At 67.1% G+C, this 90,128-nt stretch carries 75 protein-coding genes and 4 tRNA genes (1 of these 79 only partly in view); 62 read left to right on the top strand and 17 right to left on the bottom strand.

Annotation, left to right across the window (positions count from 1 at the left end):
* The first annotated feature begins 208 nt into the window (after positions 1-208).
* A complete protein-coding gene (locus NJ1_RS28865) occupies positions 209-1,231 on the top strand; it encodes a polyprenyl synthetase family protein (protein ID WP_067700093.1) in 1,023 nt (340 codons plus the stop codon).
* 204 nt (positions 1,232-1,435) lie between these two features.
* Positions 1,436-2,323: a zinc metalloprotease HtpX gene (htpX, locus tag NJ1_RS28860; protein WP_084478954.1), complete on the top strand. Its 888-nt coding sequence runs from the start codon at positions 1,436-1,438 to the stop codon at positions 2,321-2,323.
* A gap of 106 nt (positions 2,324-2,429) precedes the next feature.
* On the opposite strand, the gene NJ1_RS28855 is transcribed toward htpX, so the two are convergent.
* Positions 2,430-2,921: a YajQ family cyclic di-GMP-binding protein gene (locus tag NJ1_RS28855; RefSeq protein WP_067700090.1), complete on the bottom strand. Its 492-nt coding sequence runs from the start codon at positions 2,919-2,921 to the stop codon at positions 2,430-2,432.
* Between the two features lie 140 nt (positions 2,922-3,061).
* Here NJ1_RS28855 and NJ1_RS28850 point away from each other — a divergent pair.
* From NJ1_RS28850 to NJ1_RS28725, 26 genes are all read left to right on the top strand, one after another.
* Positions 3,062-3,144 (top strand) — tRNA-Tyr (locus NJ1_RS28850).
* A gap of 400 nt (positions 3,145-3,544) precedes the next feature.
* Positions 3,545-3,617, top strand: a tRNA-Thr gene (locus NJ1_RS28845).
* Between the two features lie 78 nt (positions 3,618-3,695).
* Positions 3,696-3,768 (top strand) — tRNA-Met (locus NJ1_RS28840).
* A gap of 44 nt (positions 3,769-3,812) precedes the next feature.
* Positions 3,813-3,983: a 50S ribosomal protein L33 gene (gene rpmG, locus NJ1_RS28835; RefSeq protein WP_011211653.1), complete on the top strand. Its 171-nt coding sequence runs from the start codon at positions 3,813-3,815 to the stop codon at positions 3,981-3,983.
* 164 nt (positions 3,984-4,147) lie between these two features.
* A complete protein-coding gene (locus tag NJ1_RS28830; protein ID WP_422615791.1) occupies positions 4,148-5,251 on the top strand; it encodes a fused (3R)-hydroxyacyl-ACP dehydratase subunits HadA/HadB in 1,104 nt (367 codons plus the stop codon).
* Between the two features lie 193 nt (positions 5,252-5,444).
* Positions 5,445-5,517: transfer RNA gene (locus NJ1_RS28825), tRNA-Trp, on the top strand.
* A 30-nt stretch (positions 5,518-5,547) separates the two neighbouring features.
* Positions 5,548-5,925 (top strand): preprotein translocase subunit SecE, encoded by a 378-nt coding sequence (secE, locus tag NJ1_RS28820; RefSeq protein ID WP_067700087.1) that lies wholly within the window; start codon positions 5,548-5,550, stop codon positions 5,923-5,925.
* 40 nt (positions 5,926-5,965) lie between these two features.
* Positions 5,966-6,820: a transcription termination/antitermination protein NusG gene (gene nusG / locus NJ1_RS28815; RefSeq protein ID WP_067700084.1), complete on the top strand. Its 855-nt coding sequence runs from the start codon at positions 5,966-5,968 to the stop codon at positions 6,818-6,820.
* A 188-nt stretch (positions 6,821-7,008) separates the two neighbouring features.
* A complete protein-coding gene (gene rplK, locus NJ1_RS28810) occupies positions 7,009-7,440 on the top strand; it encodes a 50S ribosomal protein L11 (protein ID WP_067700081.1) in 432 nt (143 codons plus the stop codon).
* Positions 7,441-7,549: 109 nt separating this feature from the next.
* The gene (rplA, locus tag NJ1_RS28805; protein ID WP_067700078.1) at positions 7,550-8,260 is read left to right on the top strand and encodes a 50S ribosomal protein L1; all 711 of its coding nucleotides are present in this window, start codon (positions 7,550-7,552) and stop codon (positions 8,258-8,260) included.
* Between the two features lie 442 nt (positions 8,261-8,702).
* Entirely contained in the window at positions 8,703-9,269 is a 567-nt protein-coding gene (gene rplJ, locus NJ1_RS28800; RefSeq protein WP_067700075.1) for a 50S ribosomal protein L10, read from the top strand.
* A gap of 64 nt (positions 9,270-9,333) precedes the next feature.
* Positions 9,334-9,708, top strand: a complete 375-nt coding sequence (rplL, locus tag NJ1_RS28795; RefSeq protein WP_067700072.1) for a 50S ribosomal protein L7/L12 — start codon at positions 9,334-9,336, stop codon at positions 9,706-9,708.
* A 256-nt stretch (positions 9,709-9,964) separates the two neighbouring features.
* The gene (locus NJ1_RS28790) at positions 9,965-11,074 is read left to right on the top strand and encodes an ABC transporter ATP-binding protein (protein ID WP_067700069.1); all 1,110 of its coding nucleotides are present in this window, start codon (positions 9,965-9,967) and stop codon (positions 11,072-11,074) included.
* Between the two features lie 10 nt (positions 11,075-11,084).
* Positions 11,085-11,879 (top strand): MlaE family ABC transporter permease, encoded by a 795-nt coding sequence (locus NJ1_RS28785; protein ID WP_067700066.1) that lies wholly within the window; start codon positions 11,085-11,087, stop codon positions 11,877-11,879.
* A 3-nt stretch (positions 11,880-11,882) separates the two neighbouring features.
* A complete protein-coding gene (locus tag NJ1_RS28780) occupies positions 11,883-12,749 on the top strand; it encodes an MlaE family ABC transporter permease (protein WP_067700063.1) in 867 nt (288 codons plus the stop codon).
* Positions 12,746-14,098 carry an MCE family protein gene (locus tag NJ1_RS28775; RefSeq protein WP_067700060.1) on the top strand — a complete coding sequence of 451 codons (1,353 nt, stop codon included), beginning with the start codon at positions 12,746-12,748 and terminating at the stop codon, positions 14,096-14,098. Before NJ1_RS28780 ends, NJ1_RS28775 begins: the two co-directional genes overlap by 4 nt.
* Positions 14,095-15,183, top strand: a complete 1,089-nt coding sequence (locus tag NJ1_RS28770; RefSeq protein WP_245717623.1) for an MCE family protein — start codon at positions 14,095-14,097, stop codon at positions 15,181-15,183. The genes NJ1_RS28775 and NJ1_RS28770 overlap by 4 nt, the downstream gene beginning before the upstream one ends.
* Positions 15,183-16,190 carry an MCE family protein gene (locus tag NJ1_RS28765; RefSeq protein ID WP_067700057.1) on the top strand — a complete coding sequence of 336 codons (1,008 nt, stop codon included), beginning with the start codon at positions 15,183-15,185 and terminating at the stop codon, positions 16,188-16,190. The genes NJ1_RS28770 and NJ1_RS28765 overlap by 1 nt, the downstream gene beginning before the upstream one ends.
* Entirely contained in the window at positions 16,187-17,452 is a 1,266-nt protein-coding gene (locus NJ1_RS28760; protein WP_157574298.1) for an MCE family protein, read from the top strand. The genes NJ1_RS28765 and NJ1_RS28760 overlap by 4 nt, the downstream gene beginning before the upstream one ends.
* Complete coding sequence (locus tag NJ1_RS28755) at positions 17,449-18,666, top strand: MCE family protein (RefSeq protein ID WP_067700051.1); 1,218 nt, start codon at positions 17,449-17,451, stop codon at positions 18,664-18,666. Before NJ1_RS28760 ends, NJ1_RS28755 begins: the two co-directional genes overlap by 4 nt.
* Positions 18,663-19,901, top strand: coding sequence for an MCE family protein (locus NJ1_RS28750; RefSeq protein WP_067700048.1), 1,239 nt, complete (start codon positions 18,663-18,665; stop codon positions 19,899-19,901). The genes NJ1_RS28755 and NJ1_RS28750 overlap by 4 nt, the downstream gene beginning before the upstream one ends.
* 31 nt (positions 19,902-19,932) lie before the next feature.
* Positions 19,933-20,823, top strand: coding sequence for a hypothetical protein (locus tag NJ1_RS28745; protein WP_067700045.1), 891 nt, complete (start codon positions 19,933-19,935; stop codon positions 20,821-20,823).
* A 13-nt stretch (positions 20,824-20,836) separates the two neighbouring features.
* Positions 20,837-21,559 (top strand): hypothetical protein, encoded by a 723-nt coding sequence (locus tag NJ1_RS28740; protein WP_067700042.1) that lies wholly within the window; start codon positions 20,837-20,839, stop codon positions 21,557-21,559.
* A 478-nt stretch (positions 21,560-22,037) separates the two neighbouring features.
* A complete protein-coding gene (gene rpoB / locus NJ1_RS28735) occupies positions 22,038-25,523 on the top strand; it encodes a DNA-directed RNA polymerase subunit beta (RefSeq protein WP_067700039.1) in 3,486 nt (1,161 codons plus the stop codon).
* Positions 25,524-25,668: 145 nt separating this feature from the next.
* Positions 25,669-29,622: a DNA-directed RNA polymerase subunit beta' gene (locus NJ1_RS28730; protein ID WP_067700035.1), complete on the top strand. Its 3,954-nt coding sequence runs from the start codon at positions 25,669-25,671 to the stop codon at positions 29,620-29,622.
* Positions 29,623-29,958: 336 nt separating this feature from the next.
* Complete coding sequence (locus tag NJ1_RS28725; protein ID WP_157574296.1) at positions 29,959-30,438, top strand: hypothetical protein; 480 nt, start codon at positions 29,959-29,961, stop codon at positions 30,436-30,438.
* Between the two features lie 159 nt (positions 30,439-30,597).
* Here the strand turns inward: NJ1_RS28725 and NJ1_RS28720 are convergent, their stop codons facing one another.
* Both NJ1_RS28720 and NJ1_RS28715 read right to left on the bottom strand, forming a co-directional pair.
* Entirely contained in the window at positions 30,598-31,299 is a 702-nt protein-coding gene (locus NJ1_RS28720) for a DUF8020 domain-containing protein (protein WP_067700028.1), read from the bottom strand.
* Positions 31,300-31,397: 98 nt separating this feature from the next.
* Positions 31,398-32,327 (bottom strand): EamA family transporter, encoded by a 930-nt coding sequence (locus tag NJ1_RS28715; protein WP_067700026.1) that lies wholly within the window; start codon positions 32,325-32,327, stop codon positions 31,398-31,400.
* A gap of 39 nt (positions 32,328-32,366) precedes the next feature.
* On the opposite strand from NJ1_RS28715, the gene NJ1_RS28710 reads away from it, so the two are divergent.
* A complete protein-coding gene (locus NJ1_RS28710) occupies positions 32,367-32,897 on the top strand; it encodes a CGNR zinc finger domain-containing protein (RefSeq protein ID WP_067700023.1) in 531 nt (176 codons plus the stop codon).
* A 35-nt stretch (positions 32,898-32,932) separates the two neighbouring features.
* Here NJ1_RS28710 and NJ1_RS28705 read toward each other — a convergent pair whose 3' ends face one another.
* The gene (locus NJ1_RS28705; protein ID WP_218025278.1) at positions 32,933-33,397 is read right to left on the bottom strand and encodes a hypothetical protein; all 465 of its coding nucleotides are present in this window, start codon (positions 33,395-33,397) and stop codon (positions 32,933-32,935) included.
* Positions 33,398-33,570: 173 nt separating this feature from the next.
* On the opposite strand from NJ1_RS28705, the gene mqo reads away from it, so the two are divergent.
* On the top strand, positions 33,571-35,082 hold the full coding sequence (mqo, locus tag NJ1_RS28700; RefSeq protein WP_339381139.1) for a malate dehydrogenase (quinone): 1,512 nt from the start codon (positions 33,571-33,573) through the stop codon (positions 35,080-35,082).
* A 116-nt stretch (positions 35,083-35,198) separates the two neighbouring features.
* Positions 35,199-35,669 (top strand): PaaI family thioesterase, encoded by a 471-nt coding sequence (locus NJ1_RS28695; RefSeq protein WP_067700020.1) that lies wholly within the window; start codon positions 35,199-35,201, stop codon positions 35,667-35,669.
* Positions 35,670-35,834: 165 nt separating this feature from the next.
* On the opposite strand, the gene NJ1_RS28690 is transcribed toward NJ1_RS28695, so the two are convergent.
* Positions 35,835-36,845, bottom strand: a complete 1,011-nt coding sequence (locus NJ1_RS28690; RefSeq protein ID WP_067700017.1) for an aldo/keto reductase — start codon at positions 36,843-36,845, stop codon at positions 35,835-35,837.
* Positions 36,846-36,947: 102 nt separating this feature from the next.
* Here NJ1_RS28690 and NJ1_RS28685 point away from each other — a divergent pair, with 102 nt between their 5' ends.
* Positions 36,948-37,790: a helix-turn-helix transcriptional regulator gene (locus tag NJ1_RS28685; protein WP_067700145.1), complete on the top strand. Its 843-nt coding sequence runs from the start codon at positions 36,948-36,950 to the stop codon at positions 37,788-37,790.
* A gap of 221 nt (positions 37,791-38,011) precedes the next feature.
* On the opposite strand, the gene NJ1_RS28680 is transcribed toward NJ1_RS28685, so the two are convergent.
* From NJ1_RS28680 to NJ1_RS39825, 3 genes are read right to left on the bottom strand one after another with little or no spacing between them, the layout of a single operon-like run.
* A complete protein-coding gene (locus NJ1_RS28680; protein WP_067700014.1) occupies positions 38,012-38,998 on the bottom strand; it encodes a pirin family protein in 987 nt (328 codons plus the stop codon).
* Positions 38,995-39,309: a GNAT family N-acetyltransferase gene (locus NJ1_RS39830; protein ID WP_067700011.1), complete on the bottom strand. Its 315-nt coding sequence runs from the start codon at positions 39,307-39,309 to the stop codon at positions 38,995-38,997. Before NJ1_RS39830 ends, NJ1_RS28680 begins: the two co-directional genes overlap by 4 nt.
* A gap of 3 nt (positions 39,310-39,312) precedes the next feature.
* Positions 39,313-39,795 (bottom strand): carboxymuconolactone decarboxylase family protein, encoded by a 483-nt coding sequence (locus tag NJ1_RS39825; protein WP_067700007.1) that lies wholly within the window; start codon positions 39,793-39,795, stop codon positions 39,313-39,315.
* 308 nt (positions 39,796-40,103) lie between these two features.
* On the opposite strand from NJ1_RS39825, the gene NJ1_RS28665 reads away from it, so the two are divergent.
* Positions 40,104-40,760 (top strand): GTP cyclohydrolase II, encoded by a 657-nt coding sequence (locus tag NJ1_RS28665; protein WP_067700005.1) that lies wholly within the window; start codon positions 40,104-40,106, stop codon positions 40,758-40,760.
* Positions 40,761-40,931: 171 nt separating this feature from the next.
* On the opposite strand, the gene NJ1_RS28660 is transcribed toward NJ1_RS28665, so the two are convergent.
* Positions 40,932-41,405, bottom strand: coding sequence for a MerR family transcriptional regulator (locus NJ1_RS28660; RefSeq protein WP_245717621.1), 474 nt, complete (start codon positions 41,403-41,405; stop codon positions 40,932-40,934).
* Between the two features lie 158 nt (positions 41,406-41,563).
* Between NJ1_RS28660 and NJ1_RS28655 the strand changes: the two genes are divergently transcribed.
* Positions 41,564-41,764 (top strand): hypothetical protein, encoded by a 201-nt coding sequence (locus tag NJ1_RS28655; protein ID WP_067700002.1) that lies wholly within the window; start codon positions 41,564-41,566, stop codon positions 41,762-41,764.
* Here the strand turns inward: NJ1_RS28655 and NJ1_RS28650 are convergent.
* Complete coding sequence (locus NJ1_RS28650; protein WP_067699998.1) at positions 41,761-42,252, bottom strand: SixA phosphatase family protein; 492 nt, start codon at positions 42,250-42,252, stop codon at positions 41,761-41,763. The genes NJ1_RS28655 and NJ1_RS28650 overlap by 4 nt on opposite strands.
* A 189-nt stretch (positions 42,253-42,441) precedes the next feature.
* Between NJ1_RS28650 and NJ1_RS28645 the strand changes: the two genes are divergently transcribed.
* Positions 42,442-44,109, top strand: a complete 1,668-nt coding sequence (locus NJ1_RS28645; RefSeq protein ID WP_067699994.1) for an FAD-dependent oxidoreductase — start codon at positions 42,442-42,444, stop codon at positions 44,107-44,109.
* Between the two features lie 79 nt (positions 44,110-44,188).
* Here NJ1_RS28645 and NJ1_RS28640 read toward each other — a convergent pair whose 3' ends face one another.
* Complete coding sequence (locus tag NJ1_RS28640; protein ID WP_218025277.1) at positions 44,189-44,962, bottom strand: acyl-[acyl-carrier-protein] thioesterase; 774 nt, start codon at positions 44,960-44,962, stop codon at positions 44,189-44,191.
* Between the two features lie 329 nt (positions 44,963-45,291).
* On the opposite strand from NJ1_RS28640, the gene NJ1_RS28635 reads away from it, so the two are divergent.
* From NJ1_RS28635 to NJ1_RS28595, 9 genes are all read left to right on the top strand, one after another.
* Positions 45,292-47,055, top strand: coding sequence for a serine/threonine-protein kinase (locus NJ1_RS28635; RefSeq protein ID WP_084478952.1), 1,764 nt, complete (start codon positions 45,292-45,294; stop codon positions 47,053-47,055).
* 142 nt (positions 47,056-47,197) lie between these two features.
* The gene (locus tag NJ1_RS28630) at positions 47,198-48,172 is read left to right on the top strand and encodes an NADPH:quinone oxidoreductase family protein (protein ID WP_067699981.1); all 975 of its coding nucleotides are present in this window, start codon (positions 47,198-47,200) and stop codon (positions 48,170-48,172) included.
* 97 nt (positions 48,173-48,269) lie between these two features.
* Positions 48,270-49,385 carry a DNA glycosylase AlkZ-like family protein gene (locus NJ1_RS28625; protein ID WP_067699978.1) on the top strand — a complete coding sequence of 372 codons (1,116 nt, stop codon included), beginning with the start codon at positions 48,270-48,272 and terminating at the stop codon, positions 49,383-49,385.
* A 191-nt stretch (positions 49,386-49,576) separates the two neighbouring features.
* Positions 49,577-50,983 carry an amidohydrolase family protein gene (locus NJ1_RS28620; RefSeq protein ID WP_245717620.1) on the top strand — a complete coding sequence of 469 codons (1,407 nt, stop codon included), beginning with the start codon at positions 49,577-49,579 and terminating at the stop codon, positions 50,981-50,983.
* Positions 50,984-51,147: 164 nt separating this feature from the next.
* Entirely contained in the window at positions 51,148-51,927 is a 780-nt protein-coding gene (locus NJ1_RS28615) for an ABC transporter ATP-binding protein (protein WP_067700137.1), read from the top strand.
* Positions 51,927-52,937: an ABC transporter permease gene (locus NJ1_RS28610; protein WP_084478951.1), complete on the top strand. Its 1,011-nt coding sequence runs from the start codon at positions 51,927-51,929 to the stop codon at positions 52,935-52,937. Before NJ1_RS28615 ends, NJ1_RS28610 begins: the two co-directional genes overlap by 1 nt.
* A gap of 82 nt (positions 52,938-53,019) precedes the next feature.
* The gene (locus tag NJ1_RS28605) at positions 53,020-54,183 is read left to right on the top strand and encodes a nitrate ABC transporter substrate-binding protein (protein ID WP_067700131.1); all 1,164 of its coding nucleotides are present in this window, start codon (positions 53,020-53,022) and stop codon (positions 54,181-54,183) included.
* Between the two features lie 9 nt (positions 54,184-54,192).
* Entirely contained in the window at positions 54,193-55,182 is a 990-nt protein-coding gene (locus tag NJ1_RS28600) for an isopenicillin N synthase family dioxygenase (protein ID WP_067699976.1), read from the top strand.
* 51 nt (positions 55,183-55,233) lie between these two features.
* Positions 55,234-55,878: a GntR family transcriptional regulator gene (locus NJ1_RS28595; protein ID WP_067699973.1), complete on the top strand. Its 645-nt coding sequence runs from the start codon at positions 55,234-55,236 to the stop codon at positions 55,876-55,878.
* Positions 55,879-55,982: 104 nt separating this feature from the next.
* On the opposite strand, the gene NJ1_RS28590 is transcribed toward NJ1_RS28595, so the two are convergent.
* Positions 55,983-56,504, bottom strand: a complete 522-nt coding sequence (locus tag NJ1_RS28590; RefSeq protein WP_067700128.1) for an Lrp/AsnC family transcriptional regulator — start codon at positions 56,502-56,504, stop codon at positions 55,983-55,985.
* Positions 56,505-56,653: 149 nt separating this feature from the next.
* Here NJ1_RS28590 and hppD point away from each other — a divergent pair, with 149 nt between their 5' ends.
* The 8 genes from hppD to NJ1_RS28550 all read left to right on the top strand — a co-directional run bounded on the left by hppD (position 56,654) and on the right by NJ1_RS28550 (position 64,830).
* Entirely contained in the window at positions 56,654-57,859 is a 1,206-nt protein-coding gene (gene hppD, locus NJ1_RS28585; RefSeq protein ID WP_067699970.1) for a 4-hydroxyphenylpyruvate dioxygenase, read from the top strand.
* 270 nt (positions 57,860-58,129) lie between these two features.
* Positions 58,130-58,633, top strand: coding sequence for a DUF3558 domain-containing protein (locus NJ1_RS28580; RefSeq protein ID WP_067699967.1), 504 nt, complete (start codon positions 58,130-58,132; stop codon positions 58,631-58,633).
* 5 nt (positions 58,634-58,638) lie between these two features.
* Positions 58,639-59,202 (top strand): DUF3558 domain-containing protein, encoded by a 564-nt coding sequence (locus NJ1_RS28575; RefSeq protein ID WP_339381136.1) that lies wholly within the window; start codon positions 58,639-58,641, stop codon positions 59,200-59,202.
* A gap of 353 nt (positions 59,203-59,555) precedes the next feature.
* Entirely contained in the window at positions 59,556-59,930 is a 375-nt protein-coding gene (gene rpsL / locus NJ1_RS28570; protein WP_019049359.1) for a 30S ribosomal protein S12, read from the top strand.
* Between the two features lies 1 nt (position 59,931).
* Positions 59,932-60,402: a 30S ribosomal protein S7 gene (rpsG, locus tag NJ1_RS28565; protein ID WP_067699965.1), complete on the top strand. Its 471-nt coding sequence runs from the start codon at positions 59,932-59,934 to the stop codon at positions 60,400-60,402.
* A 179-nt stretch (positions 60,403-60,581) separates the two neighbouring features.
* Complete coding sequence (gene fusA / locus NJ1_RS28560) at positions 60,582-62,684, top strand: elongation factor G (protein WP_067699963.1); 2,103 nt, start codon at positions 60,582-60,584, stop codon at positions 62,682-62,684.
* A gap of 128 nt (positions 62,685-62,812) precedes the next feature.
* Complete coding sequence (gene tuf, locus NJ1_RS28555; RefSeq protein WP_067699960.1) at positions 62,813-64,003, top strand: elongation factor Tu; 1,191 nt, start codon at positions 62,813-62,815, stop codon at positions 64,001-64,003.
* Between the two features lie 95 nt (positions 64,004-64,098).
* Positions 64,099-64,830 carry a carbon-nitrogen hydrolase family protein gene (locus NJ1_RS28550; protein ID WP_067699957.1) on the top strand — a complete coding sequence of 244 codons (732 nt, stop codon included), beginning with the start codon at positions 64,099-64,101 and terminating at the stop codon, positions 64,828-64,830.
* Here NJ1_RS28550 and NJ1_RS28545 read toward each other — a convergent pair.
* Both NJ1_RS28545 and NJ1_RS28540 read right to left on the bottom strand, forming a co-directional pair.
* Positions 64,795-65,097: a hypothetical protein gene (locus NJ1_RS28545; protein WP_067699954.1), complete on the bottom strand. Its 303-nt coding sequence runs from the start codon at positions 65,095-65,097 to the stop codon at positions 64,795-64,797. The two genes, NJ1_RS28550 and NJ1_RS28545, sit on opposite strands and share 36 nt — an antisense overlap.
* A 109-nt stretch (positions 65,098-65,206) precedes the next feature.
* Positions 65,207-66,004 (bottom strand): glutamate racemase, encoded by a 798-nt coding sequence (locus tag NJ1_RS28540; RefSeq protein WP_067699952.1) that lies wholly within the window; start codon positions 66,002-66,004, stop codon positions 65,207-65,209.
* Between the two features lie 285 nt (positions 66,005-66,289).
* On the opposite strand from NJ1_RS28540, the gene NJ1_RS28535 reads away from it, so the two are divergent.
* Positions 66,290-66,628, top strand: coding sequence for a DUF1330 domain-containing protein (locus tag NJ1_RS28535; protein ID WP_067699949.1), 339 nt, complete (start codon positions 66,290-66,292; stop codon positions 66,626-66,628).
* Between the two features lie 93 nt (positions 66,629-66,721).
* Here the strand turns inward: NJ1_RS28535 and NJ1_RS28530 are convergent, their stop codons facing one another.
* A complete protein-coding gene (locus NJ1_RS28530; protein ID WP_067699946.1) occupies positions 66,722-67,912 on the bottom strand; it encodes an NAD(P)/FAD-dependent oxidoreductase in 1,191 nt (396 codons plus the stop codon).
* Positions 67,913-68,069: 157 nt separating this feature from the next.
* On the opposite strand from NJ1_RS28530, the gene NJ1_RS28525 reads away from it, so the two are divergent.
* The 6 genes from NJ1_RS28525 to NJ1_RS40275 all read left to right on the top strand — a co-directional run bounded on the left by NJ1_RS28525 (position 68,070) and on the right by NJ1_RS40275 (position 73,525).
* Positions 68,070-68,429 (top strand): SPW repeat domain-containing protein, encoded by a 360-nt coding sequence (locus NJ1_RS28525; protein WP_067699943.1) that lies wholly within the window; start codon positions 68,070-68,072, stop codon positions 68,427-68,429.
* A 5-nt stretch (positions 68,430-68,434) separates the two neighbouring features.
* Positions 68,435-69,058, top strand: coding sequence for a TetR/AcrR family transcriptional regulator (locus NJ1_RS28520; RefSeq protein ID WP_067700122.1), 624 nt, complete (start codon positions 68,435-68,437; stop codon positions 69,056-69,058).
* 156 nt (positions 69,059-69,214) lie between these two features.
* Complete coding sequence (locus NJ1_RS28515; protein ID WP_067700119.1) at positions 69,215-70,432, top strand: lipase family protein; 1,218 nt, start codon at positions 69,215-69,217, stop codon at positions 70,430-70,432.
* Positions 70,433-70,524: 92 nt separating this feature from the next.
* The gene (locus tag NJ1_RS28510) at positions 70,525-71,718 is read left to right on the top strand and encodes a hypothetical protein (protein ID WP_157574294.1); all 1,194 of its coding nucleotides are present in this window, start codon (positions 70,525-70,527) and stop codon (positions 71,716-71,718) included.
* Between the two features lie 88 nt (positions 71,719-71,806).
* A complete protein-coding gene (locus NJ1_RS28505; protein WP_067700116.1) occupies positions 71,807-72,535 on the top strand; it encodes a DNA alkylation repair protein in 729 nt (242 codons plus the stop codon).
* A 420-nt stretch (positions 72,536-72,955) separates the two neighbouring features.
* Positions 72,956-73,525, top strand: coding sequence for a transglycosylase SLT domain-containing protein (locus NJ1_RS40275; protein WP_084478949.1), 570 nt, complete (start codon positions 72,956-72,958; stop codon positions 73,523-73,525).
* A gap of 49 nt (positions 73,526-73,574) precedes the next feature.
* Here NJ1_RS40275 and NJ1_RS28495 read toward each other — a convergent pair whose 3' ends face one another.
* Together NJ1_RS28495 and mftR2 are read right to left on the bottom strand one after the other, a co-directional pair.
* The gene (locus NJ1_RS28495; RefSeq protein ID WP_067699938.1) at positions 73,575-74,630 is read right to left on the bottom strand and encodes a ferredoxin--NADP reductase; all 1,056 of its coding nucleotides are present in this window, start codon (positions 74,628-74,630) and stop codon (positions 73,575-73,577) included.
* A 40-nt stretch (positions 74,631-74,670) separates the two neighbouring features.
* Entirely contained in the window at positions 74,671-75,291 is a 621-nt protein-coding gene (mftR2, locus tag NJ1_RS28490) for a mycofactocin system transcriptional regulator MftR2 (RefSeq protein ID WP_084478948.1), read from the bottom strand.
* Positions 75,292-75,501: 210 nt separating this feature from the next.
* On the opposite strand from mftR2, the gene mftF reads away from it, so the two are divergent.
* The 3 genes from mftF to NJ1_RS28475 form a co-directional block, all read left to right on the top strand.
* Positions 75,502-76,902, top strand: coding sequence for a mycofactocin biosynthesis glycosyltransferase MftF (mftF, locus tag NJ1_RS28485; protein ID WP_067699936.1), 1,401 nt, complete (start codon positions 75,502-75,504; stop codon positions 76,900-76,902).
* 243 nt (positions 76,903-77,145) lie between these two features.
* Complete coding sequence (locus NJ1_RS28480; RefSeq protein ID WP_067699934.1) at positions 77,146-78,495, top strand: sigma-54-dependent transcriptional regulator family protein; 1,350 nt, start codon at positions 77,146-77,148, stop codon at positions 78,493-78,495.
* 485 nt (positions 78,496-78,980) lie between these two features.
* A protein-coding gene (locus NJ1_RS28475; RefSeq protein WP_245717619.1) for a non-ribosomal peptide synthetase crosses the window boundary here: on the top strand, positions 78,981-90,128 show its 5' portion. It continues 312 nt past the right edge of the window; 11,148 of the gene's 11,460 nt are visible here — the first part of the coding sequence; its start codon is at positions 78,981-78,983; its stop codon lies off the right edge, out of view.

The raw sequence follows: 90,128 nt of genomic DNA, 5'->3' as shown, positions 1-90,128 counted from the left end.
TCGCTTCTGGACTGAGTGGAGCGGGGGAGCGAAGCGGAGGAGCGGAGGGAGGGAAGAAGCGAGCTTGCAGGGCCACGAACCGCCCGGAGCGAAGCGGAGGGCAGAAAATACTGTTCGTTGCGTCGCACTACGGTGGTGTGCATAGGGGGTCACCGGCTCACACGCTAGGTTCTTTGGCGTGGGGTCGGACGCGGCACTGGGAGACGAAATGAACGCATCGGCAGTGAGCGATGAGAGCACCGTGGTGGCGGGGGTGGATCTCGGCGATCCCGAGCTTGCGGCAACCGTGCGTAAGGGTCTGGTCGAGGTCGAGGACCTGCTGATCAAGGAGCTGTCCGACGGCGAGGAGTTCCTGCAGGAGGCTGCGCTGCATCTGGCCAAGGCCGGCGGCAAGCGTTTCCGTCCGCTGTTCACCATTCTCACCGGTCAGCTGGGCCCGCAGCCCACCAGTCCGGATCTGATCATCGCGGGCACCGTGGTGGAGCTGGTGCATCTGGCCACCCTCTATCACGACGACGTCATGGACGAGGCCTCCATGCGCCGCGGCGCACCCAGCGTGAACTCGCGCTGGGGCAACAGCGTCGCGATCCTGGCCGGCGACTACCTTTTCGCGCACGCCTCGCGCCTGGTCTCCACCCTCGGCCCCGACGCGGTGCGGATCATCGCCGAAACCTTCGCCGAGCTGGTCACCGGCCAGATGCGGGAAACCATCGGCGCCAGGCAGTCTCAGGATCCGGTCGAGCACTACCTGCGCGTGGTGTGGGAGAAGACCGGGTCGCTGATCGCCGCGGCGGGCCGATTCGGCGGCACCTTCTCCGGCGCGGACCTGGACCACGTGGAGCGGCTGGCCCGCCTCGGCGACGCGGTCGGCACCGCCTTCCAGATCTCCGACGACATCATCGACATCTCCTCGGTGTCCGAGCAGTCGGGCAAGACCCCGGGCACCGATCTGCGCGAGGGCGTGCACACCCTGCCGGTGCTCTACGCGCTGCGCGAGGAGGGCGCCGAGGGCGACCGCCTGCGCAAGCTGCTGGCCCGCCCGCTGGAGACGGACGCCGAAGTCGCCGAGGCCCTGGAGCTGCTGTCCCGCTCGCCCGGCATGGTCCTGGCCAAGGAGAAGCTGCGGGGTTACGCCGATATCGCGCACGCGGAACTGGCCGCGCTGCCGGGCGGTCCCGCGAACGAGGCGCTCGAGCAGCTGGTTCGTTACACGATCGAACGAGTTGGTTAGCGGGGAACTTCCACCCCCGTCTCTATCGTTGATCCGGTGTGAAGGTGATCGGCGAGCGGTGCCCGGCGGCCCGGCCGATCTGCCGTGACAACAGGTAGAAACGCCGGGTCCGTCCCGTTTTCGGGGCGTATTCGTCCGCACCACACGCGAATCGGACAGGCAGCGGCTCTCAGCCCGGCGCTGAAGTCGCGGAGAGGCGGAAAAGTGCACACGCACGGATATGCGAACGGCCTCAAGACGTTCGGACTCCTGGTGGGAATGTCGGCGTTGATCGTGTTCGCCGGAGCCATGTTCCGCAGCCCGACGATCCTGATTCTGTCGATCGTGCTGGCGGTGGGCATGAACGCCTACGCCTACTTCAACAGCGACAAACTGGCCCTCAAGGCCATGCACGCGCAACCGGTGACCGAACTCGAGGCGCCGGCCATGTACCGCATCGTGCGTGAATTGGCCACGGCCGCAAGACAACCCATGCCGCGGCTGTACATCAGCCCGACCAACGCGCCCAATGCCTTCGCCACCGGCCGCAGTCCCCGCCATGCCGCGGTCTGCTGCACCACCGGCATCCTGTCGATCCTGGACGAGCGCGAACTGCGCGCGGTCCTGGGCCACGAGCTCTCACACGTCTACAACCGCGACATTCTGATCTCGTCGGTGGCGGGCACACTCGCCGCGGTGATCTCGGGCCTGGCCAACCTGGCCTTCTTCGCGAGCGCCTTCGGTGGGCGCGGCAATGGCGAAGGGCCGAATATCATTGGCGTGCTGCTGGTTTCGCTACTCGGACCGATCGCGGCCTCGCTGATCAAGCTGTCCGTCTCGCGCTCTCGCGAGTATCAGGCGGATCAGGACGGCGCGGCCCTCACCGGCGACCCGCTGGCGCTCGCCTCGGCCCTGCGCAAACTGGAACGCGGCGTACAGGCCGCTCCGCTGCCCGCTGAGCCGCAATTGACCGCGCAGTCGCATCTCATGATCGCCAACCCGTTCCGGGCCGGTGACAAGATGGCGCGCTGGTTCTCCACGCACCCCCCGATGGCCGATCGCATCGCCCGCCTCGAAGAGATGGCGGGCCCACCCGCCTCCCCGGGAATGTAGCGCCCGGCCGAGAGCCGTCGCAGGTCCCGTCGCGTGCCCGCGGTCGGGTACATCCCGAATGCTGGATGTACCCGGTGAGTTACCCGCATCTCACGAAATCAGTTGCTCAGCGGTAGTTGACGAACTGCAGGGCCAAGTCCAGATCGGCGTTCTTCAGCAGCGAGATGACGGCCTGCAGGTCGTCGCGGTTCTTGCTGGTGACGCGCAGTTCCTCGCCCTGGATCTGCGCCTTGACCGACTTGGGGCCCTCGTCGCGGATCTTCTTGGCGATCTTCTTGGCGTTCTCCGAGGAGATGCCCTGCACCAACTCGCCTGTGATCTTGTACACCTTGCCCGAGGCGACCGGTTCGCCGGCGTCGAAGGCCTTGAGCGAGATGTCGCGGCGAATCAGCTTCTCCTTGAACACCTCCAGCGCGGCCTTGACGCGATCCTCGGCATCGGCGGTGAGAACGATCTTCTCCTCGCCCGACCAGTCGATGCTCGCGTTCATGCCGCGGAAGTCGTAGCGGGTGCTCAACTCCTTGGCGGCCTGGTTGAGGGCGTTGTCGACCTCCTGGCGATCGACCTTGCTGACGACATCGAACGACGAATCGGCCACGCTTGTGCTCCTGTCCAAGATCGGAAGATTCCGGTGCTTTCCCGCGACGACGCTAGCCGGTCCGCAACCGCGATAGCCAGCCGGTTTGCGTTCAGGGCATGGGTTCGTTGTATTCTCGTCCAGCACCGAATGCGGCGCACGGCAGATTGCCCGAGCGGCCAATGGGAGCGGACTGTAAATCCGTCGGCGAAAGCCTACGTAGGTTCGAATCCTACATCTGCCACACCGAAGAGCCCTGTGGACCAACTGTCCACGGGGCTCTTCTTGTTTGCCTCCGCTTCGCTGCGGCGGGTTCGTGGCCCTGTCAGCTCGCTTCTTCCCTCCCTCCGCTCCTCCGCTTCGCTCCCCCGCTCCGCTCAGTCCAGAAGCGAGCCGGGCCACGAACTTGGGGGAGGGGGTTCAGTGGAATGCACGCGGTCGAGCAGCTGCGCGGACGGGCGTTGGTTCAGTGGCTGAGGGGCTGGGCGACCGCGGGTGCTCAGCGTTGAGGTGGGGGGTGTGGGGGATTGGGAGAAGTGGGCCCAAAACTGGTTCTGACCAGCCGGTTTGGAGAGTGGGCGACATGTTGTGTAATCTCGTTCAAGTCTTCAGCGCTCCGGCCTGGTCCGGTGCGAGACAGACACGCCCCCTTAGCTCAGTCGGTAGAGCGTTTCCATGGTAAGGAAAAGGTCAACGGTTCGATTCCGTTAGGGGGCTCGCCGGATTGCCGGTGGTGAACGCCTCGGCACTCCATGAATGACCGGGCCGGTTACACCGTCGATCTCGCTACCATATGGCGGTGTAGCTCAGCTGGTAGAGCAAACGACTCATAATCGTTGTGTCGCCGGTTCAAGTCCGGCCATCGCTACCCATACTGATTGACCCTCTGGTTTACCGGAAAGAAGGAAAATCGTGGCCGCGAAGTCCACCGATGTCCGGCCGAAGATCACCTTGGCCTGTGAACAGTGCAAGCATCGTAACTACATCACCAAGAAGAACCGGCGTAACGACCCGGATCGGCTGGAACTGAAGAAGTTCTGCCCGAACTGCGGCACCCACCGGGCGCACCGCGAATCTCGCTAACTTGACCCCGCGCGATCTGCCGCGTGGAAGAAGTGCCGGAACGGCCGGCCACTTCGTCCCCACTTGCTAGGGACAGTGGCCTCCGAACCGGCACTTGGTGTATTAAGCGGTGGTTAGCGCTCCTCGGACTTCCGGATACGGAGTCAGATAGGTGATGTCCTGCCGTGACGATCAACACCGACATTTCTCTCGAATCGGACGAGCTCACGAGCTCGGCTGAGGCCTTCGACCCCGCCGCCCACGCCGCGGCCATGGTCGGCCATCACTACCGCGTCGAAGACTATTACGAGGTCGGACGCGAGAAGGTGCGTGAGTACGCCCGCGCCGTGCAGGACTACCACCCCGTGCACTGGGACGAGGACGTCGCCCAGGAGTACGGCTACGACGGTCTCCTGGCCCCGCTCAGTTTCATCTCCCTGGTCGGAATTCTGGCCCAGCGCAAGCTCTTCGAGCAGATCGTCACCGGCTACGACCTCAGCCAGATCATGCAGACTGATCAGATCCTGGAGTTCCATCGGCCGATCAAGGCCGGCGATCAGCTCACCTGCATCGTCTACCTGCACTCGTTCCGCCAGGCCTTCGGCGGCGACATCATCGTCACCAGGAACGACGTGGTCGCGCAGAACGACGAGCTGGTGCTCACCACCTACACCACCCTCATCGGCCGCAGCGGCGGTGACATCGATCCCAATATCGGTGACGCTGTGCGCAATGTGCTCATGCACGGCGTCGGCCCGGAGGAGACCCCCGATCACCGACCGCGCACCGTGCAGGAGGCCCAGGCCGTCCTGACCCCGCAACCGGTGGCCGTGGCCGCCACCAACGGCGCGATCCGCCCGAGCAAGCACGCCATCGGTTTCGAGGACGTCACCGTCGGCGATGTGCTCCCCACTCGGGTCGTGCGCCTCACCCGCGGTGATCTGGTGAACTACGCCGGCGTCTCCGGCGATGCCAACCCGATCCACTGGAGCGACGACGTCGTGAAGATGGTCGGCCTGGAAAACGTTGTCGCGCACGGCATGCTGACCATGGGCCTGGGTGGCGGCTTCGTCACCTCCTGGCTCGGCGATCCGGGTGCGGTGAAGGAGTACAACGTGCGCTTCACCAGCCCCGTCTACGTCCCCGTCGACAAGCCCGCGGAGATCGAATACACCGGCAAGGTGAAGTCGGTCGATCCGGACACCCGCACCGCCGTGGTGGCCATCGTGGCGAAGTCGGAGGGTCGCAAGATCTTCGGTCGCGCGACCGCAACGGTGCAGCTGGCCTGAGTTTCCGGCCCTTTCCTTCGCACGTGCAGGGCTCGACCCCCGATTGGCGATTGCCGCGTCCAGTACCGTAGACTCGTCAATCTGGGGTCACCAGCCGATGCGCGCTGCTCACAGGAGCGGCGCGCGCGTTTGTGAAGACCAGGTTGTATAACTGAATGCATAGTGGCTGGATCTGTTTTCTCTGTTCAGCCGAAGGGGCGTAGCTCAACTGGCAGAGCAGCGGTCTCCAAAACCGCAGGTTGCAGGTTCAAGTCCTGTCGCCCCTGCCCCAATGCCAGCGACGAGAGAGGATCGACGTGAGCGACGAGCGGGACCCTCGCCACGAAGATGGCGATGACACCGCCGCAGTGGCTCGTCCGAGCGGTAAGCGTTCCGCCCGGCGATCTCGAGCCGCATCGTCGTCCGCGGCATCCGTCGCGACGATCGATCGGCCCGCGGCATCGGCCAAGGCGACGAAACAGTCCGGTAAGAAGAGCGGAACGGGAAACCCGTTCAAGCGCCTGATGAAGTTCCTCAAAGAAGTAATCGCGGAACTTCGCAAGGTGATCTGGCCGAACCGCAAGCAGATGATCACCTATACGACCGTTGTCCTGGTGTTCGTGATCTTCATGGTCGCGTTCATCAGCGGGTTGGATCTGGCGTTCATCAAGGGTGTCAACTGGCTGTTCGGCTAGCGCAAAGGATTACGTGACGACTAAGGAAGCGAGTGCCCCAGTGAGCACCCCGGAGAACGGCATCACCGACGAAATCCAGATCGACGACACAGCGGACGAAGCCGCCGTGGAGGTCGAGGACTCGGTGGACGCCGAATCCGTGGACGCTGAGGACTCCGTGGATACCGAGGCCGTCGAGGTCTCCGTGGACACCGACGCCGCGGCCGACACCGAAGAGTCCGATCCCGTGCAGCCGGCCGCCGAGCTCACCGATATCGCCGCCGAGCCGCTGGACCCGGTCGCCGAGATGACCGCGGCCCTGCGCCGCGCCCCCGGTGACTGGTACGTCATCCACTCCTACGCCGGGTACGAGAACAAGGTGAAGACCAATCTCGAGACCCGCGTGCAGAACCTCGGTCTCGAGGACTACATCTTCCAGGTCGAGGTTCCGACCGAAGAGGTCACCGAGATCAAGAACGGCCAGCGCAAGAACGTCAATCGCAAGGTGCTGCCGGGTTACATCCTGGTCCGCATGGAGCTGAACGACGAGTCCTGGGGCGCCGTTCGCAATACTCCCGGCGTCACCGGCTTCGTCGGCGCGACCTCGCGTCCGTCGCCGCTGTCCATCGCCGATGTGGTGAAGTTCCTGGTTCCGGCCGCGCAGCAGAAGAAGGCTCCGGCCGCCGCTGCCTCGGGCTCGGGCGACTCCACCGGCGAGTCCACCGTCGCCAAGCCGACCATCGAGGTCGACTTCGAGGTCGGCGAGTCGGTCACCGTCATGGACGGCCCGTTCGCCACCCTCCCGGCCAGCATTTCCGAGGTCAACGCCGAGCAGCAGAAGCTCAAGGTGCTGGTCTCGATCTTCGGTCGTGAGACTCCCGTCGAGCTGGGCTTCACCCAGGTCGCCAAGATTTGAGCGGATCGAGGCGGTGACGTCGGCCAATGGGCCGGTGTCACCGCCTTTTTCGTGTCCGCGTAGACTTGCCGGGTTGCGCCTGCGCTTCGGCCGTGTTTTCACCTCGAATGCACCTGCCGAGCATTCCGGGCGCACATCCCGGATAAGTGCTTACGGGAATCCGTAAGGAACCTAACCAAGGAAAAAAGATGCCCCCGAAGAAGAAGAAGGTCTCTGGGCTTATCAAGCTCCAGATCCAGGCCGGTGCCGCTAACCCGGCCCCGCCGGTCGGCCCCGCGCTGGGTCAGCACGGCGTGAACATCATGGAATTCTGCAAGGCGTACAACGCGGCGACCGAGTCGCAGCGCGGCAACGTCATCCCGGTCGAGATCACGGTCTACGAAGACCGCTCGTTCGACTTCAAGCTCAAGACGCCGCCCGCCGCGCGTCTGCTGCTGAAGGCCGCCGGTGTGCAGAAGGGCTCCGCCGAGCCGCACCGCCTCAAGGTCGCGCAGGTCACCATGGACCAGGTCCGTGAGATCGCCAAGACCAAGCAGGAAGATCTGAACGCCAACGACATCGACGCCGCGGCGAAGATCATCGCTGGTACTGCTCGTTCGATGGGTATCACCGTCGTCTGAGTGATCGAGAGGGTCGAGTAGCCGCCGACGGCGGTGCCGACATCCGATCAGTGGGAGGGACGGCCAGTCCCTGTAACCACTTCTGAACTTACGAACAGGACAGAGAATCATGGCAAAACGAAGCAAGGCTTATCTCGAGCAGGCCGCCAAGGTCGATCGCGATGCGCTGTACTCCCCGCTCGCCGCGGCGAAGCTCGCCCAGACGACCGCCACCACCAAGACCGACGCGACCGTCGAGGTCGCCGTTCGTCTCGGCGTGGATCCCCGCAAGGCGGACCAGATGGTTCGCGGCACGGTCAACCTGCCGCACGGCACCGGTAAGACCGCCCGCGTCATCGTGTTCGCCGTCGGCGACAAGGCCGCCGAGGCCGAGGCCGCCGGCGCCGACGCCGTGGGCGCCGAGGACCTGATCGAGCGCATCCAGGGCGGGTGGCTGGACTTCGACGCCGCCATCGCGACCCCGGATCAGATGGCCAAGGTCGGTCGTATCGCTCGTGTGCTGGGCCCGCGCGGCCTGATGCCGAACCCGAAGACCGGCACCGTCACCCCCGATGTGACCAAGGCCGTCAACGACATCAAGGGCGGCAAGATCAACTTCCGCGTCGACAAGCAGGCCAACCTTCACTTCGTGATCGGCAAGGCCTCCTTCGACGACAAGAAGCTGGCGGAGAACTACGGCGCCGCGCTGGACGAGATCCTGCGTGTCAAGCCCTCCACTGCGAAGGGCCGCTACGTCAAGAAGGTGACGTTCTCGACGAACACCGGACCGGGCATCCCGGTGGATCCGAACCGCACCCGCAACTTCACCGAAGAGGACTGAGTCTTCTTCGCTGACTTGCGTAGCAACGCATGAAGCCCGAAGGGCCGGTACGGATTTCGTGCCGGCCCTTCGTCATGTCTCGTCGCCGGCGCGCTGCCTCTCGCGGGCGTCCGGCTGTGCCCGCGTTCACTTCCCGCACCCCGTTTTGGCAGATGGGCGGGTGTTCGGCTATGGTGGACAACGGTCATCGACGCTTGCGTTCGAGGATCACCCAATCGATCTACCGAAGACCGTTGGTCGCTGCCGCGAGGCAGTCGAAGGTCCAGCAATATTGCTGGCGACCCACGCAGGGAGAGCCGAGTCGGGAAGAGTATGCGAGTTTCGCTCGTGTTTCCTTCACGCCCCGGGACCACTCTGCGGTCCGGGGCGTTTGCTTTATCGCTGGCCCCTGGCGCGATCGGTAGTTCATTTCAGAACCGACCATCCAGAGAGGAGGCGAAGTATGGCAAACCCCGAGAAGGTCACCGCGGTAGCGGAGATCACGGAGCAGTTCAAGACCTCGACGGCCACTGTTGTCACGGAATACCGTGGCCTGTCGGTCACCAAGATCACCGAGCTGCGTCGTGCGCTCGGCGCGGGCACCACTTACTCCGTCGCCAAGAACACCCTGGTCAAGCGTGCCGCCGCTGAGGCGGGCGTGGAAGGCCTGGATGACTTGTTCGTCGGTCCGACCGCCATCACCTTCATCAAGGGTGAGCCGGTCGACGCCGCGAAGGCGCTCAAGGCTTTCGCCAAGGACAACAAGGCGCTGATCATCAAGGGCGGCTACATGGACGGCGTTGCGCTGTCCGTGGCCGAAGTTGAGCGGATCGCCGACCTGGAGTCCCGCGAGGTCCTGCTGGCCAAGCTGGCCGGCGCCATGAAGGGCAACCTGTCGAAGGCCGCGGCGCTGTTCGCAGCCCCCGGCAACCAGGTCGCTCGGCTGTTCGCGGCCCTCGAGGAGAAGAAGGCGAACGAGGGTGGCGCTGCCGCTCCCGCCGCCGAGGCTCCCGCGGCCGACGCCGAATAAGTCACTACCCCAAACCTCTTCGTCGCCGCTCGCGCGGCGATGAAACCATCGAAAGGAAACATCAATGGCTAACGTTGACGAGCTGCTCGAAACCTTCTCCGGCATGACCCTGCTCGAGCTCTCCGAGTTCGTGAAGGCGTTCGAGGACAAGTTCGAGGTCACCGCTGCCGCTCCGGTCGCCGTCGCCGCCGCGGGCGCTGCCCCGGTCGAGGCCGCCGAAGAGCAGGACGAGTTCGACGTCGTCCTCGAGGGCGCCGGCGACAAGAAGATCCAGGTCATCAAGGTCGTTCGCGAGATCGTCTCCGGCCTGGGCCTGAAGGAAGCCAAGGACCTCGTCGAGAGCGCTCCGAAGGCCATCCTGGAGAAGGTCGCCAAGGACGCGGCCGAGGCTGCCAAGGCCAAGCTCGAAGAGGCCGGCGCCAAGATCAGCATCAAGTGATCTGACGCCGGGGGATTCCCCGGCTGATCCGAGGGTCTCCGGACCCGCGGAGATGATCTACGAAAAGGGCGGTTCCCGTTGGGGGACCGCCCTTTTCGCATTTCCGAATCTTGTGATATTCCCGTGATCGAAGGACGCGCGAAACACTTTCTACCGACCAGTCAGGTCCCGGTGTCCGAGACGGGTTTCATGCGATACAGTGGCCCAACCTACTGTGACGCGCCACACCGCGCGTAATCGGTGCTGTTTTGCCGAAATGAAGGCGCGCTGCGGTAGGACGCTCGTCGGAAAAATTGTGGAGGTTGGCGTGGGCGTCGAGGTCAGGACCGAAAGCATCACCAAGTCGTTCGGTTCGCAACGAATTTGGCAGGATGTCAGCCTGACTCTGCCTCCCGGGGAAGTCAGCGCGTTGCTCGGCCCCTCGGGTACCGGTAAGTCGGTCTTTCTGAAGTCCCTGATCGGTCTGCTGCGTCCCGAGCGCGGCTCCATCTATATCGATGGCACCGATATCACCACCTGCTCCAACAAGGAGCTCTACGAGATTCGCAAGCTGTTCGGCGTCTTGTTCCAGGACGGCGCGCTGTTCGGCTCGATGAACCTGTACGACAACGTGGCGTTCCCGTTGCGCGAGCACACCAAGAAGAGCGAATCCGACATCAAGAAGATCGTCATGGAGAAGCTCGAGCTGACCGGTCTGCTCGGTGCGGAAGGCAAGCTCCCGGGTGAGATCTCCGGCGGTATGCGCAAGCGCGCCGGCCTGGCCCGCGCCCTGGTGCTCGACCCGCAGATCATCCTCGTCGACGAGCCGGACTCCGGTCTGGACCCCGTCCGCACCACGTACCTGTCGCAGCTGCTGATCGACATCAACGCGCAGATCGACGCGACGATCCTGATCGTCACGCACAACATCAACCTGGCTCGTATCGTGCCGGACAACATCGGCATGCTTTTCCGCCGTCAGCTGGTCATGTTCGGCCCGCGCGAGGTGCTGCTCACCTCGGAGGAGCCGGTGGTCAAGCAGTTCCTCAACGGCCGCATGCAGGGTCCGATCGGCATGTCCGAGGAGAAGGACGAAGCCCAGATGGCCCGCGAGCAGGCCATGTTCGACTCCGGTCACTCCGACGGCGGCGCCGAAGAGGTCGAGGGCATCATCCCGCAGATGAAGGCGCAGCCGGGTATGCCGGTGCGCCAGGCGGTGTTCCGTCGCCGCGAGCGCGTGCGTCAGGTTTTGCACACGCTGCCGCCCGCCGCGCAGGAGGCCATCCGCGAGTCTCTGGAGTCCAATGGCGACGCCGACACGCAGGTGATTCCCGCCTACCAGGGCACCTATGACACGACGGTTCGACAGAACCTAACTAACGGGTAACATACGCGGCGTGAATCAAACCCTGACGCGGCTGCGCACCCCGGTCGAGTCGGGACTTGCCCAGGCGGGCAACATCTTCGCACTCCTCCTGGACGTGATTCGCAAGACGTTCCGCAAACCGTTCCAGTGGCGGGAATTCATCGAGCAGTCGTGGTTCATCGCGAGTGTCTCGATCCTTCCCGCCGCTCTGGTGGCAATCCCGTTCGGCGCCGTGGTGGCCCTGCAGACCGGCTCGCTCATCAAGCAGCTCGGCGCGGAGAACTTCACCGGCGCGACCAGTGTGCTGGCGACCGTCCAGCAAGCGGCCCCGGTGGTGACCGCGTTGATCATCGCCGGCGCCGCCGGATCGGCCGTAGCGGCCGACCTCGGCTCCCGGACCATCCGTGAAGAGATCGACGCCATGGAGGTCCTCGGCATCGATCCGATCCAGCGCCTGGTGGTGCCCCGGGTGCTCGGCATGATGTTGGTGGCGCTGCTGCTCAACGGCCTGGTGTCGGTCGTCGGCATCGCCGGTGGATATTTCTTCAACGTGGGACTGCAGGGCGGTACCCCCGGTGCCTACCTCGCTTCCTTCTCCGCTCTCGCGCAAACCGCGGACCTGGTGATCGGCGAGATCAAGGCCTTGATATTCGGACTCGTGGCAGGCGTCATCGCCGCCTACAAGGGTCTGCATCCCAAGGGGGGCCCGAAAGGAGTAGGTGAAGCGGTGAACCAGTCCGTGGTGATCACGTTCCTGGTGTTGTTCTTCCTGAACTTGGTGTTGACCCTGATCTATCTTCAGGTCATCCCGGCCAAGGGCGCGTGATTCATGGTCGTTTCACAGCGCTCCACCGTTCTCTCCCGGTCGGCGCGCCGGGTGACCGGCGCGTTCAGAGCCCCGGTGAGCCTGGTCGACAAGGCCGGGGACCAGATGTCCTTCTATTCGCGGGCCATCGGCTGGATTCCGCGGACCTTCCTGCACTACCGCAAGGAGGTCATGCGGCTGCTGGCCGAGGTGACCTTCGGCTCGGGCGCGCTGGCCGTCATCGGCGGCACCATCGGCGTCATCGTGTTCATGTCGGCGTCCGTGGGTGTGGTCGTCGGTCTGCAGGGCTTCAAGGCCCTGGACGCCCTCGGTTCCGGTGTGCTCACCGGCTTCCTGACCGGGTACATCAACACTCGTGAACTCGCGCCCCTCGTTGCGGCGCTGGCGCTTTCGGCCACGGTCGGCTGTGGATTCACGGCCCAGCTCGGCGCGATGCGGATCTCCGAGGAGATCGACGCGCTCGAGGTGATGGCCATTCCGTCGGTGCCGTTCCTGGTGAGCAGCCGCGTCATCGCCGGATTCCTCGCGGTGATCCCGCTGTACGTGGTCGGCCTGCTGGGCACCTACGGCGCGTCTCGATTGATCAGCATCTATTTCAACGGACAATCGAGTGGTTCCTACGACCACTATTTCAGTCTTTTCCTACCACCTGAAGACGTGCTCTATTCGTTCGTGAAAGTGCTCGTCTTCGCGTTCGTGATCATTCTCGTGCACTGCTATTACGGCTATAACGCCACCGGCGGTCCGGCCGGTGTCGGCGTGGCCGTGGGTCGCGCCGTGCGTGCGGCGATCGTGCTGATCAACGTCTTGGACTTCTTCCTGAGCCTCGCGATCTGGGGCACTACGACGACGGTGCGGGTGGCCGGATGAGCAATACGCAGCGGGTGCAGTTTTGGCGATCTACCGAGAAACTGCGGAACCGCACCCTCGGCCTGCTCTTTTTCGTGTTGGTCGCGCTGTTCCTCTATACGACCATCGCCATCTACAACAAGCAGTTCACCGATACGGTCCGGGTCAATCTGATCACCGATACCGTCGGCAACGCGCTCACCCGCAATGCCGACGTGAAGGTGCGCGGGGTCAATGTCGGCGAGGTGCGCTCGAGCACCTACGACGGCAAGAACGTCACCTTGGATCTGGCCATCGACCCGGCCAAGGCGGACAAGATTCCGTCGAACGTCACCGCGCGACTGCTGCCCAAGACCCTGTTCGGTGAGCGCTACGTCGATCTCACCTGGCCGGAGCAGCCCAGCGGGCACCTGACCGAGGGCATCACCCTGCATCAGGACACCAGCGGGCACGCCATCGAGGTCAGCCAGCTGCTCGATCACATCATGCCGCTGCTGCAGGCGATCCCGCCGCAGTATCTGGCCTCCACGCTGGGCGCGGTCTCGCAGGCGCTGCAGGGCCAGGGCGAGGAACTCGGCAAGACGATCGACCGGCTCGACACCATCTTCACGCAGGTGAACGCGGAAATGCCGACGCTGCAGGAGGATCTGCGCACCTTCGCCGATTTCGCCGACATCTACAGCGATGCCGCGCCGCAGCTGGTGGACGCGCTGGACAACCTGCGCACCACCAACGCCACCATCGTGCAGAAGCGTTCGCAGATCGACACCATGCTCGCGGTGCTGACCCCGAGCGCCTCGACCACCGCGGACTTCCTGCTCGCCAACCGCGACAACATCATCGACGTGGCCGCGGATTCGCGTCCGGCGCTCGAGGCGCTGGCGAAGTACTCGCCCGGCTACACCTGCGCGCTGAAGAACTTCGCGCAGCTCAAGCCGCGCATCGACGACATCTTCGGCAAGGGCACCGATCTGCCGGGTTCGCGCGTGACTGTCGAGATCGTGAACCCGCGCGGCCGCTACGTCCCGAACCAGGACGAGCCGCGCTGGTTCGATTCCCGCGGGGCGATGTGCGTCCCGGAGTACCCGCTGACCGTGGACCCGGGCCAGTACACGAACGGTTCCGGGAACGACGGCTCCTACCAGCCGCCCAGCCGGAATCCGGGTGATCAGGCCATCGGCCTGCAGCCCGAACCGCAGTACAAGGTGTACGGGCCCTACCCGTCCACGACCGCCGGATCCCCACAGGAGCAGCAGGCTTTGGGTGCCATCTACGGTGCGGCCTATGGCGTTTCACCCGACGACGTGCCCAGCTGGGTCACCCGCATCGCGGCCCCGGCCTACCGCGGCAGCGAGGTGAGCATCCGATGAAGGATCTGCTGCGCGGCCTCGGCGGCACGCTGACCAAACTGATCGTCTTCATCGTGGTGACGGTCTTCCTGACCGGCATGCTGGCGCTGACGATCGCGAACTACGGCGGCGGCGGCACCAAGTTCAATGCCCGTTTCTCCGATGTGACCTCGCTGAACAACGGTGACGAGGTCCGCATCGCGGGTGTGCGCGTCGGCAAGGTGACCAAGGTGTCCATCGTGGACCGGAACCTGGCCAACGTGGAATTCGAACTGACGGACCGCAATTCGCTGCCCGCGTCGACCACCGCGACCATCAAGTACCGGAACCTGGTGGGGCAGCGGTACATCGCGCTCGATCAGGGCACCGGTCAGCAGGGTCGCAAGATGAACAAGGGCGCGACGATTCCGCTCGAGCGCACCAAGCCGGCGCTGAATCTGAACGAGCTGTTCAACGGCTTCCGGCCGCTGTTCCAGACATTGACTCCCGATGACGTGAACAAGCTGTCCTACAACATCATTCAGGTGTTCCAGGGCGAGGCGGGCACGATCAAGGACCTGGTGTCGAACACCGCGTCGCTGACGAACAAGATCGCCGACAAGGACGCCGTGATCGGTGAGGTCGTCAAGAACCTCAATGCGGTGCTGGACGCGGTGAACGCGCGCGACGGGCAGCTCGATCAGCTCATCGTCAATACCGAGGCGCTGGTGAGCGGCCTGAACGCCGAGCGCGGCACCATCGGCCAGGCGGTCTCCTCGCTGGGCGATCTGGCCTCGGCCACCGCGGACCTGCTGGTTCCGGTCCGGCCGAACCTGCAGGGCGCCATCGCGGGCCTGAACCAGCTGACCGGCTCGCTCAACGCCCGCAAGGACGAGGTCGACGAGGGCCTGACCAATCTGCCTATCAAGATGGACAAGCTGGGCCGCGCCGCCTCGTACGGCTCTTGGTTCCAGTTCTACCTCTGCGGCATCGACATCATCGCCGGACCGGGCACCGCGGACGCACCGCAGCTGAACCTGCCCCCGGCCATCCAGAACATGCCGACGGTGAATCAGCCGATCTACACCAATCCGGCCCCGCGCTGCCATGGGAAGGGAGGCCGCTGATGGACGACCGCGTAGTGCTCGGCAAGCGCAGTCCCGCGTTCATGGGCGGTCTGGGACTGCTCATGGTCCTGCTCATCACCATGTCCGCGTTCAGCCTGGACAAGCTGCCCATCCTCGGGGCCGGCACCAAGTACACCGCCGAATTCTCCGAGGCCGCCGGCCTGAAGAAGGGCAACGAGGTCCGCATCGCCGGCGTGAAAGTCGGTGCGGTGCAGGATGTTCGGCTCGACGGTGACAAGGTGCTCGTCGACTTCCGCACCAAGGACGCCTGGATCGGCAACGAGACCAGCGCGTCCATCCAGATCAAGACGCTGCTCGGGCAGAAGTACCTGGCGCTGGATCCCAAGGGCAGCGAGCCCGCGAATCCGGACAAGGTGATCCCGCTCTCGCGCACCGTGTCCCCGTACGACGTGGTGGACGCCTTCAGCGATGCCGCCAAGAGCGTCGAGGACACCAACACCGATCAGCTCGCGCAGAGCATGCGGGTGCTCTCGCAAGCGTTCTCGGGCACCGCGCCGGAGATCCGCAATTCCATCGACGGCGTGAGCCGCCTGTCGGAGTCGCTGGCCAAGCGGGACGATCAGCTGGTCAAGCTGTTCGCCGCGACCAAGAAGACCTCGCAGGTGCTGGCCGATCGCAATGCCGAATTCGAACGGCTGCTCGGCAACGGCGGGCAACTGCTCGCCGAACTGAACGTGCGCCAGACCGCGATCTCGCAGCTGCTCTCGGGCGCGAAAACCGTTGCGGCGGAACTGACCGCGCTGGTGCAGGACAACGAGGCGCAGATCGGTCCGGCGCTGACCGATCTGAACAAGACGATCGACATCCTGAACTCGCATCAGGCCGACATCTCCAAGACGCTGACCCTGGCCGCGCCCTTCTACGGTCTGTACTCCAACGTGCTGGGCAACGGCCGCTGGTTCGACGCGGTGATCACCAACCTGATCCCGCCGGCCCTGCCGGACATCCCGGGTGACCGTCCGCCGATCCGAAAGATGGGAGGCTGACTGTGGCGAAGAATCCGCTCACCGCTCTGCGGGCTTCCAGCCCCAAGAGCAAGATCATCGCGACAGTGGTCGTCCTGGCGGTCGTACTCGCCGGGCTCGGCTGGTGGGGGTTGGGCAAGCTCAACACCACCACGATCACCGCGTACTTCGACAGGTCCGTCGGCATCTACGAGGGTTCGGACGTCCGCATCCTGGGCGTGCCCGTGGGACATGTGGACTCGGTGACGCCGGAGGGCGAGCAGGTCAAGGTCGTCATGTCCGTCGACCGCCGCTACGACATCCCCGCCGACGCCAAGGCCGCGCAGATCACCCCGTCCGTGGTGTCGGACCGGTACATCCAGCTGGCCCCGGCCTACCGGGGCGGCCCGAAGATGGGGCGCGAGGCCACCATCCCGAAGGACCGCACGGCCACCCCGGTCGAGGTGGACCGGCTGTACAAGAGCATCACCGAACTCGCCGATTCGCTGGGCCCCAACGGAGCCAACAAGGACGGCGCGCTCAACGAACTCGTGCGCACCACCTCGGACAACCTGTCCGGCAACGGCGAGGCGCTGGGCAACAGCTTCACACAGCTGTCCAAAGCGGCCAAGGCCCTGTCGGATTCGCGCACGGACATCTTCGACACGGTGAAGAACCTGCAGGCGTTCGTGCAGATGCTGGCCGAGAACGACTCGCAGGTAAGGGAATTCAACTCCCAGCTGTCCTCGCTCGCGGGCTTCCTGTCCGGTGAGCGGCAGAACCTCGGCGACGCGCTGAACCTGCTGTCGGTCGCGCTCGGCGACGTGGCCCGGTTCGTGGACAACAACCGGGAACTGGTGCAGTCCAACGCCGAAGCGCTGACCTCGCTGACCCAGACCCTCGCCGATCAGCGCGACGATCTGGCCAAGGCGCTGCCGCTCATCCCGACCGCGCTGAGCAATCTGATCAACGTGCACAACGGTGAGACCGGCACGCTGGACATGCGTCCCAACATCACCGAGCTGCAGGACCCGTTCGGTGCCATCTGCAAGATGCTGGACCTGGGCAAGCTGCGGCCGGGTGATGAGAAGTTCGAGGCCATCTCGCGTCAGCTCGGGCCGATCCTGAACAACTGCAAGATCATCACCGATCAGCTCACCGCGGGCGTGAAGACGCCGTCGCTGGTGCTGCCGTTCGGCATCCTCAGCGGTGAGAACGAACAGCGCAATGTCGCACCGGGCACCGTCCCGGGCGTGCCGTCCGATCAGCAGCCGCCGTCGCAGCAGGAGGGTGGACAGCGATGAGGATCATCCGAATCGCGGCCGCCGCCACGTCTCTGACCGTGGTGGTGCTCGCCTCGGGCTGTGGATTCAGCGCGACCGACATCCCGCTGCCGGGCGGCCCCGACGTGGGCTCGCACCCGATGAAGGTCGACATCCAGTTCGCCGATGTGCTGGACCTGGTCCCGCAGTCGGCGGTGAAGGTGGACGGCGTCTCGGTCGGGCGGGTCGACAAGATCAAGCTCACCCCCGACGGCTGGACCGCCAGCGTCGAGACCGTGCTGAACTCCGACGTCGACCTCCCCGCCAACGCGCGGGCCGAGGTGAAGCAGACCAACCTGCTCGGCGAGAAGTTCATCCAATTGTCCGCTCCCGCAAACGATGCCGATGCGGCGCGCCTGAAAGACGGCGCGACGATCAGGGTCGAGAACACCCGCACCGCCACCGAGGTGGAGCAGGTGCTCGGGGCCCTGTCGCTGCTGCTCAACGGCGGCGGCGTGGCTCAGTTGCAGCCCATCGTGGTGGAGCTGAACAAGGCCCTGGACGGTCGCGACAACAAGGTGCGTTCACTGCTCGAGCAGGCGAACACGCTGATCGGTGGCCTCGACGACCAGGTGAACGACATCACCCGCGCCCTGGACGGATTGGACAAGCTCAGCAGCCGGGTCGGTCAGCAGACCGAGCAGATCGGCAAGGTGCTCGACGAGCTGCCGCAGGGCATCAAGATCCTGAACGAGCAACGGCCGCAACTGATCGCGCTGCTCGCGCAGCTGGATCGCGTGGGCCAGGCCGGTTTCGACGTGCTGAACCACTCCAAGGACAACCTGATCACCGACCTCAGCTCGCTGCGGCCGACCCTGCAGGAACTGGGCAAGTCCGCGGACGATCTGGTGACCGCGTTCCCGCTGATCCCGACGTACCCGTTCCCGGACGAGGCGATCAAGTCCGCGTTCGGCGGTCAGGTGAACACCTGGCTGGCGGTGGACCTCGAGGTCGGCACGCTGCTGTCGAATCTCGGTGTGGGCAAACCGGATCCGGTGTATCTGCCGCCCGCGGGCCATCAGGTGCCGGTCGATCCGAGTAACCCGTACTACAACGGCAACGGCCCGCGCGGTGGCTGGCCCACCGTCTCGCTGCTGCCGCTGCCGCCGACCGTGGTGCGCCCGACCGGGCAGCCCGGACCGACCGATCCCCTGGGAACCATCCTCGAACAGCTGGGAGTGGGTGGTCCGCGATGAGCCGTCTGGTACGCAACCAGCTGATCTTCTTCGTGATCATCGCCGTGCTCGGCGTCGCGTTCGTCGGCGCCAAGTACGTGCGCGTGGACAATATGCTCGGCTTCGGCCTGTACCGGGTCAAGGTGACGATGGCCGAGACCGGCAATCTGTCCAAGGGCGCCGAGGTCACCTACCGCGGCGTCCCGGTCGGACGGGTCAGCGATCTGGACATCACCTCCGACGGCGTGATCGTCACCCTGGACATGGACTCCGGTGCGCCGAAGGTGCCCGCGAACGCCAAGGCCGTGGTGGCCAACCGTTCGGCCATCGGTGAGCAGTACATGGATCTGCAGCCCTCGGCCGCGGGTTCGCCGTACCTGAAGGACGGCTCGGTCATCGACGGCGCGCAGGTGCCGATCCATGTCGAGGATCTGCTCGGCAGCGTCGATCACTTCGCGAGCACCACCGATCTGGCGGCGCTGAGCACCACGGTCACCGAACTGGGCAAGGCGCTGGACGGTCGCGGCGGTGATCTGCAGGTGCTGCTGGACTCGCTGAACAAGTTCACCGCCACCGGCGTGGACGCGCTGCCGCAGACCATCGCCCTGATCAAACAGGCGCGCACGGTGCTGGGCACCCAGTCCGAGCAGGGCCCCGCGATCCGGAACTTCAGCGACGGCCTGGACAAGCTGACCGCTCAGCTCAAGTCGAGTGATCCGGATATCCGCCGGCTCATCGGCACCGGCACCGAGGCGGGCGATCAGCTGCAGCGCCTGCTGAACGAGAGCGGTCCGGCCCTGACCCAGGACCTGACCAACCTGCGTCTGCTGCTGCACACCATCTCGCCGAAGTTCTACGCGCTCGGCCCGGTGCTGCAGATGCTGCCGCTGCTGTCCATCGGTGGCTCGGCCACCGCGCCCGGCGACGGCACCACCCACTTCGGCCTGGTGCTCGAGACCAACAACCCGCCCGCCTGCACCATCGGTTACGAGGGCACCCAGCGCATCATCGATCAGATGAAGGCGCAGAACCCGAATTTCGACGACACCCGCGACGACTTCCCGTTCAACACCGACGCGAAATGCCTTGCCCCGCAAGGCAGTGAGTCGTCGGTGCGCGGTGGTGAACGCGCCGAACTGGCCGATCCCAGCGTCGTGCAGCCGTGGGACAGCACCCCGAAGCGGGATCCCGAGAAGCTCAATCTGAACCCGGTCGCGACTCAGCTGGCGACGCTCATGGGCGTCACCACCAAGTGAGCTCGCGCGGAGAGGAAAGTATGGTGGCGGCGTGAGCCAGCAAAAGGACAGCGAACAGGGGGCGAGCCTCGGGCAACCGGCCGGTGAGCCGGCACCCGAGACGACCCCTGCATCGGATCCCACCACTGGTTCCGCGAGCGCCGCCGAGGGTGTCGCCGACGCCGTCGAGCGCGACGCCGACGCCGTCTCCGATGTCCCGACCGGTGAAAAACCCGTCGCGATTACGAAGAATTCGGATGGGCGCCGGAAGAAATCCGGTGACGACGCCGACTCCGGTAAGTCGACCGGAACCGATCGCTCCGCGAAAGCTGCTGCGGGCGAACCGGTTTCGCCGGAATCGCAGACCCGTAAGGCGGTGACCGCGGGCTCGATCGCCCTGCTGGCCATCGCCGCGGTGGCCGCCGCCTGGTTCGGCGGCACCTGGATCGTCGGCGGTCTGATGAACGACCGCCCGCGCGCCCAGGCTCGCGACGCCGCGATCACCGATGCCCGTCAGGCCGCGGTGAATCTGATGTCCATCAATCCGGACGATATCGACGGCTCACTGGCGAACATCCGGTCATCCATGACCGGTGACCTGCTCAAAGACCAGGTCGCGGGCCAGGATCAGCTGCGGCAGACCGCACAGGACTCCAAGACCCGGATCGACGCCTCGGTCGAGGGCATCACGCTGACCGGGCTCAACAGCGAGCTCGATCACGCCTCCGCCTTCGCGGTGCTGAAGATCAACCGCACCTGGCCCGGCGGCCAGCCCGCCAGCTTCCGGCAGCTCTGGACGCTGGACCTGGTCAAACAGGACGGCACCTGGAAGGCCGAGAAGGCCCAGAACCTGGGCGAACCGGTCGAACTCGGCTCGGGCACGGCGCCCCAGACCGGAGCGCCCCAGACCGGCGCCCCGCAGACCCAGCAGCCCGGCAACTAGGAGGGGAGCGATCATGGCCAACCGACGCCCACCCGTCAATCGCGTCACCTCGAAGCGCCGTCCGGCTGCCGCGCGCGGTTCCGCGTCGCGCACCACGGCCGCGGACCTCCGCACCGGTGACAGCACCCGCACCACCGAGACCACCACCCGGGCTCAGCGGCCCGGTACGACCGCCCAGCGCGGCCCCAGCTCGACCAAGGGCGCCGCGAAGGCGCCGGGTGTCGAACCCCGCACGCCCGGCCGGTTCTGGCGTACCTGGCGGACCGCCATCGTGTGCGGCGTCGCGGCCCTGCTGCTCGCGGTGTTCGCCGTGGTCGCGGCCTTCGGTCCGGGCGTCGACGACGGCAACGCCGCCTACGTCGACAACAAGGCCACCGACGAGGTGAAGGCCGCCGGCGACAACGCGCTGACGATGCTCTACGGCTACAAGGCCAAGGACATCGACAAGTGGAAGGACGAGGTCGGCTCGGTCCTGACCACGCAGATGCGCAAGGACCTCGACAAGTACATCGGCACCGTGGTCAGCAGCATCAAGCAGGCCCAGACCGATACGCAGGTGAAGACCGATCCGATCGGGGTGACGCTGCTCACCGACGACCGCGCCGAACTGCTGGTCAATCTCAACGTGGCCACCGTCCAGGACGGCAAGCCGACCCCGCTGGTTTCGGGCCCGATCCTGCTGCACATGGAGAAGGTCGACGGTCGCTGGCTGGCCTCGGAGATCACCGATAAGTGACCTGTGACCGGCCCGGACCGCGTATAAGGGCCAGTCGGTACGGTGATCTTGTACTGGGGCAGGCGATCTCGCGTTTGTCAACTCGTGCCGCCACTTGACGACTTTCGTCCGACCCGTCACGCTATTCACAACAGCGGCGGCTGTCACAGGGGATCAGACGCCGATGCGGGCTCTACGGAACGCAGCCAGCGAATGCCGAGAGACCGGTCGGTGGACGGTGATGACATCGCCGCGGACACGCTTCGGCGCGTTAGCCCTCCCGGGCATGCCACGGGTGGTACTTTGACACCCCCGTAGGTTTGGGTGTAGTTTTGGACGTTGCGCTGGCTGCCTCCTGTCCATACCTTGATCGCATCACGAAAGTTCACCCTTCCGGTGTTACTTCCGTTGCTTGCTGTTCGGGTTTCGTTCGGGCTGTAACCAGCGGAATTCGTAGCAGACAAGCGACGGTCGCGGACCACCACGCGACGCGCGTGAGGTGCTGGAAGGACGCATCTTGGCAGTCTCCACCCAGACCAAGGCCGGTATCCCCGGAGCCCCGAAGCGGGTGTCTTTCGCGAAGATCAGGGAGCCTCTCGAGGTCCCGGGTCTTCTCGATCTACAAACCGATTCATTCAACTGGCTGATCGGTTCATCGGGATGGCGGGAGCTCGCGTCTTCGCGCGGCGACGTCAGCCCGGTGGGTGGCCTCGAGGAGGTGCTCGAGGAGCTCTCGCCGATCGAGGACTTCTCCGGTTCCATGTCGTTGTCCTTCTCCGACCCGCGCTTCGAAGAGGTCAAGGCCTCCATCGAGGAGTGCAAGGACAAGGACATGACCTACGCGGCGCCGCTCTTCGTCACCGCGGAATTCATCAACAACAACACCGGTGAGATCAAGTCTCAGACGGTCTTCATGGGTGATTTCCCGATGATGACCGACAAGGGCACGTTCATCATCAACGGCACCGAGCGCGTCGTCGTATCGCAGCTGGTCCGTTCGCCGGGCGTGTACTTCGATGACACCATCGACAAGAGCACCGAGAAGACGCTGCACAGCGTCCGGGTGATCCCGTCGCGTGGCGCGTGGCTCGAGTTCGACGTCGACAAGCGCGACACCGTCGGTGTGCGCATCGACCGCAAGCGCCGCCAGCCGGTCACCGTGCTGCTGAAGGCTCTGGGCCTGACGTCGGAAGAGATCGTGGAGCGCTTCGGCTTCTCCGAGATCATGATGTCGACCCTGGAGAAGGACAGCACTCCGGGCCAGGACGAGGCCCTGCTGGACATCTACCGCAAGCTGCGTCCGGGCGAGCCGCCGACCAAGGAGTCGGCGCAGACCCTGCTGGAGAACCTGTTCTTCAAGGAGAAGCGCTACGACCTGGCCCGCGTCGGCCGCTACAAGGTCAATAAGAAGCTGGGCCTGAACCTCGGCGAGCCGATCACCAATTCGGTGCTCACCCGCGAGGACATCGTCTCCACCATCGAGTACCTGGTGCGCCTGCACCAGGGCGATCGCACCATGACCGCCCCCGGCGGCTCCGAGGTGCCGGTCGGCGTGGACGATATCGACCACTTCGGCAACCGTCGCCTGCGTACCGTCGGCGAGCTGATCCAGAACCAGATCCGGGTCGGTCTCTCGCGTATGGAGCGTGTCGTGCGTGAGCGCATGACCACTCAGGACGTCGAGGCCATCACGCCGCAGACGCTGATCAACATCCGTCCCGTCGTGGCCGCGATCAAGGAGTTCTTCGGAACCTCGCAGCTGTCGCAGTTCATGGACCAGAACAACCCGCTCTCGGGTCTGACCCACAAGCGCCGTCTGTCGGCGCTGGGCCCGGGTGGTCTGTCCCGTGAGCGCGCCGGTCTGGAAGTTCGCGACGTCCACCCGTCGCACTACGGCCGCATGTGCCCGATCGAGACCCCGGAAGGCCCGAACATCGGCCTGATCGGTTCGCTGTCGGTGTACGCGCGGGTCAACCCGTTCGGCTTCATCGAGACCCCGTACCGCAGGGTCGCCAACGGCCAGGTCACCGACGAGGTCAAGTACCTCACCGCTGACGAGGAAGACCGCCACATCCGCGCCCAGGCGAACTCGCCGGTCGACGCGGACGGCAACTTCCTCGAGCCGAAGGTCCTCGCTCGCAAGGGCAACGAGGAAATGGAATACGTCGACGCGCAAGAGGTCGACTACATGGACGTCTCCCCGCGCCAGATGGTGTCGGTCGCGACCGCCATGATTCCGTTCCTCGAGCACGACGACGCCAACCGCGCCCTGATGGGCGCGAACATGCAGCGTCAGGCCGTGCCGCTGGTCCGTTCCGAGTCGCCGCTGGTCGGCACCGGTATGGAGCTGCGCGCCGCCGTCGATGCCGGTGACGTCGTGGTCAACCAGAAGCCCGGTGTGGTGGAAGAGGTTTCGGCCGACTTCATCACCGTCATGCACGACGACGGCACCCGCCGCTCGTACCGCATGCGCAAGTTCGAGCGCTCGAACCAGGGCACCTGCGCCAACCAGCGTCCGATCGTGGACGAGGGCATGCGCGTGGAGACCGGTCACGTGCTCGCCGACGGCCCCTGCACCCAGAACGGTGAGATGGCCCTGGGCAAGAACCTGCTCGTGGCGATCATGCCGTGGGAGGGCCACAACTACGAGGACGCGATCATCCTGTCGCAGCGCCTCGTGGAGGATGACGTGCTCACCTCGATTCACATCGAGGAGCACGAAATCGACGCGCGCGACACCAAGCTGGGCGCGGAGGAGATCACCCGGGACATCCCGAACGTCTCCGACGAGGTCCTGGCCGATCTCGACGAGCGCGGCATCGTCCGCATCGGCGCCGAGGTCCGTGACGGCGACATCCTGGTCGGCAAGGTCACCCCGAAGGGCGAGACCGAGCTGACCCCCGAGGAGCGCCTGCTGCGCGCCATCTTCGGTGAGAAGGCTCGCGAAGTTCGCGACACCTCGCTCAAGGTGCCCCACGGTGAGTCCGGCAAGGTCATCGGCGTGCGCGTGTTCTCGCGTGACGACGACGACGATCTGCCTCCCGGCGTGAACGAGCTGGTGCGCGTCTACGTGGCGCAGAAGCGCAAGATCCAGGACGGCGACAAGCTCGCCGGCCGGCACGGCAACAAGGGTGTCATCGGCAAGATCCTTCCGCAGGAAGACATGCCGTTCCTCCCGGACGGCACCCCGGTCGACATCATCCTGAACACCCACGGTGTGCCGCGTCGTATGAACATCGGTCAGGTGCTGGAAACCCATCTGGGTTACATCGCCAAGACCGGCTGGCAGGTCGAGGGTTCGCCCGAGTGGGCCAAGAACCTGCCGGAGGAGATGCTCGGTCAGCCCGCTGATACGAACATCGCCACCCCGGTGTTCGACGGTGCCCGCGAGGAAGAGCTGACCGGCCTGCTCGGTTCGACGATTCCGAACCGCGACGGCGAGAAGATGATCGACGACAACGGCAAGGCGGTGCTGCTCGACGGCCGCTCCGGCGAGCCGTTCCCGTACCCGGTCTCGGTCGGCTACATGTACATCCTGAAGCTGCACCACCTGGTGGACGACAAGATCCACGCGCGTTCGACGGGTCCGTACTCGATGATCACGCAGCAGCCCCTCGGTGGTAAGGCCCAGTTCGGTGGTCAGCGCTTCGGTGAAATGGAGTGCTGGGCCATGCAGGCCTACGGCGCCGCCTACACCCTGCAGGAACTGCTCACCATCAAGTCCGACGACGTGGTCGGCCGCGTGAAGGTCTACGAGGCCATCGTCAAGGGCGAGAACATCCCGGAGCCGGGCATTCCGGAGTCGTTCAAGGTTCTGCTCAAGGAACTTCAGTCGCTCTGCCTGAACGTCGAGGTGCTGTCCTCGGACGGCGCCGCGATCGAAATGCGCGATGGCGATGATGAGGACCTGGAGCGCGCTGCGGCGAACCTGGGCATCAACCTGTCCCGCAACGAGGCTGCGACGGTCGACGACCTGGCGCAGTAAGAGCGATCGGTCCGGGTGCGTGATCCGGTAGTCACCGAATCACGCACCCGGGCGGACCTTTTCGAGCGACCCGTAAGCAGTCGCTACGAGACGGATATAGCGAACTTTTGCTCATACTCAACCCGAACAGGGGAAAGGAAGTTACGTGCTAGACGTAAACTTCTTCGATGAACTCCGGATCGGCCTGGCCTCCGCTGAAGACATCCGGAACTGGTCTTTCGGTGAGGTGAAGAAGCCGGAGACCATCAACTACCGCACGCTCAAGCCGGAGAAGGATGGCTTGTTCTGCGAGAAGATCTTCGGTCCCACCCGGGACTGGGAGTGCTACTGCGGCAAGTACAAGCGCGTGCGCTTCAAGGGCATCATCTGTGAGCGCTGTGGCGTCGAGGTCACTCGCGCCAAGGTGCGTCGTGAGCGGATGGGCCACATCGAGCTGGCCGCTCCGGTCACGCACATCTGGTACTTCAAGGGCGTTCCGTCGCGTTTGGGCTACCTGCTCGACCTGGCGCCGAAGGATCTCGAGAAGATCATCTACTTCGCCGCCTACGTCATCACCTCGGTGGACGAGGAGCTCCGTCACAACGAGCTGTCCACCCTCGAGGCCGAGATGGAGGTCGAGAAGAAGCAGGTCGCCGATACCCGCGACGCCGACCTCGAGGCTCGCGCGCAGAAGCTCGAAGCCGATATCGCCGAGCTGGAGGCCGAGGGCGCCAAGTCCGACGTCCGCCGCAAGGTGAAGGACGGCGGCGAGCGCGAGATGCGTCAGCTGCGCGACCGTGCGCAGCGTGAGCTGGATCGTCTCGACGAGATCTGGACCACGTTCGTCAAGCTGTCCAAGAAGCAGCTGATCATCGACGAGCTGATCTACCGCGAGCTGCAGGACCGCTACGGCGAGTACTTCACCGGTGCCATGGGCGCGGAAGCGATCCAGAAGCTGATGGAGACCTTCGACATCCCGGCCGAGGCCGAGAACCTGCGCGAGACCATCCGGTCGGGCAAGGGCCAGAAGAAGCTTCGCGCGCTGAAGCGTCTCAAGGTCGTCGCCGCGTTCCAGATGAACGGCAACTCGCCCATGGGCATGGTGCTGGACGCCGTCCCGGTGATCCCGCCGGAGCTGCGCCCGATGGTTCAGCTCGACGGTGGCCGCTTCGCGACCTCCGACCTGAACGACCTGTACCGCCGCGTGATCAACCGCAACAACCGTTTGAAGCGACTGATCGACCTGGGTGCGCCCGAGATCATCGTGAACAACGAGAAGCGCATGCTTCAGGAGTCGGTCGACGCGCTGTTCGACAACGGTCGTCGTGGCCGTCCGGTCACCGGTCCGGGTAACCGCCCGCTGAAGTCCCTGAGCGATCTGCTCAAGGGCAAGCAGGGTCGTTTCCGTCAGAACCTGCTCGGCAAGCGCGTGGACTACTCGGGCCGTTCGGTCATCGTGGTCGGTCCGCAGCTCAAGCTGCACCAGTGTGGTCTGCCGAAGCTGATGGCGCTCGAGCTGTTCAAGCCGTTCGTCATGAAGCGTCTGGTGGATCTCAACCACGCGCAGAACATCAAGTCCGCCAAGCGGATGGTCGAGCGTCAGCGCGCTCAGGTGTGGGATGTCCTGGAAGAGGTCATCTCCGAGCACCCGGTGCTGCTGAACCGCGCGCCCACCCTGCACCGCCTGGGTATCCAGGCCTTCGAGCCGCTGCTGGTCGAAGGCAAGGCCATCCAGCTGCACCCGCTCGTGTGTGAGGCGTTCAACGCCGACTTCGACGGTGACCAGATGGCCGTGCACCTTCCGCTGTCCGCGGAGGCGCAGGCCGAGGCCCGCATCCTGATGCTGTCCTCGAACAACATCCTGTCGCCGGCCTCGGGTCGACCGCTGGCCATGCCGCGTCTGGACATGGTGACGGGTCTGTACTACCTGACCCGTCTCGTGGACGGCGCCAAGGGCGAGTACCGTCCCTCCACCAAGGATTCGGCCGAATTCGGTGTCTACTCTTCGCCTTCCGAGGCGCAGATGGCCGTCGACCGCGACGAGCTGACCGTGCGTTCGCTCATCAAGGTGCGGCTGACCGAGCAGCGTCCGCCGAAGGACATCGAGGCGGAGCGCTTCCCGGACGGCTGGCGTCGAGGCGATGCCTGGACCGCCGAGACCACCCTGGGTCGCGTGCTGTTCAACGAGTTGCTGCCCGCGGACTACGCGTTCATCAACGAGCAGATGCCGAAGAAGCGTCAGGCGACGATCATCAACGATCTCGCCGAGCGCTACCCGATGATCGTGGTCGCGCAGACGGTCGACAAGCTCAAGGACGCCGGCTTCTACTGGGCCACGCGTTCGGGCGTCACCGTCTCCATGTCGGACGTTCTGGTTCCGCCAGAGAAGCCCGAGATCATGGAGCGCTACGAGGCGCTGGCCGACGCGATCGAGAAGAAGTACCAGCGTGGTGCCCTCGATCACCAGGAGCGCAACAACGCCCTGGTCAAGATCTGGCAGGAAGCGACCGAAGAGGTCGGTACGGCTCTGCGGGCGCACTACCCGCCGGACAACCCGATCATCACGATCGTCGAGTCGGGCGCCACGGGTAACTTCACCCAGACTCGTACCCTCGCCGGTATGAAGGGCCTGGTGACGAACCCGAAGGGTGAGTTCATCCCGCGTCCGATCAAGTCCTCGTTCCGTGAGGGCCTGACCGTTCTCGAGTACTTCATCAACACGCACGGCGCTCGTAAGGGTCTGGCCGACACCGCGCTTCGTACCGCCGACTCGGGTTACCTGACCCGTCGTCTGGTGGACGTGTCGCAGGACGTCATCGTGCGCGAGACCGACTGTGGCACCGAACGCGGCATCATCGTCGCGATCGCCGAGAAGCAGGCCGATGGCACGCTGATCCGCGACGCGCACGTGGAGACCAGCACCTACGCTCGTACGCTGGCCTCGAACGCGCTCGACGCCAAGGGCAACGTCGTGGTGGAGAAGGGTCACGATCTCGGCGACCCGACCATCGAGACGCTGCTCGAGGCCGGTATCACCGAGGTGAAGGTTCGCTCCGTGCTGACCTGCACCACCGGCACCGGCGTGTGTGCGACCTGCTACGGCCGCTCGATGGCGACCGGCAAGCTGGTCGACATCGGTGAGGCCGTCGGTATCGTCGCCGCGCAGTCCATCGGTGAGCCCGGTACCCAGCTGACGATGCGTACCTTCCACCAGGGTGGTGTCGCGGGCGATGACATCACCGGCGGTCTGCCCCGCGTGCAGGAGCTCTTCGAGGCTCGTGTGCCCAAGGGCAAGGCCCCCATCGCGGAGGTCTCCGGCCGGGTGCGCATGGAGGACGACGACCGCTTCTACAAGATCACCATCATTCCGGACGACGGTTCGGACGAAGTGGTCTACGACAAGCTGTCCAAGCGTCAGCGTCTGCGTGTGTTCAAGCACGAGGACGGCTCCGAACGCCTGCTCGCCGACGGCGATCATGTCGAGGTCGGCCAGCAGCTGCTGGAGGGCTCGGCGGATCCGCACGAGGTGCTGCGCGTGATGGGTCCCCGTCAGGTGCAGATCCACCTGGTGCACGAGGTCCAGGAGGTGTACCGGTCGCAGGGTGTGTCCATCCACGACAAGCACATCGAGGTCATCGTCCGTCAGATGCTGCGCCGCGTCACCATCATCGATTCGGGTGCCACCGAGTTCCTCCCCGGTTCGCTGGTGGAGCGCTCGGAGTTCGAGAACTCGAACCGTCGCGTGGTGTCCGAGGCGGCCGAGCCCGCGTCGGGTCGCCCGGTCCTGATGGGTATCACCAAGGCGTCGCTGGCCACCGATTCGTGGCTCTCGGCGGCCTCTTTCCAGGAGACCACCCGAGTGCTGACGGACGCGGCCATCAACTGCCGTTCCGACAAGCTGATCGGCCTGAAGGAAAACGTCATCATCGGCAAGCTGATCCCTGCCGGTACCGGTATCAACCGCTACCGCAACATCCAGGTTCAGCCCACCGAGGAGGCCCGCCAGGCCGCGTACGCTGTCCCGTCCTACGACGACAGCTACTACAGCCCGGACGGCTTCGGCACCTCGACCGGCGCCGCTGTGCCGCTCGACGACTACGGCTTCAGCGACTACCGCTGATCCGCTGGTCAGGCCAAACGCATTCGGCCCCCGCTCCTTTCGGAGCGGGGGTCGTTTCGCGTCACGGGGCCGAGCGTTCCGATGCACATGGCGGCCGCGCTGGTCATGCGCGAGGCGACAGGTTCAGAGCCCACCGCGTCGAGGCTCCAGGTGGGCGCGCTCGGCTGACCGGGTCGCTCCGGTGATCGATCGGAGTGCGTGCGTGGGTTCCGCCGGGCGCGACCTCCGGCACCGGGTGAGCCGCGTCGAGCGGTGGCGTCGCCGGGACCGGTGACGAATCGGGTTCGAGGGTGTGAAGCGGCTGATCTCGCGACGGACCGGCGGTAGGGTTCGGCTATGACAGCTGTTCGGGGCGGTGTTGTTCGGCGAGGTTCGGTCGTGGCGGTGCTGTGCGGGGTGGCGCTAAGTGTGGGCGTGCCCGCGGAAGCCGCGCCCGCGGGTGGCCGGTTCGGCGGTTGCCATCAGGGGAGTGTGCTGACGGGGGAGCGGGTTCCGGGGACCGGGAGCGCCGGGCAGACCGTGCGGCGCCGGGGCGAGGTGTGGGAGTGCGCGAGTTCGCTGCTGCCCGGGGTGGTTTCGGGCCGTTTCCGCGCGGAACTTCCGTGGCTGAGCTTCGGGACGGTGACATCCGGCGCGTTCGAGTGGTCGGACGGCAGCGTCAGTACCGTTGCCGGACTTCCCAATACGCTCTGGCAGATCACCGCCGGACCGGCTGAGGGCCACGTCCTGCGCTTCGATCTCGTCAGCGAGATGAACGGTGACTGGTACTACACCGACAACGCCATGGCCATCCTCGGCGTGACATTCGTCAGTTAGGCCGATGTGCCGCAACGGCAGTCGCCCCGCACCGGATTCGGTGTGGGGCGACTGCCGTCACGCGTGGGATCGGTGCGGGGCGACTTGTGGTGAGGTGCACGGTGTCTCGTCGCGAGCTGCCCGCCGTGCGCTGCCCCCGCCGTGCGGTGTGCCTGTGTGTCAGTTGCCGGGCTGTGGTGCCGGGAGTGCGTCGAAGAGGGGGCGGGCGGCCTGGGCCGCGCCCGGGACGAGGCTGTCGGCGTAGGCGAGGGCGGCCTCGACGGCGGGTTGGCCGCCGGCCTGCTGCAAGCCGATGGCTCCGCCGATGAGGGCGCCCACGACGGTGGTGATCGGAATGGTGATGAAGTCCAGGATGAACAGGCCGGCGGGGAAGCCGAGCAGGAAGCCGATGGCTCCGCCGATGGCCGCGCCGGTGGCGACGGCGGGCAGGTTGGCCTGCACGACGTCGAAGAAGTGCTGCTGGGCGTTGATGTCACGCAGCGCCACCGGTGATTCGGCGACGGGGGTGAGGGTGAGGCGGCGGTTGCCGTCCTCGATCTTCGGGGTGAGCTCGAGGGTCTTGCCCGCGACGTCGTACTTCAGCGGGACGGTGGCGACCGAGATGCCCGCGTCGTCGGTGACGATGACGGCCTGGCCGTCCCAGGTGGCCAGGAAGCGGCCCGCGTTCAGGGTGCTGACGGTGGCGCGGTTGTCCTGGGTCACAGCGACCTCGTACCCGATGTTGTGATCGGTCCCCTGCACGCGCAGGCCGGGCTGTGCGGCGGCGTCGTCGGCGGTCGCCGGGCCCGCGGTGACAGTGGCCGCGATCGTGGTCGCAGCGAGGCAAAGCAGTGCTGGTGCAATGGTTTTGGTGATACGCATGTGGCTTCTCTCGAGATTGCTGGCCGGTCCCCCGTATCTGCCGAAGAACCTACCGTCATCGCGTCGGGTTAGGTAGACCCGCGTCCCAGATGCGCCGCTCACGGTTCGCCGAGCCGCACCACCACGACGCCGGTGAGGATCAGTGCGCCGCCCAGCAATTGGATGGGATGCGGTGTTTCGCCGAGCAGCGCCCAGGCGAACAGGATGGCCGCCAGCACCTCCGACAGTGCGGCGAACGAGGCCAGCCGGGAGCCGAGCAGTCGGGTCGCGGCGATGCCGGACACGTACGAGATGGCGGCGGTGACCACCCCGAGCGCGAGGATCGGCACCCACCAGCCGACTGTCGATCCCTGGAACTCGACCCGAGTCGTGTTCGCGTGCAACGGCACTATGCCGATCAGTCCGGCCAGCAGAATGCCGAGCCCGCCGATGAGCAGTCCGCCGGTGGCCAGCACGGTTCCGGGCACGGTGTCGCCGCTGTGCGCGGAGAGGATGAAATACCCTGCCGCGCCGATCATCGCGCCCAGCGCCCAGGCGATGCCGACCCAGCTGGTGTCCACCCCCGAGCGCAGATCGAGTACCAGAATCAGTCCGGCGATGCCGATGATCGCCCCGAAAACCGTTGCGCGATTAGGTCGTTGGCTGTGGTGCAGCCACAGCCACACCACCACCGCGATCGGTGCGGTGTATTCGATCAGCAGCGCCGCCCCGACCTCCATGTGCGCCACGGCGTTGAAGTAGCACAGCTGCGCACCCGCGACCGCGAGGAGTCCGTATCCGCCGAGCAGTGAGGCGTTGCGCCGCAGCAGATTCCATTCGCCGTGCAATTGCACCAGCGCCACCGGCAGCAGCACGAGCGCCCCGAGCAGTACCCGCACGATCACGACCGAGGCCGGACTCCAGCCCGAGTCCAGCAGTCCGCGGGCCAGCGGCCCCGACAATCCGAACGACGCCGCCGACAGGGCGGCGATGAGCAACCCCGATCGCAGTCGGCCGCTCGCCACCGTGTCATCAGTCAACGTCGTCATGACTAATGACGGTAAGGACCGGGTGTGTAATATGTCAACATGCTTTTCGCTGATGACACGGTGGCGTCGATGGCCGCGGCGGTCGAACTGGTCAATTCGGCCGAAGTCCCGGATACGATGACCGAGATCGCCCAGCTGGACGAGTTTTTCGATCGGCATCGCTATTCGGGTGATCGCACCCGCGACGCCGGCGAACTCACCGCCGTCCGCGCTCAGCGCGCGCCGCTGCGCCGCCTGCTCACCGCCGACCGCGACACCGCCGTGGGCCTGGTCAACGACATCCTGGCCGCGCACCGGGCCGTCCCGCGCCTGGTCCGCCACGACAACCTCGACTACCACGTGCACGCGGTTCCCTCGAACGCCCCGCTCGATGTCCGCATCGCCGTCGAGACCGCCATGGCCATGATCGACCTCATCCGCGCCGACGAACTGACCCGCCTGTCCATCTGCGCCGACGACACCTGCGAAGGCATAGTTCTGGACCTGTCCCGCAACCGTTCTCGCCGCTACTGCAGCACCGCCTGCGGCAATCGCAATGCCGTGGCCGCCTACCGCGCCCGCCAGAAGTAGGCGTTCGCCGCGACCGCCCTCGACGTCACCACCGCTCAGGCGCGGCGCAGCGTCATCTCCATGACCGGGTACGGCTCGGAGGATTTCCCCTCCGGCACCAGATCACCCGGCACCGCGTTCTTCATCCACAGCCGCAGTTGCTCGGGATCGGTCGCGTCGAGTCCGATCAGCCACCGCCAGCCCTCCCCGTAATTGCCCTCCACCACGACGGTCTCGTCCGCGCCGGGTTGTCCGGTCAGCGTCATGGCCGCGGGTTGCTGATGCCACGAGTCGCCCCACAGCACCACGGGTGAGCCGTCGCCGGTCGACCCGATCGTGAGCAGCCCCTCCTGCGGTCCGTCCTCGGGATGCCGCCAGCCGTACGCCACCGCGGTCAGATGCCCGCCGGCGGCGCTCGTCACGGTCGCGGTCGAGGGGAATTCCGCCATCGCGTCGTCCGGCATCAACCGGAATCCGTTCGTTCCGGTCCAGGATCCCGCCGCATTCGAAAAAGTCGTCACCCGCCCGACGCTAGTGGGCGGCGCCCGGCGCCGATATCGCGGCACGCCAGACCGCCCGGGAATGTCGAGGGGAATTCATCGTGATTTCTCCGCGTGCAGAGCACCTCGGCAAGGCGGTGGGTTCGGTGTTAGCGTGCCTTGAGTTCGTACCGTCCTATGGGGGTTTCCACACCATGCCGATGAAAACGCAAGCGGGCCTGCGTCCTTACGACGTGGTGCTGATAGGTGGCGGAATCATGAGCGCCACGCTTGCGATCCTGCTCAAGCATCTGGAACCCACCTGGACGATCGCGGTGTTCGAGAGATTGCCCGAAGTCGGTGCGGAGGCGTCGGCGGCTTGGCACAATGCCGGGACCGGTCACGCCGGACTGTGTGAGCTCAACTACACGAGCGAGAATCCCGACGGCACCATCGATATCGACAAGGCCGTCGCGGTCAACGAACAGTTCCAGTTGACCCGGCAGTTGTGGGCCGCGCTGGTGGAAGCCGGAATCCTCGGCAAGCCGGAGACTTTCATCAATCCGATGCCGCATATGACGCTGGTGCACGGTCGCGAGGAGGTCGATTTCCTGCGTCGCCGCCATGAGGTCATGTCCGGGCATCATCTGTTCGAGAACATGCGATTCAGTGACGACCTCGACACCATCGGCCAGTGGGCTCCGCTGCTCACCCGGGATCGCGCGGCGGGCGAGCCGATCGCCGCGACCCGCGATATCACCGGCAGCGACGTCGATTTCGGTGAGCTCACCGAGCAGATGTTCCATCACCTGCGCTGGCAGGACGTCGAGATTCACCGTAGTTGCGAGGTGCGCGGTCTGCGCCGGAACAACGACGGGACATGGCAATTGCGCGTCGACTGGCGCACCGACGGGGATCGCCTGACCCGAAAGGTCGATGCCCGTTTCGTTTTCGCCGGTGCGGGCGGCTGGGCGCTGAAAGTGTTGCAGAAAGCCGGAATTCCGGAGGTGCGCGGTTACGGCCTGCTTCCGGTGAGCGGCCGATTCCTGCGTTGTGACAATCCGGCGGTGGTGGAGCGGCACGAGGCCAAGGTGTACGGGAAGGCTCCGGCCGGAACGCCTCCGATGTCCATGCCGCACTTGGATACTCGGGTCGTGGACGGCCGGCGTGCCCTGTTGTTCGGACCCTATGCGGGCGTGAATCCGAAATTCCTGAAGAAGGGTTCGATTCTGGATGCCCCGGCGTCGGTGCGGCGGCACAATATCGCGCCGCTCACCGCGATGCTCAAGGACAACCTGCCGTTGATTCGGTTGCTGGTGTCGCAGGTGACCGCCACTCGCAAGAAGAAAATGGCGGTGCTGCGCGAATTCGCGCCCAGTGCGAATGCCGAGGACTGGACCATGATCACCGCCGGGCAGCGCGCGCAGATCGTGAAGGCCGATCCCGAGCACGGCGGCGTGCTCCAGTTCGGTACCGAAGTCGTTGCCTCCCATGATGGTTCGATCGCTGCGGTGCTCGGTGCGTCGCCGGGCGCCTCGACCGCGCCCTCGATCGTGCTCGACGTGCTGCACCAGTGTTTCCCGCGCTATCGGCGGATCTGGGAGCCGCGGCTGCGCGAGCTCATGCCGACCCTCGGGGTGAGCCTGGCGCACGACGCGCGCCTGGCCCGCCAGACCATGGCCCGCACCGCCGAGGTGCTCGGCTTGCAGGCGCGGTCGATCGGTTGAGTCCCAGCCCGTGGCCCCATCGCCGGGTTCAGGCAGGAAGGTGGCATGGACAAGCCCGCGCCCGCCCGGTATGAAAATAGAACACGTTTCATTTTGGGTGTTCTATAGGAGATGCGATGGACAGCGCCACCATGGGTGATCTGGTGATGGAGGGCTTCAAGAAGCTGGGCTTCATCCAGTTCACCGGCATCGAGGCGGTCGAATACGCCAGCGGGCGCAATGTGGTGAGCATGGCGCCCAAGCCGGAACATCTCAACCACAACGGGGACGTGCACGCCGCACTGCTGTTCGGCCTCGCCGAGACCGCCGCCATGGGCGCGTCCATCTCCGGCATCGTCGATCTGATGGGGGCCACCTTCATCGTCGCCCGCGACGGCCGCATCGAGTACCTGGCCCGCGCCAAGGGCGAGGCGGGCCCGTTCCTGGCGACCTCGGAGCTCTCCGCCGAGACCATCGCGCAGACTCGCGCGGATATCGACGCCCGCGTCGAAATCGAACTCGAGGTGCCGGTGCTGATCACCGACAGCACCGGCAAATCCGTCGCCTCGGCGGCCTTCACGGCGGTGATCCGCCCGCGCCGCCAATAGGCCCCGAGGGACCGGCCCGGCAGACCGAAGAGAGCAGGCCCGATGCGAAAACATCGGGCCTGCTTCGTATTCGGTGAGACCCGGCGGCCCTGCTGCCCAGGGTGTCGCGAACGGGACCGACGGTCCGAGGTTTCGCTCGCCCCGGGGCGGTGTGGCGTGAAGTGCTCAGCGCTCGCTGTCGAGCATCGCCATTTGTGCGGCGGCGTAGCGCTCGCCCGCGATCCGGTCGGCGGGGACGGCCTCCTCGATGGCGGCGAGCTCCTGCGGCGACAGCTGGATCGACAGTGCGCCGACGGCTTCGGTCCAGCGCTCCGGTCGGCGCGCGCCGATGACCGGCACGATGTCCTGGCCACGTGAGAGCACCCACGCGATGGCCAGTTGCGCGACGCTCACCTCGTGCGTGGCGGCGATCTGTGCGAGCGCATCGACCAATCGCAGGTTGGCGGTGAGGTTCTCGCCCTGGAAGCGGGGCGAGTGCGCGCGGAAGTCTCCGGCCGCGAACTGGGTGGCGCCGCGCAGCGAATCGCTGAGCAAGCCGCGGGAGAGCACCCCGTACGCGGTGATCCCGATCCCGAGTTCCCTTGCGGTGGGCAGGATTTCGGCCTCGATGCCGCGCGAGATGAGCGAGTACTCGATCTGCAGGTCCGCGATCGGGTGCACGGCCGCCGCCCGGCGCAGCGTGTCCGCGCCGACCTCGGAGAGCCCGATGTGCCGGATGTACCCGGCTTTCACCAGCTCGGCGAGACCACCGATGGTCTCCTCGATCGGAACGTTCGGGTCCAGCCGCGCGGGCCGGTAGATGTCGATGTACTCCACCCCGAGCCGCTGCAGCGAGTAGGTCAGGAAGTTGCGGGTGGCCGCGGGCCGGGTGTCGACGCCGCCGAAGCTGCCGTCCGGACCGCGCAGCGCGCCGTATTTGACGCTGAGCAGCACGTCCTCGCGCGGGGCTTGCGCGAGTGCGCGGCGAATGAGCAGTTCGTTGTGCCCGGCACCGTAGAAGTCACCGGTGTCGATGAGGTTCGCGCCGGAGTCCAGGGCGGCATGGATGGTCGCGATCGACGTGGCCTCATCCGACTCCCCGTACATACCGGACATCCCCATGGCTCCGAGGCCGATGCGGGAAACGCTGGGTCCGCTCTCGCCGAGCCGGACGCTGTCGAGCTTGTTCGTCGTCATGAGAACAACACTGACCCGCGCGCACCGATCCCGGGAGAGGACCGCTTATCGGGGGACCGGTTGTACCTGGATGCGGAGTGCGAGGCGGGGGAGAGTGGTGGAATGAACCGCGCCGAACTGGCAGATTTTCTCCGCCGCCGCAGGGAGGGCCTCCAGCCCGCTGCCGTCGGGCTGCCCCCGGGTGTGCGGCGACGCACTCCCGGCCTGCGGCGCGACGAGGTGGCGCTGCTGGCGGGCATGTCCACCGACTACTACACCCGGCTGGAGCAGGCCCGCGGCCCGCGTCCGTCGGTGCAGGTGCTGGCGGCGCTGGCCCGGGCGCTGCGCTTCACCGACACCGAGCGCGATCACCTGTACCACCTGGCCGGCCAGCAGCCGCCCGCGCGCGGTGGTGACACCCACGTGGGTCCGGGCATCATGCACGTGCTCGCGAAGTTGGACGACACCCCGGCCTGCGTCATCTCGGATCTGGGCGAGGTGCTGGTGCAGAACCGCATGCACGCGCTGCTGTCCGGGGATTTCTCCCAGCGCCGGGGCCTGGATCGGTGCGTTCCGTGGCTGTGGTTCACCGATCCCTCGACCCGGGATCGCTTTCCCGCCGAGGACGCGGAGGCCATGAGCCATAAGCACGTGGCGGACCTGCGCGTCACCGCCGCCCGCCGAGCGGGCGACTCCGACGTCACCGAGTTGGTCGCCCGCCTGCGCGAGACGAGCGCCGAGTTCCGGCGGATCTGGGACGAGCACGAGGTGGGCACCGGCCTGGGTCTGACGAAACGCATGATCCATCCGCAGATCGGCATGTTCGAGCTGGTCTGCGAACCCCTGCTCACCCCGAGCGCCACCCGCCAGGTGCTGGTCTACTACCCCGCACCCGGCACCGACACCCAGGACAAACTCGACCTGCTTCGCGTCATCGGCACGCAGACTCTCAGCGACCGCACCTGAGCGCGAGGTTCCGGACCGGCCGTGCCTCCGGGCCGGGGCCGCGGTGATGCCCGGGCAGACTCTCGGTGACCGCATCCAGCCGCGAGGTTCCGGATCGGCTTTCCCCGAGACAACGGCGGCGATGACGCACGCCCACGCCCACGTGCGCGGTCCGGCCCCGAACCTGCCTGGTCCGGGGCCGGAAGCACGGTGCGGTGGAAGCACGGTGCGAGGAGCGAATGTCAGTCGTGCGCTACCCCGCACCTGCGCTTGCGCGGCTTCAGATGCAGTCCGGGAAGGGGTGGCGCGGGAATGCGTTCCTCCGGCTTGTGCCCGGCGATATCCGGGAACCGTTCCAGATCGTGGCTCTCCCAAGCATTTCGGGCGTCCACGATCTGATCGTGACTGCGCGCCACGAAGTTCCACCACATCACCAGGTCCTCGCCGAACGGTTCACCGCCGACGAGAATCGCGTGCGCGCCCTGAACGCTGCCGAGCGGCAGTTCGTTTCGATCGCTGCCCAGATAGAACAGGCTGCCGGGCGCGACGGTGGTCCCGTCGGCGGTGAGTTCGCCCTCGATCACCAGCAGCGCGTGTTCGAAGTCCGGATTCAACGGCAGCGCCGCGGTGGCTCCCGCGTCGAGGCGCAGATCCGCGCCCACGATCGGGGTGTACGCCTTGGCCGGCGAGGTGGCCGCGCCGAGGGTGCCGATCAGCACGACCGCGTGCAGCCCCGGCAGCTCGACCTCGGGCAGATCGCGGTGCTGCTCGAAATGCGGTGCGACAGAAACCTTGTCGCCGGGCAGCGCGATCCACAGCTGGATTCCGGCTCCGGACTCGTGACCCTCGACCCGATATTCCGAATGCGCGATCCCACGACCGGAGGTCATGATGTTCAACTGCCCCGGCCGGATCTGCACATCCGACCCGACGCTGTCGCGGTGCCGAATGCGCCCGTTCACGGGCCAGGTGACCGTTTGCAATCCGATGTGCGGATGCGGGTCGATATCGTGCCCCTGGGGCCGGGCGACGGAATCGGAACCGAAATGGTCCAGGAAACACCACGCCCCGACGGTGGGCAGATCCCGCTGCGGCAGCGACCGGAATACGGTCACCCCGCGCACCCCGCCCAGCGGCACCTCGCGGGAGGGAAAGAATTCCGCACGGGGCCCGGGCTTTCCGGAGGATTCACATGCGGCTTCCTCCGGGTGCGGCTCCAGGTCGCTCATCGTTTGATGCCCTTGCCCACCACGTGCTCGTCGAATTCGGGGTGCTTGTCCAGCCAGGCCTTGATGAACGGGCAGCGCGGCACGATGGCCCGCCCGCGCGCGATCACGTCTTCGACGGCACTGCGGGCCAGCGCACTGCCGAGCCCCTTTCCGCTGAACGCGCTGTCCACCTCGGTGTGAATAAAGGTGGTGTCGTCGTTCTCATGCTCGCGGTATTCGGTGAAACCCGCGAGCGAGTTGCCGAACCACACCTCGTATCGGTGTTGCGAGTCGTTCCGGACGACGGCGGCCGCCACAGCCTGTTCGCTCATTTTTCAGTTCTCCTTCCGCACCCGCACCGGATGTTTGCTGAAGATCGATACGCGATTGAACGCGCCGATCGTGGTCGCAGCCCAGACGAGCACGGACAATTGATCGTCCGACAAATGTTGCCGCGCAGCAGCATACGCATTCGCCATGGTGTTCTCGTCGGGCATCTCGGTGACCGATTCCGCGAGCGTGAGGGCCGCTTGCTCCTGGTCCGAATACAGGGTTGCGCTGCGCCGCCAGGCCGGCAGCACATCGAGTTGCTGAATGGTCACCCCGGCCTCGCGGGCGGCCCTGGCGTGCACATCGAGGCAATAGGCGCAGCCATTGAGTTGCGATACCCGCACGTTCACCAATTCCATCACCGCCCGCCCCAGCCCGGCCGCCTCGGCGGCCCCGCGTACCGCCAGGGCCACACTGTTGAGTGCGTGATAGATCTCGGGTGTCTGCTTGTCCAGCCAGACCCGTTCGTGAGCTACAGACGACTGCATAGTGCAGGCATCGTAAGCCGAGAAGTTGAACCGTGCCTTCCGGTCTGTTGAATTACCCGACCGGCGCGTGAGTCGGGAATTTCAGCGGTGTTCAGTGACATGGCGCGGGGTCATGGCGCGGGCTGCTCGCCCCTCGCCGCATGCCCGCCCGGGAGCTCCACGCAGTCGGCATTGGCGGACCTGATCGCGGATAGGCACGAGGTCGCGCGCGGGGCAAGGGTTTCGCTCCGATTGCGCCCAGGGGCATAACCATCGGGTCGCTGCTGTTGATCATCGATCGAATGGTCCCTGAGAAGTCCGGAGCAGGCATGAGCAGCACTACCGTCAGCGCGAGCGTGCGCACCCGCGTGCAGATTCCGCTGACCTTCGGCGACGGGTATTCGACCCTGGCGCAGGCGGTCACCTTCGACGGCCTGGCCGACGGCCGGGAGCACGTCGCCTTCATCCTGGGAAACCCGGCGCTGGGAGACCTGGCGCCGACCCTTCCCTTCGAGCCCGGCGCGACGCCGCTGGTCCGCCTGCACTCGGAATGCCTCACCGGCGACGTCTTCGGCTCCGCCCGCTGCGACTGCGGCCCGCAGTTGCGCGAGGCCGCCGAGCGCATCACCGAGGCCGGTGGAGTGCTGCTGTACCTGCGTCAGGAGGGCCGCGACATCGGGCTCTACAACAAGCTCGACGCGTACGCCCTGCAGGATTCGGGCCTGGACACCTATCAGGCGAACGCCGCGCTCGGCCTGCCCGAGGATGCCCGCGACTACACCGCCGCCGCCCAGATGCTGGCCGCCCTCGGCATCACCGAACTGGATCTGCTCACCAACAATCCCGACAAGGGGCAGCAGCTCACCGCGCTCGGCGTGACCGTGCGCGACACCCTCCCCACCGAGGTGCACGCCACCCCCTCGAACCTGCGCTACCTGCGCGCCAAGGCCGAGCACACCGGGCACACCATCAGCCTCGCCGGTTGAACGGAGGTCCCGGTACAACGGTGTGCCGACACGTCGAGCCCCGCACGGACGATCGTGCGGGGCTCGAGTGCATCGTCGGTGGATTCGCTTGTGGCCCAGCGGTTTCCCGGGTAGACCGAGTGAATTCGCCCGAGTGCCAGGCAGATTCGTGCGGGCGTGGCTCCACGAGCCCTACTGTGCCTCGCTGACAATTCTTTTCGACACGGTCCGCCAGTCGACGGTCGGATTGCCCTCGTAGTGCGCGATCTTGCAGTCCAGGACGGCGACCGTGTTCTGCAACTCCGCGATCTGCGCGAGCACCTCCGAGCGGGTCCGCCGGAACATCTCGAGTCGCTCCGGGAACGTATGGTCCCCGGCCCGGACGAGTTCCGCGTACCGGACCATGTCCGCGACCGACATCCCGGTGCGCCGCAGCTTGCCGATCAGCTCCAGCCAGTCCAGGTCCCGGTCGCAGAACCGCCGCTGCCCGGCGTGATCGCGGCCGACGTAGGTCATCAACCCGATCCGCTCGTACCAGCGCAGCGTGTCCCGGGTCAGCCCGCACCGCTCGGACACCTCGCCGATCGAGTAGCGCGGCCGCTCGTAGTCCAGGTCCTGCTGCGGCTGTTCCGGTGCCGTCTGTACCGGCGCTGTCGTCACGCTCACGGTCCCGCCTTCCGTTCGGTCGACCATCGACTAGGTCCGCCATCGACGCTAACCGCCTGGAGTGCACTCCAGGCAAGTCCATTCTGACCGACTCGGCGGCGGCCCGCATCCCCGGCTGCCGGGTTCTTTTCGCCCCTTTCGCGCCTACTCTGGGATTCATGGCGAAAGAGATCGATCGGAATCGGGCGCGATCGGCGCTGGAGACCGTGAAGGAACAGCCGGTCATCGCGGCCATTGCCGCCCTGCCGGTGCTGGTCGTGCTCGGGGTCGTGTGGGCGGTGGCGGGGTTCGTCCCGGCGCTGCTTTTGCTGCTCGTGGGCGGCGGCATCCTCGTGTGGCGGGGCCGGCTGATCCGCTAGCGGGGTACGTGGAAGGTGACCAGGTCACCCGTGCCCGGGTCGGCGTCGGCCCACGGCCGGTCGAATTCGATGACCGCCAGCGCCGAGGTCGGGAACTTGGTGCTGAGCCGCGCCGCGGCGGGGGTGCTCCGATTGGAGGCCAATTCCCAAGCGGTCCAGGGCATTCCGGGGGAGTGCCCGATCATGAGCAGGGTCCGCACGGCGTCGTCGGCGAGGTGCACGAGTTCCATCAGCGTGTGCGGTGAGGCGTCGTAGATCGCCTTCTCGAACGACACGGGGGCGGTGATGCCGGTGGCCGCGAGCGTCTCGCGGGTGCGGGTCGAGGTGGAACACAGCACGGCGTCGATGGCCGGTTGCGTGGCGCGCAACCAGTCCCCGGCCAGTCCGGCCTCGCGCAGGCCGCGGGGTGCGAGCGGCCGCTCATGGTCCGCCACGCCGTCCGGGTAGCCGGATTTGCCGTGTCGCATCAAGATGAGGGTCCGCGCCATACGTACTACGGTAGGCGTCTCTCCGGTCCCGGCAGGAGACGGGCCTCACACTCGAGGCACACTGAAGGGGGCGTCATACCTGGGACCGACCGGTGCCGGGGACGACGCATATATTAGAACGTGTTCTACCGACCCCGCTCGAACCCGAGCTGAGTAGCACCACGCGACTGTTTCGAGGATCTGCGAGATATGGCCTATGTGATCACGCAGCGTTGTTGCAACGACGCCAGCTGCGTACCTGAGTGTCCGGTCGATTGCATTCGTCCCACTCCTGAGCAACGCGAGTTCGCAACGACCGAGCAGCTCTACATCGACCCCGACACCTGTATCGACTGCGGCGCCTGCGTGGATGCCTGCCCCGTCGATGCCATCGCCTCCGAAGACGACCTGCTCGCTTCGCTGGCGCGGTTCAAGGACATCAATGCCGCCTACTTCGAGCGGCATCCCCTGGAGTCGAATTTCGAGCCGCTGGTCGCGCCGAGCCGCGCGCCCAAGGAATTGGGCACATTGCGCGTCGCCGTCATCGGCGCGGGCCCGGCCGCCTGTTACGCGGCCGAGGAACTGCTACGCCGTGCCGATGTGGAGGTGGAGCTTTTCGACCGGCTGCCCACCCCGTACGGCCTGGTGCGCGCGGGCGTCGCCCCCGACCACCCGGGCACCAAGGCGGTGTCGAGCCTGTTCGAGTCCGCGTTCCGGCGCGAGGCCCTGCAGTTCCGGCTGAATGTCGAAGTGGGCAAGCACCTCTCGCATCAGGAACTGCTCGATCACCACCACGCGGTGGTGTACGCCGTCGGCGCGGCCACCGACCGCCGCCTGAACGTGCCCGGCGAGGACCTGCCCGGCAGCCACTCGGCCACCGAGTTCGTCGCCTGGTACAACGGTCACCCGGACTTCGCGAACCGCGAGTTCGACCTCTCGGGTGAGCGGGCCGTCATCGTCGGCAACGGCAATGTCGCGCTCGACGTGGCGCGCGTGCTCACCGTGCACCCGGACGAGCTGGGCAAGACCGATATCGCCGACCACGCCCTGGACGCGCTGCGCCGCAGCAACATCCAGGAGGTCGTCGTGCTCGGCCGGCGCGGTCCGCTGCAGGCGGCGTACACCTCGTCGGAGTTCCTGGCGCTCGCGCATCTGAAGGGCATCGACGTGATCGTCGACCCGGCGGATCTGGAACTGGACCACGCGTCCCAGGCCCTGCTGGACGACCCGGAGATCGAACCGTCGCTGAAGCTCAAGTACACCCTGGCGCAGGAGTACGCGGCCAAGACGCCGACCCCGGGCAACAAGCGAATCGTGTTCCGCTACCTGGTCTCTCCCACCGCCGTCACCGGCGAGGGCAAGGTCGAGGGCATCGAGTTCGTGCACAACGAGCTCGTGCAGGAGAACGGCCGGACCGTGGCCATCGCGTCGGATCGCACCGACTCGCTGGGCGCGTCGCTGGTGCTGCGCTCCATCGGCTACCGCGGTGAGCCCGTCGCCGACGTCCCCTTCGACGAGGAGAGCGGCGTCATCCCGAACGAGCACGGCCAGGTGCTCGCCGACGGCGAACCCGTTCAGGGCGTGTACGTCTCGGGCTGGATCAAGCGCGGCCCGCGCGGCGTCATCGGCTCCAACCGGGTCGACTCGCAGGAAACCGTCGATCGCTTGATCGCGGATTTCGTGGCGGGCAAGCTGGCCGCTCCGACGGCCGGTCGCGCGGCCCTCGAGGCCCTGCTGGCCGAGCGTCAGCCGGACATGGTCGGGCGCGACGGCTGGAAGGCCATCGACCAGGCCGAGCGCACGGCGGGCAAGGCCGCGGGCCGCCCGCGCGTCAAGTTCACCAGCCTCGAGGATCTGCTCAAGGCGGCCAAGGGCTAGGCGCACCCCGCTGTGACGGGAACGGCCCCACCGATGAGTCGGTGGGGCCGTTCCCGTCAGCGTCGCGGTGGGCCGTCGATCAGCTCGGCAGCGGGCCGATGCGCACCGCGGTGGTGGTCAGGCCGCCGACCGCGAACCAGAGCCGCAGCAGCGGATGGCCGGTGCGATCACCCGGTTCGTAGCGGCTGCGCACGCTCACGTGCTGCCGCGCCAGCACCGGCGCGATGTACTCGATGACCGCGCGATGCGGCCCGGCCACCAGCTTCGGATAATCGACCAGGTACTGCTCCACGGCCTGCCAGTACGCGGCATTGTTGACGTGGTTGTACTGGTCGATATCGGTGGCGCGCACCGGGAACGGATTGTCGGTGTCGGACTCCGGCGGGGTCTGATCGGTGAGCCAGGGCCGCCAGCGCAAACGGTGCTCGTCGGTGGTGCTGGACAGGTGCGCCAGCATGTCGTCGCTGATCCGGGTCGGCATATTGGTGAATTCGTTGATATTGATCCAGAATCCCTCGGTCTCGATGAGACCGCCGTTCTCGCTGGTGATCCGCACCCGCATATTCGTCCAGCGGGTGGACACCGCCGAACACCAGCGCCGCAATTCCACCCGGTCGGGCCAGTGGATCGGCCGGATCACATCCACCACCGTGCGGCGTACGATCCAGGCCGGGTCACTGTGCTGGAACGCCCCGGATTGCATTTCCTCCCAGGCGATGTCCTGCAGATAGCGGGCGACGGCATCGAAGCGCACCCGCTGATAGGGATCGACATCGCCAGCCCGGACGGGCCACGCCGAAGCGAAACCCATGCCCTCCTCGGGAAGCGGGGCGAGTGGCTGATCGAGTGACACTGGTGCTCCTCGCGCTGCATTGTTCGCCGCGCTTCTTGCGTGCTTACTGTGGTGCTTGCTGTGACATGACTTTACGGGTCGTGCCTCACACCCTCGCGTCGAGTGGCCCCCTCATCTTTCGGGGCACCCGACTTCCTTCGACTATGACACCGGCGTCGTGACTATGACACCGCCCAGCGACCTATGACACCGCCCAGCGACCTATGACACCGCCCAGCCGGTGCCGCCGATTCGATTTCCCCGGGTGTGAAAGGGGCGAGGGGCATGACAGTGCGGGGGTGGGGCCGTAGCCTTTTGCGTGTAGATCCACGGCAGGGGAGGCGGCGCGCGTGGGGGCAGGTGACAGGGCTGGGTCGCGGTTCGGGCAATACGAACTGCGGCAGTTGCTCGGGGTCGGCGGTATGGGTGAGGTGTACGAGGCCTACGACACCGTCCGGGACCGCGTGGTCGCGGTGAAGCTGCTCGACGTGGAATTGGCGAAATCGCCGACCTACGTGGAGCGTTTCCGCCGCGAATCCCGCACGGCCGCTCGATTGCAGGAACCCCATGTCATCCCGGTGCACGATTGGGGTGAGGTCGAGGGTGTCCTGTTCATCGACATGCGCCTGGTGCGCGGCCAGGACCTGAAGAATTACCTGCGGGACGAAGGACCGATGCCGCCCGCTCAGGCCATCGCGGTGGTGGACCAGATGGCGGCGGCGCTGGACGCCGCGCACGAGTCCGGGCTGGTGCATCGCGATATCAAGCCCGCCAATATCCTGCTCACCGGCGAATTGTTCGCGTACCTTGTCGATTTCGGAATCGCGCACACCGAATCCGACGCGCAGCTGACCAGCATGGGCAGTGCCATCGGGTCGTTCGCCTATATGGCGCCGGAGCGGTTCGAGCAGGACGCCGCGGTCTCGCCGTCCGCCGATATCTACGCGCTGGCCTGTGTCCTGTACGAATGCCTCACCGGTGAGGTGCCGTTCAAGACCGACAGCAATCTCGGAACCATCCGGGCCCACATGATGACCCCGCCTCCGCGACCCAGTGCCCGGACCGGCGTGCCCGCCACCTTCGACGAGGTGATCGCCATCGGCATGGCGAAGGATCCGGCCCGCCGCTACGCCTCCGCCGGTCAGCTGGCCCGGGGCGCGCGGGCCGCCCTCGCCCGTGCCGCCCAGGGCGACACGACCCGCGCCTCCGCGCCGGCTCCGACCATGGTGAATCGAAAGCTCTCCCAGCCGGTTTCGCCCATCGCCTATCCGCCGACCCGCGAGCACACCTCGGGGCAGGCCGATCAGCGCGGTTATTCGGGGCCGCAACAGATGTCGGGACCGCAGCAGTACTCCGATCCCCAGCAGTATTCGGGGCCACAGCAGTACTCGGGGCCTCAGCACTATTCGGGGCCACAGCACTATTCGGGACCGCAGCCCTCGCACCCGTCCGCGCCGCAGCCGATGTACTACACCGCACCGCAGCCACAGCGAGAGCATCCGTCCGCGCCGCTCCCACTGCCGCCCCCGCGGCGCGGTTCGCTGCCGATCCTGCTCGGCGCGCTGGTCGGATCGGTCGTGGTGCTCGGCGGCCTGCTCGGCTGGATCCTGTTGGCGGACAACGGGAACGGCGACACCCGGGGCGGCGGAACCACCGCGCCGATCACCCAGCCCGCGAGCACGACCGGCCCGGTGCGGGGATCCACGCCCGCGACCACCGCGCCCGTGACCACAGCGCCCGTGACCACAGCGCCCGTGACCACCACGTTGCCCCCGCTCAACGGCAGCGTATCCGGTACGGACACACAGGGTTTCGTGGGCGAGAGCGGCGCCCGCTGCAATGCCGACAACCCCGCCGTGGCGATCGGCCGCACCTCCGCCTCCCAGGTGGTGATCTGCCGCACCGGGGTGGGTCGCTACTACTACAAGGGCGTGCGGATCAGCGACGGCGCGGGCATCGAACTCGACGATCCGGTGCCCAGCGGTTCCGGCTCGTACACCGCGACCAATCCGAAGGACGGGACCCGCTACCTGATCACCGCCACCTCGTTGACCATCGTGAACGGTGGCGATGTCAAGGCGAACGAATCGATGATCGAGTACGCCTACCGGTGATCCGGCACATCCTTCGATCCGGCACATCCTTCGAAAACCATGGAAAAGCGGTCGACCGGGACAATTCGATCGGGCATGGACTAAGTTCGGAAATGTCGCTGATTCTCACAGCAGCACTGGGATTGATCGGAGTTGATCGAGTATGCGCGCAGCCGTGCTGAGCAAGCTGGAAGGCCCGGAAGCCATCGAGGTCCTCGATGTTCCGGAGCCCGCGATCTACCCCGGCGGCGTCCTGATCGACGTCCACGCGGCCGGTATCGCCTTCCCCGACGTGCTCATGACCCGCGGTCTCTACCAGATGAAGCCGCCGCTGCCCTATGTCGTGGGCTGCGAGGTGGCCGGCATCGTGCGCGAGGCCCCCGAGGACGCGCACGTGCGGCCCGGCGATCGCGTGGTCGCGCTGACCCTGCTCGGCAACGCCGCCGCCGAGGTCGCGGTCGCGCCCGTCGGCATGGTGTTCAGGCTGCCGGACAACGTCTCGCTCGAAGCCGGCGCGGGCGTGCTGTTCAACGATCTGACCGTGCATTTCTGCCTGCGCAATCGCGGCCGCCTGGCCGAGGGCGAGACCGTGCTGGTGCACGGCGCCGCCGGCGGTATCGGCACCTCCACGCTGCGCATCGCCCAGGCTCTGGGCGCGGGCCGCGTCATCGCCGTGGTGAGCACCGAGGAGAAGGCCGAGGTGGCCCGCGCCAACGGCGCGACCGATGTGGTGCTGACCGACGGCTGGCTGGCCGCGGTGAAGGAACTCACCGGCGGCCGCGGCGTCGACATCGTGCTGGATCCGGTCGGCGGTGATCGCTTCACCGACAGCATCCGCTCGCTCGCCTCGGGCGGTCGCGTACTGGTCGTCGGCTTCACCGCCGGTGACATCCCCACCGTCAAGGTGAACCGCCTACTGCTCAAGAACGTCGAGGTGATCGGCGCGGCCTGGGGCGAATGGGTGATGTCCCACCCCGGCTATCTGCAGGAACAGTGGGCCGAGGTGGAGCCGCTGCTGGCCAACGGCAAGATCAACCCGCCGGACCCGATCATCTACGCGCTCGCGCACACCGCCGAGGCCGTGTCCGCGCTCGACAAGCGCACCGCCACCGGCAAAGTCGTCGTCACGCTGCGCTGAGTCGATGTCCGGAACCGGACCGCCGGCCGAACGGGTCCGGCCGGCGGTGAGCGAGCCGGTGACTCGCCGTCGCGGGCGAAACGAGTAGCGGGGGTGAATGGTGAAGCTGTCCAACCGGATTCTGAACCGGACCCTGCTCGCTCGCCAGCATCTGCTGGAGCGATCGACCCTCACGGTGCCGCAGCTGTGCGACCACCTGATCGGCCTGCAGGCGCAGGACATGCTGCCGCCGTTCGTCGCATCATGGAGTCGCATAGCGGATTTCGATCCCGAGACGATCTCTGCGGGGCTCGAGGAACGCGCGCTGGTCCGAATCACGCTGATGCGCGGGACCATTCACCTGGTCACCCCGCCCGATGCCCTGCGCATCGCACCGCACATCCAGCCCGAGCTCGAAAAGATCCCGTTCCGAAAGGGATTCAACTTCGGTGCGATGATCGGCCTGGATCCGGAGCAGGTCCGCATCCACGGTGAGGCCGTCCTCGGCGAGCAACCGATGTCCGCGGCGCAGATGCGCGCCCGGGCCGCGGAGCTGTACCCGGACCGCGATCCCGGTGCGGTCCTGCAGGCCTGGCTGTATCAGCTCCCGGTCCTGCAGACCCCGCCGCGTGGGCGGTGGGGCGACAGCAGTCGTCCGGTCTGGTCCCGGGTGCAACCCTGGCTCGGCGCGCCCCTGGATCCCGGCTACCCGCTGGCGGAACTGCTGCTGCGGTACCTGCGCGCCTTCGGCCCCGCCACCACCATGGACATGCAGACCTGGTCCAAGCTCACCGGTATGAAGCCGGCCGTCACCGCCCTCGGCGATCGCGTCCGCACCTATACCGACGAGCGCGGCCGCACGCTGTACGACGCCGCCGACGCCGAACTCGCCGATCCGGATCTGCCCGCCCCGGTCCGTCTGCTCGGCTGGTACGACAATGTCGTTCTCTCGCACCAGGATCGGACCCGCGTCATCGCCGACGGCTCGGCCCCGCTGCTGCGCAACTTCGCCACCCAGGTCTCCATCGTCCTGGTCGACGGCTTCGCCGCGGGCGTCTACAAGGTCTTCGCCAAGGGCGAGTCCGCCCGCCTGCGCATCGCCCCCAACCGCGAGTGGACACCCGCCGAACGCGACGCGGTGGAGGCCGAAGCGCACGCCCTGCTCACCTTCCTGGAACCCGCCCGCACCCCGAGGGTGGAGATCCTCGGCATCGGAGCCGACCTGCGCCCCTGACCCGGCCGCGCCGATCTCGGCGGTTCCGGCGCGGGTGCGGTGGGCCCCTCCGACGCGGGTGGTGTGGATTTACGGCGGCGAAACACGAGGTGGTTAGGCTCGGCGGCACGGCGTTCACCGGCTGCAACGGGCGTCGGGCACCACCGGCTCCGGTGGGCGAACCAGCCGCATTTCCGTGGAGGAATGCCGCTGTGCTGCGCGCTGAATCGTTTTCCACCGTCATCGGTGACGTCACCGTCTATGCCGCAACCGATTCCGGGCCGCAATGGGTCACGGGCCGGGATGTCGTGGTCGAGCAGGGGCGGATCACCGCGATCCGCGCCGCCGGAGGCTCCGGGACCGCGGGGGTCTGGCCGTATGTCGACGGGAGTGGCGGTCATCTGATTCCCGGTTTCGTCAATACCCACACGCATCTGCAGCAGTCGATCCTGCGCGGAGCGGGGGAGGGGCTGCCGCTGCTCGAATGGTTGCACTGCGTGGGGGAATTCACGGTGGCCGCGACGCCCGAGCAGACCTATCTCGCCGCGCTCGCGGGCGGCTTGGAGTTGCTGCGCAGCGGCGTGACCACGGTGGTCGAGCACATGTGGCCCAATCCCTCCGACGCCGTGCACCAGGCGGCGCTGCGGGCACTGCACGAGCTCGGCATCCGGGTCGTCTTCGGGCGCGGCGTCGCGGATCGTGCGGACGCTTCGCGTCGCTGGGGTATGGATCCGCGCTTGCTGCAAGCACTTCCGGAGACATTCGCGCACATCGACGAACTCGACGAACGCCTCGGGCATGGGCCCGCGAACGAGGCTGCCCGCGCGAATCCGGCGAATGCTCCGGCGCGCAACGGTTCTCCGCGCATCACGACCGCACTGGCGGTGCCGAATCCGCGCTGCCTCACCCCCGAAGGCATGGCGGCCGTGCGCGAATACGCCACGCGCACCGGCAAAACCATCTCCATCCACCTGCTCGAGACCGGCACCGACGAAGACATGTGCCGATTGCATGCAGCGACCTCCGCGGTGGACTACCTCGATCGCGGCGGGCTGCTCGGTGAACGCACCCTCGCGGTGCACTGCGTGCGACTGGACGAGTACGGCCGGGCCCTGTTCGCCGAGCGCGGCGTCGCGGTGTCCTACAACCCGCTGAGCAATATGCGGCTCGGCAGTGGCGTCGCCCCGATTCCCGACATGCTCGCCGCCGGAATCGCTGTCGGTCTCGGCGTGGACGGCGCGGCCAGCAACGACACCCAGGACATGCTGCTCGCCCTGCGGATGGGCGCGTACCTGCAACGAGTCACGCATCAGCGCGCCGACCTGCTGGACTTCCACGACATGATGCGCATGGCCACCCGTGGCGCGGCCCGCGCGCTGGGTGAGCCGGGCGCCCGCGACGGCGTCGCGGTGGGCGACCGCGCGGACCTGTCCCTGATCCGCTTCGACCGTGATTTCGCCTGCCTCCCGGCCCGAGATCCCGGAGCCATCCTGCTGACCACCGCCTCCCCGCGGGTGGTGGACACGGTCTGGGTCGACGGTGAGGCCGTGATCCGCGACGGCCGCAGCACCCGGACAGACGAAGCGGACCTGATCGCCCGACTCAGCGCGCTCGCCTGAGTGATGGCATGCAGTCATAGTTAACTACCTCGAAACAGTAACTCGACTGCATGTAATCGAAATCGACAACACTGATCTCACGAACAAGATGCACGCAATTCGAGTGAGAGAAGGTGAGTGCGGTGGTGCTGTCCGACACTCTGTCCGGAACGTCCGCAGCACGGATCGGGCCCGATGCGCACCCGGTGGACGTGGATCGCCCGCATCCGGAGATCTCCTTTGCCGGGGTCGGTAAGCGCTACGACGGCAAGGGGTCCGGTGATGTCGTCGCGTTGACCGGGATCGATCTGCAGGTGCGGGAGGGTGAATTCGTCGCGGTGGTGGGGCCTTCCGGCTGCGGGAAGTCGACCCTGCTGCGCCTGGCCTCGGGGCTGGAGCGGCCGAGCTCGGGAACCGTTGCGGTGCGGACCGATTCGGTCGGCTTCATCTTCCAGGAGGCCACGCTGCTGCCGTGGCGGAAAGTGCTGCGCAATGTCGAGCTGAGCGCCGAGTTGCGCGGCATCGACCGTGGCACCCGCCGGGCCCGGGCCACCCGCGCGCTGGATGCGGTGGGCCTCACCGATTTCGCGGGCAAACTCCCCGGTCAGCTCTCCGGCGGTATGCGCATGCGGGTTTCGCTGGCCCGTGCGCTGGCTCTGGAACCGCGCCTCATGCTGCTCGACGAACCGTTCGGCGCGCTCGACGAGATCACCCGGCTGAGCATGCAGGAGGAACTGCTGCGGCTCTACCGCGACAACGTCTTCACCGCCCTGTTCATCACGCACTCGGTATCGGAGGCGGTGTTCCTCGCGGGCCGGGTGGTCGTCATGTCCGCCCGCCCCGGCCGCGCACACGAGGTCATCGACATCGACCTGCCCGCAGCCCGCACCCGTGAGCTGCGTTTCGATCCCGCGTACACCGAACTGGTCTCGCGGGTCTCCCGCTCTCTGAAAGAAGCCTGCTGATGGCCGGTCTCGCCGTTTCCGCCGCCACCGGACCCAAACCGGCCGCCACCGAACCCAAACCGGCCGCCACCGAACCCAAACCGGCCGCCACCGAACCCAAACCGGCCGCTGCCGGACCGAAGCCGAGTGCTGCCGGGCGGACCCCGTCCGCGGTCGCGGATCAGAACGCCGCGGCCGACCGAGTCGCGGTGCACTCGACCTCGTCCACGGCCCGCGCCGGCGCGCTCGTTCGCCTCCTGCTCGGCAAGCTCGCCGTACCCCTCGTCTGCACCGGGCTCGCGCTGGGCGCGTGGTACCTGGTCTCGCTGGTGATCCTCGCCCCGGATCGTCGCTTCCTGCTGCCGCCGCCGCACGCCGTCTTCGCCGAATCCCTCTCCGACCCGGCGAAACTGGAGACCATGCTGCGCGCGCTGGCTGTCACGGCCCGCGTGGCGATCACCGGCCTCGCGGTGGCCGCGGTGGTGGGTATCGCGATCGGCGTGCTCATGAGTCAGGCCAAGGTGGTCGAACGAGTCATATACCCGTACGCGGTTGTGCTGCAGGCGATTCCGGTGCTCGCGGTGGTCCCGCTCATCGGCCTCTGGTTCGGGTACGGCACCGCCGCCCGCACTATCGTGTGCGTGCTCATCGCGGTGCATCCGATCATCGCCATGACCCTGTTCGGCATCCAGTCCGTGGACCGGAATCTGCGTGAACTGTTCGACCTCGGCCGTGCGAATCGCCTGCGCCGCTTGATCTCCCTGGAACTGCCCGCCGCACTCCCGTCCATCATGGCGAGCCTGCGCACCGCCGCGGGCCTCTCGGTGACGGGCGCCGTCATCGGCGACATGTTCTTCGCCAAGGGGCAGCCCGGCATCGGCACCCTGCTCGACACCTATCGGGCGCGGCTGCAATCGGAGGATCTGCTGGCCGCTCTGCTGCTGGCCGCCGTGTTCGGCGTGACGGTCTTCGCGGTGTTCACCGCCGTGCAGAAACTCACGGTCGGTCGCTGGCACGCCTCCGGCCGCTGAATCCGCGGCTGCACTCGCCCGCTCGAATCTCGTTCACCGACAGCAGGATCCCGCTCGTCCTGTGCACACCTGTGGAGAACTCATGCACACCTACCTCCGCCGCCTCGGCGCGGCCGCGCTGACCACACTCGTGGTCGCGACCGGCGCGGCCTGTTCCGGCTCCGACCCCGATTCCGTCGCGGTACAGCTGCCCGCCGCCCCCGAGGACCAGCAACTTTCCGGCCGCTGCCCGGCAACCGTCGTGGTGCAGCTGCAATGGGAACCGGAGACCGATTCCGGGCCGATCTTCGGTCTGCTCGGACCCGGCTACCGGGTCGACTCCGACGACAACAAGGTGACCGGCCCGCTCGTGGTCGACGGCAAGGACACCGGCGTGCGGCTGGAGATCCGCGCCGGCGGCCCCGCCATCGGCTACCAGACCGTGCCGTCGCAGATGTACGTCGACTCCTCGATCACCCTGGGGCTCACCCACTCCGAGCACGCCATCGCCGCGGCGGCCCAGCAGCCCCTGATCGCAGTCACCACCCTGCTGCGTTCGAGCCCGCAGATGCTCATGTGGGATCCGGCCACCCACCCCGACTGGCACACCATCGGCGATATCGGCAAATCCGGTGCGCCCGTGGTGGTGTCGCAGGGACAGCTGTATCCCGACTGGCTCGTCTCGCGAGGTCTGCTGAACGCGAAACAGATCGACAACTCCTTCGACAACGGCCCCTCCCGCTTCGTCGCGGATCCCGCACTCGCCCAGCAGGGTTTCGCCAATTCCGAACCGTACGTCTACGAGCACGAGGTGCGCGCCTGGAACAAGCCGGTCGCCTACCAACTGTTGCGGGACGTCGGCTACGAGGGCTACGCCCGCACCGTCAACGTCCGCGCCGACAAACTGAACGAGCTGCGCCCCTGCCTGCAACGCCTGGTCCCGATGATCCAAAGGGCCACAGCGCAATTCCGGTCGAACCCCGCTCCGGTGAACGCGACGGTCGTGGACGTGGTCGCCAAGAGCGCCAACTTCTCCCCGTACAGCGCGGATCTGGCGGCCTTCGGTTCGAAGGTGCTCATCGACAACGGCCTGATCGGCAACGACACCGACGGTGTGCTCGGCAGTTTCGACGAGGCCCGGGTGCAGCGCCTGATCGACGATTTCGGTCCCATCCTGCGGCGCGGCGGCGCGAAGGTGCCCGACCATCTGACCGCCCGCGACCTGGTCACCAAGGAATTCCTCGACACCTCCATCACCGCCAGCTGAAAGGCCGCCATGACCACCAGTCACGACACCGCCGAAGTCGCCCGTGAGAAGCGGATGGGCGGGCTCGGCGCCGAGACCGCCCGCGATATCCGGATCATCGACCTCACCGATTTCGAGAACCGCCGCGCCGAGATCACCGATCAACTCTGGACCGCCGCCGTCGAGATCGGCTTCTTCCAGCTGTCCGGCCACGGCATCCCTCAGGAACAGATCGACGCCGTATTCGCGCTCACCGCGGGCTTTTTCGCTCTGCCCGAACCGGTCAAGGCGCAGTACCCGCTGGTCAAGGCGAACAACGCGGGCTGGGAGAGCCTGAGTCAGGTGCGCCCCTCCATCGGCGTACCGGACCAGAAGGAGTCGTACCAGATCACCCGCCCGCATATGGACGGTCTCTGGCCGTCCGCCACGGAGCTCCCCGAATTCGCCACGGCGATAATGGATTTCGAACACGCCTCCTGGACGGTCGCCATGCGGGTGCTGTCCTGCTTCGCCGATCGCCTCGGACTGCCTCGCGACCATTTCACCCAGGCGCACGATCCGGCCTCTCCGCGGTATCAGAGCACCCTGCGGCTGCTGCACTACTTCGCCGTCCCACCGGAACTGCGCGACGTCCCGGGCCGTTGGCGCGCAGGAGCGCACACCGACTTCGACTGCCTCACATTGCTTTTCCAGCGCGACGGCCAGGGCGGCCTGCAGGTCTGCCCGGGCAAGGAGATGCAGGAGCAGCAGTGGACCTCCATCACCCCGTCCTCGGCGCTGATCACCTGCAACATCGGTGACATGCTCACCCGCTGGAGCGATGATCTGCTGCCGTCGAACTTCCACCGGGTGCGCAGCCCCGGCGCGGACGAGTACCAGGGTGATCGATACAGCATCGCCTACTTCGCCCAGGCCGACCGCGACGCCGTCATCGCGGGCCCGCGCGGCGCGTATCCGCCGGTCACCGCCGCGGACTTCCTGGACGAGCGCGTGCGGGCCAACTACCGGCCGCAAAGGTAAATTTCGAACCCCGGCACCCGATCTCGACCACCCCGGAAGGACCCACCACCGATGACCGAACCGGACAGCGAGCTACTCGGCCCGTCCGTGCACCGGCAGCTGCGCGAGCTCGTCCTGTCCGGGGAGCTGCCATCGGGCACGCCACTGAGCGTGCTGGCGCTGTCCGCCCGGCTGGGGGTGAGCCGCAGCCCGGTCCGAGAAGCGGTGCAGCAGCTCATCTACGAGGGTCTGGCCGTGAACGTTCCGCACGCGGGCGCCCGGGTGGCGGTCGTGGACGACGATCGGATCCGCGAGGTTCTCGCGGTCCGGGCCGTGCTGGACGGTCTCGCCGCAGCGAGCGCCGCCACCCGGGTCACCGAATCGGATCTGGGCAAACTCAGCGCCATGCTCAACACCCAGGAGGAGAACCTGCGCGACAACGTGGACCCCGCGCGCGACACCGATCTCGACCTGGAATTCCACACCTTCATCCGGGACCGCTCCGGAAACCGCACGCTCGCAGACGAACTCGCGCGCCTCGAGGCCCAGGCCCACCTCTACCGCGGGGATCTGTGGCGGCATCCGCGCAATCGCCGCACCGCCGTGCGGGAACACCGCCGCATCCTGGAGACCCTGGAATCGGGACACCCGGGGGACGCTCGCGCCGCGGCGGAAGCTCACGTCTGCGGCCTGATCACCCGAATGGACCGAATCTGACACCCGCTGGGATTCCGCCGGGCAGCCGGTCTCCGAGTCCGGAGAGATGACTGCCCGGCGAGGTGACCGCCCGGCGGAACGACCGCTCCCGGGGCCGGGCGCAGCTACTGATGCACCGCGCGGTACGCGGGCGCTTTACTCGACCCGGCCGGATCCAGGGTGCGCAGCAGCGGCAGCGTGCGCGGCGGCACCACCGTCGACAGGACGATGACGCTGTGCGACCGCGCCACGCAGGTGCTGCGGTCGATGCTCAGCAGCACATGCTGCAGGCCGGCGTGCGAGTCCGCCCCGATCCGGCACAGCACGTCCTGCGATCCGGTGGTCGCGTACGCCTCCAGCACTCCCGGAATCCGCTCCAGATCCGCGGCCACCGCGTCCAGCGCACCCTGCGAGATCTCCAGGGTGACGAACGCCTGTACATCGAAACCCGCTGCGGTGACATCGATCTGGGGATCGTAGGAGGCGATCACCCCCGCCTCCTCCATGCGCGCGATGCGCGATTGCACCGTGGCCCGGGCGACCCGGGTGCGGCGGGACAGTTCCAGAATCCCCGCCTTCTGGTAATCGTGCATGGCGGTCAGAATCGCCAGGTCCAGTTCGTCCAGCTTGGCGGGTGTGCGTGCCATGGCGGGACCTCCGCTCGGTGTCGAGTGTGTGCCGGTGCTGCTATTCAAATTGTCCAGCACCAGGCCGATGTCGGTGACGCAATTCACCACGATGTCTACTCCGGATCGGCGATATTGCTCATCGAGACGCGCGGCGATTTCCTTGGGTCATGAGTACCGAGGTCGGCGTTACCAGCACCCCTGCCGCAGCCACCCCCGAAACCGAGGATCTACGCCGGCTCATCGGCCTGGTCGAGCACGACGCCGCGGCCGATCCCTTCCCCGTCACCGGCTGGGACGCGCTGGTCTGGACGGTCGGCAACGCCACCCAGACCGCGCATTTCCTCGAGTCCGCGTTCGGCCTGCGGCTCGAGGCGTACTCCGGTCCCGAGACCGGCAATCGTGACCACAAGGCGTTCGTGCTGCGCAGCGGCGGCGTCCGCTTCGTGGTGCGCGGGGCCGTGGATCCCGCGAGTCCGCTTGTGGCACACCATGATCTGCACGGCGACGGGATCGTCGACATCGCGCTCGAGGTGCCGGACGTCGACCGCTGCATCGACTGGGCTCGCACCCACGGCGCGCAGGTCCTGACCGAACCCCACGACGAGACCGACGAATTCGGCACCGTGCGCTCCGCCGCCATCGCCACCTACGGAGACACCCGGCACACCCTGGTGGACCGCTCCCGCTACGACGGTCCGTACCTGCCCGGTTTCGTGGCCCGCCGCTCCCGCTTCGAACCGCGCCCGGGATCACCCGTGCGCATCTTCCAGGCCATCGATCACGTCGTCGGCAATGTCGAGCTCGGCCGGATGGACCACTGGGTCGAGTTCTACCGCCGCGTCATGGGATTCGAGAACATGGCCGAATTCGTCGGCGACGACATCGCCACCGACTACTCCGCGCTGATGAGCAAGGTCGTCGCCAGCGGCAATCACCGGGTCAAGTTCCCGCTCAACGAACCGGCCCCGAGCCGCAAGCGCTCCCAGATCGACGAGTACCTCGAGTTCTATCGCGGGCCCGGCGTGCAGCACATCGCGCTGGCCACCTCCGACATCCTCACCGCCGTCGACACACTGCGCGGCGAGGGCATCGAATTCCTGGACACCCCCGACTCCTACTACGAGGACCCGGAGTTGCGCGCCCGCATCGGGCACGTCCGCGCGCCCGTCGAGGAACTGCAGCGCCGCGGCATCCTGGTCGATCGCGACGAGGACGGTTATCTCCTGCAGATCTTCTGCAAGCCCATCACCGACCGCCCCACCGTCTTCTTCGAACTGATCGAACGCCACGGCTCGCTCGGCTTCGGCAAGGGCAACTTCAAGGCCCTGTTCCAGGCCATCGAGCGCGAACAGGAGTCCCGCGGAAACCTCTGAGCGATACCTCCGAAGGAATTCCTCCGGCCGAATACCGATCCTCCGGCCGAATACCGATCTGGCACGACTCCGCCCGCCGCCACCCGATCGGGCAATTCCGGTACGGTCCAGAGCATGTACGCAGATGGTTCGCGGCCGTCTCGATTCTGGACCGACGGGGCGGGGGAGCGAAGCGGAGGAGCCGAGGGGGCAGGCATCGAGACCGGAAGGCCGCGAACCCGCCCCAGCGCGAAGCGCACGGGCAGGGCCGGCACGGCGATCGTCACCGGGATGACCCTCGCGCTGCTCCTGTCCGCATGCGGGGGCGGCGACGATTCGGACATGCCGTCCGGGCCGCTGAAGCCGCCGCCGACGGTGGCCTCGCTCGGACCCTTCGTCGGCGAGTGCGGGCACCTCACCGACGACGAGGTGCGCGACATCGGCGGTCTGGGCAGTGTGTCCCGGGTCTTCAAGAACGCCGTCGGCTGCAACTGGCAGGCGGGCGGAGTGAGCTCGGCGAGCGTCACCTTCGCCTCCTATCGCGGCAGCCCGATCGATCGCGAGAAGGCGTGGGTGGCCAGCGTCGGTCGCAGCCCGGAGACCATCGAGGTGGGCGGCCGCAAGGGCTTCCAGGCGCTCGATCCGCGCGGCAGCGTCTGCGATCTCGCGATCCAGCTCGACGACGACTTCTTCGAATGGTCCATGTCCTACGGGCTGTTCGGGGCCGGGAATCTCGGCAACCCCTGTGACCGCACCCGCAAGATGGCGGAACTGACAGTGCAGCGACTCGGATGAGAGGCATGCGCATGCGAGGCCGGAGCAAAGCCGCGGTGATCCTCGCGGTACTCGCGGTGACCGCCTCGGTCGGCGGTTGCGGCGAGACCGTGCCGGGCACCGCCCTGCCCGCCGGCGGCACCACCGGCGGCAGCGGCAAGATCAATACGAACTTCGACAAGCTGCTGCGCGAATGCGACGTGGTCTCGCTCGAGGACATCGGCAAGGTGGTCGGCGAGGGCACGTATCCGACGCCGTCCTTCAACGGCGCGGTCTGCATGTGGGATCTGGACGGCGGATCGACCGGCAGCGGCATGGTGACGCTGAGCTGGTACGAGCTCGGATCGCTCAGCAACGAGAAGCAGAACAACGATCGACTGGGCTATGTGACCAACGACATAACCGTGCAGGGGCGTCGTTCCCTGGAGACTCGGCGGCCCAACGATCCGGACTCCTGCGGTGTCAGCGCACCCGCCGCCGACACCGGGATCGTGGGCTGGTGGATCAACTATCGGGCCGGTTCCCAGCATTCGGATCCCTGTGAAGGGGCCCGGAAACTGGTCGAATTGACCCTCAATCTGGCGCGATAACCCATCTACCAGGTGCGCTCGAGGGACCCCTTTTTGCCCGCCGAATCGCCGACGGGTATCGTGGACCGCTGTGCCCGGAAGCGTACGGGCAGGTTTGTGCTCAGTACGTAGGCCAGCGAAAGCGGCCGACCGTCCCAGCGTGCCCGGATTCCGGTCCGCATACTGAGCGCGACACACCCGACCTCGTGGGGAAGAAACACCGCGAGAACAGGGCAGAAAGCTCGAATGACCGCGGCGTTAACGTCGGGGCCGGAGGCGAGAGCCTGCGGAACCGCCAGGTGCCCCGGTAATGCCGCAAGTGAACACAGACATGAAGTTCCAGACATCTGGTTACTAATAAGGAAAGCCGGTCTATGCCAACCATCAACCAGCTGGTCCGCAAGGGTCGTCGCGACAAGGTCTCCAAGACCAAGACTGCGGCCCTCAAGGGGAGCCCGCAGCGTCGTGGCGTGTGCACCCGCGTGTACACCACGACCCCGAAGAAGCCGAACTCCGCGCTGCGTAAGGTCGCGCGTGTTCGCCTGACCAGCGCGGTCGAGGTCACGGCGTACATCCCCGGTGAGGGTCACAACCTTCAGGAGCACTCGATGGTGCTCGTGCGTGGCGGTCGTGTGAAGGACCTTCCGGGTGTCCGTTACAAGATCATCCGTGGTTCGCTCGATACCCAGGGTGTGAAGAACCGCAAGCAGGCTCGCAGCCGCTACGGCGCCAAGAAGGAGAAGAGCTGATATGCCACGCAAGGGCCCCGCACCCAAGCGTCCGCTGATCAACGACCCGGTCTACGGGTCCCCGCTGGTCACCCAGCTGGTCAACAAGATCCTGCTGGACGGCAAGAAGTCCACCGCCGAGCGCATCGTCTACGGCGCCATGGAGCAGGCACGCGAGAAGACCGGCACCGATCCGGTCGTCACTCTCAAGCGTGCGCTGGACAACGTCAAGCCCGCCCTCGAGGTGAAGCCCCGCCGCGTCGGTGGCGCCACCTACCAGGTGCCGATCGAGGTCCGTCCGGGCCGCGCCAACACCCTCGCGATGCGCTGGCTGGTCAGCTACTCCCGCGCTCGTCGTGAGAAGACCATGATCGAGCGTCTCGCCAACGAGCTGCTGGACGCGAGCAACGGTCTGGGCGCTTCGGTGAAGCGTCGCGAGGACACCCACAAGATGGCTGAGTCCAACCGGGCGTTCGCGCACTACCGCTGGTGATTCGCTGCCCGGCCCCTCCGTTCGGATGCGCCGGGAAGTGAGTCATGGTCCGGCGTGCCGTCGAAGGCGTCGCGCCGGACATTGACACAGTGTTGACCCGCTGAACCGAGTTCTCGAGATCGAGCGGCGGCGGGTCGCTCCCGAACAACCCATCTAAAAAACGAGCGGGGAAGATTTCCGTGGCACAGGAAGTGCTCACCGACCTGAACAAGGTCCGCAACATCGGCATCATGGCCCACATCGATGCGGGCAAGACCACCACCACCGAACGCATCCTCTTCTACACCGGTATCACGTACAAGATCGGTGAGGTCCACGACGGCGCAGCCACCATGGACTGGATGGCGCAGGAGCAGGAACGCGGCATCACGATCACGTCCGCCGCGACGACCTGTTACTGGAAAGACAACCAGATCAACATCATCGACACCCCCGGGCACGTCGACTTCACCGTCGAGGTGGAGCGGTCGCTGCGCGTGCTCGATGGCGCGGTCGCGGTGTTCGATGGCAAGGAAGGCGTCGAGCCGCAGTCCGAGCAGGTGTGGCGTCAGGCCGATAAGTACGACGTGCCGCGCATCTGCTTCGTGAACAAGATGGACAAGCTGGGCGCGGACTTCTACTTCACCGTCCAGACCATCAAGGACCGCCTGGGTGCCAAGCCGCTGGTCATCCAGCTGCCGATCGGCGCCGAGGACAACTTCGAGGGCATCGTCGACCTGGTCGAGATGAACGCGAAGATCTGGCGTGGCGAGACCAAGCTCGGTGAGCAGTACGAGGTCATCGAGATCCCGGAGGACCTCAAGGAGCGCGCCGAGCAGTACCGCCAGGAGCTGCTCGAGACCGTCGCCGAGTCCGACGAGGCGCTGCTGGAGAAGTTCTTCGGCGGCGAGGAACTCACCATCGAAGAGGTCCAGGGCGCGATTCGCAAGATGACCGTCAACTCGGAGCTCTACCCGGTGCTGTGCGGTTCGGCGTTCAAGAACAAGGGCGTTCAGCCCATGCTCGACGCCGTCATCGCGTACCTGCCGAACCCGCTGGACGACGGCGGCACCGATGGTCACGTCCCCAACAAGGAAGACGAGATCATCCACCGGGACGCGAGCGTCGAAGCTCCGTTCTCCGCGCTGGCGTTCAAGGTCGCGACCCACCCGTTCTTCGGCAAGCTGACCTACGTGCGCGTCTACTCGGGCAAGGTCGACTCCGGCGCCCAGGTCATCAACTCGACCAAGGGCAAGAAGGAGCGTCTGGGCAAGCTGTTCCAGATGCACTCCAACAAGGAGAACCCGGTTGCCGAGGCCCAGGCCGGCCACATCTACGCGGTCATCGGCCTGAAGGACACCACCACCGGCGACACCCTGTGCGATCCGCAGAACCAGATCGTGCTCGAGTCGATGACCTTCCCGGATCCCGTGATCCAGGTGGCCATCGAGCCGAAGACCAAGGCCGACCAGGAGAAGCTGGGCCTGTCGATCCAGAAGTTCGCGGAGGAGGATCCGACCTTCAACGTGAAGCTGGACGCCGAGACCGGCCAGACCATCATCGGTGGCATGGGCGAGCTCCAGCTCGACATCTACGTGGACCGCATGAAGCGCGAGTTCAAGGTCGAGGCCAACATCGGTAAGCCGCAGGTCGCGTACCGCGAGACCATCACCAAGACGGTCGACAAGCACGAGTACACCCACAAGAAGCAGACGGGTGGCTCGGGCCAGTACGCTCGCGTGATCATTGGCCTCGAGCCCTTCGTGGGCGAGGACGGTGCGTCCTACGAGTTCGTCAACAAGGTGACCGGTGGCCGCGTCCCGCGCGAGTACATCCCTTCGGTCGACGCCGGCATCCAGGACGCCATGCAGTACGGTGTCCTCGCCGGTTACCCGCTGGTCAACGTGCGTGCCTCGCTGATCGACGGCGCCTACCACGAGGTCGACTCCTCGGAAATGGCGTTCAAGGTCGCAGGCTCGCAGGCTTTCAAGGAAGCGGCCCGCAAGGCCGGTCCGGTGATCCTGGAACCGCTCATGGCGGTCGAGGTCACCACGCCCGAGGACTACATGGGTGAAGTGATCGGCGACCTGAACTCCCGCCGTGGCCAGATCCAGGCCATGGAGGAACGCAGTGGTGCCCGTGTCGTCAAGGCGCTGGTTCCGCTCTCGGAGATGTTCGGTTACATCGGTGACCTGCGGTCGAAGACCCAGGGCCGAGCGAACTTCTCGATGGTCTTCAATTCGTACGCGGAGGTTCCGGCCAACGTGTCGAAGGAGATCATCGCCAAGGCGACCGGCGAGTAATAACTCTCGGGGCGCGCTGCGAATCTCGATGATTCGCAGCCTGCCCCGGCCGGGAGTTGTGCACGACCCCTGTAAGTAACCGCACTGCTGCATGCAAAGCACGCAACAACAAGTCCAGGAGGACACAAGTGGCGAAGGCGAAGTTCGAGCGGACGAAGCCCCACGTCAACATCGGCACCATCGGTCACGTCGACCACGGTAAGACGACGCTGACCGCTGCGATCACCAAGGTGCTGGCTGACAAGTACCCGTCGCTGAACGCGGCGTTCGCGTTCGACCAGATCGACAAGGCGCCGGAGGAGAAGGCTCGTGGTATCACGATCAACATCTCCCACGTCGAGTACCAGACCGAGAAGCGTCACTACGCGCACGTCGACGCCCCCGGCCACGCCGACTACATCAAGAACATGATCACCGGTGCCGCCCAGATGGACGGCGCGATCCTGGTCGTGGCCGCCACCGACGGCCCGATGCCGCAGACCCGTGAGCACGTGCTGCTCGCCCGTCAGGTCGGCGTGCCCTACATCCTGGTCGCGCTGAACAAGTCGGACATGGTCGACGACGAGGAAATCCTCGAGCTCGTCGAGATGGAGGTCCGCGAGCTGCTGGCTTCGCAGGAATTCGACGAGGATGCCCCCGTCGTGCGCGTCTCCGGCCTGAAGGCGCTCGAGGGCGACCCGAAGTGGACCGAGTCCATCGTCGAGCTCATGAACGCGGTCGACGAGTCGATCCCGGAGCCGGTTCGTGAGACCGAGAAGCCGTTCCTGATGCCGATCGAGGACGTCTTCACGATCACCGGTCGTGGCACCGTCGTCACCGGTCGTATCGAGCGTGGCATCGTCAACGTGAACGAGGAAGTCGAGATCGTCGGCATCCGCGAGAAGACCACGAAGACCACCATCACCGGTATCGAGATGTTCCGCAAGCTGCTCGACAACGGCCAGGCGGGCGACAACGTCGGTCTGCTGGTTCGTGGCATCAAGCGTGAAGATGTCGAGCGCGGCCAGGTCGTCGTCAAGCCGGGCACCACGACTCCCCACACGGAGTTCGAGGGCCAGGCCTACATCCTGTCGAAGGACGAGGGCGGCCGCCACACCCCGTTCTTCAACAACTACCGCCCGCAGTTCTACTTCCGTACCACGGACGTGACCGGCGTCGTCACCCTCCCCGAGGGCACCGAGATGGTCATGCCCGGCGACAACACCGAGATGAGCGTCAAGCTCATCCAGCCGGTCGCCATGGACGAGGGCCTGCGTTTCGCGATCCGTGAGGGTGGCCGCACCGTCGGTGCCGGTCGCGTCACCAAGATCGTCAAGTAAGACCGTCTCCCTGAGACTCAGTTCTTACTGAAAGGGCCGTTCCCCTAGGGGGAGCGGCCCTTTCGCCATTCCCGGGCTTCTGACAGACTCCCCGCATGCGCGCCCCGCTCACCGTGACCGCCGCCCAGCTCACCTGCATCCCCGGTGACATCGAGAAGAACGTCGCGCGGCACGTGAGCCTGCTGGCCGATATCGCCGAAACCGGTTCCCGCGTAGTAGTTTTCACCGAGCTCTCGCTGACCGGCTACGAATTGCCCTTGCTCGCGGCCGATCTCGCGAACTATGCCGTACTGCCGGACGATCCCCGCCTGGAGCCACTGCGAGCTGCCTGTGCGGCGTATTCGATGTTCGCCGTGGTCGGCGCGGTCGTCGCGGTGCCGGGCGGTCATGCGATCGCCTCGCTCGTGTTCGACGATTCCGGTACGCCCATCGCGGTCTACACGAAGCACCATCTGCACGGGGTGGAGGCCGAGATGTTCGTCGCCGGAACGGAATTCACCGTTGTCGAGGTGGACGGGACGCGGCTCGGCCTGGCTGTCTGCGCCGATGTGAACGATCCGGGGCATGCGGCGGCGACCGTCGCGGCCGGCGCACAGGTGTATGTCGCCAGTGCGCTGTATCTGGCGGGTAAGGAGGGCCGCCGTGATGGGCACATGGTCAGCCGGTCCGTCGAGAACGGTTGCTGGACGGTACTTTCCGCCTACAGCACGCCGGTGGACGGTGTGCCCGCCACCGGCGGCAGTGGTGTCTGGCGACCCGATGGTTCGCTGGTGGCCCAGATCGGCCCGGAGTCACCGGGTTTCGTGACCGCCGTCCTGTCGGTCTGAGTCGAGATCGGACCGGATCGCCTGTCCGGGCTCCGCGTGATCGCCGGGTTTGTCGAATACGGTGTCGCCGTTCTCGTCCACCCAGTCCGCGACGGCGGTTCCGGCGACCATCCCGTCGCTGCCGGGCAGCACGGTGTTCGGCCGATCGTCGCGATAGGACTCGGACATCTCGTGCGCCAGGCGCCGGTGCCGCTCCTGGATCTCCGGCTCGGGAATGATCTCCGCGGCGGCCTGTTCCCCGTGTTCTTCCTGTTCCTGAGTACTCATTCTCCGGTCGTGCCCGCACCGATGTGTTCGAAACATATCCGCAGTTCGTGGATACCTTCTCGTTATCGAGTCCCGGAGCATCGGGACCGCGCGGCTGAAGGAAAAGCGCTCAGGCGGTCGGGACGGCCCGGATCTCCCCGGTGTCGGAGGGGGACGCTCCGAGTCGGCGGCCGGAGTCGAAGGCGGCCGCGGCGGCGGGCAGACGGCCCGGCCGGCCGGAGTTCAGCACCCGGGTGGCGGCGGTGCCGGTGGTGGGGCGGCCGAGTGCGTCCATCCGCCGCAGAGTCTGGGCGGCAACGGCTTCGGCGCTGTCGAAGATGCGGATCCCGGCCGGCAGGGCCGCGAGGATCTGGTCGATGACGAGGGGGTAGTGGGTGCAGCCCAGGACGATGCCCTCGGTGTCGGCGGGGGTGCGGTCGGCGGCGCCGGCGATCGCCGCGCCGATGGCGGGCAGGTCGCCGCGATCGATGGCGTCGGCGAGTCCGTGGCAGGCCACCCCGGCGACCTCGGCGTCGCCGGCGAAGCGGGCGATCAGGTCGGCCTGGTAGGCGCTGGCGGTGGTGGCGGCGGTCGCCCAGACCGCCACCTTCCCGCAGGCCGCGGCCGCGGGTTTGATGGCCGGGACGGTGCCGATCACGGGGACGCCGGGCCCGACTTCGGCGCGGACGTGCTCCAGCGCGATGACGCTCGCGGTATTGCAGGGCAGCACAATGACTTCCGCGCCCTCGCGCAGGGAGGTGCGGGCCGTGCCGACCACGCGGTCGATGACCCACGGTTCCGGTTTCGGCCCCCACGGCGCGCCGTCGGGATCGGTCTGCAGCAGCAGATCGATATCGGGCCGGAGCTTCCGCAGCCATGCACCGGTGGGCAGCATTCCCAGTCCGGAATCGATGAGCGCGACGATCACACCAGTCACGGTAGTGAATCGCACCCCCACACCGCGAACCGCGGTCGCCCCACCGCCTGGAACAGCGCCCGGACCTGGGTCGGCGCGAACGCCGGTAGCCGCCCCCGCGCGTGGCGACCGCGGCCGGATCGGAACTCGTCGAACCCGGGGCGTGCATTACCTGCGAGGTAATTGGTTGTCCCGGCGTCCCGTCCTACGGTCGAGGGGTCGTTCTCGACGGTGGTCGTTCGGCCGGTGACCCGGTCCCGTCCGCGAGGGCGCTGTCCTCGCTTCGAAGGAGTCTTCTTGTCCGCCTATGGTTTCGCGCATCTGCGTGCCCGCCGCCCGCATCCGGAGATCCTGGAGTACCTGGAGCGGATCCAGGCCACCCTGGATCCGTTCGGGGGCCGCTTCGTCATTCACGGCCCGCCGGCCGAGGTGGTGGAAGGGGAGTGGCCGGGCAGCATGGTGCTGCTGGAGTTCCGGGACATGGACCAGGCCCGGGGCTGGTACCACTCGCCCGCCTACCAGGAGATCGCACATCTGCGCACCGACCACATCGACGGCGACCTGTTGCTGATCGAGGGCGTCGGCCCCGGGTACGACCCGCGCGAGCGGGCCGCCAAACTCCGCGCCGCCACCTGACGCAGTCCTATCGCGGACGCCCGGCGAGCCTATCGCGGACGCCCGGCGAGCCCGGCTGTGCTCGACCAGCCTCGGACGCGGGCGTTCACCGCCTCAGAGGGCCGCGGCTTCGGCGGTGGCCGCCAACTGTCCGCGCATCTTCATCACCTTGCCGGTCATGCCCGCACCGACGACGGCGACGAGCGTCCCGCCCCGGAAGTAGTGGGCCAGGAACTTGCGTCCCTTGTCCTCCACGACCTGGACCTCGTCCGCCAGCGCGGGTGCGCCCAGCACCTGGATCTTCACGTCGTACTGGTCGCTCCAGACGTAGGGAACGCGTACGGCGGCAGGCGGTTCGGTGCCCAGCAGCGCGGCCGCGAGCAGTGCGGCCTGTTCCCCGGCGTTGGTCCAGTGTTCGATGCGCTTGTTGCGGCCGGTGTCCAGCAGCCAGGCGGCCACGTCGCCGACGGCCCAGACATCCGGCACGGTGGTCCGGCCGACCTCGTCGGTGAGGACGCCGCCGCCGTCGATGGGCGCGGCCAGCGGGATCCCGGATTCGGTGAGCCAGTCGGTGGCGGGCACCGAGCCGACGCCGATCACCACCAGGTCGGCCTCGAGCGCGCTCCCGTCGGTCAGCCGCACGCCGCGGACCGAATCACCTTCGGTCACAAGAGCTTCCACGCCGACTCCGCAGCGCACGTCCACGCCTTCCTCGCCGTGCATGCGGGCCACGAGCGCGCCCACCTGCGGTCCGAGGGCGGCGGCCAGGGGAGTGGATTGCGGTTCGATCAGCACCACCGGCACGCCCTGGGCGCGGAAGCTTGCCGTGAGTTCGCAGCCGATGAATCCGGCCCCGACGATCACCGCGTTGCGAGCGTTCGCGAGCTCCTCGCGCATGCCGAGCGCGTCCGCGTGGGTGCGCAGCACGTGCACCCCGCGCACGTCGGGGAAGTCCGGGATCCGGCGCGGGCGCAGTCCGGTGGCGATGATCAACCGGTCGTACCCGATCGAGGTCCCGTCACCGAGCGTGACCTGCCGATCGGCGGTGTGGACGCCGGTGGCCGAGACGCCGAGCCGCAGCGTGATGCGCTCGTCGGCGAAGAATTCCGCGGGCCGCAGCGCGGTGTCGTCGGTGTCGCCGCGCATGAACTGTTTGGACAGCGGCGGCCGGTCGTAGGGCGCCCGGTTCTCGTCGCCGACGAGGGTGAGTTCGCCGTCGTAACCGGCACGTCGAAGTTCCTCGGCGGTTCGCAGACCCGCCAGCCCCGCACCAACAATTAGAACGTGTTCTACCGACTCCGACATAGGGAAGAGGATATCCGTTCGCCGGGTCCGGTACCGATGTGTCACGCACCACACCCGAGCTGGTGCCGAAATGTAGCCGGGGTTTTATTGATCGGGCGGTCAATCAGGAATCTACTGGAGGCAGGACATACCCTCAGCCTTTATAAGGAGGCCCCCCATGTTCACCGAAGGCCGCGCACAGGACGCGGTGGCTGTCGTTCTCGGAGCCGTCGCCGCGTTGTCGCCCATCTGGGTCGCGCACAATGACCGAGCCATGTGGACCCTCGTGGTCCTGGGCGTGCTCATCGCTCTCGTCGGTCTGGGCCATATGGCCAAGACGCTGGCAGGCACCACCGCCGACTACGCGCTGGGTGTTCTCGGCGTCCTGATGTTCATCTCCCCCTGGGTGATGGACTTCCGTTCCGCCTACAGCGGCGCCTCCTGGACCGCGTGGATCGTCGGAGCGCTGTCGGTGGCGGTCGCCGTCGCCGCGCTCCCGGCGGTGTCGGGGCGGCTGCACGGGGTGACGCATCACTGATGCAGATGCCGAGACCCCATCGAGCGGGGCGCCGCCGCAGCCGCAAGGTCGACGGTGACGCCCGTCAGCTCATCCTCGATGCCGCGGAAACCCTCTTCGCGGCACAGGGTTTCGATGCGACGCCGACCGCCGCCCTGGCGACGGCGGCCGGCGTTCCCAAAGGTCTCGTCTTCTACTACTTCCCCACCAAGGACGCGATTCTGTCGGCGCTGATGGCCGAGCGCGTCCCCGCGGCGCCGATCGAGGACATCGAGTCGCTGATCTCGCCGGGTGATCCGGTCAAGAGCCTGGTCAATCTGGACGCCGCGGTGAATCTGCGCGATCACCACTCCTCGGTGCTGCGCGTCATCATGTGGCGCGAGGCCGACACCCATCCCGATGTCCGCAGGCAACTGCGCCGCATGCGCGATCAGCTGCTGGAGGTCACCGTGCGGGTGCTGCAGGCCAGCGCGCCCGGTCCGGTGCAGCCCGGCACCCTGCGGGCGTGCGCGGCCGCGTGGGTGTCCGCGATGTTCGCCATCGCGAGCACCGATCGCCTGCACGCCCTCGATGGTCTGTCGCTGCGGACCAGCGACGAGATCTTCCACGTCGCGCAGGTGGTCGCGGCGGGCATGACCCAGCTCGGCTGAGCGAACTCGCGGTGATGCACATCGGCCCGGTGTTCGGCGGAATTTTCTGCATAAAAAGTTTGCTGGCGTGTCACTGTAACGATCCGCTCGGAATCACTAAGACACTCGATGTCGTGCATGTTTTCGCATGCACAGCCGATTGTCCTGGAGGTTCTGATGAGGGCTCGAAGGTTGCTGCACAGACTCAAACTCTTGGGAGCGGTGACGGTCGGCATCGCGATCGTGACCTCGGCTCCCCCTGCCGGCGCGGAACCCGCGTATCCGCGCCCCGACCCCGACCCGTTCTACGCCCAGCCCGCCGATCTGGATCGGCACGCTCCCGGCGACGTGCTGGATGTGCGTGCGATGCCGCCGCTGGCGATCTTCCCCGAGACCACTGTCACGCTGGTCAAATTCCGCTCCACCAATTCCCGCGGCGCGCCGATCGCCGCCGTGACCACCGTGCTGACCCCGCGTGAGCACGCGCCGGACGGCCCGCTGCTGTCCTATCAGCACATCATCAACGGCCTCGGCGCCGCCTGTGCGGTGTCGCGGGTGCTTTACACCTCCGACCCGAATCTGGCGGTCAAGGAGGCGGTCGCGCTGAACGTCGCGCTGCGGCGCGGCTGGTCCGTCGCGTTGCCGGATCACCTGGGCCCGAACTTCGCCTACGGCGCGGCCAAATTGGGTGGGCAGATCACCCTCGACGGAATTCGCGCCGCGCAGCGGGCGCCGAAATTGGCGCTGGCCAACAGCCGGGTCGCGATGGCCGGCTACTCCGGCGGCGGGATGGCGACCGCATGGGCGGCCGCACTGGCCCCGACATACGCCCCGGAACTGCGGATCGCGGGCGCGGCGACGGGCGGCGTGCCGATGAATCTCGTCACCATGGTGAAGTCCCTGGGGATGCAACCGCATCCGGCGTTCGGACTCGCGATGGCGGCGGCGCTCGGGCTCGAGCGCGAGTACCCCGATCGCCTGCCGATCAGCGCGCAGATGAACGCGCGAGGTCTGGCCGCGCGCGATGCCATGGTGAACGGCTGCACGAACGAGATCATGGCGATCGGCGCAGGTCACAGTGCGCGCGAATTCGCCGCCAGCACATCGCTGATCAATGATCCGGACGTCCTGGCGGTACTGCAGGAGAACAGTTTGGAGCTGTTCGACGGTGTGCCGAATACGCCGATCTTCGAATGGCATTCGCCCAGCGATCCGCTGATTCCGGTGGACGCGATCGACAACACCGATCGCCGTTACTGTGCGGCGGGGGTGCGATTGCAGATGGACAAGAACATATCGCCGGAGCATCTGACGGCCGCCGTTTTCGGCCTGCCCAGCGCCCTGGCCTGGGTCGATGCCCGATTGCGGGGTGAACCCGCTCCCTCGAACTGCTGAATTCGGTCAATCCCCCAATACCGTTGCTTGTGAATAGCTTTCGATCCGGCCCGACTCGCACCGGAACCCCTGGAACGGTAAGAATGTCGGCCATGGATGCCGACTTTTCCACCAGTCTCGGGGAGACCCGCGCCAGCCGTCAGGGCAACTACCGCCTGACCAATCCGGACAACCCCGAGCCGGGCACGTCGCCGAATCCGGTGCTGACCGGATTCGACAACGGCAACCACGCCACCCTCGGCCGCACCGGCCTGGACCAGACCGAACAGCCGGTGCAATGGTCGAGCCCGCGCCGCACCACACAGGATCTGGACGTCACCCCGCGCCGGGCGCCGCTGGAATCGGAGTCCTCGTTCTTCCGAACGGATTCCGAACCGGCGACGTTCCGCTCCGTGATGGATGATCACGCGCCCGTGCGTTCGGTGATGGACGATCCCGCTCCGGTGCGACAGGTCTCCGAGGTCGATCCGCTCTCGCTGCGCGCCGCCCACGAGGCCACCGCGGATCCGGTCTCCCTGCGCGCCAATCGGGAACAGGCCACCGATCCCGCCTCCCTGCGCGCCACACTGGAGAACGAGCTCGCCTCGCGCCGGGCCGCCGCGGAGGCCGACGCCGCCGCCCGCCGGGCCGCGGAGGTGTCGGTCCCGGTCTCCTTGCCGCGTCATCCGGAGGTGGACACCGCGCCACGTCATCCGGAGGTGGACACCGCGCCACGTCACCCCGAGGTGGACACCGCCCTACGCCATCCCGAGGTGGACACCGCCCTGCGTCATCCCGAGGTGGACACCTCGTCGATCTCGCGTCGTGTCTCGGAGAACGGTTCCGGCCCCCGCCGGGCCGCCGCGGAGCCCGAGCCGGTCCCGCGCCTGCCCGCGTTCGATACCGAATCCGCCAACCGGCACGCCTCCGCCGAGCCGGAGCACACCGGTCGCCGAGCGGCCCGCGAGGCCGAAAACGCCCGTCTGGCAAGGGAATCGGAGTCCGCGCCGGTGGAGCCCGCGTCCGCGGTGCCGCAGCGCACCGATCCGCGGGCCGCGGAGTTCCGCGCCCCCGATGCGCCCACCATCGACCTGCACCACATCATGCGACTGCTGGTGGCCAGTCACGATCTGGACCTGGCCGCGGGCCGCGCCGAATCGGGCGAGATCACCGTCTCGGAGTTGGCGAGCATCGCGCGCCGAACCCGTTCGGCCGCTGTGGAACTGGTGTCGGCCTGGTACGGCGGCCCGGATCACATGCGACGATTCGGCGAGGTGCTGTTAGAGGCCGCGGCTGAAACCGCTTGACGATATCCCGCCGCGCTCCGGCGCTTTCGTGTCGATCGGCTCGGGTGTCGGTGCGGTGCCGGATCATGGGGCGGTGAGCAAGCCCGAGATGACAGCGGCCGCGGTGCGCGCGGAATTGGCGAAGGTGGCCGATCCCTCGGACGCGGTCCATCTGCAACGCTTCTTCAAGACCGGGCCGGGGGAGTACGGGGAGGGTGACGTCTTCATCGGCGTCCGGGTGCCGAAGACCCGCCAGGTCGTGAAACAGTTTGCGGCGCTGCCACTTCCGGAGATCGATGCGCTGCTCGACAGCCCGGTGCACGAGCATCGGCTGGCCGGGCTGGTGATTCTGAACGGCGCGATGGCCAAAGCCTCGCGCGCCCGCGCGGCCGATGTCGGCGCGCAGGAACGGATCGTCGAGTTGTACCTCGCCGCGGTGGAGCGCGGCCGGGTGAACAACTGGGATCTGGTGGACGCGTCGGCGGAATTCGTGCTGGGCCCCTGGCTGCTGGAGCGCCCCCGGGAACTGGTCTACGAGCTGTCCCGGCGCGAGTCGCTGTGGGAGCGGCGGGTGGCCCTGCTGAGCACCTTCGCCTTCATCAAGGCCGGTGACACCGCCACGACCCTGGACCTGTGCGAGCGCCTGCTGCCCGACCGCCGCGATCTGATCCAGAAGGCCGTGGGCTGGATGCTCCGGGAGGTCGGCAAGCGCGTCGAGGAGGCGCAGCTGATCGCGTTCCTGGACGCTCATGCCGCGCGGATGGGCCGCACCGCCCTGAGCTATGCCACCGAGCGATTGACCCCCGAACAGCGGATCCACTACCGCGCGCAACGCTGACCGTCCGACGGCCGCCGCGACCCCGCTCGACGGACCCTGTGACATGGTCGGCCGATTCGGTCAATCGCGGGGAAGCCCCCGGTCAGTGCCGGGAAACCAATGGTAGTCGGCGTGCGCCCGAATCGGATTCATCTTTTGTTCATCTTCCATTGGGTTTACGTTCATTCACCGCAATCATTCTGTGACTTGTCCAGAAAACAGACCTAGCGCCCGCTTATGGCGCGAAGTACTCGACCATCATGCGGAATCGCCCGCGGCCCGGTGTGTCCCGAGTAGTGGTCCGGGAGCGACGGATCTCCGAATTCCGTTCTCCCGCAATCCGATTCACAACAGCAGACAGCACGAACCACGAGTCACGGTCGTCTCCGTTCGGGGAGCGACCTGCCGCGGTGGTCCCGTGCTGTCGGAAAACAGCAGCGCATGCCTCTGAAGAGACTCATTCCCCTCGCCGTTCTCGCCGCCGTCGTGGCCGCGCCCGCCGCCCAGGCCGCGGCCCAGGACCCGATCGCGGGTGTGCCCAACGAGCTGCAGGCCCCGGCCCAGCAGTTCCAGCAGACCGCCGAGCAGTGGCAGCAGGGCCTTCCCCAGGATCAGCAGGGGCAGGTTCAGCAGGCCGTGCAGGGGCTGCCGCAGCCGTTCGCTCAGATGCTGACCCTGCCGCCCAAGTTCGCCGATGATCTCGACGGCTGGATCCGCAACGCGCTGTTCGTGATGAACCAGCGCGGCATCCCCGGCAGCTACGACGGCATCTTCCGCAACATCATGCGCGAGTCCGGCGGCAACCCCGCCGCCATCAATCTCTACGACTCGAACGCCGCCGCGGGCATCCCCTCCAAGGGGCTGCTGCAGGTGATCGACCCGACCTTCAACGCGTACCACGTCGAGGGCACCCCGTTCGACATCTGGAACCCGGTGTCCAACATCGCCGCCGCGTGCAATTACGCCGCGCACCGCTACGGGTCGATCGACAACGTCTTCTCGGCCTACTGATCGCTGCGAACTCCCGGGCCGGAGCGTCCCGTCCCGGGCGCCGGACCGCTCAGAACTGGATCTTGAGCGTGTCCGTCACGGGCCGGGCCTGGCAGCCCAGGATGTAGCCGTTGGCGATGTCCTCGGGGTCGAGGATTTCGGCGTTCTCCATCTCGACGGTGCCCTCCAGGACGGTGCAGGCGCAGGAGCCGCATTCGCCCTCGAGGCAGGAGTAGGGCACGTCCAGTCCCTTGGACAGCATGATGTCCACCAGGGTCTGGCTGCGCGGCCAGGTGAGTTCGTGTGTCTCGCCGTCGAGTTCGACCTGCACGCTGGCGGCGTCGGCGGCTTCCTCGTCGCTGATCTCGGTGGGGGCGACATCGGCGAACGGATCACCCGAGAGCGAGTTGAAGACCTCGGCGTGAGTCCGGTTGCGCGGCATGCCGATCGAGCCGAGCGCGTCGTGCACGCGATCCATGAACGGCTTGGGGCCGCACATGAACGCCTCGTACCCGGCGTACGGCTGGGTCAGGGTGGCGAGGCCGTCGACGGTGGGCAGGCCCTGCAGGTGCTCGAGCCAGTGCACGACGACCAGGCGCTGCGGATGCTTGTCGGCGAGTTCGCGCAGCTCCGAGGCGAAGATGACCGATTCGTGGTCGCGATTGGCGTAGACGACGACGATCTTGCCGTTGCCCCGGGCGAGCGCGGACTTCAGGATCGCCATGACGGGCGTGATGCCGCTGCCCGCCGCGAAGAGCAGCAGATCCTCGTCCAGGTTCTTGGGGGTGAACACGCCCGACGGCGGCAACACCTCGAGGGTGTCGCCGGCTTTGACGTTGTCGCACACCCAGTTCGAGGCGTAGCCGTCGACGGTCCGCTTGACGGTCACCTTCGGCTTGTCGTCGGTGTGCGGTGAGCTGGCGAGGGAGTAGCAGCGCGCCACCGATCCGGTGAGATCACTCGGGATGCGCAGGGTGAGGAATTGGCCCGGCTGGTAGGTGAAACGTTCGCGTAGTTCTTCGGGAACGTCGAATACCAGCGAGCAGGAGTCGGCCGTCTCATTGATTACCGCGGAGACCCGCAGCACGGCCGATCGCGAGCTGTGCGGTACGTCGACGGTGGTCATAGTGTCCTCTCGAACCAAACTAGAACGTGTTCTAGTTTAACTATACGGGGCGTTCCAGCTGCCGGACAAGCTGAGCCTCGAGGCCCGCGATGAGCACATCCATCGAGAAGTCGTAAGAGTACTTCCCGCGCAGGTCGCCGATATGTTTCATGGCGCGCTCCACCGCCTCGGGCAGCACCCGATCGTTCAGCGCGCCGCGATCGCGCGGATTCACCTTGCCGCGCCCGAAGAGATACGTGTGGATGGTGGCGTACGAGGCCAGCACATTGCGGTCGTCGAATCCGGCGTCGAACAGGATTTCCATCACCGAGGCGATCAGATCCAGCTGTTTGCCGAGCATCTGTTCGATCAGAACATCGCCCAGACCAGGGTGTTTGCGCAATTTCTCGTCGATCTGGTCGACGATCTCGCGCAGCCGCATTTGCCACGTCCCGAATTCCGGCGGCGGCTTGCGAACCCCGGTCAGCGCGGCGGTCGCGACCAGATCCAGCAGCTCCCGCTTGTCCGCGACGTAGTAATAGGGAGCCATCGGAGAAACACCGAGTTCGCGGGAGAGTCGGCGCATGGAGAGTTTCTCCACGCCGTCCTGGCGGACCACCCGCAAGGCGGCCTCGACGATCTCGGCTTCGGACAGGGTGTTGCCGCTCCCGCTTGTCTGCATTCGCCCGGCTCCCATACCACCTCGACACTGTGGGTACGGATAGCCGTCCCCTGCCTGTTCAACTGCGGAAAATTCCTCACGCAGTGTAGAGCGCCGAGTGTGGTGACGGTCCTGCTGCGGGTCGGCCGTTGATGACGGAATGGAGTATCCCGGTACCGAGCGGCGCGCCAATCATGATTGCTGACTATGTGCTGACCTAGCATTTCAGGAATGCGCCATGATCGCCTTCCCGATGGTTTCGGGGTGCGAATCGATCCCAGGGTGCGCACTTACTCCGGTGGACGACTCCTGGTCGGCGGTACGCCAACCCGGCTGCTTCGTTTAGCACCGGAGGCTGCGGCCCTGATCGGTGACGGGTACCTCGAGGTGACCGACCCTACGTCGGCACGAGTTGCCAGACGCCTGCTGGATTCCGGAGTGGCAAATCCACGACCGCGATTGCTGCCGTCGCTGGAGGATGTGACCGTAATCGTGCCGGTGCACAACCACGGATCGGAGTTGACGCGGCTGCTCTCGGCACTGCGCGGGCACACCGTGATCGTGGTGGACAACGGCTCGGACCAGCCCGTTCGGATTCCGGCCCCGAGCGGCACCCGCCGCCGGGTGACGGTACTGCGCTGGGATCGCCGGCGCGGCACCGCCGAGGCCCGCAATTTCGGGCTGCGCGCCGCCGCAACCGAATTCGTCGCCTTCCTGGATCCGGACGTCGCCCCACGCACCGGCTGGCTCGAGGTGATGCTCGGGCACTTCAGTGATCCGAAGGTCGCCCTGGTGGCGCCGCGGATCCTGGCCATGGATCCCGATTCCACCGTGCTGGCCCGCTACGAGCACACCCGCGGCTCGCTGCATCGCGGTCGCCGGGAGTCCGCGGTGCAGGCGCACGGCCCGGTGCCGTACGTGCCGAGCACCGCGCTGCTGGTCCGCAGGCTGGCGCTGCTGGCCGAGGGCGGCTTCGACGAGTCCATGCCCGCGGGCGGCGATATCGACCTGTGCTGGCGGCTGGACCGCGCCGGCTGGCGATTGCGCTACGAGCCGGCCGCCCGGGTCGCGCACAGCAATCCGGTGTCGTTGCGAAAGTGGTTCGCTCACAAACTGACCCATGGCACCGGCGCCGCGCCGCTGAGTCAGCGGCACGCGGGGATGGCCGCACCGCTGTCCCTGCCGATCTGGACCGCCGTGGCCGCGGTGCTCTTCGCGACCTTGACGCGCTGGGGCACGGTCGGCGCGGTGCTGACTCTCGTGGGCGCGCTGTTCCGGCTGCGCCGTGTCTTCTCCGGTCTGGAGAATCCGACGCGGGTGGCCGCCATATATATGGCGCGCGGATTCTCCGGCGGCGTCTGGCGTCTGGCGTCGGCGCTGTGCCGGCACTATTGGCCGGTGACCCTGCTGGGCATGCTGTGCTCGCGCCGGATTCGGCATATCGCGGTGACCATCGCGGTGGCGGACGGTCTGGCCGACTGGTTCATTCATCGGGAGCCGGGCAGTCTGGATCCGGTTCGCTATGTCGCCTGCAAACGCGTGGACGATATCGCCTACGGCAGTGGTTTGTGGCTCGGTGCGATTCGGGCCCGCAACGCCGATGCGTTGCGGCCCACCCTGCCGCCCAACTGAGTTCTGCGGGTCCGGCCCGGAAACGGCCGGGCCCGCGAATCTTTGGCTTTGGCAACGAACTGGGTATCACGGCTGATCACCGGTGCGGACCATCACCGGACTGAACACGTTCCGTTTAACAAAGTGCTGCGTAGCTCACATTTCGCGAGGTCGTGTTCGCGGTGTGACCTGCGGGACAAACACCGGGCTTCCACCTTACGGAGTAATGCGCGCCGGTACCCTTTGGGACGGAAAGAAAGGCAAATGGTCAGCAACATCACAGGTGGGAGCAATCCGCAGCACGGTGCCGAGCCGGGCACGCAGCTTGGCGCGCTCGAGGCCTATGCCGCGCAAGCCCACGGATACCTCAGTGTGGGTGGCGAACAGCTCGGTCAGCTGCCCGGTTTACTGCGACCCATGGTTCTCGAATCGTGGCTTCGCAGTGTGCGCGGCGGCGTCGATCCCATGGACGACAACGACGGTCGCGGTCTTCGCGGCACCGATTTGCAGCGCTACCGCGACGCGCATCCGACCGCGGCGGTCATGCCCCTGGTGGACAAGCTGCTGCTGCGTGATGCCACGAGCACCGGACTCATCGTGGTGATCGCGGATCAGTTCGGTCGTGTGCTGTCGGTGCACGGCAATCCCGATCGGGTGCAGGCCGCCGCCGAGGCGGGTCTGCGCGAGGGTAACGACCTGAGCGAACGCCGGGTCGGCACCAATGCGATCGGCCTGGTGGTGCGGACCGGCCGGGCGGCCTGGATCCACGGCCCCGAGCACTTCCTGCATCGCATGCATCAGATCACCGGCGCCGCGGCGCCCGTTCACGATCCGGACGGCCGACTGGTCAGTGTCCTGATGATCGCGGGCGGGGTGCGGGTGGCGCGTCCGGAGATACTGGCCCTGGTGAAAGCGGCGGCGACCGCCGCGGAGATGGATCTGCTGCTGGCCGCGGTGCGGTCCGGTCAGGATCGCCGCACCGCCGACGCGCCGTTGCCGGAGCGTCTCGGGCTCGAGGTGATCGGGCTGGGGCAGCCGCAGTTGACGGTGGCGGGTGAGCGAGTTCCGCTGTCGCAGCGGCACGCCGAGATTCTGCTGTTGCTCGCCGAGCATCCCGAGGGCCTGTCCGCGGATCATCTGGCTCTGCTGCTGGACGACGCGGACCTCGACAATGCCACCATTCGCGCGGCCATGTCGCGTTTGCGGTCGGTGGTCGGCCCCAGCGCCTTCGGTTCGCGCCCTTATCGTTTGCGCGTTCCGGTGGCGACCGATGTGGAGGCCCTGCGCGCCGCCCTGGATTCCGGGGATGCCGACAGCGCCGTCCGGCTGTACTCGGGTCCGGTGATGCCCCGCTCGAATGCTCCGGGAGTTATAGACATTCGCAATGAATTGCGAGTTCGTTTGCGCACCGCCGTTTTGCGTTCCGGCGATACCTCTGTTTTGAGTCGGTGGACCGCGGGTGCGGAAGGACGCGACGATGCGGCCGCGTGGGCGGCCTATCGGGCCACGGTCGATCGCGAATCTCCGCTGTACGCGCAGATCGAAGCGAAGATTCGCGTGCTCGATCGGCGCATGGGCGCCGATGCAACGCAGATGCAACGTTTCGACTCATAGTCTTCGCATCCGAAAGTGTGGTCGGTCACACCGCCACCTTGTTGTGTGGTCGTACGCACATTTACCGGGATTACCCGAACCAACTAGACGCTCGTCCAACTTTTTTTCAGGAAAAAGTTCCGTTTTATTACGTTTCCGCCTAGTCTTCGCAATGCATGGACGGCACTCCATGTGATGCAGACAACAGGGCGACGTTCGAGCGTTCGTTGGTGACGTTGGAGGAGATCGGCAGCAACACAACCCAGATGCGGATGGCCCCGAGGCAACCGCATCCCGGCTGAAGGACTACGGGAGAACTTCGCCGGCCCCGAGTACCAGTCGAATCACGCGCAGGGCGTCACGGACGCCGCGCATTCGTCTTTCCACCCATGAGCAGTGCGATATCGAGGCTTCGGGTCCCCGAACGGCGGGGTACCGAAAGCCTATTTCGTGATGCCCGAAAATCGTTCGGCCGCTTAGCAATTCGTTCTTAGAGGGAGGCTCTGGTGCAGGGTACGGAGTTGGGGAAGTTCGGTCCGGAAAACGTCACCGCGGGCCTGGACAGCAGAACCACGCAGCTGCCGCCGGGTGCCTCGGAACCCTTCCCTCTCGGACCCGCGCAGGTCGGGCTCTGGTACGCCCAGCTGCTCGAGCCGGACGTCCCGGTCAACATGGCGCAGTACGTCGACATCCAGGGTGATTTCGACGCCGACCTGCTGCTTCGGGTCTCCGAGGAGGGCGTGCAGGTCTGGCGTTCCTCGCAGCTGCGCTTCATCGAGATCGACGGTCAGCCGTGCCAGTACCTGGATCTGACCGACGACAAGTCCCACACCACGTACCTCGACCTGCGCGACGAGGCCGATCCCATCGCCACCGCGCACGAGTGGATGCGCGCCGAGCTGGTTCGCCCCGTACAGCTGCTGACCGATCTGCTCTTCGCGCCCACCCTCATCCGGGTCGCCGACCAGCGCTACTTCTGGTTCGTGCGCGCCCACCACATCGTGGGCGACGGCTACGCCGCGATGAGCGTCATGCAGTGGACCGCCAAGCGCTTCACCGCGCGTCAGCAGGGTGTGGAGCCCGAGACGGTCAAGGTCGGTTCCCTGCCCGAGCTGGTCGCGGGCGAGTTCGCCTACCGCGAGAGCAGCCGTTTCGTCTCGGACCGCGCGCACTGGGCCGAACGCACCCGCGACCTCGACGGCGCGACCACCCTCAACAGCCGCACCGCCCCCCGCAGCGCGGGCAACCGGGTGTTCGGCGCGGCGCTGCCCGTGCATCTGCAAGAACGAATCGAAGCCATTGGCGCACAGCATGATTCGGGACTCCCCGTGGTGGTGCTCGCCGCGTTCGCCGCATACCTGGGCCTGATGACCGGCAAACCCGAAGTGGTACTGAGCCTTCCGGTCACCGCGCGCACCACCGCCGTGATGCGGCGCTCGGTGGGCATGCTGTCCAATATCGTGCCGCTGCGGATCGGGCTCGGCGCGGAGGTCACCTGGGCGGATCTGCTGACCGCCATGCGGGTCGAGGTCTCCGGCGCGCTGCGCCATCAGCGCTACCGGCACGAGGACATCCGCCGCGATGCCGAGCGCGAGGGCAGCCCGGCCACCCGTGCGCTGTTCGGCCCGATGGTCAACATCATGCTGTTCCACAATCGCCTGGACTTCGGCGATATCAGCGGGCGGCTGCACCTGATGTCGACCGGCCCGATCGAGGACATGAGCCTCAACGTCTTCTACGGCGACAACGATCGCATCCACCTCGATTTCGAGGTGAACCCGAACCTCTACTCCGCCAGCGAGATCGCCCGGCACCACTCGCGGTTCCTGCGCTTCCTGGAGCGTCTGGTGGAACTGGATCCGGCCGCGCCGATCGCGGGCGTGGATGTCAGCACCGAGCTGGAACGCGAAGTGGTGCTGCGACTCTGGAACAGCACCACGCGTGCGACGGAGCCCGGCGCGACGCTGGTGTCGATGTTCGAGGCGCAGGCTCGGCGGACCCCGGGGGCCACGGCCGTGCGTCTCGCGGGCGAGCCGGCCCGGGACCTGGACTATGCCTCCTTCGCCGGCCGCGTCAATCGCCTTGCGCGGCACCTCATCTCGCTCGGAGTCGGCCCGGAGAAGCTGGTCGCGCTGCACCTGCGCCGGTCGCCGGAGCTGGTGATCGCCATGTACGCGGTGCAGGCCGCGGGTGCGGCCTACGTGCCGCTGGATCCGGACAACCCGGTGGAGCGCACCACTCACATTCTCGAAACAGCTTCTCCCGCACTGGTACTCGGATCCGTGGCGGATCGCCCCGCGACCGATGTCGCGACGCTGATCCTGGACGAGCTGGAGCTCTCGGCCTACTCCGCCGAGCCGATCGCCGACACCGAGCGCCTCGCGGCGCTGCGCCCGGCGAACACCGCCTACGTCATCTTCACCTCCGGTTCCACCGGGCGCCCGAAGGGTGTGGCGATCAGCCACGCCGCGATCGTGAACCGCCTGGTGTGGATGCAGCAGACCTACGCACTGGCCACGCCCGATGTGGTGCTGCAGAAGACGCCCGCCACCTTCGACGTCTCGGTCTGGGAGTTCTTCTGGCCGTTGCAGATCGGCGCGACGCTCGTGCTGGCGCAACCGGACGGGCACCGTGATCCGGCCTACCTGCGCACGGTCATCGCCGACTACGGCGTGACGGTCGCGCACTTCGTGCCCTCCATGCTGGAGGCGTTCCTGGCCGGGCTGGACGACGAGCAGGCCGCGCGAGTGTCCTCGCTGCGTCAGGTGTTCGCCTCGGGCGAGGCGTTGCCCGCCGCCACGGCGCAGCGCCTGCGTGCGGCGATCGGGACCAGCCTGCACAATCTCTACGGCCCCACCGAAGCCGCGGTCGATGTCACCTTCCACGAGGTGACGGCCGCTGACACCGTGTTCGTGCCGATCGGCGCGCCGGTGTCCAATACCCGGCTGTACGTGCTCGACGCACGTCTGCGGCCGGTTCCCGTAGGGACTCCGGGTGAGCTGTATCTGTCGGGGGTACAGCTCGCCCGGGGCTACGTGGGAAATTCCGGGCTGACCGCCGAGCGTTTCGTGGCCGACCCGTTCGCGGGCGCCGAGGGACACGGCACGCCCGGCGAATCGATGTATCGCACCGGCGATCTGGTGAGCTGGACCGAGGACGGCGAGCTCGAGTACCTCGGCCGCACCGACTTCCAGGTGAAGCTGCGCGGTCTGCGCATCGAGCTCGGCGAGATCGAGTCGGTGCTGGGCGAACTGGACGAGGTCGTCCGCGCGGTGGTCATCGTGCGCGAGGAGCAGTTGGTCGCGTACGTGGTCGCCGACCTCCCGATCGAGGAGACCCGGCTGCGGGCCACGGCCGCGCGTGCGCTGCCGTCGTACATGGTGCCCAGCGCCTACATGGTGCTGGACGCGTTGCCGGTCAACGCCTCCGGCAAGCTCGACCGGGCCGCGTTGCCCGCCCCGGTGCGGGTGGTCGCGCGCTACGAGGCTCCGGTCTCGGTGGTCGAGCAGACCGTGGCGCGGGTGTTCGCCGAGACCCTCGGTTCGGAGCGGGTCGGGCGGACCGACGACTTCTTCGCCCTGGGTGGCAACAGCCTGATCGCCACGCAGGTGGCGGCGCGGCTGAACGCCGAGCTGGGCTGCCGCCTGACCGTGCGCGAGATGTTCTCGGCCACCAATGTCGCCGAGCTGGCCGAGGTCATCGACGCGCAGTTCCTGGACGAGGACGCGTCCTTCGGCACATCGGTGGGGCTGGTTCCGCGCACCGGGGCCGAGCGCCCCGCGCAGGTGCCGCTCTCCCCGGCGCAGCAGCGCATCTGGTTCCTCAATCACTTCGACACCGGCGGCGCGAACTACAACATGCCGTTCGTGGTCCGGCTCAGCGGCGAGGCGGACCTGTCCGCGCTGCGTGCCGCCGTCGCCGATGTGCTGGCGCGGCACGAGGCCCTGCGCACCGTCTTCCCCGTGACGAGCGATGGTCAGGCGTACCAGCGGGTGCTGCCGATCGCCCAGTTGCCCGAGCCCGCGGAGCTGGTCGCGCACGAGGTGGTGATCGGCGGGCCCGATCTCGACGACGCGCTGAGCGTGATCGCGAGTCGCGGTTTCGACCTGGAGCGGGAGATCCCGTTCCGCGCGCAGGTTTTCACGGTGGTCGAGGTGTCCGATTCCGATTGCGGACTGGGCGGTTCTTTCATTGACCTGACCTCGTCAACCGATCTCGACGAGAGCTCTTCGGCACCCGCTCCGCGCTACGCGCTGGCGATGGTGCTGCATCACGTTGCCGCCGACGGTCTTTCGCTGCCCATCCTGGCCCGCGATCTCATGCTCGCCTACGCCGCGCGCCTTGCCGGTCAGCCGCCCATGTGGGCGGAGCTGCCGGTGCAGTACGCGGATTACACACTGTGGCAGCGGGATCGCCTGGGTTCGGCCGACGACGCGGAGTCCCTGCTGGCCCGGCAGCTGGACTTCTGGAAGCAGACCCTCGCGGGCGCACCGGATCTGCTGGAGCTGCCCTCGGATCGCCCGCGCCCGGTGACGGCCACCGGCCGCGGCGGCAAGAGCTCGGTCGAGCTCTCGGCCGCCCTGCACGCGCGCATCGTCGAAACCGCCCGGGCGGAGGGTGTTTCGACGTTCATGCTGATGCACGCCGCGCTGGCGGTGTTGCTGTCCCGTTTGTCCGGTGAGTCCGACATCGTGATCGGCACGCCGGTCGGCGGGCGCGGCGCGCGCGAACTCGACGACCTGATCGGCATGTTCGTCAACACGCTTCCGCTGCGCACCGAGATCGACGGCACGCTCGCGTTCCGTGAACTCGTGCAGCGGGTTCGGGACATCGATCTCGCGGCATTCGCCCACGCCGACGTGCCCTTCGAGCAACTCGTCGAGGCGCTGAATCCGCCTCGCTCACAATCGCGGCACCCACTGTTCCAAGTGGTGCTGTCCTTCACCGCATCCGGCGACATCAGTGTCGAACTGCCCGGATTGCTTGCCACGGCGGGTACGCTGGACACCGGAGTGACCAAATTCGACCTGTCGGTCGCGGTCACCGAAAGCTTCGTCGGTGCCGGTCCCGGGGAAGGTCCGGCACCGACGGGGATCAACGCGGAGTTCGAATTCGCGGCAGATCTCTTCGACCCCTCGACAATTGAGATCTTCGCCGACCGTTTCGTCCAGTTGCTGACGGCCATCACCGCAGACCCGACGGTAGTCGTGGACGCGCTGCCGCTGCTGTCCGAGGACGAATACGCCGATCTCACCACGCGTTCCGGCGGTGCGGTCGTGACCGGCCGGGTGCTGCCGGACATGCTGGCCACGGCGGTCGCGGCACAGCCGGACGGCATCGCGCTCGTCGACGGCGACCGTGAACTCACCTACCGCGAACTGGACGAGCGGTCGAATCGCTTGGCGCGTTTGCTGATCGGACGCGGGGTCGGACCGGGCGACCTGGTGTCCCTGGGCATGCCGCGTTCGCTGGAGTCGGTGCTGGCCACCTGGGCGATCACCAAGACGGGCGCGGGCTGGGCTCCGGTCGATCCGGCGTACCCGGCTGATCGCATCGAGCGCATGGTCTCCGATTCCGGTGCGTCGTACGGGCTCACGGTGTCGGCGTCGCACGCCGGACTGCCCGCGCAGGTGGACTGGCTGGTGCTCGACGATGCGGGATTCCTCAGTGAAGTAGGACAATTCGCCGCCGATGCGGTGGACGACGCGGAGCGGGTTCGCCCGTTGCGCCCGGCCGATGTCGCGTACGTCATCTACACCTCGGGTTCGACCGGCGTGCCGAAGGGCGTCATGGTCACCCACGAGGGCCTGCCCTCCTTCGCCGCGGGGCAGACCGAGCACTTCTTCCTCACCCCGGCGGCGCGGGTGCTGCACGTCGCGTCCCCGGCCTTCGACATCTCGGTGGGCGAGCTGGCCATGGCCATCGACGCCGCCGCCACCCTGGTCGTCGCGCCCCCGGACGCCACCATGGGCGCGGAGCTGACCGAGGTGCTCCGCACGCACCGGGTCACGCACGTGTTCATGACCCCGTCGGCGCTCGGTACGGTCGACCCGCACGACACCCCCGATGTCCAGGTCGCCATCGTCGGCGGCGAGCCGTGCCCGCTGGAGCTGGCGCGCCGCTGGGCCGAGGCCGGTCGTTCCTTCGTGAACGTCTACGGCCCGACCGAGACCACCTGCGTGACGCAGGCGGCGCACCCGTGGTCGGTGACCGAGGAACTGCACATCGGCCCGCCGTTCGCCGGCGTGCGGGAGTGGGTGCTGGACGAGCGCCTGCGTCCGGTGCCGGTCGGTTCGATCGGTGAGCTGTACGTCGGCGGTCCGCAGCTGGCCCGCGGCTACCGCGGTCAGCCCGGCCTGACCGCCGGTCGTTTCGTCGCCTGCCCCTGGTCGCCGGGCGAACTCATGTACCGCACCGGCGATCTCATGCGCTGGACCGAGACGGGTTCCATGCAGTGCCTGGGCCGCAACGACTTCCAGGTCAAACTGCGCGGCTATCGCATCGAGATCGGCGAGATCGAATCGGTGCTGACCGAGCAGCCGCAGATCCGCCGCGCCGTGGTGATCAAGCACGCGCACGCCACCCGCGGTGATCAGCTGGTCGCCTACCTGGTCTCCGACGACGCGGACCTCGATGTGGCGGCGGTGCGGGCGAGTCTCACCGGACGCCTCGCCTCCTACATGGTTCCGGCGGCCTTCATGGTGCTGCAGGAGATCCCCTTCACCGCCAACGGCAAGCTGGACCGCCGGGCCCTGCCCGAGCCGGTGTTCGAGGGTGCGCTCTACCGCCGCCCGAGCACGGTGGCCGAGGAACTCGTCGCGGGTGTGTACGCGGAGTTGCTCGGCGCCGAGCGGGTCGGTATCGACGACGACTTCTTCGCACTCGGCGGCAGCTCGCTGCTGGCCGCGAAGGCCGTCGCCCGGGTCGGCGCGCTGATGGATACCACCGTCGGCGTCCGCGCGCTTTTCGAGGCGCCCACCGTGGGCGGCCTTGCCGCACTGGTGGAATCGGGACTCGGCGAGGCCCGCCGCCCGGCGCTGGTGGCCCGGGAGCGGCCCGAACGCCTGCCGCTCTCGCCCGCTCAGCAGCGCATGTGGTTCATCAACCGCTTCGATCGCGAGTCCACGGCGTACAACCTGCCGATCGCGCTGCGCCTGTCCGGTGCGCTGGACACCGCGGCCCTGGCCGACGCCTTCACCGACGTGCTCGAGCGGCACGAGACGCTGCGCACCCTGTACCCCGAGATCGACGGTGTCGCGAGCCAGGTGATCCTGCCTGTCGCACAGGCGTTCTCGGGCCTGCTCACCACCTCGGTCACCGAAGCCGAACTGGCGGTGCGGGTCCCCGAGATCCTCACCACCACCTTCGACGTGACCGCCGAGGTGCCGATCCGGGTGGAACTGCTGCGGGTGCTGGACGCCGCCGGTGAGTTCAGCGGTGAGCACGTGCTCGCCGGTGTGCTGCACCATATTTCGGCCGACGGCTCCTCGGTGGTGCCGTTCGTGCGCGACCTGATGCTCGCCTACGGCGCCCGGCTGTCGGGCGGTGCGCCGTCCTGGGCTCCGCTGACCGTGCAGTACGCCGATTACGCCCTGTGGCAGCACGCCCTGCTCGGCTCCGAGCAGGACGAGACCTCCGTCGCGGCCCAGCAGCTCACCTACTGGCGCGAGGCGCTGGCCGGTCTGCCCGATCAGCTGGATCTGCCCACCGATCACCCGCGCCCGGCGCGACAGACGTTGCGCGGCAAGCAGATCGAATTGCCCCTGGATGCCGGACTGCACGCCGGACTCACCGAACTGGGCCGCCGCCACGGCGCGACCCTGTTCATGGTGGTGCACGCCGCCTTCAGTGCCCTGCTCGCGCGCCTGTCGGGCAGCACCGACATCGCCGTCGGCACCCCGATCGCGGGTCGCGGCGACAGTGCGCTGGACGACGTGATCGGCATGTTCGTCAATACGCTGGCGCTGCGGACCCAGGTCGAGCCCGCCGAGCCGTTCACCGCGCTGCTGGCGCGGGTGCGGACCGGCGACATCTCCGCCTTCTCGCACGCGGACGTGCCGTTCGAGCGTCTGGTGGAGGTGCTCAACCCGGTCCGTTCGCAGGCCAGGCACCCGCTGTTCCAGGTCGGCCTGTCCTTCCAGAACTACGAGCACGCCGAGCTACGACTACCGGATCTGACCGTGTCCGAGCTCGAATTCGACACTCACATCGCGCAATTCGATCTGCACCTGTTCGCGATGGACCGCTACGCCGAATCCGGTGCACCCGACGGCCTGCAGCTCGCGCTGGGCTACGCGACCGATCTGTTCACCGAGGCCACCGCGCAGCACGTGCTCGAGGCCCTGGTCCGGGTCCTGGAAACCGTTGCGACGCAGCCGGAAACGTTGGTCGGCGATATCGATCTACTGGGCGCGGACCTGCGCCGGCGGATCGTGCGGGACTGGAACGACACCGATCACCCGCTCGCACCGGTCACCCTCGCGGATCTGATCGACGCCCAGGTGGCGGCCTCGCCGCACGCGGTCGCCGTCCTGGACGCGGCGGATGAAACCCTGCTCACCTACGCGGAATTCGACGCGCGGGTCAATCGTCTGGCCCGGCGGCTGATCGCCGAGGGCGTCGGCCCGGAGACAGGTGTGGTGCTGGCCATGCGCCGCGGCATCGACCTGGTGGTGGCCATGCACGCGGTGGTCAAGGCGGGCGGCGCGTATGTGCCGATCGATCCGGATCACCCGGCCGAGCGCATCGCCCACATCCTGGACACGGCCGCTCCGGCCGTGGTGCTGAGCACCTTTGTCGACGGCGTCTCCTTCGCCACCGACGCACCGGTGCTCGAGGTGGACCGGCTCGACCTGGACGCCCTGCCCGCCGCGCCGATCTCCGACGCCGAGCGGATTCGCCCGCTGCGCCCGCAGCATCCGGCGTACGTCATCTTCACCTCGGGGTCCACCGGCCTCCCCAAGGGCGTGACCGTCCCGCACACCGCCATCGTCAATCAGTTGCACTGGCTGCGAGACACTTTCGAGTTGGGCTCGGCGGATCGCGCGATGCTCAAGACGCCCGCCACCTTCGATCTGTCGGTGTGGGAGTTCTGGTCGCCGCTGACCTCCGGCGGCAGCCTGGTGGTGACCGCCGCCGGTGACGAGCGCGATCCGGACCGCCTGCGCGCGGTGATCGAGGCGCACGGCGTCACGGTCCTGCATCCGGTGCCCTCGCTGCTGGGCATGATGCTGACCGGCGGCGCGCTGCCGGCCTCGGTGCGCGCGGTCCTCGCCATCGGCGAGGCCCTGCCCGCCACCACGGCGGCGGAGTTCCTGGACCGGAGCCACGGCGACACACGGCTTTTCAACCTCTACGGCCCCACCGAGGCCGCGGTGTCCATCACCTCCTTCGAGGTGCGCGCCCGGCACCAGCAGGCCGTGCCGATCGGCGCGCCGGCCTGGAACAGCCGGGTCTACGTACTCGACTCCCGGCTGCTGCCGGTTCCGGTCGGCGTGCCGGGTGAGCTGTACCTGTCCGGTGAGCAGCTGGCGCGCGGCTATCACGGCCGTCCGGCGCTGACCTCGGACCGCTTCGTGGCCGACCCGTTCGTCCCGGGCCGGATGTACCGCACCGGCGATATCGTGCGCTGGCGCGCCGACGGCACCCTCGAATACGTCGAGCGGGCCGACTTCCAGGTCAAGATCGGCGGCTTCCGCATCGAGCTCGGCGAGGTCGAGACCGCGCTGCTGCGGCAGTCCGGGGTGAGCGCCGCGGTCGCGGTGGCCCACGAAGGCGCGGCGGGCGCGCGACTGGTCGCCTATGCCGCCGTGCCGGAGGCCACTTCCGCACAGCACGAGGCGCTTTCGGTCACCCTGCGGGCCGCCCTGGCCGCGGCGCTGCCGAAGTACATGGTCCCCTCGGCGATCACGGTGCTGCCCGCGCTGCCGCTCAATGCCAACGGCAAGGTGGACCGGGCCCGGCTGCCCGAGCCGGTTTTCGCCGCGGCGGTGTACCGGGAACCGGTCACCGATCTGCAGCGCGCGGTCGCCGCGGGCTTCACCGAGGTGATCGGCGGCGCGGAGGCGCAGCTCGTCGGCCTGGACTCGGACTTCTTCGCACTGGGCGGCAATTCGCTCATGGCGACCCGCCTGGCCGCCCGCCTGGGTTCGGATCTGGGCGTGCGGGTTCCGGTCGCGGCACTGTTCGAGTCCCCGACCGTGGGTGAGCTGGCCGAATGGCTGGCCACCGCCGATCGCGCGGATCTGCTGCCCGCCCTGGCGCGCCGGACCGATACCGGCCCGGCTCCGCTGTCGCTGGCTCAGCAGCGCATGTGGGTGGTGAACCGGCTGCATCCCGATTCCGGCGCCTACAACGTGCCCGCCGCCATCCGCCTGTCCGGCACGCTGGACGTGCCCGCGCTCACCGCGGCCCTGCGGGACGTGCTGAACCGCCACGAGATCCTGCGCACCCGCTATCCCGAGAAGGACGGCGAGCCGGTGCAATTGGTGCTCGGTATCGACGAGCTCAATGCCGAACTCGCGGTGACCCCGGCGTCCCCGGAGGAGATCGAGCAGCGCCTGATCGAGATCGCCACCGCCGGTTTCGACGTCACGGCGGCCCCGCCGATGCGCATCCGGCTCTTCGAGCTCGCCCCCGAGGAGCACGTGCTGATCGTGGTCATGCACCACATCAGCGCCGACGGCTACTCGGTGGTCCCGATGACCCGGGATCTGGTGCAGGCCTATCTGTCCCGGCTCGGCGGACAGGAGCCCGGCTGGGCCCCGCTGGAGATCCAGTACGGCGACTTCGCCGCCTGGCAGCGCACGGTGCTGGGTTCGGACACCGATCCGGCCAGCCTGCTCTCGCGGCAGTTGAGCTTCTGGGTCGACGAATTGGCCACCGCGCCGGATCATCTGGCCCTGCCCACCGATCGCCCCCGTCCCACGCGGCGCGAGATGCGCGGCGCCGAACTCGATTTCGAGATCGACGACGACACCACCGGGCAGCTCTCGGCGCTCGCGAGCGCGCACGGCACCACCCTGTTCGGCGTCGTGCACTCGGCGTTCGCGGTGCTGCTGTCCAAACTCTCGGGCCAGCGCGACATTTCGATCGGCGTGCCGATCGCGGGTCGCGGCGAGCGGGCACTGGACGAGTTGATCGGCATGTTCGTCAACACCGTGGTGCTGCGCACCGAGGTGGACGGCAAGCTCTCGTTCCTGGATCTGCTGCGGCAGGTGCGCGACCGGGATCTGGCCGCGTTCGCTCAGGCCGACGTGCCGTTCGAGCGGGTGGTGGAGGCCGTGCTGGCCGCCAACGGCCGGCCGCGGTCCGGTTCGGTCTCCCCGCTGTTCCAGGTGGCGCTCGCCTTCCAGAACATCCCGGCGGGCACGGTCGAACTGCCCGGTCTCGCGATCGAGGCGATCGAACCGGAGCTGTCCGAGGCCAAGTTCGATCTGCAGCTCACCGGTATCGAGCGGCGTGACGAGCTCGGTCGCGTCGTGGGCTTGAACATGCGATTCGGTTATGCCACGGACATTTTCGGCGCCGAGACCATCGGCCTGCTGGCTCGGCGACTGCTGCTGGTCCTGCGCGCGGCTCTCGCGGATCCGGCGGCGCCCCTGCGGGCCATCGACATCCGGACCGAGCAGGAGCGCACCCGTCGTCAGGACGCG

It is taken from the genome of Nocardia jejuensis NBRC 103114 (assembly GCF_001613145.1).
GTDB lineage: Bacteria > Actinomycetota > Actinomycetes > Mycobacteriales > Mycobacteriaceae > Nocardia > Nocardia jejuensis.
Note: the sequence above shows the minus strand (reverse complement) of the source record. Positions and strands in the feature narration are given on the sequence as shown.

Coding starts and splice junctions, on each gene's coding strand:
- NJ1_RS28865 (WP_067700093.1), top strand. CDS start 209: ATGAACGCATCGGCAGTGAGCGATGAGAGCACCGTGGTGGCGGGGGTG.
- rplK (WP_067700081.1), top strand. CDS start 7,009: ATGCCCCCGAAGAAGAAGAAGGTCTCTGGGCTTATCAAGCTCCAGATC.
- rplA (WP_067700078.1), top strand. CDS start 7,550: ATGGCAAAACGAAGCAAGGCTTATCTCGAGCAGGCCGCCAAGGTCGAT.
- rplJ (WP_067700075.1), top strand. CDS start 8,703: ATGGCAAACCCCGAGAAGGTCACCGCGGTAGCGGAGATCACGGAGCAG.
- rplL (WP_067700072.1), top strand. CDS start 9,334: ATGGCTAACGTTGACGAGCTGCTCGAAACCTTCTCCGGCATGACCCTG.
- NJ1_RS28790 (WP_067700069.1), top strand. CDS start 9,965: ATGAAGGCGCGCTGCGGTAGGACGCTCGTCGGAAAAATTGTGGAGGTT.
- NJ1_RS28780 (WP_067700063.1), top strand. CDS start 11,883: ATGGTCGTTTCACAGCGCTCCACCGTTCTCTCCCGGTCGGCGCGCCGG.
- NJ1_RS28775 (WP_067700060.1), top strand. CDS start 12,746: ATGAGCAATACGCAGCGGGTGCAGTTTTGGCGATCTACCGAGAAACTG.
- NJ1_RS28770 (WP_245717623.1), top strand. CDS start 14,095: ATGAAGGATCTGCTGCGCGGCCTCGGCGGCACGCTGACCAAACTGATC.
- NJ1_RS28765 (WP_067700057.1), top strand. CDS start 15,183: ATGGACGACCGCGTAGTGCTCGGCAAGCGCAGTCCCGCGTTCATGGGC.
- NJ1_RS28755 (WP_067700051.1), top strand. CDS start 17,449: ATGAGGATCATCCGAATCGCGGCCGCCGCCACGTCTCTGACCGTGGTG.
- NJ1_RS28750 (WP_067700048.1), top strand. CDS start 18,663: ATGAGCCGTCTGGTACGCAACCAGCTGATCTTCTTCGTGATCATCGCC.
- NJ1_RS28740 (WP_067700042.1), top strand. CDS start 20,837: ATGGCCAACCGACGCCCACCCGTCAATCGCGTCACCTCGAAGCGCCGT.
- NJ1_RS28725 (WP_157574296.1), top strand. CDS start 29,959: ATGACAGCTGTTCGGGGCGGTGTTGTTCGGCGAGGTTCGGTCGTGGCG.
- NJ1_RS28720 (WP_067700028.1), bottom strand. CDS start 31,299: ATGCGTATCACCAAAACCATTGCACCAGCACTGCTTTGCCTCGCTGCG.
- NJ1_RS28715 (WP_067700026.1), bottom strand. CDS start 32,327: ATGACGACGTTGACTGATGACACGGTGGCGAGCGGCCGACTGCGATCG.
- NJ1_RS28710 (WP_067700023.1), top strand. CDS start 32,367: ATGCTTTTCGCTGATGACACGGTGGCGTCGATGGCCGCGGCGGTCGAA.
- mqo (WP_339381139.1), top strand. CDS start 33,571: ATGCCGATGAAAACGCAAGCGGGCCTGCGTCCTTACGACGTGGTGCTG.
- NJ1_RS28695 (WP_067700020.1), top strand. CDS start 35,199: ATGGACAGCGCCACCATGGGTGATCTGGTGATGGAGGGCTTCAAGAAG.
- NJ1_RS28690 (WP_067700017.1), bottom strand. CDS start 36,845: ATGACGACGAACAAGCTCGACAGCGTCCGGCTCGGCGAGAGCGGACCC.
- NJ1_RS28685 (WP_067700145.1), top strand. CDS start 36,948: ATGAACCGCGCCGAACTGGCAGATTTTCTCCGCCGCCGCAGGGAGGGC.
- NJ1_RS28680 (WP_067700014.1), bottom strand. CDS start 38,998: ATGAGCGACCTGGAGCCGCACCCGGAGGAAGCCGCATGTGAATCCTCC.
- NJ1_RS39830 (WP_067700011.1), bottom strand. CDS start 39,309: ATGAGCGAACAGGCTGTGGCGGCCGCCGTCGTCCGGAACGACTCGCAA.
- NJ1_RS39825 (WP_067700007.1), bottom strand. CDS start 39,795: ATGCAGTCGTCTGTAGCTCACGAACGGGTCTGGCTGGACAAGCAGACA.
- NJ1_RS28665 (WP_067700005.1), top strand. CDS start 40,104: ATGAGCAGCACTACCGTCAGCGCGAGCGTGCGCACCCGCGTGCAGATT.
- NJ1_RS28655 (WP_067700002.1), top strand. CDS start 41,564: ATGGCGAAAGAGATCGATCGGAATCGGGCGCGATCGGCGCTGGAGACC.
- NJ1_RS28650 (WP_067699998.1), bottom strand. CDS start 42,252: ATGGCGCGGACCCTCATCTTGATGCGACACGGCAAATCCGGCTACCCG.
- NJ1_RS28645 (WP_067699994.1), top strand. CDS start 42,442: ATGGCCTATGTGATCACGCAGCGTTGTTGCAACGACGCCAGCTGCGTA.
- NJ1_RS28630 (WP_067699981.1), top strand. CDS start 47,198: ATGCGCGCAGCCGTGCTGAGCAAGCTGGAAGGCCCGGAAGCCATCGAG.
- NJ1_RS28625 (WP_067699978.1), top strand. CDS start 48,270: ATGGTGAAGCTGTCCAACCGGATTCTGAACCGGACCCTGCTCGCTCGC.
- NJ1_RS28610 (WP_084478951.1), top strand. CDS start 51,927: ATGGCCGGTCTCGCCGTTTCCGCCGCCACCGGACCCAAACCGGCCGCC.
- NJ1_RS28605 (WP_067700131.1), top strand. CDS start 53,020: ATGCACACCTACCTCCGCCGCCTCGGCGCGGCCGCGCTGACCACACTC.
- NJ1_RS28600 (WP_067699976.1), top strand. CDS start 54,193: ATGACCACCAGTCACGACACCGCCGAAGTCGCCCGTGAGAAGCGGATG.
- NJ1_RS28595 (WP_067699973.1), top strand. CDS start 55,234: ATGACCGAACCGGACAGCGAGCTACTCGGCCCGTCCGTGCACCGGCAG.
- NJ1_RS28590 (WP_067700128.1), bottom strand. CDS start 56,504: ATGGCACGCACACCCGCCAAGCTGGACGAACTGGACCTGGCGATTCTG.
- hppD (WP_067699970.1), top strand. CDS start 56,654: ATGAGTACCGAGGTCGGCGTTACCAGCACCCCTGCCGCAGCCACCCCC.
- NJ1_RS28580 (WP_067699967.1), top strand. CDS start 58,130: ATGACCCTCGCGCTGCTCCTGTCCGCATGCGGGGGCGGCGACGATTCG.
- NJ1_RS28575 (WP_339381136.1), top strand. CDS start 58,639: ATGCGCATGCGAGGCCGGAGCAAAGCCGCGGTGATCCTCGCGGTACTC.
- rpsL (WP_019049359.1), top strand. CDS start 59,556: ATGCCAACCATCAACCAGCTGGTCCGCAAGGGTCGTCGCGACAAGGTC.
- rpsG (WP_067699965.1), top strand. CDS start 59,932: ATGCCACGCAAGGGCCCCGCACCCAAGCGTCCGCTGATCAACGACCCG.
- NJ1_RS28550 (WP_067699957.1), top strand. CDS start 64,099: ATGCGCGCCCCGCTCACCGTGACCGCCGCCCAGCTCACCTGCATCCCC.
- NJ1_RS28545 (WP_067699954.1), bottom strand. CDS start 65,097: ATGAGTACTCAGGAACAGGAAGAACACGGGGAACAGGCCGCCGCGGAG.
- NJ1_RS28530 (WP_067699946.1), bottom strand. CDS start 67,912: ATGTCGGAGTCGGTAGAACACGTTCTAATTGTTGGTGCGGGGCTGGCG.
- NJ1_RS28525 (WP_067699943.1), top strand. CDS start 68,070: ATGTTCACCGAAGGCCGCGCACAGGACGCGGTGGCTGTCGTTCTCGGA.
- NJ1_RS28520 (WP_067700122.1), top strand. CDS start 68,435: ATGCCGAGACCCCATCGAGCGGGGCGCCGCCGCAGCCGCAAGGTCGAC.
- NJ1_RS28515 (WP_067700119.1), top strand. CDS start 69,215: ATGAGGGCTCGAAGGTTGCTGCACAGACTCAAACTCTTGGGAGCGGTG.
- NJ1_RS28510 (WP_157574294.1), top strand. CDS start 70,525: ATGGATGCCGACTTTTCCACCAGTCTCGGGGAGACCCGCGCCAGCCGT.
- NJ1_RS28505 (WP_067700116.1), top strand. CDS start 71,807: ATGACAGCGGCCGCGGTGCGCGCGGAATTGGCGAAGGTGGCCGATCCC.
- NJ1_RS40275 (WP_084478949.1), top strand. CDS start 72,956: ATGCCTCTGAAGAGACTCATTCCCCTCGCCGTTCTCGCCGCCGTCGTG.
- NJ1_RS28495 (WP_067699938.1), bottom strand. CDS start 74,630: ATGACCACCGTCGACGTACCGCACAGCTCGCGATCGGCCGTGCTGCGG.
- mftR2 (WP_084478948.1), bottom strand. CDS start 75,291: ATGCAGACAAGCGGGAGCGGCAACACCCTGTCCGAAGCCGAGATCGTC.
- mftF (WP_067699936.1), top strand. CDS start 75,502: ATGCGCCATGATCGCCTTCCCGATGGTTTCGGGGTGCGAATCGATCCC.
- NJ1_RS28480 (WP_067699934.1), top strand. CDS start 77,146: ATGGTCAGCAACATCACAGGTGGGAGCAATCCGCAGCACGGTGCCGAG.